The sequence below is a fragment of the Actinoplanes sp. NPDC051494 genome (genome assembly GCF_044454705.1).
In the GTDB taxonomy this organism is placed as follows: domain Bacteria; phylum Actinomycetota; class Actinomycetes; order Mycobacteriales; family Micromonosporaceae; genus Actinoplanes.
Genome location: NZ_JBITDZ010000011.1, coordinates 1 through 115,343 on the forward strand (window position 1 = coordinate 1; position 115,343 = coordinate 115,343).

99 protein-coding genes, 1 tRNA gene, 1 other RNA gene and 1 pseudogene (1 of these 102 running past the window's edge) are annotated in these 115,343 nt (G+C 70.3%); 58 read left to right on the forward strand and 44 right to left on the reverse strand.

All coding sequences use genetic code 11. The features are described from left to right. A pseudogene (locus tag ACIA6A_RS31180) lies at positions 1 to 200 on the reverse strand (UDP-glucose 6-dehydrogenase); the annotation flags it as partial. A 138-nt stretch (positions 201 to 338) separates the two neighbouring features. Here ACIA6A_RS31180 and ACIA6A_RS31185 point away from each other — a divergent pair. The 3 genes from ACIA6A_RS31185 to ACIA6A_RS31195 all read left to right on the forward strand — a co-directional run bounded on the left by ACIA6A_RS31185 (position 339) and on the right by ACIA6A_RS31195 (position 5,690). After that, positions 339 to 1,493: an acyl-CoA dehydrogenase family protein gene (locus ACIA6A_RS31185; protein WP_396101538.1), complete on the forward strand. Its 1,155-nt coding sequence runs from the start codon at positions 339 to 341 to the stop codon at positions 1,491 to 1,493. A 575-nt stretch (positions 1,494 to 2,068) separates the two neighbouring features. Next, positions 2,069 to 3,292: a hypothetical protein gene (locus tag ACIA6A_RS31190; protein WP_396101539.1), complete on the forward strand. Its 1,224-nt coding sequence runs from the start codon at positions 2,069 to 2,071 to the stop codon at positions 3,290 to 3,292. Between the two features lie 103 nt (positions 3,293 to 3,395). Next, positions 3,396 to 5,690, forward strand: coding sequence for a hypothetical protein (locus ACIA6A_RS31195; protein WP_396101540.1), 2,295 nt, complete (start codon positions 3,396 to 3,398; stop codon positions 5,688 to 5,690). On the opposite strand, the gene ACIA6A_RS31200 is transcribed toward ACIA6A_RS31195, so the two are convergent. From ACIA6A_RS31200 to ACIA6A_RS31210, 3 genes are all read right to left on the reverse strand, one after another. Next, positions 5,662 to 7,263: a hypothetical protein gene (locus tag ACIA6A_RS31200; protein WP_396101541.1), complete on the reverse strand. Its 1,602-nt coding sequence runs from the start codon at positions 7,261 to 7,263 to the stop codon at positions 5,662 to 5,664. The two genes, ACIA6A_RS31195 and ACIA6A_RS31200, sit on opposite strands and share 29 nt — an antisense overlap. A gap of 165 nt (positions 7,264 to 7,428) precedes the next feature. Next, positions 7,429 to 8,814, reverse strand: a complete 1,386-nt coding sequence (locus ACIA6A_RS31205) for a hypothetical protein (protein ID WP_396101542.1) — start codon at positions 8,812 to 8,814, stop codon at positions 7,429 to 7,431. Further along, the gene (locus ACIA6A_RS31210; RefSeq protein WP_396101544.1) at positions 8,811 to 9,854 is read right to left on the reverse strand and encodes an NAD-dependent epimerase/dehydratase family protein; all 1,044 of its coding nucleotides are present in this window, start codon (positions 9,852 to 9,854) and stop codon (positions 8,811 to 8,813) included. Before ACIA6A_RS31210 ends, ACIA6A_RS31205 begins: the two co-directional genes overlap by 4 nt. Before the next feature lie 142 nt (positions 9,855 to 9,996). Here ACIA6A_RS31210 and ACIA6A_RS31215 point away from each other — a divergent pair, with 142 nt between their 5' ends. From ACIA6A_RS31215 to ACIA6A_RS31235, 5 genes are all read left to right on the forward strand, one after another. Next, entirely contained in the window at positions 9,997 to 10,656 is a 660-nt protein-coding gene (locus ACIA6A_RS31215) for a glycosyltransferase family 2 protein (protein ID WP_396101545.1), read from the forward strand. Further along, the gene (locus tag ACIA6A_RS31220) at positions 10,653 to 11,285 is read left to right on the forward strand and encodes a DUF2064 domain-containing protein (RefSeq protein ID WP_396101546.1); all 633 of its coding nucleotides are present in this window, start codon (positions 10,653 to 10,655) and stop codon (positions 11,283 to 11,285) included. Before ACIA6A_RS31215 ends, ACIA6A_RS31220 begins: the two co-directional genes overlap by 4 nt. Next, positions 11,282 to 11,938, forward strand: coding sequence for a methyltransferase domain-containing protein (locus ACIA6A_RS31225; RefSeq protein WP_396101547.1), 657 nt, complete (start codon positions 11,282 to 11,284; stop codon positions 11,936 to 11,938). Before ACIA6A_RS31220 ends, ACIA6A_RS31225 begins: the two co-directional genes overlap by 4 nt. A 65-nt stretch (positions 11,939 to 12,003) precedes the next feature. Further along, the gene (locus tag ACIA6A_RS31230; protein WP_396101548.1) at positions 12,004 to 13,104 is read left to right on the forward strand and encodes a molybdopterin-dependent oxidoreductase; all 1,101 of its coding nucleotides are present in this window, start codon (positions 12,004 to 12,006) and stop codon (positions 13,102 to 13,104) included. Further along, positions 13,101 to 13,550 carry a hypothetical protein gene (locus ACIA6A_RS31235; protein ID WP_396101549.1) on the forward strand — a complete coding sequence of 150 codons (450 nt, stop codon included), beginning with the start codon at positions 13,101 to 13,103 and terminating at the stop codon, positions 13,548 to 13,550. The genes ACIA6A_RS31230 and ACIA6A_RS31235 overlap by 4 nt, the downstream gene beginning before the upstream one ends. On the opposite strand, the gene ACIA6A_RS31240 is transcribed toward ACIA6A_RS31235, so the two are convergent. Continuing rightward, complete coding sequence (locus ACIA6A_RS31240) at positions 13,501 to 14,553, reverse strand: sensor histidine kinase (protein ID WP_396101551.1); 1,053 nt, start codon at positions 14,551 to 14,553, stop codon at positions 13,501 to 13,503. The genes ACIA6A_RS31235 and ACIA6A_RS31240 overlap by 50 nt on opposite strands. After that, positions 14,550 to 15,242 (reverse strand): response regulator transcription factor, encoded by a 693-nt coding sequence (locus tag ACIA6A_RS31245; protein WP_396101552.1) that lies wholly within the window; start codon positions 15,240 to 15,242, stop codon positions 14,550 to 14,552. The genes ACIA6A_RS31240 and ACIA6A_RS31245 overlap by 4 nt, the downstream gene beginning before the upstream one ends. A gap of 130 nt (positions 15,243 to 15,372) precedes the next feature. Here ACIA6A_RS31245 and ACIA6A_RS31250 point away from each other — a divergent pair, with 130 nt between their 5' ends. Then, entirely contained in the window at positions 15,373 to 16,221 is an 849-nt protein-coding gene (locus ACIA6A_RS31250; RefSeq protein ID WP_396101553.1) for an S-methyl-5'-thioadenosine phosphorylase, read from the forward strand. Here the strand turns inward: ACIA6A_RS31250 and ACIA6A_RS31255 are convergent. From ACIA6A_RS31255 to ACIA6A_RS31265, 3 genes are all read right to left on the reverse strand, one after another. After that, the gene (locus ACIA6A_RS31255) at positions 16,194 to 16,988 is read right to left on the reverse strand and encodes an SAM-dependent methyltransferase (protein WP_396101554.1); all 795 of its coding nucleotides are present in this window, start codon (positions 16,986 to 16,988) and stop codon (positions 16,194 to 16,196) included. The genes ACIA6A_RS31250 and ACIA6A_RS31255 overlap by 28 nt on opposite strands. A gap of 71 nt (positions 16,989 to 17,059) precedes the next feature. Beyond that, positions 17,060 to 18,319 carry a Fic family protein gene (locus tag ACIA6A_RS31260; protein ID WP_396101555.1) on the reverse strand — a complete coding sequence of 420 codons (1,260 nt, stop codon included), beginning with the start codon at positions 18,317 to 18,319 and terminating at the stop codon, positions 17,060 to 17,062. Between the two features lie 35 nt (positions 18,320 to 18,354). Continuing rightward, entirely contained in the window at positions 18,355 to 19,380 is a 1,026-nt protein-coding gene (locus tag ACIA6A_RS31265) for a LacI family DNA-binding transcriptional regulator (RefSeq protein WP_396101556.1), read from the reverse strand. A 217-nt stretch (positions 19,381 to 19,597) separates the two neighbouring features. Between ACIA6A_RS31265 and ACIA6A_RS31270 the strand changes: the two genes are divergently transcribed. Beyond that, positions 19,598 to 22,090 carry an ATP-binding protein gene (locus tag ACIA6A_RS31270; RefSeq protein WP_396101557.1) on the forward strand — a complete coding sequence of 831 codons (2,493 nt, stop codon included), beginning with the start codon at positions 19,598 to 19,600 and terminating at the stop codon, positions 22,088 to 22,090. On the opposite strand, the gene ACIA6A_RS31275 is transcribed toward ACIA6A_RS31270, so the two are convergent. After that, positions 22,070 to 23,281, reverse strand: a complete 1,212-nt coding sequence (locus ACIA6A_RS31275) for a hypothetical protein (protein WP_396101558.1) — start codon at positions 23,279 to 23,281, stop codon at positions 22,070 to 22,072. The two genes, ACIA6A_RS31270 and ACIA6A_RS31275, sit on opposite strands and share 21 nt — an antisense overlap. Before the next feature lie 46 nt (positions 23,282 to 23,327). Then, on the reverse strand, positions 23,328 to 23,942 hold the full coding sequence (locus ACIA6A_RS31280; RefSeq protein ID WP_396101559.1) for a hypothetical protein: 615 nt from the start codon (positions 23,940 to 23,942) through the stop codon (positions 23,328 to 23,330). A 52-nt stretch (positions 23,943 to 23,994) separates the two neighbouring features. Here ACIA6A_RS31280 and ACIA6A_RS31285 point away from each other — a divergent pair, with 52 nt between their 5' ends. From ACIA6A_RS31285 to ACIA6A_RS31295, 3 genes are read left to right on the forward strand one after another with little or no spacing between them, the layout of a single operon-like run. After that, a complete protein-coding gene (locus ACIA6A_RS31285; protein ID WP_396101560.1) occupies positions 23,995 to 25,911 on the forward strand; it encodes an acetoacetate--CoA ligase in 1,917 nt (638 codons plus the stop codon). 11 nt (positions 25,912 to 25,922) lie between these two features. After that, positions 25,923 to 27,131: an SWIM zinc finger family protein gene (locus ACIA6A_RS31290; protein ID WP_396101561.1), complete on the forward strand. Its 1,209-nt coding sequence runs from the start codon at positions 25,923 to 25,925 to the stop codon at positions 27,129 to 27,131. After that, complete coding sequence (locus ACIA6A_RS31295) at positions 27,128 to 29,857, forward strand: hypothetical protein (protein WP_396101562.1); 2,730 nt, start codon at positions 27,128 to 27,130, stop codon at positions 29,855 to 29,857. The genes ACIA6A_RS31290 and ACIA6A_RS31295 overlap by 4 nt, the downstream gene beginning before the upstream one ends. Here the strand turns inward: ACIA6A_RS31295 and ACIA6A_RS31300 are convergent. Further along, on the reverse strand, positions 29,838 to 30,557 hold the full coding sequence (locus ACIA6A_RS31300; protein WP_396101563.1) for a TIGR03089 family protein: 720 nt from the start codon (positions 30,555 to 30,557) through the stop codon (positions 29,838 to 29,840). The genes ACIA6A_RS31295 and ACIA6A_RS31300 overlap by 20 nt on opposite strands. 158 nt (positions 30,558 to 30,715) lie before the next feature. Between ACIA6A_RS31300 and ACIA6A_RS31305 the strand changes: the two genes are divergently transcribed. Both ACIA6A_RS31305 and ACIA6A_RS31310 read left to right on the forward strand, forming a co-directional pair. Beyond that, the gene (locus tag ACIA6A_RS31305; RefSeq protein WP_396101564.1) at positions 30,716 to 31,861 is read left to right on the forward strand and encodes a glycosyltransferase family 4 protein; all 1,146 of its coding nucleotides are present in this window, start codon (positions 30,716 to 30,718) and stop codon (positions 31,859 to 31,861) included. Positions 31,862 to 31,882: 21 nt separating this feature from the next. Next, positions 31,883 to 32,998: a mannose-1-phosphate guanylyltransferase gene (locus tag ACIA6A_RS31310; RefSeq protein ID WP_396101565.1), complete on the forward strand. Its 1,116-nt coding sequence runs from the start codon at positions 31,883 to 31,885 to the stop codon at positions 32,996 to 32,998. Here ACIA6A_RS31310 and ACIA6A_RS31315 read toward each other — a convergent pair. The 5 genes from ACIA6A_RS31315 to ACIA6A_RS31335 all read right to left on the reverse strand — a co-directional run bounded on the left by ACIA6A_RS31315 (position 32,995) and on the right by ACIA6A_RS31335 (position 37,188). Beyond that, a complete protein-coding gene (locus ACIA6A_RS31315) occupies positions 32,995 to 33,546 on the reverse strand; it encodes an NUDIX hydrolase (RefSeq protein ID WP_396101566.1) in 552 nt (183 codons plus the stop codon). The two genes, ACIA6A_RS31310 and ACIA6A_RS31315, sit on opposite strands and share 4 nt — an antisense overlap. Next, positions 33,543 to 34,562, reverse strand: coding sequence for a coenzyme F420-0:L-glutamate ligase (locus tag ACIA6A_RS31320; RefSeq protein WP_396101567.1), 1,020 nt, complete (start codon positions 34,560 to 34,562; stop codon positions 33,543 to 33,545). The genes ACIA6A_RS31315 and ACIA6A_RS31320 overlap by 4 nt, the downstream gene beginning before the upstream one ends. Beyond that, entirely contained in the window at positions 34,562 to 35,518 is a 957-nt protein-coding gene (gene cofD / locus ACIA6A_RS31325) for a 2-phospho-L-lactate transferase (RefSeq protein WP_396101568.1), read from the reverse strand. The genes ACIA6A_RS31320 and cofD overlap by 1 nt, the downstream gene beginning before the upstream one ends. Before the next feature lie 168 nt (positions 35,519 to 35,686). After that, positions 35,687 to 36,175: a hypothetical protein gene (locus ACIA6A_RS31330; protein ID WP_396101569.1), complete on the reverse strand. Its 489-nt coding sequence runs from the start codon at positions 36,173 to 36,175 to the stop codon at positions 35,687 to 35,689. A gap of 779 nt (positions 36,176 to 36,954) precedes the next feature. After that, entirely contained in the window at positions 36,955 to 37,188 is a 234-nt protein-coding gene (locus tag ACIA6A_RS31335; protein WP_396101570.1) for a hypothetical protein, read from the reverse strand. Between the two features lie 436 nt (positions 37,189 to 37,624). Between ACIA6A_RS31335 and ACIA6A_RS31340 the strand changes: the two genes are divergently transcribed. Then, positions 37,625 to 40,117: a bifunctional FO biosynthesis protein CofGH gene (locus ACIA6A_RS31340; RefSeq protein WP_396101850.1), complete on the forward strand. Its 2,493-nt coding sequence runs from the start codon at positions 37,625 to 37,627 to the stop codon at positions 40,115 to 40,117. 855 nt (positions 40,118 to 40,972) lie between these two features. After that, complete coding sequence (locus ACIA6A_RS31345; protein WP_015619224.1) at positions 40,973 to 41,230, forward strand: WhiB family transcriptional regulator; 258 nt, start codon at positions 40,973 to 40,975, stop codon at positions 41,228 to 41,230. Positions 41,231 to 41,312: 82 nt separating this feature from the next. Here the strand turns inward: ACIA6A_RS31345 and ACIA6A_RS31350 are convergent, their stop codons facing one another. Then, positions 41,313 to 41,678 carry a metallopeptidase family protein gene (locus tag ACIA6A_RS31350; RefSeq protein ID WP_184999260.1) on the reverse strand — a complete coding sequence of 122 codons (366 nt, stop codon included), beginning with the start codon at positions 41,676 to 41,678 and terminating at the stop codon, positions 41,313 to 41,315. Positions 41,679 to 42,037: 359 nt separating this feature from the next. On the opposite strand from ACIA6A_RS31350, the gene ACIA6A_RS31355 reads away from it, so the two are divergent. Continuing rightward, positions 42,038 to 42,403, forward strand: coding sequence for a DUF3499 domain-containing protein (locus ACIA6A_RS31355; protein WP_396101571.1), 366 nt, complete (start codon positions 42,038 to 42,040; stop codon positions 42,401 to 42,403). A 5-nt stretch (positions 42,404 to 42,408) separates the two neighbouring features. Here the strand turns inward: ACIA6A_RS31355 and ACIA6A_RS31360 are convergent, their stop codons facing one another. Next, entirely contained in the window at positions 42,409 to 43,449 is a 1,041-nt protein-coding gene (locus ACIA6A_RS31360) for a polysaccharide deacetylase family protein (RefSeq protein ID WP_396101572.1), read from the reverse strand. A gap of 112 nt (positions 43,450 to 43,561) precedes the next feature. Continuing rightward, positions 43,562 to 44,986: an aldehyde dehydrogenase family protein gene (locus ACIA6A_RS31365; protein WP_396101573.1), complete on the reverse strand. Its 1,425-nt coding sequence runs from the start codon at positions 44,984 to 44,986 to the stop codon at positions 43,562 to 43,564. Positions 44,987 to 45,174: 188 nt separating this feature from the next. Between ACIA6A_RS31365 and ACIA6A_RS31370 the strand changes: the two genes are divergently transcribed. From ACIA6A_RS31370 to ACIA6A_RS31380, 3 genes are read left to right on the forward strand one after another with little or no spacing between them, the layout of a single operon-like run. Beyond that, complete coding sequence (locus ACIA6A_RS31370) at positions 45,175 to 46,479, forward strand: GAF domain-containing protein (protein WP_396101574.1); 1,305 nt, start codon at positions 45,175 to 45,177, stop codon at positions 46,477 to 46,479. 33 nt (positions 46,480 to 46,512) lie between these two features. Then, complete coding sequence (locus tag ACIA6A_RS31375) at positions 46,513 to 48,036, forward strand: aldehyde dehydrogenase family protein (RefSeq protein ID WP_396101575.1); 1,524 nt, start codon at positions 46,513 to 46,515, stop codon at positions 48,034 to 48,036. Next, positions 48,036 to 48,407, forward strand: a complete 372-nt coding sequence (locus tag ACIA6A_RS31380) for a DUF779 domain-containing protein (RefSeq protein ID WP_396101576.1) — start codon at positions 48,036 to 48,038, stop codon at positions 48,405 to 48,407. Before ACIA6A_RS31375 ends, ACIA6A_RS31380 begins: the two co-directional genes overlap by 1 nt. On the opposite strand, the gene ACIA6A_RS31385 is transcribed toward ACIA6A_RS31380, so the two are convergent. Next, positions 48,361 to 49,140 (reverse strand): class I SAM-dependent methyltransferase, encoded by a 780-nt coding sequence (locus ACIA6A_RS31385; RefSeq protein ID WP_396101577.1) that lies wholly within the window; start codon positions 49,138 to 49,140, stop codon positions 48,361 to 48,363. The two genes, ACIA6A_RS31380 and ACIA6A_RS31385, sit on opposite strands and share 47 nt — an antisense overlap. A gap of 213 nt (positions 49,141 to 49,353) precedes the next feature. On the opposite strand from ACIA6A_RS31385, the gene ACIA6A_RS31390 reads away from it, so the two are divergent. From ACIA6A_RS31390 to hpf, 16 genes are all read left to right on the forward strand, one after another. Continuing rightward, the gene (locus ACIA6A_RS31390) at positions 49,354 to 49,929 is read left to right on the forward strand and encodes a DUF3455 domain-containing protein (RefSeq protein WP_396101578.1); all 576 of its coding nucleotides are present in this window, start codon (positions 49,354 to 49,356) and stop codon (positions 49,927 to 49,929) included. 141 nt (positions 49,930 to 50,070) lie between these two features. Then, positions 50,071 to 51,450 (forward strand): phosphomannomutase/phosphoglucomutase, encoded by a 1,380-nt coding sequence (locus tag ACIA6A_RS31395; protein ID WP_396101579.1) that lies wholly within the window; start codon positions 50,071 to 50,073, stop codon positions 51,448 to 51,450. A 47-nt stretch (positions 51,451 to 51,497) separates the two neighbouring features. Beyond that, on the forward strand, positions 51,498 to 51,698 hold the full coding sequence (locus ACIA6A_RS31400; protein WP_396101580.1) for a Trm112 family protein: 201 nt from the start codon (positions 51,498 to 51,500) through the stop codon (positions 51,696 to 51,698). A 1-nt stretch (position 51,699) separates the two neighbouring features. Then, on the forward strand, positions 51,700 to 52,920 hold the full coding sequence (locus ACIA6A_RS31405) for an SIS domain-containing protein (protein WP_396101581.1): 1,221 nt from the start codon (positions 51,700 to 51,702) through the stop codon (positions 52,918 to 52,920). Then, on the forward strand, positions 52,917 to 53,876 hold the full coding sequence (locus ACIA6A_RS31410; RefSeq protein ID WP_396101582.1) for a cation diffusion facilitator family transporter: 960 nt from the start codon (positions 52,917 to 52,919) through the stop codon (positions 53,874 to 53,876). Before ACIA6A_RS31405 ends, ACIA6A_RS31410 begins: the two co-directional genes overlap by 4 nt. A 19-nt stretch (positions 53,877 to 53,895) precedes the next feature. Beyond that, positions 53,896 to 55,059: a mannose-6-phosphate isomerase, class I gene (gene manA / locus ACIA6A_RS31415; protein WP_396101583.1), complete on the forward strand. Its 1,164-nt coding sequence runs from the start codon at positions 53,896 to 53,898 to the stop codon at positions 55,057 to 55,059. A gap of 950 nt (positions 55,060 to 56,009) precedes the next feature. After that, entirely contained in the window at positions 56,010 to 56,834 is an 825-nt protein-coding gene (locus ACIA6A_RS31420; RefSeq protein ID WP_396101851.1) for a helix-turn-helix domain-containing protein, read from the forward strand. A gap of 58 nt (positions 56,835 to 56,892) precedes the next feature. Further along, positions 56,893 to 57,096, forward strand: a complete 204-nt coding sequence (locus ACIA6A_RS31425) for a DUF397 domain-containing protein (RefSeq protein ID WP_396101584.1) — start codon at positions 56,893 to 56,895, stop codon at positions 57,094 to 57,096. A gap of 128 nt (positions 57,097 to 57,224) precedes the next feature. Beyond that, positions 57,225 to 58,049 (forward strand): iron uptake transporter permease EfeU, encoded by an 825-nt coding sequence (efeU, locus tag ACIA6A_RS31430; protein ID WP_396101585.1) that lies wholly within the window; start codon positions 57,225 to 57,227, stop codon positions 58,047 to 58,049. Next, a complete protein-coding gene (gene efeO / locus ACIA6A_RS31435) occupies positions 58,042 to 59,178 on the forward strand; it encodes an iron uptake system protein EfeO (protein ID WP_396101586.1) in 1,137 nt (378 codons plus the stop codon). The genes efeU and efeO overlap by 8 nt, the downstream gene beginning before the upstream one ends. Before the next feature lie 5 nt (positions 59,179 to 59,183). Then, on the forward strand, positions 59,184 to 60,410 hold the full coding sequence (gene efeB, locus ACIA6A_RS31440) for an iron uptake transporter deferrochelatase/peroxidase subunit (RefSeq protein WP_396101587.1): 1,227 nt from the start codon (positions 59,184 to 59,186) through the stop codon (positions 60,408 to 60,410). Between the two features lie 80 nt (positions 60,411 to 60,490). Continuing rightward, complete coding sequence (gene mtrA / locus ACIA6A_RS31445; RefSeq protein WP_023358973.1) at positions 60,491 to 61,180, forward strand: MtrAB system response regulator MtrA; 690 nt, start codon at positions 60,491 to 60,493, stop codon at positions 61,178 to 61,180. A gap of 77 nt (positions 61,181 to 61,257) precedes the next feature. Further along, positions 61,258 to 62,997: an MtrAB system histidine kinase MtrB gene (mtrB, locus tag ACIA6A_RS31450; RefSeq protein ID WP_396101852.1), complete on the forward strand. Its 1,740-nt coding sequence runs from the start codon at positions 61,258 to 61,260 to the stop codon at positions 62,995 to 62,997. After that, complete coding sequence (locus ACIA6A_RS31455) at positions 62,994 to 64,817, forward strand: LpqB family beta-propeller domain-containing protein (RefSeq protein ID WP_396101588.1); 1,824 nt, start codon at positions 62,994 to 62,996, stop codon at positions 64,815 to 64,817. The genes mtrB and ACIA6A_RS31455 overlap by 4 nt, the downstream gene beginning before the upstream one ends. Positions 64,818 to 65,745: 928 nt before the next feature. Then, positions 65,746 to 66,570, forward strand: a complete 825-nt coding sequence (locus tag ACIA6A_RS31460; protein ID WP_396101589.1) for a ComF family protein — start codon at positions 65,746 to 65,748, stop codon at positions 66,568 to 66,570. A 189-nt stretch (positions 66,571 to 66,759) separates the two neighbouring features. Next, positions 66,760 to 67,380 (forward strand): ribosome hibernation-promoting factor, HPF/YfiA family, encoded by a 621-nt coding sequence (hpf, locus tag ACIA6A_RS31465; protein WP_396101590.1) that lies wholly within the window; start codon positions 66,760 to 66,762, stop codon positions 67,378 to 67,380. A gap of 47 nt (positions 67,381 to 67,427) precedes the next feature. Here the strand turns inward: hpf and ACIA6A_RS31470 are convergent, their stop codons facing one another. Both ACIA6A_RS31470 and ACIA6A_RS31475 read right to left on the reverse strand, forming a co-directional pair. Then, a complete protein-coding gene (locus tag ACIA6A_RS31470) occupies positions 67,428 to 68,561 on the reverse strand; it encodes a GNAT family N-acetyltransferase (RefSeq protein ID WP_396101591.1) in 1,134 nt (377 codons plus the stop codon). Next, on the reverse strand, positions 68,558 to 69,646 hold the full coding sequence (locus tag ACIA6A_RS31475; protein WP_396101592.1) for a GNAT family N-acetyltransferase: 1,089 nt from the start codon (positions 69,644 to 69,646) through the stop codon (positions 68,558 to 68,560). Before ACIA6A_RS31475 ends, ACIA6A_RS31470 begins: the two co-directional genes overlap by 4 nt. 160 nt (positions 69,647 to 69,806) lie before the next feature. Between ACIA6A_RS31475 and secA the strand changes: the two genes are divergently transcribed. After that, complete coding sequence (secA, locus tag ACIA6A_RS31480; protein WP_396101593.1) at positions 69,807 to 72,710, forward strand: preprotein translocase subunit SecA; 2,904 nt, start codon at positions 69,807 to 69,809, stop codon at positions 72,708 to 72,710. Positions 72,711 to 72,860: 150 nt separating this feature from the next. Here the strand turns inward: secA and ACIA6A_RS31485 are convergent, their stop codons facing one another. Beyond that, on the reverse strand, positions 72,861 to 73,244 hold the full coding sequence (locus ACIA6A_RS31485) for an Rv3235 family protein (protein WP_396101594.1): 384 nt from the start codon (positions 73,242 to 73,244) through the stop codon (positions 72,861 to 72,863). Positions 73,245 to 73,652: 408 nt separating this feature from the next. On the opposite strand from ACIA6A_RS31485, the gene ACIA6A_RS31490 reads away from it, so the two are divergent. Beyond that, on the forward strand, positions 73,653 to 74,348 hold the full coding sequence (locus ACIA6A_RS31490; RefSeq protein ID WP_396101595.1) for a hypothetical protein: 696 nt from the start codon (positions 73,653 to 73,655) through the stop codon (positions 74,346 to 74,348). A gap of 348 nt (positions 74,349 to 74,696) precedes the next feature. Here ACIA6A_RS31490 and ACIA6A_RS31495 read toward each other — a convergent pair whose 3' ends face one another. Continuing rightward, the gene (locus ACIA6A_RS31495) at positions 74,697 to 74,942 is read right to left on the reverse strand and encodes a helix-turn-helix transcriptional regulator (protein WP_396101853.1); all 246 of its coding nucleotides are present in this window, start codon (positions 74,940 to 74,942) and stop codon (positions 74,697 to 74,699) included. 41 nt (positions 74,943 to 74,983) lie between these two features. After that, complete coding sequence (locus tag ACIA6A_RS31500) at positions 74,984 to 75,442, reverse strand: Lrp/AsnC family transcriptional regulator (RefSeq protein ID WP_396101596.1); 459 nt, start codon at positions 75,440 to 75,442, stop codon at positions 74,984 to 74,986. Positions 75,443 to 75,535: 93 nt separating this feature from the next. Between ACIA6A_RS31500 and ACIA6A_RS31505 the strand changes: the two genes are divergently transcribed. Together ACIA6A_RS31505 and ACIA6A_RS31510 are read left to right on the forward strand one after the other, a co-directional pair. After that, positions 75,536 to 75,916: a rhodanese-like domain-containing protein gene (locus ACIA6A_RS31505; RefSeq protein ID WP_396101597.1), complete on the forward strand. Its 381-nt coding sequence runs from the start codon at positions 75,536 to 75,538 to the stop codon at positions 75,914 to 75,916. Between the two features lie 16 nt (positions 75,917 to 75,932). After that, positions 75,933 to 76,442: a DUF6912 family protein gene (locus ACIA6A_RS31510; protein ID WP_396101598.1), complete on the forward strand. Its 510-nt coding sequence runs from the start codon at positions 75,933 to 75,935 to the stop codon at positions 76,440 to 76,442. A 4-nt stretch (positions 76,443 to 76,446) separates the two neighbouring features. Here the strand turns inward: ACIA6A_RS31510 and ACIA6A_RS31515 are convergent, their stop codons facing one another. Then, positions 76,447 to 77,412 carry a hypothetical protein gene (locus ACIA6A_RS31515; protein WP_396101599.1) on the reverse strand — a complete coding sequence of 322 codons (966 nt, stop codon included), beginning with the start codon at positions 77,410 to 77,412 and terminating at the stop codon, positions 76,447 to 76,449. A gap of 501 nt (positions 77,413 to 77,913) precedes the next feature. Here ACIA6A_RS31515 and ACIA6A_RS31520 point away from each other — a divergent pair. The 6 genes from ACIA6A_RS31520 (at position 77,914) to smpB (ending at position 83,274) form a co-directional block, all read left to right on the forward strand. Beyond that, positions 77,914 to 78,429: a PadR family transcriptional regulator gene (locus tag ACIA6A_RS31520; RefSeq protein ID WP_396101600.1), complete on the forward strand. Its 516-nt coding sequence runs from the start codon at positions 77,914 to 77,916 to the stop codon at positions 78,427 to 78,429. Positions 78,430 to 78,480: 51 nt separating this feature from the next. Beyond that, positions 78,481 to 79,605 (forward strand): peptide chain release factor 2, encoded by a 1,125-nt coding sequence (gene prfB / locus ACIA6A_RS31525; protein WP_396101601.1) that lies wholly within the window; start codon positions 78,481 to 78,483, stop codon positions 79,603 to 79,605. Positions 79,606 to 79,747: 142 nt separating this feature from the next. After that, positions 79,748 to 80,428, forward strand: coding sequence for a cell division ATP-binding protein FtsE (gene ftsE / locus ACIA6A_RS31530; protein ID WP_396101602.1), 681 nt, complete (start codon positions 79,748 to 79,750; stop codon positions 80,426 to 80,428). Positions 80,429 to 80,496: 68 nt separating this feature from the next. After that, the gene (ftsX, locus tag ACIA6A_RS31535) at positions 80,497 to 81,375 is read left to right on the forward strand and encodes a permease-like cell division protein FtsX (protein ID WP_396101603.1); all 879 of its coding nucleotides are present in this window, start codon (positions 80,497 to 80,499) and stop codon (positions 81,373 to 81,375) included. A 107-nt stretch (positions 81,376 to 81,482) separates the two neighbouring features. Further along, positions 81,483 to 82,739 carry a M23 family metallopeptidase gene (locus ACIA6A_RS31540; RefSeq protein ID WP_396101604.1) on the forward strand — a complete coding sequence of 419 codons (1,257 nt, stop codon included), beginning with the start codon at positions 81,483 to 81,485 and terminating at the stop codon, positions 82,737 to 82,739. A 58-nt stretch (positions 82,740 to 82,797) separates the two neighbouring features. Next, positions 82,798 to 83,274 (forward strand): SsrA-binding protein SmpB, encoded by a 477-nt coding sequence (gene smpB, locus ACIA6A_RS31545; protein ID WP_396101605.1) that lies wholly within the window; start codon positions 82,798 to 82,800, stop codon positions 83,272 to 83,274. Between the two features lie 166 nt (positions 83,275 to 83,440). On the opposite strand, the gene ACIA6A_RS31550 is transcribed toward smpB, so the two are convergent. Then, positions 83,441 to 83,632 (reverse strand): hypothetical protein, encoded by a 192-nt coding sequence (locus ACIA6A_RS31550; RefSeq protein WP_396101606.1) that lies wholly within the window; start codon positions 83,630 to 83,632, stop codon positions 83,441 to 83,443. On the opposite strand from ACIA6A_RS31550, the gene ACIA6A_RS31555 reads away from it, so the two are divergent. The 8 genes from ACIA6A_RS31555 (at position 83,619) to ACIA6A_RS31590 (ending at position 95,426) form a co-directional block, all read left to right on the forward strand. Continuing rightward, positions 83,619 to 84,023, forward strand: a complete 405-nt coding sequence (locus ACIA6A_RS31555; RefSeq protein ID WP_396101607.1) for a cellulose binding domain-containing protein — start codon at positions 83,619 to 83,621, stop codon at positions 84,021 to 84,023. The genes ACIA6A_RS31550 and ACIA6A_RS31555 overlap by 14 nt on opposite strands. Positions 84,024 to 84,092: 69 nt before the next feature. Further along, positions 84,093 to 84,465: a transfer-messenger RNA gene (ssrA, locus tag ACIA6A_RS31560) on the forward strand. 1,241 nt (positions 84,466 to 85,706) lie between these two features. Further along, on the forward strand, positions 85,707 to 87,788 hold the full coding sequence (locus ACIA6A_RS31565) for a hypothetical protein (RefSeq protein ID WP_396101608.1): 2,082 nt from the start codon (positions 85,707 to 85,709) through the stop codon (positions 87,786 to 87,788). Between the two features lie 194 nt (positions 87,789 to 87,982). After that, positions 87,983 to 92,761, forward strand: coding sequence for an ExeM/NucH family extracellular endonuclease (locus tag ACIA6A_RS31570; protein ID WP_396101609.1), 4,779 nt, complete (start codon positions 87,983 to 87,985; stop codon positions 92,759 to 92,761). Positions 92,762 to 93,044: 283 nt separating this feature from the next. Then, on the forward strand, positions 93,045 to 93,593 hold the full coding sequence (locus ACIA6A_RS31575) for a YqgE/AlgH family protein (RefSeq protein WP_396101854.1): 549 nt from the start codon (positions 93,045 to 93,047) through the stop codon (positions 93,591 to 93,593). A gap of 72 nt (positions 93,594 to 93,665) precedes the next feature. Then, positions 93,666 to 93,738 (forward strand) — tRNA-Ala (locus ACIA6A_RS31580). Between the two features lie 297 nt (positions 93,739 to 94,035). After that, complete coding sequence (locus ACIA6A_RS31585) at positions 94,036 to 94,887, forward strand: type IV toxin-antitoxin system AbiEi family antitoxin (RefSeq protein WP_396101610.1); 852 nt, start codon at positions 94,036 to 94,038, stop codon at positions 94,885 to 94,887. Between the two features lie 80 nt (positions 94,888 to 94,967). Continuing rightward, a complete protein-coding gene (locus tag ACIA6A_RS31590; RefSeq protein ID WP_396101611.1) occupies positions 94,968 to 95,426 on the forward strand; it encodes a hypothetical protein in 459 nt (152 codons plus the stop codon). A gap of 2 nt (positions 95,427 to 95,428) precedes the next feature. Here the strand turns inward: ACIA6A_RS31590 and ACIA6A_RS31595 are convergent, their stop codons facing one another. Together ACIA6A_RS31595 and ACIA6A_RS31600 are read right to left on the reverse strand one after the other, a co-directional pair. Next, a complete protein-coding gene (locus ACIA6A_RS31595; protein ID WP_396101612.1) occupies positions 95,429 to 95,653 on the reverse strand; it encodes a hypothetical protein in 225 nt (74 codons plus the stop codon). Between the two features lie 31 nt (positions 95,654 to 95,684). Then, on the reverse strand, positions 95,685 to 96,890 hold the full coding sequence (locus ACIA6A_RS31600; protein ID WP_396101613.1) for an FAD-dependent monooxygenase: 1,206 nt from the start codon (positions 96,888 to 96,890) through the stop codon (positions 95,685 to 95,687). A 92-nt stretch (positions 96,891 to 96,982) separates the two neighbouring features. On the opposite strand from ACIA6A_RS31600, the gene ACIA6A_RS31605 reads away from it, so the two are divergent. Further along, complete coding sequence (locus tag ACIA6A_RS31605) at positions 96,983 to 97,468, forward strand: MarR family winged helix-turn-helix transcriptional regulator (protein ID WP_396101614.1); 486 nt, start codon at positions 96,983 to 96,985, stop codon at positions 97,466 to 97,468. Here ACIA6A_RS31605 and ACIA6A_RS31610 read toward each other — a convergent pair. Both ACIA6A_RS31610 and ACIA6A_RS31615 read right to left on the reverse strand, forming a co-directional pair. Then, positions 97,458 to 98,399: an alpha/beta hydrolase gene (locus ACIA6A_RS31610; protein ID WP_396101615.1), complete on the reverse strand. Its 942-nt coding sequence runs from the start codon at positions 98,397 to 98,399 to the stop codon at positions 97,458 to 97,460. The two genes, ACIA6A_RS31605 and ACIA6A_RS31610, sit on opposite strands and share 11 nt — an antisense overlap. Before the next feature lie 61 nt (positions 98,400 to 98,460). Beyond that, positions 98,461 to 99,105 carry a GntR family transcriptional regulator gene (locus ACIA6A_RS31615; RefSeq protein ID WP_396101616.1) on the reverse strand — a complete coding sequence of 215 codons (645 nt, stop codon included), beginning with the start codon at positions 99,103 to 99,105 and terminating at the stop codon, positions 98,461 to 98,463. Between the two features lie 53 nt (positions 99,106 to 99,158). Between ACIA6A_RS31615 and ACIA6A_RS31620 the strand changes: the two genes are divergently transcribed. Then, complete coding sequence (locus ACIA6A_RS31620; protein ID WP_396101617.1) at positions 99,159 to 100,418, forward strand: PQQ-binding-like beta-propeller repeat protein; 1,260 nt, start codon at positions 99,159 to 99,161, stop codon at positions 100,416 to 100,418. A gap of 906 nt (positions 100,419 to 101,324) precedes the next feature. On the opposite strand, the gene ACIA6A_RS31625 is transcribed toward ACIA6A_RS31620, so the two are convergent. The 11 genes from ACIA6A_RS31625 to ACIA6A_RS31675 all read right to left on the reverse strand — a co-directional run bounded on the left by ACIA6A_RS31625 (position 101,325) and on the right by ACIA6A_RS31675 (position 113,302). Next, complete coding sequence (locus ACIA6A_RS31625) at positions 101,325 to 102,848, reverse strand: RICIN domain-containing protein (RefSeq protein WP_396101618.1); 1,524 nt, start codon at positions 102,846 to 102,848, stop codon at positions 101,325 to 101,327. Further along, on the reverse strand, positions 102,845 to 103,561 hold the full coding sequence (locus ACIA6A_RS31630; protein ID WP_396101619.1) for a PilW family protein: 717 nt from the start codon (positions 103,559 to 103,561) through the stop codon (positions 102,845 to 102,847). The genes ACIA6A_RS31625 and ACIA6A_RS31630 overlap by 4 nt, the downstream gene beginning before the upstream one ends. Further along, complete coding sequence (locus ACIA6A_RS31635) at positions 103,561 to 105,252, reverse strand: putative Ig domain-containing protein (RefSeq protein ID WP_396101620.1); 1,692 nt, start codon at positions 105,250 to 105,252, stop codon at positions 103,561 to 103,563. Before ACIA6A_RS31635 ends, ACIA6A_RS31630 begins: the two co-directional genes overlap by 1 nt. Positions 105,253 to 105,393: 141 nt before the next feature. After that, complete coding sequence (locus tag ACIA6A_RS31640) at positions 105,394 to 105,978, reverse strand: type 4a pilus biogenesis protein PilO (RefSeq protein WP_396101621.1); 585 nt, start codon at positions 105,976 to 105,978, stop codon at positions 105,394 to 105,396. Next, the gene (locus tag ACIA6A_RS31645; protein WP_396101622.1) at positions 105,978 to 106,694 is read right to left on the reverse strand and encodes a hypothetical protein; all 717 of its coding nucleotides are present in this window, start codon (positions 106,692 to 106,694) and stop codon (positions 105,978 to 105,980) included. The genes ACIA6A_RS31640 and ACIA6A_RS31645 overlap by 1 nt, the downstream gene beginning before the upstream one ends. Then, entirely contained in the window at positions 106,694 to 107,719 is a 1,026-nt protein-coding gene (gene pilM, locus ACIA6A_RS31650; RefSeq protein WP_396101623.1) for a type IV pilus assembly protein PilM, read from the reverse strand. Before pilM ends, ACIA6A_RS31645 begins: the two co-directional genes overlap by 1 nt. A gap of 30 nt (positions 107,720 to 107,749) precedes the next feature. Continuing rightward, the gene (locus tag ACIA6A_RS31655; protein WP_396101624.1) at positions 107,750 to 108,532 is read right to left on the reverse strand and encodes a prepilin peptidase; all 783 of its coding nucleotides are present in this window, start codon (positions 108,530 to 108,532) and stop codon (positions 107,750 to 107,752) included. An 83-nt stretch (positions 108,533 to 108,615) separates the two neighbouring features. After that, entirely contained in the window at positions 108,616 to 109,089 is a 474-nt protein-coding gene (locus tag ACIA6A_RS31660) for a type II secretion system protein (protein ID WP_396101625.1), read from the reverse strand. A gap of 104 nt (positions 109,090 to 109,193) precedes the next feature. Beyond that, a complete protein-coding gene (locus tag ACIA6A_RS31665; RefSeq protein ID WP_396101626.1) occupies positions 109,194 to 110,426 on the reverse strand; it encodes a type II secretion system F family protein in 1,233 nt (410 codons plus the stop codon). Position 110,427: 1 nt separating this feature from the next. Beyond that, positions 110,428 to 111,534, reverse strand: a complete 1,107-nt coding sequence (locus ACIA6A_RS31670) for a type IV pilus twitching motility protein PilT (RefSeq protein ID WP_396101627.1) — start codon at positions 111,532 to 111,534, stop codon at positions 110,428 to 110,430. Between the two features lie 103 nt (positions 111,535 to 111,637). Continuing rightward, complete coding sequence (locus ACIA6A_RS31675) at positions 111,638 to 113,302, reverse strand: GspE/PulE family protein (protein WP_396101628.1); 1,665 nt, start codon at positions 113,300 to 113,302, stop codon at positions 111,638 to 111,640. Positions 113,303 to 113,436: 134 nt separating this feature from the next. Here ACIA6A_RS31675 and ACIA6A_RS31680 point away from each other — a divergent pair, with 134 nt between their 5' ends. Beyond that, a complete protein-coding gene (locus ACIA6A_RS31680) occupies positions 113,437 to 114,432 on the forward strand; it encodes a hypothetical protein (RefSeq protein ID WP_396101629.1) in 996 nt (331 codons plus the stop codon). On the opposite strand, the gene ACIA6A_RS31685 is transcribed toward ACIA6A_RS31680, so the two are convergent. Beyond that, positions 114,405 to 115,343 carry the 3' portion of a GlxA family transcriptional regulator gene (locus ACIA6A_RS31685; RefSeq protein WP_396101630.1) on the reverse strand. Its footprint extends 24 nt past the window's final position, so 939 of the gene's 963 nt are visible here — the last part of the coding sequence; the start codon falls outside the window, past its right edge; its stop codon occupies positions 114,405 to 114,407. The two genes, ACIA6A_RS31680 and ACIA6A_RS31685, sit on opposite strands and share 28 nt — an antisense overlap.

The following is a 115,343-nucleotide window of genomic DNA, read 5'->3' on the forward strand; positions in this document are numbered from 1 at the left end:
CCGGCGGCGAGTTTGCCGATTTTGGCGGCGTCGATGTCGAAGCCCAGCACGTCGTACCCGAGTTCGGCGAAGCAGATGGCGTAGGTCGCGCCGAGATAGCCCGTACCCAGGAACGCCAACCGCGGCCGCGACGCCCCGGAAGGCACCTCGACCTGGGTGAACGCGGGGACGGACGGCGTTGTCGGGTACGGGATGGTCACTCTGTGAACTCCAGTCAGACGAGACACTCACGATCGCACGGCGTCGCATGATCAGTTTGACCGCCGCTCGGGGCGAGGATAGTGCGAGTACCCTACGCGTCGGTAACATAGGTTTTTTGCGGCCAGGAGGGCGACGCCATGTCCGAGTTCGACGTGTACCAGCTGCCGGAGGACCACGAGACGATCCGGGCGGCGGTCCGCGAGGTCTGCGACGCCCGGGTGGCGCCCAACGCGGCCGAGGCGGACGAGAACAGCGAGTTCCCCAAGGCCTCGTACGACGCGCTGCGTGCCTCCGACTTCCACGCCCCGCACATCCCGGCCGAATACGGCGGTGCCGGAGCCGACGCGCTCGCCACCGCCATCGTCATCGAAGAGGTCGCCCGGGCCTGCGCCAGCTCCTCACTGATCCCCGCGGTGAACAAGCTCGGCACGATGCCGCTCATCCTGGCCGGCTCGGCGTCGCTCAAGGAGCGGTACCTCACCCCGGTCGCGGCCGGCGAGGCCATGTTCTCCTACTGCCTGTCCGAGCCCGAGGCCGGCAGCGACGCGGTGTCCATGACCACCCGGGCGGTCCGCGACGGCGACTTCTGGGTGCTCAACGGCGTCAAGCGCTGGATCACCAACGCCGGCGTCTCGGAGTACTACACCGTCTTCGCGGTGACCGACCCGACTGCCCGGTCCCGCGGCATCTCGGCCTTCGTGGTCGAAAAATCCGACGAGGGCGTCACGTTCGGCGCCCCGGAGAAGAAACTCGGCATCAAGGGCAGCCCGACCCGCGAGGTCTACTTCGACAACGTCCGCATCCCGGCCGACCGCATGATCGGAGACGAGGGAACGGGTTTCGCCACCGCGATGAAGACCCTCGACCACACCCGCGTGACGATCGCGGCCCAGGCGGTGGGCATCGCCCAGGGAGCCCTCGACTTCGCCAAGGGCTATGTCCAGGAACGCAAGCAGTTCGGCAAGCCGGTCTCCGACTTCCAGGGCATCCAGTTCATGCTGGCCGACATGGGCATGAAACTCGAGGCGGCCCGGCAGCTGACCTACGTGGCGGCCGGCAAGAGCGAACGAGGCGACGCCGACCTCACCTATTTCGGAGCGGCGGCGAAATGTTTCGCCTCCGACGCGGCCATGGAGATCACCACCGACGCGGTCCAGCTCCTCGGCGGTTACGGTTACACCCGCGACTACCCGGTCGAGCGCATGATGCGAGACGCCAAGATCACCCAGATCTACGAAGGCACCAACCAGGTCCAGCGCATCGTGATGGCCCGCCAGCTTCTGAAGAGCTGAAAAAGCGCATTCTTGCAGATCAGGGCGGGGCAGGCCGTAAGCGGTCGCCCCGTTTTGCTGTCTACGGATGATGGCGTGGGAGATGCGCGCTCTTCGCAATTGTGCTGCGGCCTAAGGCATGTCGACATCGTTGTCATCGTAGCTTCTGGCTTGTAAACCTTGTAGCAGCTTTGCAGGTCCTTGACATGATCGGTCACTACGAGGAGCAAGACTTTATTGATCCTGGGCTCGAACCCGGCCGGTGAGGGTGACGCGTGAGCGCTTCCGTGCCTGGCACGCCGAGCTTGAATCGGTGCGGAGCTGAATTGGGCAGCTCGATCCGGCTGACCGGCTGGGTGGCGTAGACCGAGCTGTCGATGTCGCAACCCCGGTCACGTGCGCTGCCGCCTCGACCGCCTTGAGCAGGGCCGTCGACCGGCTGCGCTGACCAGCCGGTCGACTGCTGCCTCGCGATGTACGGAATGCCGGTAGCCGGTGTCAATCGGTGTTATCCAAGTTCATCAGTCTCGGTGAAGTGATCTGCAACACGTGCCATTGATCGGTGTGGATCATATTCCGCAGAGTATTTTTCGGCAATGGCAGATGGTAAAGACGTTCGTTTCGGAAAGATGTCCAGCCGACAGGTTGGTATGTATGTGATCGAAGCTGCTTTGGGGCGGGTCGGCGGATGTATGGCTACGCTGGCACGACTGACTGGACACTCTTCCGAATCGATATCACGTTATCGCAGGGGTGAAGTGCAGGCGAAACGTGAATTCTTTCTCGATCTCTTCGACAAGGTTTCTGGATTTGGGATCGATTTCGTCCAGGTCGCAGCACCGCTCGGGTTCAGATGGGTAGGATCACGCGATCCTAAAAGATTTAGGAGATTTAGCTACTTCTTTGCTGCGATTCGAATACGGGAGGGGGACAAGCGTGATCTCTGTGCTGCAAAGATTGGAGTTTCTGAATCCTGCGTTCGTGACATCGAACATGGTTTTATTCCAGAGCGCAGAGTGCTTGCCAATTTTGTAAGACAGTACCTCGCGTCAAGCTTGGACGTGGCCACGCTGAAGGCGGAATTCCCGGTACTTGATCCGTCTGACGTCGAACTCGATCTGCGTGAACGGGTTTTGCAACTGCAGAGCATGGGTCGCGACACTCCCGGCCGTGAAGCATTGGAGCACGAGCTTGCCAGGGAGTTGTTGCGAATGGCAAAACCAATGGCGTGGAAGGCAGGGCTCGTGTTTGGTGGGAGATGCGATGCCGCCGAAGTTTGCGGTGAGGCTGTTTTTCATGTGATGCGAAAATTTGAAAGTCGGCGAGGTCTGCTTCTTCCCTACCTTAGGAAGGTGGTCGGATCTCTGATCAGGCAGTTAAGTAGAATTGATTTACAGACAGGCGCCTCGGAGATGCTTCGTAAATACGGTTTCCGCTACAAGTCTGCTTGGCAAGAGTTGGCCCAGGACCTAGGGCGCGATCCTACCGAGCGGGAAATTATTAATTACTATGGCCTCTCGGAAATTCCTGTGATCGAGGTTTCGTGGGCTCTGCGAGCGGGCTATGCAGACTTCGTTGAAGACCTTGATCGGGTTCACGGTAATCTCTCTGTCGTCCTTCATCCGTACGACGAGTTGGACCGTTTCGAGGGGAATAAATCAGTCGAACTTGTCAGGCGTCTCCCCAGGGCTCAGCAGGAACTACTTCTGATGCGCTTTATCGATGAAGTGTCAGTAGCTGGAATATCGGGAAAGATTGGAAGGCCTGAAGATGAAGTAGCACTCAAGTTGCGCTGGGCTATAGCTCAGCTGGGTGGGTGACCTTGAACTCCACGGCAGGCGGGGCGGGCTGACATCTTTGCGTCCGGTGGGTGAGTTCGTCCACAATGCAGGGGCGTGGTCCGGTGTGCGAGAGGGGCGGCCTGTGCTGGAGATCCTGGCGGACGAGGCGCAGAAGGCTCTGCAGCTGGCCACCGAGGAGACCACTGTGCGAGAGGGGCGGCCTGTGCTGGAGATCCTGGCGGACGAGGCGCAGAAGGCTCTGCAGCTGGCCACCGAGGAGACCACGAAGGTGGTGGTCCCGGCCGCGGTCGGTGCGGCGTTCGCGGGGGCCAGGAATCTGCGGCAGGTGATCACCGCTGGGGTCCGGGTGCTGCCGCGCGATCCCGTGGCCCGGACCGCGAAGATCGTCAAGCTCGCCGAGACCGACCCGGAATTCCGGGCCCGGTTGTACGCCGCGGTGGCGGAGCTGCGCGGCCGGGGCACCGAGGTGGCCGTTCCGCCGGCGCCGGACGGGTTCACGGATCGCCACGATGTGCTGCCGGTGCTGGGTGCGCCGGGTATCCGTACGGTGACCGGGCTTTCGGGGTGGGGTAAGACCTACGTGGTGAAGCAGGTCCGGCACGACCGGGCCGAGGAGTACGCCGACGGTAACGCGTACGTCGATTGCGACGCGTTTCGCAGTGATGGTGCCCTGCGGTACGCGGAGGTCTTCGGCGAGGTGCTGCGCCAGGTCGGCGTCGAGGTGGCGGACACCGGTGACGCGGCACTGTCGGCGCAGTACGAACGGGCGCTGTTGCACGGCCGGTTCCTGCTGGTCTTCGACAATGTCGACGGTGCCGCCGAGGCGCGTGCCCTGGCCCGGGACTGGCCGTTGAGTCTGGTGCTGCTGACCGCCCGGGAAGCGCTGGGTGAGCTGGTCGCGTGGTGTCCCACACCCCCGGTCCGGCTGGGTGGCCTGGACCGGGCCGGCGGACGTGAGCTGCTGGAATCGTACGCCGGGACGAGCCTGCCGGCCGCTGAGCCGCAGGCCACCGAGCAGCTCCTCGACCTCTGCGATTACGTCCCTGATTTCCTGCGCCGGGCCGGCGGCACCCTGAACCTGCGCCGCGGTGACTTCAAGCCGGTGGCGAGGCTGGTCGCGGAGCTGCGTGACGGCGATGACCCGCAAGGTTTCGACGGCATCCTGACGAGTCTGGGCCTGCACAGCCTGCCGGACGCCGTTCGCGCTGATCTCGCGTCGCTGAGCGTCCACCCGGGTGCCGACTTCACCCGGGACAGCGCGACCGCGTTGCTCGGGCGGCCGGCCGGTTCCACGATCGACACCCTGCTGAGCGCCGGTCTGGCGGTGGCCGGCTCCGGCGGTCGTCTCCGTCTGTTGCGGCTGGTCCGGCAACGGGTCACGCCGGCACCGGGCGAGGCTGAGGCTGCGCTGCGCCGGTTGCTCGCCGTGACGGTCGAGCTGGCGACCGCCGCTGACCACACCCTGGAGGGCGACCGGCTGCGACCGGCGGTGATACCCGCCGACCTGCGGTGGCGGCTCTCTCATCTCACGGCCGTCGAGTATCTCGACCTGCACACCGCGCTGATCGTCGACCTCGTGCAGCTCGCCCATCACCGGGAGCTGCACCAGGATGCGATCCGGTTGTGCGGCTCCCTGGAGGTCGTCCTCACGTACCTCGGTCGTCATCATCTGATCGCGACAGCAATCGGCTGGGGCATCAGGAGTGCGGAGGTGGCCGGTGACGCCCTTGCCGCCGCGCGGTTGTACGCCACCCGGGCGCGGATCGAGACCGACCTGGGACTGTTCGGCGAGGCCGAGGCCAGTCTGGACACCGCCGGGACGCATGCGGGGACCATCGACAACCCCCGTCTGGCCTCCTCACTGCTGGAGTTCCGGGCCCGGCTCGCACGTGAGCGGGTCCGCCGCGCCGTCGATGACGGTGCCGTCGTGCCATCGGACGCTTTCATGGAGGCGGCCGGGCTGATCGAGCGGTGTCTGGAGATCGACCGGGCCCACGACCTGTCCCGGGCGCGGGGGATCCACGCCCGGGAACTCGCCACGCTGCTGCTGCGTGCGAAGCGGCCCGACGAGGCGATGGTGCTGTTCGAGGAGGCGGCCCGCCACACCGACGCGGGCCGGCCACGGAACCTGTCGCGGATCCATCTGGGCCGGGCGCGGGTCTTCGACCTGTGGGAACGATGGGCGGACGTCGATCGGGAGGTCGCCGTCGCGCGGGCGCTCATCGCGGACAGCGGCGCCACCGTGTACGACATCGAGCTCGACGACTTCGTCGCGGAGACCGCCTGGCACCGCGGCGACGTCGAGACCGCCCGCGCCGGCTGGGACCGGCTGGCCGAACGGTTCTACACCATGGCCCACCCGCGGTACGACCGATACCGGGACCGGCTCAACCAGCTTCCACCACCACGTCGATGACCCGATCGCCGAGCCGCAACCTGTCGCGGCCCGGCACGGTGCCGTCGCGGTGGAGCCGGACGTACGCCCATGACGCCAGCACCCGTACGTCGATCCCGGGCCGGCCCCGCACCAGCAGCTCGGCGGACCGGGTGGTGATCCGGCAGGCGTCCGGTCCGTGCCCGGCCGCGATGATGTCGGCCCGGGGCCATTGCCGCAGCAACTCGGCGGCACCCTCCGCGTCCACCGTGCCGGAGCACAGGATGCCGGCGGCGGCGACCTGATCGAGCCGGGCCCGGTCCACATCGGCCACCAGGTGCCGGTAGTCGAGCCCGGGCCGGGTCTCGTTCCCACCGAGGCCCGGGTAGCGCACGATGGTGATGCCGGTGTCCGAGGCCTCGGCGCCGACGATCATCGTCGTGGCGGGGAGCGGTTCGCGGGCCGGCACCGGAACCGCCGGGAATTCCGCGACGTCGGCCGGTTCGTCGAGGCGCATCAGCTCGTACAACAGGGATCGCAGTCGTTGGGCCGTGCGTTCCGGCTCGTCGACCGCGTACGAGATGATCTCGTCGTAGCGTCCTCGGACATGGCCGGTCATCGTCGCGTCGATCTGCTCGCGGAGCTCGGAGCGGCGGTCCAGTCGTGGCGCCCGCTGACCCAGCAGCTGTGCCGCCGAACCCGGCACCGTGGTGGCGCTGTCATACGGGGCCAGCAGCACCGGCTTGTCCAGCGCCGCCGCGTACAGTCCGAGGGACCCGGCATCGGACACCACGCACGAGGCACCGAGCAGGGCGGCCTGCCATCCCCGCACCGGCGGCACGATGCGCAGCCCGTATTCCGCGGCCCGTGACCACCAGGCCCGTACCTGCCAGGGCCCGTGTGCCCAGATGCCCGGATGCAGCACCGCCACCAGGCGATACTCATCGGCCGGCAGCTCGGCGAGGAGCTGCTCCGGCAGGTCCGGCCAACCGCCCAGCAGCGAGTCGGGACCCCACGTCGACGCCAGCACCACGAGAGCGCGCCCGGCGGCGTCGTACGCCGTCCGGTAGGCCGAGGCCCGATGCCGGTTCGCCATCATCCGGCCCAGCGCGGGGTCGCCGACCACCCGGCCACGCCGGCCCGCCGCGGGGTGGACCTCAGCCAGTCGCCGGACCTGGTCCGGGTGTGACAACGCGTAGACGGTCGTCGTGTCGCCGGCGAGATCGCGCACCCGGGCCGGGGTCAGGCCGGACACGGTCGAGGTTCCCGGGTAGAACTTCTGGTGCCCGACGCCGTGGGGCAGCAGCACCAGCGGGGCGTCGATGCGACTCAGGTCGTCGTTCTCGCTCGCGGCCAGGGCAAGGTCGAACCTGGTGCTGATGGCGTCCGCCCACGGCATGACCACGGCATCCAGCGACTGCAGCACCGATCGCATCCCGCCGGCGAGGATCGCGGCGTTCGACTCGTCGACGGTGAACACCACCTGGATCCGCCGGTCCACCGCGATCAGCGCAACGACGTCCAGCAGCCGCGTCAATGTCGTGGTCGTCCGCACCACCAGGAGCACCCGGCGCCGCGGTTGAATCGTCTGCCACTCCGAGCTCAAGCCGGTCACGCGACCGGCTCCCGGCTCCCGGCTCCCGGCTCCCGGCTCCCGGCTCCCCACCCAACGGGTGGCTGTGGTCTGGGGTTACGGGCTGCACGGCTGAACCGTACTTCGCATGGTCCGGCATTCAGGCAGCCGGGGGCGGCGGTCAGAAGAGGCCGGGAAGGTCTCCTCTCACCAGGTGGTGAGCAACAGATGGTTGAGCAGTAACGCGGTCGTGGCCTGGACGATGAGCCAGCCCCGTCGCGACGGGGCCGGGAGCAGCGCCGCGCCGGCGGTGAGCCAGACCGCGAAGGGCAGCCAGATCCGTTCCACCTCGGCCTTGCTGAGGCCGGACACGTCGGCGGCGGCGATCGCGATCAATGCCGCGCCGGGCAGCACCACCACGGGGCCGAGAGCGGCGAGCACGGCCGGGATCGACGTGCCACCAGTGGGACGGATCAGGGCGGGAACGGCCCGGGTGAGGGCGCGGCGGGCGACGACCACGGCGGCCGGGCCCGCGCAGGCGGTGGCCAGGGCAAGGTTCGCCCACACCCAGTATCCGTACGGGCGGTCGGTGGCAATGCCCTGGTAGTAGCGCTGGACGACGAGGTGGTAGCCGTCCAGCCACCAGAAGCCGGCCAGCGTGAACGCGGTGACGACCGTGCCACCCGCGATCGTCGCGGCGATGAGCGCGGTCCGGTGGCGCGGCCGGGCCAGGAACACCACGGCGAGCACGGGTACGGCGATCAGCGTCAGGCCGTACGAGAGGTAGAGGGTGAAGGTCAGCAGCAGTCCAGCGACGATCGCCGGGCCGGGACGGCGGCGGGTCACGCCGACGGCGAGCAGGGCCAGGCCGCAGGCGGCGACGCCGGCGAACAGGCCGTCGGCGGACACCCCGATCCAGACCGCGCCGGGAAACAGCACCAGGAACGGTACGGCGGCCCGCGCGGCCGTCTCGTCGCCCAGCGCCCGGATCGTCACCGGCACCGCGACCGCGATCAGGGCGCCGGCCGCGACACAGAACAGGGCGGCCCAGGCGCCGCCGCCGAGGCCGATCCGGTCCAGGGCGATGAAGACCAGGAACGCGCCGGGCGGATGGCCGGAGACGTGGGTGGTCCACGAGTCCGGCTGGAAGTCGAGGATCCGCGCGGTGAATCCGCGCAGCATCGCCGGGACGTCGGTGACGCCGCCGACCTCGCTGAGGTATTCGTGGCGGGTGGTGAGCCGGCCGGCGATGCCGCGCTGCCAGCCGTCGATCAGTGCCAGGGAGAGGATCCAGGCGACCGCGGCGGCGTACCCGGCGGTCAGCAGCGCACGCCAGCGCAGCGTCGCCGCGACCTGGGGACCGCGCCAGATCACGAGCGCGGCGACGGCGATCGCGAGGGGGGTGCCGGGGCCGGCGTGCGGCAGCCAGGCGCCGGTGAACGGCGCGGACGTGGCGTGCACCGGCCGTCCGGCCAGATAGAGCAGGCCCCCCGTCACGGCGGCGAGGGCGATCAGCCCGACCGCGGACCCGGCGGTCCATAGATCGGCCCGCCGGGTGCCGGCCTGAGCTGTCACCGGGGGTTGGCTCGTCATCCGCGCAGGGTGGCGTGGGCGAAGCCGGTCATGCCGGTGGCCAGGTCGGTCGTGGCGCGGAAGCCCAGCTCGGCGGCGGCCCGGGCGGGGGAGGCGACGATGTGGCGCACGTCGCCGAGCCGGAACTCGCCGGTGACGACCGGGTCGGGGCCGCCGAGCGCCGAGGACAACGCCGTCGCCATCTCACCCACGGTGGCGGGCCGGCCCGAGGCGATGTTGTACGCCCGGAAGCCGTCCCGTGGCGTCGTCAGCGCGGCCACGTTCGCGTCCGCCACGTCACCGACGTGGACGAAGTCGCGGCGCTGGCCGCCGTCCTCGAACACGCGTGGTGCGCGGCCCGCCTCGAGCGCGGACCGGAAGATCGCCGCGACCCCGGAGTACGGCGTGTCACGGGGCATGCCGGGCCCGTACACGTTGTGGTAGCGCAGGGCGGCCACCGTGGCGCCGGTCTGCCGGGCCCATGCCGCGGCGAGGTGCTCCTGGGCGAGTTTGGTGGCGGCGTACACGCTGCGCGGGTCCAGCGGCGCGTCCTCGTCCACCTCGGTGGCGGCCAGCGGCAGACCGCAGGCGGGGCAGGACGGTTCGTACCGGCCGGCGGCGAGGTCGGCGACACCGCGGGCGGCCGGGCGGACCGGGCCGTGGGCCGCACAGGTGTAGGCGCCCTCGCCGTAGACCACCATGGAACTGGCCAGCACCAGGCGCGGCACGGCGGCGCGGGCCATCGCGGCGAGCAGCACGGCGGTTCCCAGGTCGTTGTTGGCGACGTAGTCCGGCAGGTCGTCGAGGTCGACGCCCATGCCGACCATGGCGGCCTGATGCACCACCACGTCGACCCCGTGCAGCGCGGAGGTGATCGCGTCCCGGTCGCGGAGGTCCGCCCGCAGTACTGGTACACCATGGACGGTGCCGGGCGGCGGGGACGCATGCGCGGCCGGATGCCCGGAGTCGATGATGCGCACCCGGTGCCCGGCGGCGAGCAGGGCGGAGGTGACGTGGCTGCCGATGAAGCCGGCGCCGCCGGTCACGAGGACATGGGTCATACGCCCGACCGTAGGGGCGCAGACGCATCCGCGGTGCACGGAGTCCGGGCATGTCACAGGTTCGTAAGGAGCTTGCGGGCCGTAAGGATCCGGTAATCCCGGACCGGGTTCCCGGGCCCTCGATCACGGCTAATTTCCGTTCATGACTGATGTGGTGCTGCCCTGCCTGAACGAGGCACCGGCCCTGGAATGGCTGCTGCCCCGGATCCCGGACGGCTATCGGGCGGTCGTCGCGGACAACGGCTCCACCGACGGATCGGCCGAGGTGGCCCGTCGACTCGGTGCCGGCGTCGTCAGCGTCCCGCAACCCGGGTACGGCGCCGCCGTGCACGCCGGGCTCGTGGCCGCCGATCCGGCCGACGGGGTGGTGTGCGTGATGGACGCGGACGGCTCGTTCGACCCGGCCGAGCTGCCGCGGGTCGCCGATCCGGTCCGGGCCGGCACCGTACGGCTGATGGTCGGCCGCCGCCGCCCGGTGACCCGCCGGGCATGGCCGCCGCACGCCCGGCTCGCCAACGCGTACCTGTCGCGCCGGCTGCGGCGTACGACCGGCCTGCCGGTGCACGACATCGGCCCGATGCGCGCGTTCCGCCGTGACGACCTGCTCGCCCTCGACCTGCGGGACCGCCGCTTCGGCTATCCGCTGGAGCTGATGATCGCCGCGGCCCGGGCCGGCTGGAGCGTGGCCGAGGTCGACGTGGCCTATCACCCGCGGTCGGCCGGAACCCGGTCCAAGGTGACCGGTACGGTGCGCGGCACGGCCCGGGCGATCCGCGACATGAGCGCGGTGCTCGCCCGGTGAACGCCCGGCTGCTGGTCCTGGCGAAGACCCCGGTGCCGGGACGCGTGAAGACCCGGCTCTGCCCGCCCTGCACCCCGGCACAGGCGGCCGCGGTCGCCGCCGCCGCGCTGGCCGACACTCTCGACGCGGTCACCGCGGCCCGTGCCACCGCCCGGGTCCTGGTCGTGGACGGTGACCATCCGGAGCCGCCCGGCTGGACGCGCACCCCGCAACGTGGCGGCATGCTCGGCGAGCGGCTCGCCGATGCCTTCACCCGTCCCCTGAGTCTGCTGATCGGCATGGACACCCCGCAGGTCACCGCCACTCTGCTCGACGCGGCCACCCGGCGACTCGGCACATCCGGGGTCGACGCGGTCCTGGGGCTCGCCGAGGACGGCGGTTGGTGGGCGCTCGGACTCCGCGACCCGGCCGATGCGCGGGTGCTGCGGGACATCGAGACGTCTACTGCGGACACCGGTGCCAAGACTCTCGCGGCACTGACCGCCCGCGGGCTGACTGTCTCGATGCTGCCGGTGCTGCGCGACGTCGACACGGCCGCGGACGCGCACGCGGTGGCCGCACTCTGCGCGCCCGGCAGCCGGTTCGCGTCCACCGTGACCCGGGTGGTCCGTCGTGAGGTGCCGGCATGACCCTGGCGATGAGTCACCCGGACGTCTTCGACGCGGTCCTGGGCCGCGCCGGCGCGGGACTGCCGGTGTCGCTGACCATCCGCGACGACCTCGGTGGCGAGCACGCGATCGACGCGGCGGCGTGGTGCCGGGCCCAGCTGCCCGGCGACCGGGGACTGCTCGCCCGGTGCACCGGGCCCACCCTCGACATCGGCTGCGGTCCGGGCCGGCTCACCAGCGCCCTGACCCGGATCGGCCGGCCCGCGCTCGGCATCGACGTCAGTGCGTCGGCCGTACGCCTCGCGCGTGCCCGCGGTGCCTCGGCGCTGCGCCGTGACGTGTTCGCACCGCTGCCCGGGCACGGCCGCTGGCGGCATCTGCTGCTCGCCGACGGCAACATCGGCATCGGCGGCGACCCCCGCCGGCTGCTGCACCGCTGCCGTGACCTGCTGGCGGCCGACGGCCGGGCGCACGTCGAGCTGGCACCGCCCGGCACCCGCAGCTGGGCCGGCGACGCCCGGATCCGCGACGGTGCCGACGACCCGGGCACCCCGCTGAGCTGGGCCGTGCTGGCCGCCGGCGATCTGGCGCCGGTGGCCGGTGCCGCCGGGTTGCGGGTCCTCGACGAATGGACGGAGGCGGGCCGATGGTTCGCGACCCTGAGCCCGGCGTGAGGCACCGACGGCTGGTCTCCCTTGCCCGCCGCGGGCCGGTGCGCCCGGGTGCGTTCGATTCCCCGTTGCGGTCTCCCCGCCTGACCAGCGTGCTGGGCCTGGGCCTGGCGGTGGCGTTCACGATCTGTTTCGTGACCGGGCTGCTCAGCCACTTCATCCAGCACCCGCCGGCCTGGTTCTGGTGGCCGTCGCGCCCGGTCGGGCTCTACCGGTTCACCCAGGGCCTGCACGTCGTGACGGGGCTTGCGTGCGTGCCGCTGCTGGGCGCGAAGCTCTGGTCGGTGTACCCGCGACTGTTCGGCTGGCCGCCCGCCCGCGACCCCGCCCACGCGATCGAACGCCTCAGCATCGCCGCACTCGTGGCCGCGTCGCTGTTCCAGATCGTCAGCGGCATCCTCAACATCTCCCGCTGGTACACGCCGATGCCGTTCTTCTTCACCGCCGGGCACTACTGGTCGGCGTGGCTGGCGGTCGGCGCGCTGCTGGCCCACATCGGCGTCAAGCTCCCGATCGTGCGCCGGGCGCTGACCCGCCCCATCCCGGATCGCACCGGGCCGGGGGCGCTGAGCCGCCGCGGCCTGTTCGGTGCGGTCGGTGCCGCGGCCGGGGTCATCACGCTCGCCACGGCCGGGCAGACCGTCGCGCCGCTGTCGCGGATCTCGGTGCTGGCACCCCGGCGTCCGGGCACCGGGCCGCAACAGGTGCCGGTGAACAAGACCGCCGGTGGGGCCGGCGTGCGGGAGACGGCGCTGTCCCCGTCGTACCGGATGACTGTCGTGGGTCCGGCCCGGACGGTGAGTCTCACCCTGGCCGAGCTGACCGCGATGCCGCAGCACACGGTGATCCTGCCGATCAGCTGCGTCGAGGGCTGGAGCGCCACCGGGACCTGGACCGGCGTCCGGCTGCGCGATCTCGCCGAGCTGGCCGGAGTGGATCCGGACGACGCGCTGGCCTACGTTGAATCCCTGGAAGTACGCGGCCGGTACCGGACCTCGACCGTGCCGCCCCCGCACGTCCGTGACGCGTTCACCCTGATCGCGTTGCGGCTCGGCGGGGAACCGCTGCATCCCGACCACGGCTACCCGGCGCGCCTGATCGCGCCGAACCGTCCCGGGGTCCTGCAGACCAAGTGGGTCACCCGGATCACGATCCGGAGCGGGTCGTGACAACCGCGCGGCGCGTGCTGATCGTCATGGGCACGCTTGTCATGGGGTACGCGGTGACGGGCGCCCTGACGGACCACGACGTGAAATTCGGTGTGCTGCTGTTCCTCGCCGGGGTGCTGGTCCTGCACGACGGCGTGCTGCTGCCGGTGATGATCGGCCTCGGCGTGCTGGTGGGCCGCTTCCTGCCCGCCCGACTGCACGGTCCCGTCCGCGCCGCCCTGGTGGTGAACGTGTCCGTGCTGCTGGTCGGGCTGCCGCTGGCTCTCGGCTACGGCCGGGTCGCCGACAACCCCTCCGTGCTGCCCCGGCACTACGGCTGGGGCCTGGCCGGCATTCTCGCGGTGACCTGGCTGGTCACCGCGATCGTGATCCTGGTCCGGCGCCGGGCCGGGTCGCTCACACCGCGTGCTGAGCCGCCGGCCCGGCGGCGGGGATCCGCAGGATGAAACGGCAGCCGCGGTCGATGTTGTGGGCCTCGACCCGGCCGCCGTGCGCCTCGACCAGTCCACGCACGATCGCCAGGCCGAGCCCGCCACCGGTCGCGGCCGGCGCCGGGTCGGCGGGGCCGGCCGGGGTCCGGGCCCGTTCGCCGCGGAACGCCACGTCGAACACCCGCGGCAGATCGGCCTCGGGGATCCCGCCGCAGGTGTCGGAGACCGCCAGCCAGACCTCGTGCCGGTCGTGTCCGGCGGTGATCTGCACGGTGCCGTCCGGCGGTGTGTAGCGCACCGAGTTCACCAGCAGGTTCGTCACGGCCCGGGCCAGCTCGGGTTCGCTCGCGGCGACGGTCGGCCAGCCGGACTCGGCGGCCACCAGCCGGATCCGGCGGCTCGTGGCCAGCGGCGCGATGGTGGTGAGGGCATCCGAGACGATGTCGGCGAGCGGAACGCTGGTCGGCACGAGCCGCAGCGCACCGGCGTTGATCCGCGACAGCTCGAAGAGGTCGTCGACCAGCCGGCTCATCCGGTCGGCCTCGATACCGATCCGGCGGTGGTACTCGGCGACCGAACCCGGATCGTGGACGACCCCGTCCTCCAGGGCCTCCGCCATCGCGCGCAGCCCGGACAGCGGTGTGCGCAGGTCGTGCGACACCCAGGCGACCAGTTCCCGCCGGCCCGCCTCGGCCTTGCGTTCCTGCTCGCGGGCCTGCGCGGCCCAGACCGCCGAGTCGGCCAGGCGGCGGCCGAAGCCGAGACCTACCGCGAGGCTGACCAGCGCCGACGCGCCGACGGTGAGCAGCACCACCTGCAGGTCGTGCGCGGACAGGAACATGGCCTGGGCGACGGCGACGACGCCGGTCACCACCGCGGTCACCGTCACCGTGAGCAGCACCGCGATGTGCACCAGGATCGAGTGGCGGCCCAGCCTCCGCAGGGCCAGCGCCCCCGTGCCGGCGACGACCGCACCGGACATCAGCGCGTACAGCCCGATGAGCATCATGTCTTTCATGCGGCGGGCTCGTAGCTGTAACCGACGCCCCACACCGTGAGGATGCGCCGGGGCTGCGCCGGATCCTGCTCGATCTTCTCGCGGAGCCGCCGGACGTGCACCGTCACGGTCGACTGGTCGCCGAACCGCCAGCCCCAGACCTTCTCCAGCAGATCCGTCCGGGACCAGGCCTGAGCCGGGTGCCGCAGCAGGAACACGAGCAGGTCGAACTCGCGCACGGTCAGGGCCAGCGGCATGCCGTCCAGGTGCGCGATCCGGCGTCCGGTGTCGGCGCTGAGCCCGGCGTCGTGCAGCACCACCGGTTCCAGCCCGGGCGCGGCCGGAGCGCTCCGGCGCAGCACCGAGCGGATCCGCAGCACCAGCTCCCGGGGCGAGAACGGCTTGGTCACGTAGTCGTCGGCCCCGACCTCCAGTCCCAGGACCCGGTCGGCCTCCTCACCGAGCGCGGTGAGCATCACGACCGGCAGGTCCGGCCACTGCCGGCGCAGTCGCCGGCACACCTCGAGGCCGTCGATGCCCGGCATCATCAGATCGAGGACGACGAGGTCGGGCGGGGCGGACTCCGCCGCCGCGAGCGCGCCGGCGCCGTCGGCGGCCAGCCGGACCTGATGGCCGTCCTGTTCCAGGTAACGCCGGACGACGTCGCTGACGGTCGGGTCGTCGTCGACCACGAGCACTCGGTAGGGCATCAGCCGACGCTACCCGCCGGCTAGCCGCACAAGGTCTTTCGAAAGCCTTACGGATACCGCTTCGCGTGCTTCCCGGGCGCCGCACCGACCTAGTCTGGCGCTGATTCCGGCCGAGCGAGGGGTACTCCTGATGACCGCAGCACGATCGACGACGGAACCGGCCCCGATCGGGGTGATCGGCGGGACCGGCCTGTACGAACTGCTGTCGGACGCCACCGGGACCAAGGTGCGGACCCCGTACGGCGATCCGGCGGACGTGCTGATGATCGGCACGGTCGGCGACCGGCGGGTGGCGTTCCTGCCCCGGCACGGCCGTGATCACGCCCTGGCCCCGCACCGGATCAACTACCGGGCGAACCTGTGGGCGTTGCGCTCGGTCGGCGTACGCCAGATCATCGCCCCCTGCGCGGTCGGTTCGCTGCGCCGCGATCTGCCACCCGGCTCGTTCGTGCTCCCCGATCAGGTCGTGGACCGTACGAGCGGCCGGGCGGGCACGTACTTCGACGAGACGGTCGAGCACGTGTCGTTCGCGGATCCGTACTGCGCTTCCGGCCGGTCCGCGGCTCTCTCAGCGGCGAGGGATCTCGCGATCGAGTGCGTCGACGGCGGCACCATGGTCGTCATCGAGGGTCCGCGCTTCTCCACCCGCGCCGAGTCGCGATCGTTCGCCGCGGCCGGGTGGTCGCTGGTGAACATGACCGGGATGCCGGAGGCCGTGCTGGCCCGCGAGCTGGGCCTGTGTTACACCCCGTTGGCCCTGGTCACCGACGTCGACGCCGGGGTTGACGCGGGGGAGGGCGTCACCCAGGAAGAGGTGTACGCGGTTTTCGCGCGCAACGTCGAGCGACTACGCGGTCTCGTCCTCGACACCGTGACCCGGCTGCCGCTGTCCCGCGAGTGTGAGTGCGTCCACGGCGAGAAGGCCGCCGACCGGCTGTTCGCCGGGGCGCGTCACGGCTTGCGGGCGACGCCGCAGTAGACCGCGATCCCGGCCGGTGCGGGGCCGGGGGCGGGGCGCCAGAGCGGGGTCGGGACGACGCCCGGCTCGATCAGGTCGAGGCCGTCGAAGAACGCGGTGATCTGCTCGACGGTGCGCAGGTGGTAGTGCGTGCCGTCGCTGCGGGCCGTCTCGGCCGCGATGGTGTTGCCCGGCGTGGGGATGCTGTCGTTGACGACCAGGTAACTGCCCGACGGCAGTGCGTCGACGATCGTCCGCACGACCTGGGCCGGCTGGTCGGCGTCCGACAGGTGGCCCAGGATGCCGATCATCATGACGGCGATCGGCTGGGAGAAGTCGAGCGTGTCGGCCGCGGCCTTCAGGATCCTGGCCGGGTCCTGGGCGTCGGCGTCGAGGTAGCTGGTCGCCCCCGCGGGGTCGCTGGTCAGCAACGCCCGCGCGTGGGTCAGGACCACAGGATCGTTGTCGACGTAGACGACGCGGGACTCCGGTGCGATCCGCTGGGCAACCTCGTGGGTGTTGTCCGCGGTGGGCAGACCCGTACCGATGTCGATGAACTGCCGGACGCCGGCCTCGGCGGCCAGGAAGCCGGTCGCCCGGGTGAGGAAGGCGCGTCCGGCCCGGGCGAATTCCCGGATCTCCGGAAGCTGGTCGGTCAGCGCGTCGGCGGCCTTGCGGTCGGCGGCGAAGTTGTCCTTGCCGCCGAGCAGGTAGTTCCAGACCCGGGCGCTGTTCGGCTGGGTGGCGTTCAGCCGTGCTCGCAGGTCGGAGTCGGATCTGCTGGTCATCGATGTGCCTTCCTGCCCGACAGGGTCGCCGCGGTGTCACCTTACGGCAGAGATCGATTGTGGACCCCTTGTCACGGTGTCGCCGGGGACGCCGATCGGAACCCGGGCGGCATGGACGCGTAATTGTCGAGCACCTCGAGAATGCCCGCGTGCTGCCAGATCCGGTTCCGGCGCAGACCGGTGCGTTCCACGAGGACCTGGCGATCGGTCAGGAGCTCGAGGGTGCGCTGTGCCGTGACGTCGTTCATGGCCAACTCGGACGTCAGGTACCTGGCGTTGATGACGGGCTGGCCCACCAATCGGGGGAGCACTCCCCACGCGGCCGCATGGGGTCGGACGCCGGACAATTTGTCGCGGGCGTCCGTCAGCTGTGCGGCGAGATCATCGACCAGGACGCGGCCGGAAGCCGCGGCGAAACGCGACGCGTCGGCAAAGCGATGCACGATCGGTCCGGCGTTGCCTTCCCTAAAGGCGGTGAGGGCATCGAAGTAGGTTTTGGTATCGGTCAGCAAACCCGCCGAGATCGGCACCGTGACGTGCTCGACCAGTCGCTTGCTCCGCAGCATGGCCTGGGCGAGGGCGCGTCCGGTGCGGCCGTTGCCGTCGACGAAGGGATGGATCGTCTCGAACTGCGCATGTGCCACCGCGACCTGGACCAGCACCGGCAGATCGTCGCGATCGGCGAACTCGACGATGTCCTGGATGGCCTCCGGCACGCGTTCGTATCGCGGAGCGACGACGTCGGCCCCGATCGGCCCGGCGTTGTCCCGGCCGATCCAGACGGCTTCTTGCCGGAATTGCCCGGCGTGCTGCTCGAAGCCTTCCTGGTGGCGCATCAGTTCGCGGTGCATTGTCAATATCGACTGCGTTTCGACCCGATCGTAGAGTTTCAGGGCGGCTTCCATGGCCCGGACATTGCCGACGACGGTATGAGCGTTCGGTTTGTCGCTCTGGCCGATCTCGGCGAGGGCTAGCTGTCGCGCGCTGGTGGTGAGGTTCTCGATTTGTGAACTGGACGAGCTCTCAGTTCGCAGCAGGATTGCTGACATCGGGCCGAGTGCTGGGCTTCCGGAACCAAGGGTTCGCTCCGCATGGAGATCGAAGTCCACCAGCGCGCGGGCACCGTCCTCGATATCGGTGGCCACGGCAGCCGACAGGTGTGGTTGCCAGCCGGCCAGCGGTGCTGTGACGATCGACTGGTACGTACCCCGTTGGCGGCGCATCTCTGCTCGGGAGTAATAGCCGTGGTCGGCCGGTGCCCATGTCTGGGTCTCGTATGTTGCACCCGGAACGGCGATCGAGTGCGGGGCGGCGGGATCTTCTGTAACCACAGACCTCCCCTTACTAACACTTCTGGCAAGAAGTGTTAGTAAGGAAGCGCCTTAGTTGCGGTTTCCGGGGTTCGGGGTACGGGGAAGCGGGTCGTGCTGGCCCGGGTGACCAGGGTTGTGGCCAGCTCGATGTGCGGGGATTCGAGAGGGTCGTTGTCGACCAGGCGCAGCAGGGTGCGGGCCGCGGCCAGGCCCATCTCGTGCAGGGGGTAACGGACCGTGGTCAGGGCGGGGGCCAGCCAGCGGGCGAAGGGCAGGTCCCCGAAGCCGGTGATGCTGAGGTCGTGCGGGATCGTGCGGCCGGTTCGGCGGCCCGCCTCGTAGGCGCCGGCGGCCTGGTGGTCGTCCGCGGCGAAGATGGCCGTCGGCGGGGTGGGCAGCGACAGCAGTGTCAGGGCCGCGGCCAGGCCGTCCTCGTGGTGGGCGCGGGCCGGAATCACCAGGTCCGGGTCGGCGGGCAGGCCGGCCGCGTCCAGGGCCGCGTGGTATCCGGCGGTGCGGGCCCGGGCGCACGGGTGGTGGCGGGGGCCGGTGATGAGACCGATGCGGTGGTGGCCGAGGGCGACGAGGTGTTCGGTCGCGGTGTAGCCGCCGGTGAAGTCGGTGGCGCCGATCGACGGGGCGGCCGGGCTGACGGCGCCGACCAGGACGAACGGGATGCTGCGCCGTTCCAGGTCGGCGCGCTGGTGCTCGCCCAGCGCGGACAGGGCGAGGATCGCGCCCTCGGAGCCGCGGGGGAGCAGGGTGCCGGTGCCCTCGCGGGTGGAGACGATCAGGCCGAGACCGGATTCGCCGGCGACCAGTCCGACGCCGGAGAGGACCGCCAGGCCCCAGGCGCTGTCCGGTTCGTCGAGGACCAGGTCGATCAGGGCGGTGCGGCGGGGGGTACGCCGGGGCGCGGGGGTGCGCCGGTAACCGCGCCGGGCCAGGAGCTGTTCGATCCGCAGCCGGGTCGGTACGGCGACGTCCGGGTGCCCGTTGAGGACCTTGGAGACGGTCGAGACGGCCACGTTCGCCTCCCGGGCTATTTCTGCCAGGGTTGTCCTGCCGGTTGTCGTCATGGTCCCGGTTTCGAGAAGGAGCGAAAGTTTAGGGCCCGGCTGACTGCGGTTTTCGACGGCTGGGACGCCCCGAAAACAGCCCCCCGTTCCAGCCGGGCCCCTTCCCCGCCGACTCTGCGGCAGCGGGCGCGCGTGCGGGCCAAGTCCGAACGAACCCGAACGCCGCAACGGGTAGGGTCGATCGTTACGAAACGTTTCGATCTCCAGGGAGGTAGCGGTGACGCCGCCCGATCCCGGCCGGGAGACCACCCTCGACGGCCTCGCCGCTTGCCTGCGGGAGCTGAAGCAGTGGGCCGGCAACCCGTCGTACGAGACGATCACCGGCCGGGTCAACGCCGCGCGGGCGGCCACGGATCAGGTGGGCAAGACGACCGTCGTGGACTGTTTCCGGGCGGGCCGGCGGCGGATGGACGGCGAGCTCGTGGCCGCCGTGGTGACGTCGCTGCATCCCGACGACGGTTACGTGTTTCAGTGGCGGCAGGCGCTGCGGGTGGCCGGCGGGGAGATCCGGGCCGCCGCCCAGGTACGGGTCCGGGGCGAGCTGCCACCGGACCTGCCGGGCTTCACCGGGCGGGAGGCCGAGCTCGCCCGGATCGGGCAGGCGGTGAGCGGCGACGGCACCGCCGTCATCTCGGCGCTCGAGGGCATGGCGGGAGTGGGAAAGACGCAGCTCGCCATCCACGTCGGACACGCGCTCGCCGCCGAGCGGGCCTTCGACCGGGTGCTGTTCGTCAACCTGCGCGGGTTCCACCCCGATCCGGCTCAGCCGCCCGCCGATCCGGCCGCCGTACTGGACGGATTCCTGCGGCTGCTCGGCGTCTCGGGGCACCAGGTGCCGTACCCGCTGGGGGAGCGGGTGGCCGCCTACCGGGACCGGCTCGCCGGGCTGCGCGTGCTGGTCGTGCTGGACAACGCGGCCGACGAGGAGCAGGTCCGGCCACTGCTGCCGGGCACCCCGGGTTGCGTCACGCTGGTCACCAGCCGGCGCGGTCTCGCCGGTCTGGACGCCGCCGCGCATTTCGACGTGGACGTGTTCACCCCGGCGGAATCCCTGCGGTTCCTGGCGTCGGCGATGCCCGGGATCCCGGCCGGCGAGGACCTCGGCGCGGCGGAGCGGATCGCGGCGCGCTGCGGCCACCTGCCGCTGGCCCTGGCACTGATCGCCGGGCACCTGCGCGCGAGACCGGGCTGGAGCCTGACCGACCATGCCGACCGGCTGGACGAGTTGCACCGGGACCGGCGGCTGGACTCCGGGGTGGAACTCGCGCTCGACGTGTCGTACCGAAATCTGCCGGCCGGTGAGCGTGAGCTGCTCCGTCTGCTGGCGCAGCATCCCGGCCAGGACGCCGATGTGCTGGTGGCCGCCGCGCTGAGCGGGACCGGCCCGGACCTGGCGGGGGAGCGGCTGGGCAAGCTTGTCGGCGACCATCTGGTGCAACCGGCCGGGCCCGGCCGGTACGCCCTGCACGACCTGGTCCGGTCGTTCGCGGTGGCGCGGGCCGCGGACGAGGACCGGCGCGCCGGACGCCGGGCGGCGCTGACCCGGATGCTCGACTTCTATCTGGCCGCCTCGGTCGAGGCGATGAACCGGCTGGATCCCGCCGACGCGGCCCGCCGGCCGAAAATCGGTTCGTCGGCCCTCACACTGCCCGGTCCCGGCGAACCGATCGTCTGGCTCGACGCGGAGCGCGCCAACCTGGTCGCGATGGTGACGTTCGCCGCGGAGCAGGGCTGGCCCGGGCATTCCGTGGATCTCGCCGCGACGCTGTTCCGGTACTTCCTCGGCGGCCACCACCTCGACGCGCTGACCGTGCACGGCCGGGCCGCCGAGGCCGCCGAGCGCTCCGGTGACCCGGGCGGGCAGGCCGGCGCGCTGGCCAACATGTCCACCGCGGAGGTGTTCCTGGGCCGGCACGAGTCCGCGCTCGCCCACCTCGAACAGGCCCGGAAGATCTTCCGCCGGTCCGGTGACGGGCCCGGGCAGGCCCGCACGCTCAACAACCTGGGCGTTGTCGAAACACGGCTCGGGCACTACGCGGCCGCGGCGCGGCACCTGGCGGAGTCGATGGAGCTGCACGAACGGTCCGCCGACGAGGCCGGGCAGGCGCGGGCGCTGACGAACCTCGCCAACCTGGAGTCACGGCTGGGCCGCGACGAGGACGCGCTCCCGCACTACGCGGCCGCGCTGCGCCTGCACCAGTCGCTCGGCGACCGCAACGGCGAGGCTGTGCTGCTGAGCAACCTGGGCGGAGCCGAGGTCAAGCTGGGCCGCTTCGACGACGCCGAGCGGCACCTGACCCGGGCGCTGGAGCTCGACCGGGAGCTGCGCAACGCCGCGTACGAAGCCTCCACCCTGGACTTCTTCGGCACCCTGTACGTCGGCCGGGGCGACGCCGAGCGGGCCGCCGGATACCACCGCGAGGCAATGGCCCTGTTCACGAAGCTCGGCGACCGGCACGGCGAGTCCTGCGCGCACAACGGGCTGGGCGAGGCCGCCCGGGTCGCCGGCCGCGCGGCCGAGGCGGCCGTCGAGCACGACGCCGCATGGCTGATCGCGGTCGATCCCGACATCGCCGACATCGAGCAGCAGGCCCGGGCGCAGAGCGGCCTGGCCGAGGCGCACCGGATGCTCGGCGACCTGCCGGAATCCGAGCGTCACGAAGCTCTGGCGCGCGAGTTGTGGGCCGGCCTACTCGGGGAACAGCAGTAGCTCCACGTGCGGGATCTCGTCGTGGCAGACCTCGGTGAGCGCCTTGTACCACTCCTGCACCTGGCCCCGGTCGGTGAGCCGGGTGGGCGGTTCCGGGCGCAGCCGGGACGGCAGGATCCCGGCGAGGAACGTCAGGCGGTCGGCGGCCTGGGTCAGCGCGGCGATCTGCCGGCGTTTCGCCCACTTCTCGAACGACGGGTGGAACAGGGTGTCCGGGCCGGAGGGTGGGTCGGCGAGCAGTTCCGTGACCACCCGCTCGTACCAGTAACTGTCCGGCTCGACCTCGCGGGCGCGGGCGGCCGCCGCCTCGGCGAGCACGGTCAGGCAGGCCCGCAACTGCCAGCGTTCGATGGGCTTCTCGGGCCGGTGCCGCCAGATCAGGGCCGCCGCGACGAAACCGAGCACCGCCGGGGTGGCGAGGATCCCGGGGCCGCCGCAGATCCCGCACAGGTCGGTGCCGGGCAGGTTGAGCCGCCACACCGGCCACGTCGGGGCCTCGTCCGGCGCCAGCGCGAGACTCTGCAGGACCCGGCAGTTCGGCGCGTGCAACCGGCGGCCCGAGGTCTCGCCGTAGCTGACCCGCAGCCAGCCCGGCCCGGCGAACACCGTCGGCGTCAGCACCGGGGTGTCCGGCAGGTCGAGCCGGTCGCCGTGGATCTCGAAGGAATCCGCGCAGGCGGCCGCGAAGTCGGCGGTCGACTCCCACAGCTCGTCGGAGAGCCGGGCCGCGAGCCGCCCGTCGCCGGCCGCCCACCTCAGGGCCGCGTCCAGCGTCGACGCGACCGGGCCCAGCACCGCGCCCACCGAGCCCTGCGGCAGTTCCTCGCTGGTGTGTTCGGTGACGGCGAGCAGGTCGTGGGCCAGACCGACCGGCATGCCCTTGAGCAGGCGCAGTGCGGCGTCCGGCCAGCCTCGCAGGTCGTCCATCGAGCCGACCGGCCAGGAGTCGTGGCCGCGGTCGTAGGCCGGGGGGAGCGGCCGGGCCTGCGCGGACGCGGGCACGTCCCACGGCGAGACGATGTTCTGGCTGCCGACCTCGATCAGGGCCCCGGTCCCGACGACCTCGACGCGCAGGCGGCCGGCGGCAAGTTTCTCCCGGACCAGCACGCGGGTGGGCGGGGAGGGCTCGCGGTTCGGCAGCCGGACGCGATGCGCGTACTCGCTGCCGACCTGGATCTCCGCCAACCGCATGCGCCGAATGATGCCTGCTCAGCGCGCCCGCGGCAAACCTGACCGGTCAGATCCGGATCGTGGCGTCCGGCGACTCGGCCGGCTTGATCACCTGGGTCCGGTCCCCCTCGGCCGAGGAGATCACCGTGGTCTCGTCGGCCGAGGGTGAGATGCGGGGCGGGGACGAGATGACCGTCGTGCGCTCGGCGGCCATCGGTGTGCCGGCCACCTTCGCCGCGCCGCGGGCCCGGCCGATCGTGCCGATGAACACCACCTGCGGCGGCTCGTAGGCCGCCCAGCGCCGGGCACTGAGGGCGATGCTGATCAGCGGCACCGCGAGCAGGAGCACCAGGCCGTACCCCGGGGTGCTGAGGTTGAAGCCGCCCTTGGCGAATTCCGCGGGCCAGAGCCCGGCATAGGAATCCGGCGCCATCCGCGCCCACAGGCCGATGCCGAAGAACGCCAGACCGACCAGGAGCGGCCCGGCCGGGGAGATCGGCGCGAACAGCATGATCGTGTACGCGGCGCCGGCGAGCAGCAGCAACGCGAGCCCACCGAGCTCCTCGGGACCCCCGTTGTCCAGGGCGCGGCCGGTGAGATCCGGATCGAAGCCGACCCCCAGCAGGATCCACGTCACGGGGGCGAGCACGAGTGCGTACAGAATCGATCGAAGATGCCTCACGTCCGGAACCGTAGCCAAGAGCGGCAACCCGAACAGCCGTTAAGGTGTCGATATGACGACGGGCACAGTGTTGTGGTCGCCTCCGGCCGACGTCCTCGAGACGTCGCGGATGGGCCGTTTCCTGACATGGGTACGCGACGAGCGCGGCGTCGACGTCCGTGACTACCCGGGCCTGTGGGAGTGGTCGGTCACCGATCTCGCCGGCTTCTGGGGCGCGGTGTGGGACCACTTCGACGTCATCGCCCACGACCCGCCGTCCGGGGTGCTCGACGAGGTCACGATGCCCGGAGCCCGCTGGTTCCCGGGCGCGGCGCTCAACTACGCCGAGAACGTGCTGCGGATGCCGGGGCTGGCCGACGACGACGTGGTCGTGCACGCGTACTCCCAGACCCGGGAGCCGGTCACGCTCACCGCCCGTCAGCTGCGCGATCAGGTGCGGAGGGCAGCCGCCGGGCTGAGGCGTCTCGGGGTCGGCCCGGGGGACCGGGTCGCGGCCTACGCGCCCAACATCCCGGAGACGTTCGTGCTGTTCCTGGCGACGGCCGGCCTCGGCGCGGTCTTCTCGTCGTGCGCGCCGGAGTTCGGCTCCCGCAGCGTGATCGACCGGTGGTCGCAGATCGGTCCGAAAGTCCTGGTCGCGGTCGACGGCTACCGCTACGGCACCAAGGAGATCGACCGCCGCGCCGAGGTCGCGGAGATCCACGCCGCCCTCCCCAGCGTCGAGAGTCTCATCACGATCCCCTACCTGGGCCAGGACGGGAACTGGGACACCCTCGACGGCCCGGATCCGCTGACCTTCGCCGCGGTGCCGTTCGACCATCCGCTGTATGTGCTCTATTCCTCCGGCACCACCGGGCTGCCGAAACCGATCGTGCACGGCCACGGCGGCATCCTGCTCGAGCACCTCAAGATGCTCGCCCTGCACCACGACCTCGGCCCTGGCGACCGCTTCCTCTGGTTCACCACGACCGGCTGGATGATGTGGAACTTCCTGGTCTCCGGCCCGGCGGTGGGTGCGGCGATCGTGCTCTACGACGGCAACCCCGGCCACCCCGACCTGGGCGCGCTCTGGCGGCTCGCCGCCGACGCCGGGGTCACCTATTTCGGTACGTCCGCGCCGTTCATCCTCGCGAGCCGCAAGGCCGGCGTGCAGCCGCCACCGAACGTGATCCGCGGCGTCGGCTCGACCGGCGCGCCCCTGCCGCCGGAGGGCTACCGCTGGATCTACGACGTGCTCGGCCCGAAACCGCAACTGCAGTCGCTGTCCGGCGGCACGGACGTCTGCACCGGTTTTGTCGGCGGCACCCCGCTGCTGCCGGTGATCGAGGGCGTCATCTCCTGCCGGGCCCTCGGCGCCCGCGTCGAGGCCTACGACCCGCGGGGCGAACCGGTGCACGGCCGGCTCGGCGAGCTGGTGATCACCGCACCGATGCCCAGCATGCCGGTCGGTTTCTGGAACGACCCGGACGGGCAGCGCTACTTCGCGTCCTATTTCGACGTCTTCCCGGGCGTGTGGCGGCACGGCGACTGGATCACCATCGGCGACGACGGCACCTGCGTCATCACCGGCCGTTCCGACGCCACCCTCAACCGCGGCGGCGTGCGCCTGGGCACCGCCGAGTTCTATTCCGTCGTCGAGGGCCTGCCCGGGATCGCCGACTCGCTCGTCGTGCATCTCGACGACCGTGACCAGCTCCTGCTGTTCGTGGTGCCCGCCGAGGGGCACACCCTCGACGACGAGCTGCGCGGGCGGATCGGTGCCACGCTGCGTGCGGCGCTGTCACCCCGGCACGTCCCCGACAAGATCTTTCCGGTACGGGCGGTGCCGCGCACGCTGTCCGGCAAGAAACTCGAAGTGCCGGTCAAGAGAATCCTGACGGGTACGCCACCAGGGGAAGCCGTGGCGCTCGGAGCTCTGTCCAACCCGGAGTCCCTCCGCGCGTTCGAGAGTGTCATACCCGCTCTTTAGAGTCCCGGGGCGTGACAGTCGTTCAGGCGTACCGATATCTCGGGTCCTCTGACCTGGGTCCCGCCGGGCTGGCGCTGCAGACCAGCGGCGGCCCGGCGGAGAACCCGCGCTTCTTCACCGGTTTCCTGACCACCCCGCAGGCGGCGGCGACCGGGCTGCTGGCCGTCGCCGAGGTGGCCCGCACCCGGTATTTCCAGCCGGCCCGGCGGGCGAGCCTGGACCCGGTGGTGACCGCGGACGCCGGGCGCCTGCGGTTCGAGTCGTTCTCCGGTTGCTGCGGTGTCCACGCCCGGCTCGACGTCCTCCCCGCCGGCCTGGACGGTGCCATCGTCACCCAGGGCACGACCAATGTGGACATCAACGAGCCCCTGCGCCGATCCCTGTCCCGGGTCGCCGGCCTCGACCCCCTGCACCTGTCGGTCGGCCCCGCCGACCTGACCGTGTCCACCATGGACGCGACCGTCGTCGAGCGGAAAGTGCCCCTGCCGCAGCGCTGGCTGCGCGGCTTCGCCGAGGTCCAGACGCTGTCGGCGGCGTTCGAGCAGCGTGCCTCGGTGCCGGTGGATTTCCTGCGCCGCCTCCCCACCGGCATCCTCTGGGCGATTCCCGCAGGTCGCGGGCTGCGCCTGACCTCCCGCCCGATGCCGGGAGCGATCTGCGTCCCCGGCGGCACCCGCCTGGCGGCCCTGCGAGGACTGCTCCGCTTCGCCACCACCCTGAACGTCTACGGCCCGCCGGTCTCGGCCACCTCGGGCCCGGTGCCCAGCACCTGGGAGCTGACCACCCCCACGCTGCGCCTGTCGCTGACCTTGAGCCCGGAGCCCAACCGGGGCTTCTCCGGCGAGGGAGCAAACCTGACCGCCCTGACCGCCCTGACCGCCCTGACCGCCCTGGCCACCGGGGACCCTGCCCGACCCGGGGCGACCGGGCAGGTCGGCTACGACGTCTCCGAGCGCGCCTACTTCCAGCGGGTCCTGCCCTACGACGCGACCCGGGCCGACCGTGACAACCCCCGGCTGGCCGGCGCCCGTGCCCTGCTCGCCGCGGGCGCGGTCACCGTCGACCCGGACGGCACCGCGGCCACCGTCCACAGCGGCGACGAGACCTACCGGGTACGCATCCCCGCCTACTCCTGCTCCTGCCCCTGGTATGCCCGGCACCGCGGCGGCCGCGGCCCCTGCAAACACGCCCTCGCCGTCCGGATGGAGCGCCACCCGTGACCATCATCGACCTGATCGCCGCCGGCGAGGTGCTTCCACTGCTCGCCGCCGTCCGCGACCTCGACGAGGACGCCCGCCGCGAAGCCGGAGCCGGCCTGCTGCCGCTCATGCGGGAGTCACCGTTCCGCTCGTGGTCGGACCACCGGTCCGCCGCGCTGGCGGTCGCGGCGGTCGCGCTGCTGCCCTCCGCGGCCAGGGCCACCCAGGTCCTCGGCCGGCGCTGGGTCACCCTGGACGAGTGGGCCGCCGACCCGGTGCGCGCCGCCGCCCGGGATCGCGGCGTCGACTGGCTCACCGACCTCGCCTACCGGCTGGACAAACCGCAGGAGAAAAGCGCTTCGGGGAGCCAATGGGGTTTCATCGCCGCCCTGCTGCGCGCCGGGTCGGCCACCCCACCGACCGGTGACAGTTTCGTGGTCGGCTGGATCGAGAGCCTCGCCTCGCCGCAGCTCCCCGCGCAGCGCGACATCCCGGTGCTGGACCGCCTGCGCACCGACCCGTTCCTCCCGGTGCTGCTGCCCCGGGTCTTCGAGGTCGACGGCCTGGGCAACCGCATGCTCTTCAAGGACCGCCCCGCCTGGGAACCGAACGCCTTCCCCCGCGCCCTCACCCAGCTCGCGGCCGAGGGCGTGCTCGACCGCGGCACCCTGCTGGACGACACCCTGAACCGGTTGCACCGAGCCGACCAACCCGGCGCGTCGCGGGCCTTCCTGATCCTGCACGACGGCCTCGCCCCCACCCCGGCCGAGATCACCGCCCGGACCCACGACTACCTCCACCTGCTGACCGACGCCCCGTCCACCGCGGCGACCATGGCCCAGAAGTCCCTGCGCACCATCGACCTGGACCTGTCGTCCCTGCTGGCGGCGGCGCGGGTGGTGCTGGAGCGCCCGGAGAAGACACTGGTCAAGAGCCAGCTGATCTGGCTGGGCACGGTCGCCCGCACCGACCGCGCCGCGGCCGCGGCGATCGCCGCGGTGGTCGCGGTCGGCCGCACCCACCCGGCCGTCGAGGTCCGCGACCGTGCGGAGGCCCTGGCCACCAAGCTCGGCCCACCCACTCTTTCCCCGTCCGGGCCGGACCTGGCGCGAGGCGACCACCTCCCGCCGCCGGCCGGGCCCGCTCCCGCGGCACCGCCGGTATCCGATGTGGACGAGCTGGTCGAGGAGGTGGCGGCGCTGCTCCGCGACCGCACCGACGGACCGCTCGAACGCGTGCTCGACGGCGTCGTGCGGCTCGCCGCCATCGACCGCGCCGGGCTGAGCCGGGCCATGGCCCCGATGCTGAAACGCCTGGAGGACACCTGGTTGCTGGGGGCGAACCACGGGAACGTCCGGTGCCTCTGCGAACCGATCAGCGCGGTGGTGCGCGTCGCCGCCGACCCGGCCCGGGCCACCCGGGCCGCCTGGCTCGCCAAGCTCGCCGCCGACCTGCGGTCCCGGCATCCGGAGCACCCACTCAACGGCAACCTGCCCGCGCCGCACCGCCTGCTCCGGCTGCGCATCCTGGAGGTGGCCGCCCTCCTCGGCTCCGACATCCCGCCGAAGGACGCCGCCCTGCTCGGCTACCAGATCCCGCCCGAGGCCGCCGTCCTGCCCGGGGCCGCCGTCCTGCCCGGGGCCGCCGTCCTGCCCGGGGCCGGCTTTCTGCCCGAGGCCCGGGTTTCGGCTGGCGGCGCCGCTGGGGCGGTCGGGGGATACCGCGGTTTGCTGGCCGCCCCCACCTCCGTGAGCGGTGCGCTGGATCCGGCTGTCCTTTTCGCTCGGGTGGCGGCCTTCGGTGACCGGACGCCGTGGCGCTGGGACATGACCCAGGCGCTGCTGCGTATCCCACCCGGCCCGGATGAGGCCCTCGCCGCGAAGGCCGCCGCGCTCGGCACCCCCGCCGGTGCTGCGCTCGCCGCCCGGCTGCGTGGTCCTGGCCTGCCCGACCCGGTGCTGAGCGTTCAGATCGTCGATCGCCCACCGCCCCGGTTCACCGAGTTCTGGGCGGATCAACCCTGGCACCGACGGCAGTGGGAAGCCCTGCCGGCGCACCGGCTGCTGGTCGCCTCGGCACCGCCCGTGTCCGCCGACCCGGAGGCCTCGGCCCTGCTCACGATCACCCCGGGCACTGTGGAGACCTGGTACGACGGCTGGACCCGGTACTGGCCGGCGGTCCTGCCGCACCATCGGGGCGTGGTCGCCGCGGCGGTGCTGCCCCAGGTGGCGGCCGGTGCGGACACCGACCGCAAGGACGCCGCGATCGTGCTGCCACTGCTCGCGGAATGCGCGGGCGACGGCGGCACCGCCCTGTCGGCGGCCCTCGCCTACGGTCTGGGCGCCCGGCACGTCACCGACCGGGTGGCCGCCCTGGACGCCTTCCTCGACCTGGCTGCCCGAGGGGCCCTCGACGCTCCCGAGGTGGGGGCGCACGTCGCGCGGCTGGCCGGGCTGGAGGTTCTCAAGCTCAGCCGGGTCGCCGCGACCCTGCGCGACGCGGCCGTCGCGGGTGCGCCGCTGACCGTCTGGCGGTTGCTGGCCGCGGCCCTGTCCGTGCTGGTCCAGGCGCCGCAGTCGGCCCGCGGCACCCCGGATCTGCTGACCCTGGCGGCCGAGGCCGCTGCATCCACCGGCGTGCCGCTGCCGGTGGACGGCCTGGCCGAGCTGGCATCCCGGCCGGGCTCGACCCGGCTGGTGGTCGAGGCCCGCCGACTGAGCCGGGCGCTCAGGTCAGCGTCAGCGTGACCTGCTCCGAGTCGACCCGTTTGGCCAGCGCGGATGGGTCGAGGCCGGCGCAGAGCACGATGCTCGCCTGCGCGTACAACGGGGCCAGCAGCCAGTCGAGCGGGTCGGGGTGGGCGGTGGCGTCGATCAGGACCCGGCTGCCCGCGGTGATGCCGAGCTCCCGGGCGCGCGCTCCGGCCGTACCCGAGATGTCGGCGTGGGTGATCCCGCCCAGGGCGAGGTCGTCCGGGGTGACGGGTTGCGGGGCGACAAAACGGTCGCCGAAGCCGCGTACCTCGATCGTGTATTCCACGTAGCCCGGCGGCAGCTCGCGCAGCGGCATCGCGAGCGGGAGCAGCCCGGTCGCGTAACGATCGCCGGCCGGCCAGCCGGCGGCGTCGGGCACCCCGCCCGGCCAGGTGAACAGCACGTCCACCGGGGTGGGCGTCGCGGTCGGTGCGGCGGCGAGGCCGGCCGACCAGGCGCCCAGCAGGATCGCCGCGGTCTGCCAGTGCGGCGGCAGCAGCACGGCCGCGGTGTCGCCGGGGCCGAGCCCGGCGCCGTCGGTGAGCAGGTTGGCCGTTTTCGACACCCAGTTGTCCATCGTCGCGCCGGACAGCTCGGTGCGATCGCCGGTGGCGTCGTCATACCAGGTCAGCAGGGGGACGGTCGGGTCGCGGCGTACCGCCGCCTGCAGGGCGGCCGGGATGGTCTCGTTCATCACGATCGACGATAGCCGCACGACGGAGAGTGAACATCGGTGAGGTAACCGCGACGCTGACGTAACGGGGAGGTGACGGGGGCGTCGCGGTCGACACGGGATGCATCGAGCGGCGTACCCTTGGCCGTGGTCTGGCCCACAGCTGTGAGGAGTTGCACGTGACCGCCGGTCGTCCGCCCCGTGTCCTCGTCGACGCCACGAGTGTTCCCGCCGATCGAGGCGGTGTGGGCCGTTACGTCGACGGGTTGCTCGGCGCCCTCGGCGAGCTCGACCCCGACCGCCTGAACCTCGCCGTGGTGGCGCAGCGTTCAGATGCGGAGCGTTACTCCAGGATGCTCACCGGTGCCGAGGTCATCGCCGGTCCGTCCGCGGTCGCCCACCGGCCCGCCCGGCTGGCCTGGGAACAGACCGGGCTGCCGCTGCTGGCCCAGCAGGTCGGCGCCAAGGTGCTGCACTCGCCGTTCTACACGTGCCCGTTGCGGGCGGGTTGCCCGGTCACCGTCACCGTGCACGACGCGACCTTCTTCACCGAGCCGGAGCATTACGACAACACCAAGCGCACGTTCTTCCGCAGCGCGATCAAGACCTCGCTGCGCCGGGCCGCGCGGGTGATCGTGCCCAGCAAGGCCACCCGGGACGAGCTGATCCGGCTCCTCGACGCCGACCCGACCCACATCGACGTGGCCTACCACGGGGTCGACCAGACCGCGTTCCACGCGCCCAGCGATGAGGAGAAGGCCCGGGTCCGGGCCCGGCTGGGGCTGGGCAACTCCGGCTACGTCGCGTTCCTCGGTGCCAAGGAGCCCCGCAAGAACGTGCCCAACCTGATCCGGGGCTGGGCCCGCGCGGTGGCCGACTGGCCGCACCCGCCGGCCCTGGTCGTCGCCGGTGGTCAGGGCCACGACGACGAGATCGACCGGGCCGTCGCCGAGGTGCCGTCGCACCTGCGGCTGCTGCGTCCGGGCTACCTGCGGTACACCGACCTGCCCGGCTTCCTGGGCGGCGCGCTGGTGGCCTGCTACCCGTCGTTCGGCGAGGGCTTCGGCCTGCCGATCCTAGAGGCGATGGCGTGCGCCACACCGGTGCTGACCACGCCCCGGCTGTCGCTGCCCGAGGTCGGTGGCGACGCTGTCGCGTACACGACCGAGGACCCGGACCGGATCGCCACCGACCTCGCCGACCTGCTGCACGACGAGCCGCGCCGGCTGACCCTGGCCAAAGCCGGCTTCGACCGGGCCAAGGAGTTCACCTGGTCCTCCAGCGCGGAGGTGCATGTCGCCACGTGGAACCGCGTTTCTGCCTGAGGTTCGCTACACTCCGTGCGCATGAGTGAGAACCAGGGTGGGCTCTACGCCGTCATCCCCGCCGGCGGCAGTGGTACTCGTCTATGGCCGCTGTCCCGGGCTGGTCACCCGAAGTTTCTGCACCCGCTGACCGGGACGGACGCGTCGCTGTTGCAGGCGACGGTCGACCGGCTCCTGCCCATGACGGACGCGGCGCAGATCTACGTCGTCACCGGCGTCTCGCACGCCGCCGCGGTGTCCCGTCAGCTGACCGCCGTGCCGGAGGAGAACATCCTCGTCGAGCCGTCGCCGCGGGATTCCTGCGCGGCGATCGCGCTCGCCGCGGCGGTCATCGCCCGCCGCGACCCGGAAGCGATCATGGGCTCGTTCGCGGCCGACCACCTCATCGCCGACGGCGACCGGTTCATCGAGGTCATCCGCCAGGCCATGGCCGGCGCCCGCGAAGGCCTGCTGATGACCCTCGGCATCACCCCGACCCGCCCGGAGACCGGCTACGGCTACGTGCAGTGCGGCAGCGTGGTCGGCGAGGGCCCGGTGCTCGCGGTGGAGGAGTTCAAGGAGAAGCCGTCGTACGAGGTGGCCGAGGGCTACGTCAACTCGGGCAACTACCTGTGGAACGCCGGCATGTTCGTCTGGCGGGTCGACGTCTTCCTCAACGAACTCGCCCGCCAGCAGCCGCAACTGCACTCCGGTATCTCCCGGATCGCGCAGGACTGGGATTCCCCGGCCCGGGAGGACGTGATCGGCGAGATCTGGCCGACCCTGCCGCGGATCTCCGTCGACTACGCGGTGATGGAGGGCGCGGCCGCGGCCGGCCGGGTCGGCACCGTCCCCGGCGACTTCGGCTGGAACGACGTCGGCGACTTCCACACCCTCGGCGAGGTCCTCGCGGCCGACGCCGCCGGCAACGTCGTGGTCGGCAACGACCCGGAGGCCAGCGCCGGGGTCATGCTGCGCGAGTCCGAGAACCTCGTGGTGGTGCCGACCTCCGGCCGGCTCGTCGCCGCGCTGGGCGTCCGCGACCTGATCATCGTCGACACCCCGGACGCCGTGCTGGTCGTCCCGCGCGACCGGGCCCAGGAAGTCAAATCCCTGGTCGACGAGCTCAAAGCGACCGGCAAGGTCAGTTACATCTAAAGTCTCGCGAACGCCGGGGCGAACTGCTGGACCACACCGCTCGCCAGCGGGGACGGCAGTTCGCCGGCCGCGAACCACGCCAGGGCGGACGACTCGTCGCTGATCTGCTCGACCGCACCGGCCGGGCAGACCGCGAGGAACCGGACGTCGTAGTGCCAGGACTCCCCGGCCGGCTCACCGTCGGCCGGGGCACAGCGCACCGCGTGCACGTCGACGTCGATCGGATCCGGGTCGAGCCGCAAGCCGGTGATCCCGGACTCCTCGGTCGCCTCCCGCAACGCGGCCGCCGCCAGGGTGCCGTCGCCGGGCTCGCAGTGGCCGCCGACCTGCATCCACAGACCGAGCCGGCCGTGCAGGCAGAGCAGCACCCGCCGGTCCTCGCCGACGATCAGCGTGCTGGCCGTGACGTGCCCGGCCCGATGCGCCCGGGTCATCGAAACCGGTCCGGCGGACATCAGGTCGAGCGTACGGTGCCGTGCCAGCTCCGCCACGTCCGATGGGGCCCGCCAGCCGGTCAACGTGGTGACCGCGTTCTCGAACAGGCTCATGCGGCGGCTCCGGAAACAGCGATCGTCGCGCCCGCCTCGTCATAGGCGACCACGGAGGCCAGCCCTTCGGCCGCGAGCGCGGCCCGCAGCCGATGCACGTCGGCGCCGAACCGCATCAGGCCCGCCGGTGACGCGTCCGGCGCGGTGCACCGCAAGGTCTGCGGCGACTGTACGTGCACAGCACCGTCGAGCTTCGCCACCGCGATCGCCCGCTCCACCGCCTCGGCCGGCGCGGGAACGTCGGTCGTGACGTCCCGCAGCGTGGCGGCCGCCGTGAGCCCCGAGGCCCGCGCCTCGGCGGTGCCCAGCGAGAACATGTCGCTGCCCGCGTCGCGCAGCAGCACCGCGGCACCCGGACCGTCGTCCTGCAGACCCGCACCGGGATAACCCCGCACGACCGCGACCGGCACCTGGTCGCACTTGCCCTTGACCAGCTCGCCGGCGGCGGCCAGCTCGTCGATGACCGCCATCTCGGTGAGCTGCAACTCGTTGCCGTACGGATCGATCTCGCCGCGATGGTCCCGGACCGGGGAGATGCCCGCCGCACCCAGCGCGACATCGGTCAGCCCGTTGCGCCATGCCCGGCCCATGGTGTCCGACACGATGACGCCGACCCGCACCCCGCGCGCCGCGAGATCCGCCCGCAGCCGGCGCGCCGACGCGTCCGGCGAGACCGGGAGCAGCACCAGATGGGTCTTGTCGACATTGGACGCGTCGATGCCCGCGGCGGCCATCACGAACCCGTGGTGCGTCTGGACGATCGAGGTCTGACCACGCCGCGCCACCACCCGCCGGGTCTCCGCCGCCAGCACCCGGGCCCGGGCCTCGTCGCGCTCCGGCCCGTCCGCCGGGACCTCGACCAGGCGGCCCTCCGCCTTCGACACGATCTTGCTGGTCACCACCAGCACGTCACCGTCATGCAGCCACGGCGCGTTACGGGTGATCAGCTCGGCCAGGTCGTCCCCGGCCGTCACGTCACCGATGCCCCGCACCGGCAGGATCTCCACGCCGTCCATCACGCCACCCCCGCAAGATCCAACGCCGAAGCGACCATCGAGGACGTCGCCTCCTCGTCCTTCATCCACAACGGCACGGCTTTCACCCGTACCCCCGGGATTTCGGTCTTGTCGTCGGTCTCGTCCACGAGCCAGCCGTCCAGCAGCCCGCCGTCGGCCCGGGCGCCATAGAGGCCACCGACACCCGCCGCGCTCACCTCGACACCCACCGTCGCCAGGCAGCGGTCGGCCATGCCCCGAACCGGCGAGCCGTCGATGATGGGCGAAACCCCGATCACCGGCGCCGGGCCGTTCGCCACGGCCGCACGCAACTCGGGTACGGCCAGGATGGGCGCGATCGACACCACCGGGTTACTGGGAGCGAGCAGCACCACGTCAGCGGCGGCGATGGCGTCGAGCACCCCGGCGGCCGGTTTCGCGGTCTCAGCCCCGACGAAGACGAACCGGTGCGTCGGCACGTTCCCGCGGTAACGCACCCACCACTCCTGGAAGTGGATCGCCTTGCGCTCACCCTCGACATCGACGACGACGTGCGTCTCCAGCCGGTCGTCGGTGGCCGGGACCATCGTGACGCCCGGCTGCCAGCGCTCACACAGGGCGGCGGTGACCTGGGAGAGCGGATAGCCCGCGGACAGCATCGTGGTGCGCACCAGATGCGTCGCGGTGTCCTTGTCACCCAGCCCGAACCAGGTCGGCTCGGCGCCGTACTTCGCGAGCTGTTCCTTCACCACCCACGTCTCACCGACCCGCCCCCAGCCGCGGTCAGGATCCGCGGCCCCACCCAGCGTGTACATCACACTGTCCAGATCCGGGCAGATCTGGAGGCCGTGCATCCGAACATCGTCACCGACATTCACCACCGCCGTGACGTCAGCACCGATTCGTCGCGCAAGGGCGCGCACACCCACCAGGAACCGGGCGCCGCCGATCCCCCCGGTCAGGACCACGATCCGCATCCGACCATCCTTGCGCACCCGGCGCCGGATCGCGGCCCGTGGGTGCCGGGTGTGACGTGAGTATCGGGACTAGGCTGGGCGCGCCTGCCCCGAGTCCCCGAATCCAGGAGAGCCGCTGTGACCAGTACGCCGCCGCAGCCCGGCGGGTCCCGACCGGACCAGCCCAGCTCAGCCCCGCCCAGCCCGTCCGTGGCGGCTGGCCCGTCCGTGGCGGCCGGCCCTGCTTCTGTGGCCGGGCTCATCCGGCCGCTGCGGGACCTGGCGGTGTACGCACTGATCGGCGCACCCGCCATCTGGCTCTTCGTGGCGATCATCCGGCTCGTCCCGTCCGGGATCGGCCTGGACTTCCTCACCCGGGCCCAGCAAAGCTTCTACAGCTACATCAACCTCGAAACAATCCTGATGCCGCTGGCGGCGGTCCTCCTGGCCCACCTGGTCGAACCCCGCCACCCGCAGGTCCGCCTGGTGACCATCGTCGCCCTCGCGGAATATGCGGTGGCCGCGTTCTTCAGCGTGGTCTTCGGTTTCCTCATCGCCATCGTCAAACTCGCCAGCTTCAGCATCCGGGTAGCGTTCGAAGAACTCCTGGTCCGAGCCGCTTGGCTCGCGGTCTTCGCGCTGGCGGCCTACGCGGTCTTCCTGATCTGGCGAAAGCACTACTTCACCCCCCGGCCCGCCAAGCCCCAGCCGGCCCCGGGCCAGTACCCCGGCGCCCAGCAGTGGGGCCAGCAGCCCCCGTCCCCCTGGGGCCAGCCCACCCCCGGCCAGCCGGGTTACGGTCAGCCCGGTCCCGGTCAGCCCGGTCCCGGTCAGCCCGGCTTCGGTCAGCCCACCTCCGGACAGCCGGGTTACGGCCAGCCCACTTTCGGTCAGCCCGGTCCTGGTCAGCCCGGTCCTGGTCAGCCCGGCTCCGGCCAGTCCGAGTTCGGTCAGCCTGGATACGGTCAGCCTGGATACGGTCAACCTGGTCCCGGTCAACCTGGTCCCGGTCAACCTGGTCCCGGTCAGCCTGGTCCCGGTCAGCCTGGGTACGGTCAGTCCGGGTTCGGCCAGCCTGGATACGGACATCCCACCTCGGGCCAGCCGGCCTTCGGTCAGCCCACCTCGGGCCAGCCGGGCTATGGGCAACCTCAGTCCGGTGGTCAACCCGGGTGGGTGCAGCTGCAGCCGGGCCAGGCGACCCCCTACGACCAGCCTGCCTACGGTCAGCAGCAGTACGGCCAGCCTCCCCTCGGCCAAAGCCAGCCGGGCCAATTCTCCCCGGGCCAGTCCTTCCCGGGCCAGTCCTTCCCCGGCCAGTCCTTCCCCGGCCAGCCGGCGCCGGGACAGTCCTCGGCGGGGAGCGCTTCCTCGGGCCAGTCGCAGTCCGATCAGGGCGGCCATGGCGAGCCCTCCGCGGACTGGGACCAGACGCCTTCCTGGGGCGGACCCACCTCTCAGCAGCCCACCGTGACCCGCTCACCCGGCGCGAGCCCGAACGCCCCGACCGCACCGGCCTCAACTCCACCGGCCTCAACTCCGCCGGCCTCAACCCCGTCGGCCTCAACCCCGTCGGCCCAGGCCCCGTCGACCGCAGCCCCGTCGACCGCAGCCCCGTCGACCGCAGCCCCGTCGACCGCAGCCCCGTCGACCGCAGCCCCGTCGACCGCAGCCCCGTCGACCGCAGGCACGCCGACCACCTCAACCCCGCCGGCATCGCCCGCGCCGGGTTCGGATTGGTCGGCGTCAGGTCAGCCGGGATCGGGTCAGCCGGGATCGGATCGGTCATTCTCTGACCAGCCGATCCTGGAGCAGCCCACATCGGGTCAGCCGGCTCCGGCCAGCACCCCGCCGGGGCCGTTCGCCCCGTCACCGGGCCATCCCTACGCCACCGCGGAGCCCACCGAGGTCATCTCGGCCCGCGACCCCTCGGACGAGCGTACCCAGATCGTTCGCGAGGACCCACCCCGTAACTGACAACTTTCCGACGACCCCGGTGGCGACGCGCGAGCGTACGTTGCCGGGGCCGTTTTTGTTCTTTCCGCCAGTGATTTTGCCGTGTTTGAGAGCACTGTCGACTCGAGCGCAGACGATCTGATTCCGGCCTAGGCTGCACGGGTGGCAGCCGTGGATTCACCGCCGACCGAAGCCAGTATTCGCCGTGCGCTCAAGCGTGCCGCCGAGGGAAAGGCGATCGACGCCGAGGAAGCCGGCGCGCTCTTGGCCGCCGACGGGCCTCACCTGGACGAGCTGCTCGCGATCGCGGGCGGGGTCCGTGACGCGGGCCTGCGTGAGGCTGGGCGGCCGGGCGTCGTCACGTACTCGAAGAAGGTCTTCATCCCGTTGACCCGGCTGTGTCGCGACCGCTGTCACTACTGCACGTTCGCGACGGTGCCGCACCGCCTGCCCGCCGCGTTCCTGGAGCGCGACGAGGTTCTCGCCATCGCCCGTGAGGGTGCGGCGCAGGGCTGCAAAGAGGCCCTTTTCACGCTCGGCGACCGCCCCGAGGAGCGCTGGCCGGCGGCCCGGCAGTGGCTCGACGAGCGGGGCTACGACTCCACCCTCGACTATGTACGGGCCTGCGCGATCGCGGTGCTCGAGGAGACCGGCCTGCTGCCGCACCTGAACCCGGGTGTCATGGGCTGGGCCGACCTGCAGCGGTTGAAGCCGGTCGCACCGAGCATGGGCATGATGCTGGAGACCACCGCGACCCGGCTGTGGTCCGAGCCGGGCCAGCCGCACTATGCGTCGCCCGACAAGGAGCCCGCGGTCCGACTGCGGGTGCTCGCCGACGCGGGCCGGGTCGGGGTCCCGTTCACGACCGGCATCCTGATCGGCATCGGCGAGACCCGGGCCGAGCGGGCGGACGCCATCTTCGCGATGCGCCGCAGCTCCCGTGAGTACGGCCACATCCAGGAGATCATCGTCCAGAATTTCCGGGCCAAGCCGGACACGGCGATGCGTGGCATGCCCGACGCCGAGCTGCGTGAACTGGCGGCGACCGTGGCGGTCACCCGGGTCATCATGGGACCCCGCGCCCGGGTCCAGGCCCCGCCCAACCTCATCGACTCCGAGTACGGTTTGTTGCTGCGCGCGGGCATCGACGACTGGGGTGGCGTGTCGCCGGTCACCCCCGACCACGTCAACCCCGAGCGTCCCTGGCCGCAGATCGAGCAGCTGCGGGAGATGTCGGCCGCGGCCGGTTTCGAGCTCCGCGAACGCCTCACGATCTATCCCGAGTACGTCCGCCGCGGCACCGAGGGCTGGCTCGACCCCCGCCTCGCCGCGCACGTCGCCGCCCTGTCCGAGCCGTCCGGCCTGGCCCGCGAGGATGCTGTTCCGACCGGCCTGCCCTGGCAGGAGCCCGACGACGCCTACTCGACCGGCCGCACCGACCTGCACGCGACCATCGACACCGAGGGCCGTACCGGCGACCGGCGCAGCGACTTCGACTCGGTCTACGGCGACTGGGACGAGGTGGCCGCCCACATCACCACCGACTCCTCGGTGCATCTGGAGAAGGACGTCCTCGCCGGCCTGCGCCTCGCGTCCGGCGACCCCGCGAAACTCCTGCTCCCCGAGCACGAGGAGCAGGCCATGGCACTGTTCAACGCGGACGGCCCGGCCCTCGACGAACTCGCCCGCATTGCCGATGGCCTGCGCAAACAGGTCAACGGCGACGACATCACCTACGTCGTCAACCGCAACATCAACTTCTCCAACGTCTGCTACGTCGGCTGCCGCTTCTGCGCCTTCGCGCAACGCGAGAAGGACGCCGACGCCTACCGTCTCTCCGTCGACCAGGTCGCGGACCGCGCGGAGGAAGCTTGGCGCGACGGTGCCACCGAGGTCTGCATGCAGGGTGGCATCGACCCCAAAATGCCCATCACCGCGTACGCGGACCTGGTGCGGGCCATCAAAAAACGGGTCCCGGACATGCACGTCCACGCGTACTCACCCATGGAGATCGTCACCGGCGCGGCCAAAGCCGGTGTCTCCGTCCGGGACTGGCTCACCGAGCTGCACGAGGCCGGCCTCGACACGATCCCCGGCACAGCCGCCGAGATCCTCGACGACGATGTCCGCTGGGTCCTGACCAAGGGCAAACTCCCGGCCTCCGCCTGGATCGACGTGGTCACGACGGCTCACCAGGTAGGAATCCGCTCAAGTTCCACCATGATGTACGGCCACGTCGACCATCCCCGGCAATGGCTGAACCACTTCCGCGTCCTGGCCGGCATCCAGGACCGGACCGGAGGCTTCACCGAGTTCGTCGGTCTCCCGTTCATCCACACCAACGCGCCCATCTACCTGGCCGGCATCGCCCGCCCCGGCCCCACCTGGCGCGAGAACAGGGTGGTCCACGCGATGGCCCGGGTCCTGCTGCACGGCAGAATCGACAACATCCAATGCTCGTGGGTCAAACTGGGCGACGAGGGCACCATCGCCATGCTCGACGCGGGTTGTAACGATCTGGGCGGAACCCTCATGGAGGAGACCATCTCCCGCATGGCCGGCTCCGAGAACGGCTCCGCCCGTACGGTCGCCGAGCTGAAGGAACTGGCCGCCCGCGCAGGCCGTCCCGCGGCGGAACGAACAACAACCTACGGCCGCCGTTAGCCCACTCCAGGCAGAACCACCGCCACCCCGCGTCGCCCGGCCAAGTCGGCCCGGCCCGGCCCGGCCCGGCCCGGCTCGGCTCGGGCCGGACCACCTGCCTGCCCGGCTCGGCCTGGTTTGGCCGCCCGGCCCGCTGTACCGACTTGATTCAGGGATGCCTCGACTTGGACCGAGCCCCCCGCGCTACCCGCTGGCCTGCGGATATCAGTCGGCTGCTTCCTCGGTGGACCAGCCTTACCGCTGCGCCTGCGGCGTCGAGGTCCGCACGTGCCGGTTCGCGAGGGCCGGACAGATCCGCGCTGCTCGGATGGCGGTGGACGATGGTTTCGCCGCCCACGCCATCCCTGCCCCAGCCGCCCCGTAACGTCCGGCGTGCTCTGCAGCTGTTGGCCGACCACTGCCCCCGGGCAACTGCGACCGGTCAGATGCGCTGTCGCCCGCATGCCGCCGGGCGTACGGGGGATTTGGCTGGGGTTTCGCGCGATGGTCCCGTACGCGTGCTGGAAAGTGTCGTTGATCGGTCTGTTGGGGTGTTCCTTACCACGGGTGGTCCGGAACAAGGTGGTGGCTAGATCACAAATTGGGGTAATTTGGACGCGACGCGCCGACTCAGCGTTACCTTGCGACCGCTGAAAGAGATAGGGCTGGAACGGGACCGTGAGGTGACGACGGCGCCGCGCGGAAACGGGCCTATTTATCAGGTTCGGCTTGACGACGCACGTCTTACACGCGTGTAATTTCGGTGGGGTTGTGGGATTGGGGCGTCGCGAACCGCTCCATTTCCGCAAGAAACACGCCGCGTGCGTGGGGGGTCAGCGCTGGCATCGCTGCCGGCGCGGAAAAGGAGGCACGCCGATGGAAGCGCAGGTAGAAGGGGTCGACCTGCTCGGGGACGCGCCCGAGTGGCAGGAACGTGCGCTCTGTTCGCAGACTGATCCGGAGGCATTCTTCCCGGAAAAAGGCGGTTCGACGCGCGAGGCGAAGCGAATCTGTGGCCGCTGCGACGTCAAGGCGGAATGCCTTGAGTATGCACTCGGTCACGATGAGCGATTTGGTATCTGGGGCGGGCTCTCCGAGCGGGAGCGCCGGAAGCTCAAGCGCCGGGTCGCTTGACCTGGCGGCTCTCGTAACGAGGCCGGGGGGCACGTGACGAGAGCTGAACAGGTAGGGGCGGGCTGTCACCCCGGGGGTGGGGTTACGAGAGCTCGTCCGGGTCGACCCCGAGCAGGTTGGCGACCTGTTCGATGATCACGTCGTGGACGAGGTCGGCGAGGTCTTCCCGGTCCATAGCGCGGAATTCCAGCGGTCGGCGATAGAGCACGATCCGCGGCGGGAGTTCCTGGCGCCCGGGGCGGCCCGGCAGCAGGCGGGCCAGCGGCACCTCGCCGTCCTCGAGCACGTCGGAGTCGTAGACGTTCAGGTCCGGCGGGACGTCCTCGACGGCGAACTCGACGCCGGCCAGTTCCTTGGCGTATCGGCGTTCGAGGCTTTCGACCGTGTCCAGGACAAGGTCGTCGAAGATCTCCGCCTTGGTACGGGCGAGCGGCACGGTGGCGGGCACGAGCCGGCCACGAAGCCCGCGCCCGTGCCGATCGCGGCGTGCGGGGCGACCGGGTCCCGCGGCGCGCGCGGCCCGGCCCGGGTCTGCACCGGCCCGGTTCGTTTCGGAGCCGGCCCGGTTCGTTTCTGAGCTGACTCGACCCGGCTCTGAGCCGGGTCGGCGGCGGTCGGGACTGGTAGTCACGCCGCCAGCCTAGCCCGCGAACGGCGTCGGCCGTGGTCAGGCTGTGTCGGGCGCGTTGCGGGAATGGGAATTTCGTCCCATTGGGACGGCGTGTCGGAGCACCATGTCAAAATCGTGATGCATGGTGGATCGGCGTGTCGCGACGGCATCCGCGCGCTTAGAGATAACGTGCCGCCGTGAGGTCCCCACGGCGCTGCTCCCGTAACGGCTGTCCCCGACAGGCGGTCGCCACCCTGACCTACGTCTACAACGACTCGACGGCGGTGGTCGGCCCCCTCGCCGCCTTCGCCGAGCCGCACACGTACGACCTCTGCGAGCCGCACGCCCGCAGCCTCACCGCCCCCCGAGGCTGGGAACTGGTTCGCCACGACGGTGATTTCGCCCCGCCGCCGCCGACCACGGACGACCTGGTCGCGCTCGCCGACGCCGTCCGTGAGGCGGGCCGCCCGGCCCCGCCGCCCCGCCCGGAGGAGCACGACAACCTCCCGGGTCACCAGACCGGCCGCCGCGGGCACCTGCGCGTCATCCCGCCGTCCCACTGACCCGGTCATCGCAGGGCGATCAGTTCGAAGCGCTCTTTCAACCAGGGCAGCAGCGTCTTGTACGCGGTGATGGTCCCAGGCTGCCCGAAGTCATGTGACAGCACGATCGAGCCGGCGCCGGTCTGCTGCTTCACCGTCTTGATCACGCGGGCTACGTGGGCGTCGCCGGACTCGCCGGCCGGGTGTTCCCAGTCGCGGGTGTCGACCTGCCAGTAGATCGAGGTCATCCCCAGCTCGGTGGCCGCCTCGACGAAGGCCGGGGTGAAGTTCCCACCGGGCGCGCGCATGAACGTGATCTCGGCGTCCGGAACCGCGGCGTGGATCGCCTCGTTGGTCTTCTCCAGGTCGGTACGGATCGTGTCGGGGCTCTCCTTGCCAAGCGTCAGACTGTGGTTCCACGTGTGGTTGCAGAGCGTGTGACCCTCCTCCGCGATCCGCCGGACCAGGTCGGGATGGGCCGCGGCCTGCTGACCGACGAGGCAGAACGTGCCCTTAACCCCTTCCTCGGCCAGCAGGTCCAGGAGCTTCGGCGTCTGCACCGGGTCGGGGCCGTCGTCGAAGGTCAGCGCCACGCCCGCTTCCCCGGTCTTCATCAAGCTGTTCGCCGGCCCGCCGTGGTGAGCGGAAGCCGGGTGCGAGGTCGCCGCTTCCGACGGCGAGCTTTCCGGATCGGGTGCCGTCTCCTCCTCGGAAAGGGAGGAGGCGTCCTCGGAAGCGGAGGGCGTGCTTCCGGAGGAGGGCGATGTGTCATCCGAAGGCGAGTCCGGCCCCGGCTGCTCCGCGGACGACCCATCCGTGGACGACCCATCCGCGGACGACCCGTCGGTGGTGGGCCCCTCGCTGGTAGGACCGTCGGAGGTGGACCCGTCGGTCGAGCTGTCGGCGGGCTCCTCGGCGTCTCGGCCGGCGTCTCGGTCGGCGGCCCGGTCGGCGGACGCGGACGACGGCGCCACCCAGGTGGGCCGGCTCTCCGACGCCCACGCCGTGCCGCAGCCGGCGAGCCCGGCCAGCGCGAGGCCGGTCACCATCACCTTGAGGTTGCGCATCTCCACATCTCCGTCCGCGAAAGCAGCACTAAGGACGGAATGAAATATGGTCGCCACCGGCGCATAAAAGATCGTGCGCACCGAGGGGTGGCACACATGGGGGAGAGCTACCTCAGATTTCCACCCCCGTGAGCACCATGACCCGGGGCTCGGTGTAGTCGTCCATCGCGCTCGCCACGCCCTCGCGCCCGACACCGCTGCCCTTCGAGCCGCCGTACGGCATCTGGTCAGCGCGGTAGCTGGGCACGTCACCGACGATCACGCCACCGACGTCGAGCCGACGGTGGGCCGCGAACGCGGTCTGGATGTCGTGGGTGAAGATCCCGGCCTGCAGGCCGTACGCGGAGTCGTTGATCGCGGCGAAGCCGGCCTCGTCGGAGGCCACCGGCGAGACGACCAGGACCGGCCCGAACACCTCCTCCGTCATCACCTTGGCATCCGCCGGGACGTCCGTCAGGACGGTCGGGGGATAGGTCGCGCCCGCACGCTTGCCACCGGTCAGCACGGTGGCGCCACCCGCCACCGCCTCGTCGACCCAGACCTCGACGCGTTTCGCCGCGTCCTCGCTGATCATCGGGCCGACCTCGACCGTGGGGTCGGTGGGGTCGCCGGTCTTCAGGGCCTCGACCGCGGTGATGAGGCGGGGGAGCAGGTCCAGTGCCTCATGCACGAACACCCGCTGCACCGCGATACAGCTCTGGCCCGCCTGGTAGTTGGCGAACGTCGCGATGCGTTGCGCCGCCCAGTCGAGATCCTTGTCGCTGCCGTAGTCGGCGCAGAGCAGGACCGCCGCGTTGCCGCCGAGCTCCAGCGTCACGTGCTTCTCGGGGGCCGCGCGGCGGATCTGCGCCCCGACCGGCCCGGAGCCCGTGAACGACACGATCGGTAGTCGCGGGTCGGCGACCAGAGCGGCGGCACGGTCGTTGGGGATGGGCAGCACCGAGAACATGCCCGCCGGCAGGTCGGTCTCGGCGAGGATCGAGCCCAGCAACAATGCGGTCAGCGGGGTGGCCGGGGCCGGCTTGAGCACGATCGGCGCCCCGACCGCGATCGCCGGGGCGACCTTGTGGGCGACGAGGTTGAGCGGGAAGTTGAACGGCGAGATGCCCAGGACCGGGCCCCGTGGCACTCGCTTGACCAGGGCGATCCGTCCGGTGCCGCCGGCGTCGGTGTCGAGGCGCTGCACCCCGCCGGCGAACCGCCGGGCCTCCTCGGCCGCCCAGCGGAACACCGAGACGGCGCGGTCCACCTCGATCAGCGCCCACTTGAGCGGCTTGCCGTTCTCCGCGGTGATCAGCTCGCCGATCTCCTGACGACGCTCGGCGAGGCGTCTCGAGACATGGTCGAGGGCCGCCGCGCGGACGTGCGCGGGCAGGGCCGCCGCCTCGTCCGCCACCGCTGCCGCCGCCGCGACCGCCGCCTCGACCTGGTCGTCCTTGGCCCAACTGGTGTGCCCGACGACCCGGCCGTCATAGGGATGGGTGACCGTCACCTCTTCGTCGCCGTGCGCCGGCGCGCCTGCCACATAAAAGTCCACGCGGCAAGCCTATGCCGGTCGGAGCCCGGTGACCCGGCTCGTCGGAGGGCCTGTGGATAACCCGGGTCGACCGCTCGAGCCGCCTGTGGACAACTCCGGGCCCGGCTCCGGGCCGCCGGTAGAACAAAGGAGCGGCTGTTGTGGCCGGCGGTGACGTGGGTCACGATAAAGATGACTGGAGGTACGGCATGCCCAATCCCTGGCTCGCCCTCGATCTCGGTGCCGATCCCGCGGAACGGATCAGTGAGGTCGGCCGTGCCCACGAGCAGTTCCTGACCTCCTGGCCGACCCAGACGGGCGGAAAAGAGGAGCAGCGCGGGCCCCGGGCCGGCCTCCGGTCGGTGGTCGCCGAATCGTGGCGGCGGTCGGCCGGAGCGTCCGTCAGCCCGGACAGTACGGCGCCGATCGACCTGAGCGACGGCGACCTGGAGGCCTACCGGGCGGCACATCCGCTGGCCCGGGTGCTGCCCATCTTCCGGGACCTGCTGGGTGGGCTCGCTGAGGACGGCACCCATCTGATGGCGGTCTGCGATGCCCATGGCCGGCTGTTGTGGGTCGAGGGACATACCGGGGTGCTGCGGGGCGCGGAGTCGATGAATTTCGTGCCGGGAGCCCGCTGGGACGAGGCGCATGCGGGGACGAACGCGCCGGGGACCGCCCTGGCCGTCGACCACTGCGTGCAGATCTTCGCGACCGAGCATTTCACCCGGGGTGTGCAGCGATGGACGTGCGCCGCGGCGCCGATCCACGACCCGGTGACCGGGCGGCTGCTCGGCGCGGTCGACCTGACCGGCGGTGACCATCTTGCCCATCCGCACAGCCTGGCGCTGGTGCGGGCCACGGCGCTCGCGGCGGAGGCCTTCCTGATGCGGAGCACCCCGGCGACCGCGACCCTGTCCGTGCTCGGGCGGGAGGACGCGCTGCTGACGATCGGCGGGAAGCAGATCCGGCTGAGCCCTCGCCACTCGGAGCTTCTCTGTCTGCTGTTGGTGCATCCCGATGGGCGCAGCGGCGAGCAACTGACCGTCGATCTCTACACCGACGACCTCAACCCGGTGACCGTACGCGCTGAGTTGTCGCGGCTGCGCCGGATCCTCGGACCGGAGCTCCTGGATTCCCGGCCCTACCGGGTGCGCGGTGACCTGGCGGCGGATTTCCTGACCGTGACCCGGCTGCTGGACAAGGGGCTGGTCGGTGAGGCACTCGCGGCCTATGCCGGTCCGTTGCTGCCGTCCTCGGACGCGCCCGGGGTGATCCGGCTGCGGGGTCTGCTCGACTCCCGGCTGCGCGCCGCGGTCCTCGCGGCCGGCCGTGGCGACCTGATCAGGAGCTGGCTCGCCACCTCGTGGGGCGCGGAGGACCTGCAGATGTGGGAGGCCTATGCCGCCTGCCTGTCACCAGGTGCGCCGGCCCGGCTCCAGGCCGCGGAACGAATCACCCAGCTCGCCGTCGAGTACGGGCTTGCAACGTCCGTGCAACGTCCCCGTAACTAGCGTCGCCCCTGAGCATGGGAAGGGGAGCAAGCCATGACTGTCTACAAGGCGCCCGGCACCGAGGGTTCGATCGTCAGTTACGAGAGCCGCTACGACCACTGGATCGGCGGCGAGTATGTGCCTCCGGTCAAGGGCCAGTACTTCGACAACCCGTCCCCGGTGACCGGGCAGACCTTCTGTGAGATCGCCCGGGGCACCGCCGACGACGTCGAGCGGGCACTGGACGCGGCGCACGGCGCCGCGCCGGCCTGGGCACGCACCTCGGTCGCCGACCGCGCGAACATCCTGAACAGGATCGCCGACCGGATGGAGGCGAATCTCGAAGCGCTGGCGGTCGCCGAGACCTGGGAGAACGGCAAGCCGGTCCGGGAGACCCTGGCCGCCGATCTGCCGCTGGCGGTCGACCACTTCCGCTACTTCGCCGGTGCTCTGCGGGCCCAGGAGGGCACGCTCGGCGAGATCGACGACGACACCGTCGCCTACCACTTCCACGAGCCGCTGGGCGTGGTCGCGCAGATCATCCCGTGGAACTTCCCGATCCTCATGGCGGTCTGGAAGCTGGCTCCCGCCCTGGCGGCCGGCAACGCGGTGGTGCTGAAGCCCGCCGAGCAGACCCCGGCGTCGATCCACTACCTGATCTCGATCATCGGTGACCTGCTGCCGCCGGGCGTGCTCAACATCGTCAACGGCTTCGGTGTCGAGGCGGGCAAGCCGCTCGCGTCGTCGAAGCGGGTGGCCAAGGTCGCCTTCACCGGGGAGACCACCACCGGTCGCCTGATCATGCAGTACGCCTCCGAGAACATCATCCCGGTGACGCTGGAGCTCGGGGGCAAGAGCCCGAACCTCTTCTTCGACGACGTGAGCCGCGCCGACGACGACTTCATGGACAAGGCGCTCGAGGGCTTCGCGATGTTCGCGCTCAACCAGGGTGAGGTCTGCACCTGCCCGTCGCGCGCGCTGATCCAGCGTGGGCACTACTCGGACTTCCTGGCCGCGGGCGTCAAACGCGTGGAGAACATGAAGCAGGGCAATCCCCTGGACACCGACACCCAGGTCGGCGCGCAGGCGTCCAACGACCAGCTCGAGAAGATCCTGTCCTACATCGATATCGGTAAGCAGGAGGGTGCGAAGGTCCTCATCGGTGGCGCCCGGACGGAACTCGGCGGCGACCTGGCGGGTGGCTACTACGTGCAGCCGACCGTCTTCGAGGGGTCCAACTCGATGCGGATCTTCCAGGAGGAGATCTTCGGCCCGGTCGTCTCGGTGACGTCCTTCTCCGACTTCGCGGACGCCATCAAGACCGCCAACGACACGCTGTACGGCCTGGGCGCGGGAGTCTGGACCCGGGACGTCAACCAGGCGTATCGGGCCGGCCGCGAGATCAAGGCCGGCCGGGTGTGGACCAACTGCTACCACCAGTATCCGGCGCACGCGGCGTTCGGCGGCTACAAGCAGTCGGGCATCGGCCGGGAGAACCACAAGATGATGCTCGATCACTACCAGCAGACGAAGAACCTGCTGGTCAGTTACTCGCCGAAGGCGATGGGCTTCTTCTGATGAGTGCCCGGGTCGAGGTGACGCCCGCGGCGGCCGAGGTACTCCGGTCGCTGCGGGGCCGGCACGGGCCGTTGATGTTCCACCAGTCCGGTGGATGTTGCGACGGCAGCGCTCCGATGTGCTACCCGGATGGGGAGTTCCGCACCGGATCCAGCGACATCCTGCTGGAGGAGCTGCACATCGACGGGGTCGAGGAGCCCGTCCAGTTCTGGATGAGCGTCGCGCAGTATGAAACCTGGAAGCACACACATCTGACGGTCGATGTGGTGCCGGGCCGGGGCAGTGGTTTCAGCCTGGAAGCCCCCGACGGGGTGCGCTTCCTGATCAGGAGCCGGCTGATGTCCGCCCCACCGCGAAGCGGAAGTGATTGATGAACCGGTAACCCCCGCCCTCCTCCCGGAACGCCGTGGCGGCGGCGATCACCTCGGGAGCGAGGGCGGGATCCTCGCCCAGCAGGATCCCGCGCACCAGCGCGTCGTCGCCGGCCACCAGCCACGGCACCGCGACCAGCCCGGCCGCGACCACCACGAGCCCGCCATCCGTCAGCAGCTCCTCAAGCCCACCGGCAGCCCGCAGATCACCATCCGCCCCACCGTCGGTCGGGAGGGCGTCGGTCGGGAGGGCGTCGGGTGGGAGGGCGTCGAGTGGGGGGTCGTCACGCAGCACGCGGTCCAGGGCGTCCAGGTCGTTGAGGGACCGCTCGGCCCAGTTGGCCACCGCGATGTGTCCACCCGGCCTCGTCACCCGGGCCATCTCGGCCAGGCCGTCGTCGATGTCCTCGGCGAACTGCAGCGAGTTGAACGCTGTGACCAGGTCGAAGGTACTGTCCGGCCAGGGCAGCGACGACGCTCCGGCCTCCCGGACCTCGTCCGCGCGGGGCCGGGCGAGGGCGAGCATCCCGGGTGCGGGGTCGGCGCCGGACGTCAAGAGCCCGTGTTTCCCCGCGTACGCGAGGAAGTCGCCGCTGCCGCACCCCACGTCGAGCACGCGTGTCCCGGGCCCGGCGCCGCTCGCGGCGAGGACGGCATGCCAGGCCGGCTCGCCGAAACCGCCCCAGGCCGCGGCCCAGTCGGCGGCGACCTCGGACCAATGATCTTCACTCACCTGGTCACCTTGCCACGGCGGGTAGGGGAGCCCACCGTACGGATTGCGATTAAAGGGCAAATATCAGACAAAAAGCCCCTCGCATTTCGATATCCATGGATTCACGTTGGCCGATCGGGTAACGTCTAGCGGCCATTTGGGGCAATCGATGAACTGTGGCGAGGGTGCGCGCCGTAGGACGCGTCGGACATCCGAGTAATAAGGAGCACCGCCATGCGTTCCCCCGCTCGTACCGCAGTCCTCGCCGGCGCCGCAGTGGCCGTCGTCGGGGCGCTGACCGCAGTGACCTTCCAGGCTTCCGCCGCCGAGCAGGCGCGACCCCGGCCCACCGCCAGCCCCACGGCCACCGCCAGCCCCACCCCGGCCGCCTCCACCGTCCCGGGGATCAACCCGCCGGCCGGACTGCGCAAGATCGGCGTCTACAAGGTCGCGTCCGGCACCCAGACCTACACCTGCGCCGCCGGCTCGTTCGCCGGTGCGTCGGTGCCCGAGGCCAAGCTGGTCGGCACCGGTGGCTGGCTGCACCACTTCAAGGGCCCGAGCTGGCAGTCCACGCGCGACCAGTCGCTGGTCACCGCGACCAAGGTCGGCGAGAAGGCCAAGGCCGGCACCATCGCTGAGCTGCTGCTGCAGGTGAACAGCCACAGCGGCCCGGCCACCGGCGTGCTCGCGAAGGCGGCCTACATCCAGCGGCTCGGCACGTCGGGTGGCGTGGCTCCGGCCGGCACCTGCACCGACGGTGCCACCAAGGCTGTGCCCTACGGTGCCACGTACGTCTTCTGGGGCTGATCAACTGGGAGCGGCCCGCTGTGCACAGAGTGACAGCGGGCCGTAACAACACCGAGACGGTGGTGCCATCCAGTTGCCACGTGGTGGCTACCAGCGCTCCGTTAGTCTCGGCAGGACAGTAAATCGCCCAAGGAGTGTGCGTTGACTGACCTGTCCCAGCTCGTGAAGGCGTACGACGTACGGGGCATCGTGCCCGAGCAGCTCGATGAGACCGTTGCCCGTGCCCTGGGTACGGCTTTCGTGGAGATGTTGCGGGAGTCCGGCGACGACGCCGACAAGATCGTCATCGCTCACGACATGCGCGAGACCGGCCCGAGCCTGGCCGCCGCTTTCGCCGCCGGTGCCAACTCGGCCGGCTCGTCGGTGGTGCACATCGGTCTGGCCTCCACCGACCAGCTCTACTACGCGTCCGGGGTGCTCGGCCTGCCCGGTGCCATGTTCACCGCCAGCCACAACCCGGCCCAGTACAACGGCATCAAGCTGTGCCGCGCCGGCGCCCGGCCGGTCGGGCAGGACAGTGGCCTCATCACCGTCCGTATCCGGGCCGAGGAGCTGCTCTCCGACCTGGGTGCGGTCGGTGAGGTGCCCGAGGCCGTCGAGCACGTCGACCTGCTCGCCGGGTATGCGGAGCACCTGCGCTCGCTCGTCGACCTCTCCGGCATCCGGCCGCTCAAGGTGGTCGTGGACGCCGGCAACGGCATGGGTGGCCACACCGTCCCCGCCGTGCTCGGTGACCAGCTGCTGGCGGCACTGCCGCTGGAGATCGTGCCGATGTACTTCGAGCTGGACGGTTCGTTCCCGAATCACGAGGCGAACCCGCTCGACCCCGCCAACCTGGTGGACCTGCAGGCCGCGGTCCGTGAGCACGGCGCCGACCTGGGGCTCGCGTTCGACGGCGACGCCGACCGCTGCTTCGTGGTGGACGAGAACGGCGACCCGGTGTCCCCGTCCGCGATCACCGCGCTGGTGGCCAAGCGGGAGCTGGCCAAGGCGCCCGGTGCCACGGTCATCCACAACCTGATCACCTCCGCGGCCGTACCGGAGATCATCAAGGAGAACGGCGGGGTCCCGGTGCGCAGCCGGGTCGGTCACTCCTTCATCAAGGCCGAGATGGCCCGTACGAACGCCATCTTCGGCGGTGAGCACTCGGCGCACTACTACTTCCGCGATTTCTGGTTCGCCGACACCGGCATGCTCGCCGCGATGCACGTGCTGGCCGAGTTCGGCAGCCAGGACGAGCCGCTGTCCGAGTTCGCCGCCGAGTTCGAGCGGTACGCCGCCTCCGGTGAGATCAATAGCACGGTTGCGAACGCGAAGGCGACGATCGAGAAGGTACGCGCGGCGTTCCCGGACGCGGTCGTCGACACCCTGGACGGCCTGACGTTCCAGCTCAACGACGGCTCCTGGTTCAACCTGCGCGCTTCCAACACCGAGCCGCTGCTGCGCCTGAACGTCGAAGCGGCGAAGCCGGACCGGATGGCTGCGCTGCGGGACGAAGTGCTGGCCATCGTGCGCGGTTAGGATCACCTGGTCCATAGGTAATCCCCGCGTCACGAAGGAGCCGTTCGGTGGCCCTCGACCCGCAGTTGCTGGAGATTCTGGCCTGCCCGGACACGCACCACGCGCCGCTCGGGTACGACGCGGCCGCGAAGACCCTGACCTGCACCGAGTGCGGCAGGGTCTTCGAGGTGCGTGACGACATCCCGGTGCTCCTGCTGGATGAGGCCGGGCCCGCCGCAGGTTCCGGCGCGCAGAGTGAGGTGTCCTGACATGGCCAGCCCCAGGGAGAGCGGCGCCGGTCTGACCGGCCGCCGGGTCGCCGACGAGTCCTTGCTCGCCGACGAGAAGGCAGTGCTGGCGAACGACCCGGGTGGCATGCTCCGCGCCACCGCGTCCGCCGGTGCCCAGGTGCGTGAGTCGGCGGCGCTGGCCGCCGAGGCCAACCTGACCCTGCTGGCCGACGAGGGCCGCCCCCGGGCGGTCGTCGTCGCCGGCATCGGCACCGCCGGCCTGACCGGCAACATCCTGGCCACGGTCGCCGGGCCCCGCTGCCCGGTCCCGGTCATCGGGCACCGCAGCGCGGGTGTGCCGGGCTGGGTCGGCGCCGCGGACGTGGTCATCGCGGTCTCCGCCTCCGGGCGCAGTCCCGAGGCGCTGGCCGCCGCCGACGCCGCCGCCCGCCGGGGTGCCCGGCTGGTCGCGATCGGCAATCCCGACTCCGAGCTCCAGGCCATGGCCGAGCGGGCCCGGGCGCCGTTCATCCCGGTGCCCCGCCGCGCCCCGGCCCGGGCCAGCCTGTGGGGCCTGGCCGTGCCGGTGCTGCTGGCCGCCCGTGCCCTCGGCCTGGTCAAGGTGAACGAGGCCGACTTCGCCGAGACCGCCGCCCGCCTCGACGCGGACGCCGAGCGCTGCCGCCCGGGTGCGGAGAATTTCGTCAACCCGGCGAAGGCCCTGGCGCTCGACCTGGCCGGCTCGGTGCCGGTCATCTGGGGTTCGTCCCCGCTGGCCACGGTCGCCGCCCGGCGCTTCGCGGACACGCTGGCCGCCAACGCGCGGTATCCGGTGATGGCCGGCGCGCTCGGCGAGGCCGGTCGTGGCCGGGTCGGGCTGCTCGACGGCCCGTTCGGCGGGCTCGCCGAGTCGACCCGGGACATCTTCGCCGACCCGGACGACGAGGAGGCCACCACCCGGCTGCGGCTCGTCGTGTTCCGCGACGGCGGTCTCAACCCGGAGGACGAGGCGGACGAACCGGTCGCCGTCGAGGAGCGCCGGGCGGAGGCGGTCCAGGTGCTCGCCGAGCGCCGTGGCGTGCGCTGTGACGTGCTCACCGCGGAGGGCGGATCGGCGCTGGAGCGGCTGGCGTCGCTCACGGCGGTGCCCGACTTCGCCTCGATCTATCTCGCTCTGGCGCACGGCCTCGACCCCGTGGCCGTACCCGCGATCAACGAAATGAAGGAACTGAGCAACCCCATGCCGGAGAACAGGCCGTGAGTGCTGGCGGCGGCAACAAAGCGATCATCGCGGCGCTGGGGGCGAACCTCGGCATCGCGCTCACCAAGTTCCTGGCCTGGCTGCTGACCGGGTCCTCGTCGATGCTCGCCGAGGCGATCCACTCGGTCGCCGACTCCGGCAACCAGGCCCTGCTGCTGCTCGGCGGCAACAGATCCAAGCGCAAGGCCACCCCCGAACACCCCTTCGGGTACGGACGGGAGCGCTACATCTACGCGTTCATCGTCTCGATCGTGTTGTTCAGCGTCGGTGGTCTCTTCGCGATCTACGAGGGCTACCACAAGGTCCAGCACCGGGAGGGCATCCACGAGTGGCAGTGGGTGCCGGTGGTGGTGCTCGGCATCGCCATCTGCCTGGAGGGTTACTCCTTCCGGACGGCGATCAAGGAGTCCAACCACACCCGTGGCAAGCAGTCCTGGGTCAACTTCGTGCGCCGCGCCAAGGCCCCCGAGCTGCCCGTGGTGCTGCTCGAGGACGCCGGCGCCCTGGTCGGCCTCGTACTGGCGATGTTCGGCGTGGTCCTGACCCTGATCACCGGCAACGGTGTCTGGGACGGCATCGGCACGCTCGCCATCGGCGCGCTGCTGGTCATGATCGCGATCATCCTGGCGATCGAGACCAAGAGCCTGCTGCTCGGCGAGGGCGCCAACCCCGAGGACGTCGTCAAGCTGGAGAAAGCGATCACCGCCGGCCCCGGCGTGGAGCGCATCATCCACATGAAGACGCTCTACCTCGGCCCCGAGGAGCTCCTGGTCGCGGCGAAGATCGCGGTCCCGCGCACGGAGAGCGCCGAGGAGGTGGCCCGGCACATCAACGAGACCGAGGTACGCATCCGCGAGGCGCTGCCCATCGCCCGGGTCATCTACCTCGAACCGGACATCTACCACCCGCAGAAGGACCAGCCGACCGCGTCGCAGGACGCCGTCACCGCACACTGAGATGGGGAGGGTGGCCGAGGTGGCTGCTGTTTTTCCGCTGACCGGCGTCATCCGGCCCTACGCCTGGGGATCGCGCACCTCGATCGCCGGGCTGCAGGGCCGGCCGGCGCCGACCGGCACGCCGGAAGCGGAACTCTGGCTGGGCGCCCACCCGGGCGACCCGGCCACGGTCACCGCGGCGGACGGCCCGATCAGCCTCGCGACGCTGATCGAGGACGATCCCGAGGCCCAGCTCGGTGCGGAAACGGTCAAGGAATTCGGCGTACGGCTCCCGTACCTCATGAAGATCCTCGCCGCCGAGACCCCCCTCTCCCTGCAGGCGCACCCGGACGCCGACTATGCCAAGAAGGCCTTCGCGGCCCAGGAGGCGGACCCGGACGCCCCCCGGAACTACACGGACGCCTTCCACAAGCCGGAGATGCTGGTAGCCCTCACGCCGTTCGAGGCGCTGTGCGGCTTCCGCGCCCCGGACGAGGCGGCGAAAGCCCTCGAAGCGTTCGGCATCGACCGCCTGACCCCGGTCGTCACCGCTCTCCGCAAGGGCGTCGAGGGCCTGCGTGAAGCTGTCCACACGCTGCTGACCTGGCCCGCGGACGACCGCGCGGCGCTGCTGGCCGAGGTCGTGGCCGCGGGCACGTCACCGTTGGCGACCAGCCTGGCCGCCCACTACCCGGGAGACCCGGGAGCTCTGGTCGCGCTCCTGCTCAATCACGTACGCCTGCAGCCCGGCGAAGCCATCTGGATGCCGGCCGGAAACCTGCACGCCTACCTGTCCGGCACCGGCGTCGAAATCATGGCGGCCAGCGACAACGTCCTCCGCGGCGGCCTGACCCCCAAACGCGTCGACGTGGACGAACTCCTGCGCGTCCTCCGCTTCGAAACCCTCGACGACCCCATCCTCCCGGCCACCCCCGTGTCCCCGGGTGTCCAGACCTGGCAGGTCCCGGCCCGCGAGTTCGCTCTCTACCGCCTGGACCTGGGCCCGGCCACACCGCCGCTGAGCCTGCCCCCGCAGGGCCCTCGCATCGTCCTGGGCACCCAGGGAGACGTCTACGTGGCGGAGGCGGTGGACGGCACCCCGGTGGAGCTCACCCCCGGAACAGCGGCCTACATCCCCGCGTCGACCGGCCCGGCGACCGCAGCAGGCCTGGGCCAGCTCTTCGTGGCCGCGGTGGCTCCCTGACCACCCACCCGCAGCCCTCCCCGGCAGCCGGGACCGTCTGACCGGCCCACCGCGCCCGGGTGGCACCAGTCGGCCGTCACGTCGGTGAGGGCTGAGGACGATCACGCCCAGCCATCCCGGTAGCGCCGGGCCGGCGCCATTCGCGGAACCGCAACCACAACAGCTCGCCGCACCCCGACCGTCACCGCGACGACGCCTCCCGGTGATCGCGCCCGCAAGGACAGCTCGGGGTGATCGCGCACTGCAGGGGCATCTCCGCGTGTTACTCACCGCTCGTCTGGCCGCGATGATCCCTGCTGTGGTGACGCCTCGCGGTGATTACCCGCCGCGGCGACAGCTTGCAGCGGCGCCTGCTGGAACGAGGGTGTGCGCTGACTGCCTGCTGTGGGTGCCGGCGCGCGGTGATTGCGGGTGGCGGGGTGGGTGGAAGCGGGATCGTTCGTGAGGTGCCAGAAGGTACTTAATACGAAATTTCCGGATTTGCTTGACATGAGGGTTGCGGAGTGTGAATCTATAAACACGCAGCGTCAATGGTGATCGGGGGGTCCCACGACGCGCGCGGTACCAAACCGGGGGGATGAACGGGGCGGCGGGTCTTTGACCTGTCGCCTCGTTCGCTGTCCGGGGTCGCCCACGCTCGCGAGGGTGGTTCGCTGAGTGTGTGGTGAGCGCCCGGGTGGCGCGCTGCGGACGACGTACCCGAGGAACGGGGTTCGGCTCGGACATGGAAAAGCGAACCGGTGGTTGCCGCCGCCGGTCCGCTTTCCGGTTCCGCGCGCCGCCCCCGCAGGCGATGCGCAGGGTGCAGTGCCTCCCGCCCGGCGACCTGCACCAAGTCGTCCTTCTCATCCCATTAGCACATGGTCACGGCCGATCTGCAAGTGCAGATAGTGGTCTGCAAGTTGCAGCCGGCGGCCGGTACGGTGGGGTTCGTGGCTGGACCGACGTCGATGGCTGCCCGGCGGGAGCTCGCGGATGAGCTCCGGCGGATGCGTGGGGGCCGGCGGGGTGCGGCGGTGGCCGGCCTGCTGGGGTGGTCCGAGTCGAAGTTGAGCCGGATCGAGACGGCCCGGACCGGGATCAGTGACGCCGATCTTGAGCGCCTGCTGCAGGTGCTGGGGGCTCCGCGGGTCGAGCTGGTGCGGTTGCGGGATCTGGCGCGGCGGGGGCGGGTGCGGGTCTGGTGGGCGCCCTACCGGTCGTCGGTGGCTGAGCCGTACGACGAGTATGTCGCTTTTGAGGCCGAGGCCGTGTCGATGTGTGAATGGGAAGCGCAGCTTGTTCCCGGTCTTCTGCAGACCGATGAGTATGCGCATGCCGTCATCGGGGCCGGTGCCGACAATCGTGATCCGGAGATTCTGCAGCGGCGGACCGCGTTGCGTATGGCCCGGCAGAGTGTGCTGACCAGGGAGCCCGCGCCGGAATTGTGCGTGGTGCTCGACGAGTCCGTTCTGCGGCGTGAGGTCGGTGGTCGTGCGGTGCTTCGCCGGCAGCTCCAGCGGTTGTACGACGCGAGTGGGCGCCCCGGGGTCGACCTTCGTGTCATGCCTTTCTCGGCGGGGTCGCACGCGGCTCTCACCGAGGCTTTTGTCATTTTCGAGTTCGAGGATCGGCCCCCTGTGGTGCACAGCGAGGATCTGATCGGCGGTCAGTTGCGCACCAAGGATGCCGAGGTCCGGGTGTATCGGGCCGCTTTCGAGGATCTGCGGCGGCGGTCTCTGCCGGTCGGCGAGACGCGGAGTCTGATCGCCCGATCAGGCGAACGACTCGGTTGACGGCCGCTGTCGTGCGTCAAGTGGCGTTAAGTCAGCGAGTATTCATTCGCTGAAAGGTATGACATTGCAGAACAATGCGTTGGCATGGAAGAAAAGCACCCGAAGTGGTGCCGCCGGACACTGCGTGGAGGTCGCTGCCGCGTCGTCGACGGTCTTTGTCCGCGACTCCAAGGATGTGTCGGGACCGGTGCTGGATTTCGACCAGGAGGGATGGTCGGCGTTTCTTGCCGGGGTCCGCGCGGGTGAGTTCGATCTGAGCTGAAGGGGCGCGGGCGGCTCCGGCCGCCCGTGTCGTGCAGCACGATTCAAAATCGCAGCTTGACGACTCGCGCTTCGTCGTGACTATGGTGTGCCAAGCCTTACTTAGGTAAACCTAACTGACGGAGTGCCATGCTCGCGACCTACCTCATCGGACTCCGTGAGGGGCTGGAGGCCACCCTGGTGGTCAGCATCCTGGTCGCGTTCCTCGTCAAATCGGAGCGCAAGGACCGGTTGCCCCAGGTCGGGGCTGGGGTCGCCCTGGCCGTCGCGCTCTCGGTCTTCTTCGGATGGCTGCTCAGCTACACCGAGACGACCCTTCTGCAACGGTACGAGCAGCGCGAACTCTTCGAAGCGGTCACCTCGGTGCTGGCCGTCGGCTTCGTAACCTGGATGATTTTCTGGATGCGCCGCGCCGCCCGGTCCATCGCCGGTGACCTGCGCGGCAAACTGCGGGACGCGCTGGCCGTGGGGTCGATCGCGGTGGGCGTGATGGCGTTCCTGGCGGTCGTCCGCGAGGGCCTCGAGACGTCGCTGATCTTCTACTCCGCCGTGCAGGGCGCGTCGTCGAACACCAGGCCGTTGCTGGCCCTGATCGGCGGCATCGGCTCGGCCGTCGTCATCGGATGGCTGATGTACGCGACCGCGGTGCGGATCAACCTGGGGACGTTCTTCACCTGGACCGGGGCCGTGCTGGTCCTGGTCGCGGCCGGGATCCTGAAGTACGGGGTGCACGACTTCCAGGAGTCCGGCGTGCTCCCGGGTCTCAACAACCTGGCGTACGACATCAGCGCCGTGCTCGATCCCAGCGCCTGGTACACCGCGCTGCTCACCGGCATGTTCAACATCACCCCCACGGCATCGGTGCTCGAGACCCTCGCGTGGCTCGCGTACGGGCTCCCCGTACTCGCGATCTTTCTCTGGCCCGTGCGATCCCATCAGGAGAACCATGCGTAATTCCCGGCTCGTCACCCTCGCCGCCGTCGGTCTGCTCGGCGGCTCGCTCGCCGCGTGCGGCGACTCCTCCGACTCCTCCTCGGACGCCGCCGGCGGACCCATCGTGGTCAAGGCCTCCGACACGGCCTGCGAGGTGGCCTCTGCCTCGGCCGGGGCCGGCACCAGCGTCTTCACCGTGACCAACGGCGGCAACAAGGTCACCGAGTTCTACGTGTACGCCGCGGGCGACCGGATCATGGGTGAGGTCGAGAACATCGCTCCCGGGCTCTCCCGTGAGCTGCACGTCGAGCTGCCCGCCGGCTCCTACGAGACGGCGTGCAAGCCCGGCATGATCGGCAAGGGCATCCGCTCGGCGTTCACCGTCTCGGGTTCGGCGGCCCCGCTGACCGCCGACGCCAAGCTGGCCGACGCGACCGCCAGCTACTCGCGCTACGTCAAGAGCCAGACCGAGGCGCTGTTGCCGAAGACCGAGGAGTTCGTGACCGCGGTCAAGGCCGGCGAGGTCGACAAGGCCAAGGCCCTGTTCCCGATCACCCGTACGTACTGGGAGCGCATCGAGCCGGTCGCGGAGATCTTCGGCGACCTCGACCCGAGGATCGACGGTCGTGAGGAGGTCATCGAGGAGGGCATGGAGTTCACCGGCTTCCACCGCCTCGAGAAGGACCTCTGGGCCACCACTCCGGACCTCGGTAAGGACGGTCCGATCGCCGACCAGCTGCTGGTCGACGTGAAGGAGATCGTGGTCAAGGCGAACGCCGAGACGCTCTCTCCGCTGCAGCTCGCCAACGGCGCCAAGGGCCTGCTCGACGAGGTCGCCACCGGCAAGATCACCGGCGAGGAGGACCGTTACTCGCACACCGACCTGTGGGACTTCAACGCCAACGTCGAGGGTTCCAAGGCCGCCATCGCGGCGCTGCGCCCGGTCCTCGAGGAGCGCGATGCTGCCCTGATCACGACGCTCGACACCGAGTTCGCCAACGTCGACACCGTGCTCACGAAGTACCGCGACGGTGACGGCTGGAAGCTGCACAACCAGCTCACCCCGGCCGACCTGAAGGGTCTCTCGGACGCGATCAACGCGCTCGCCGAGCCGATCTCCAAGGTCGCCGCGGTGGTCTCGCAGAAGTAGTCCCGATGTCCACTGCTGGTTACTCGCGCCGGCGGGCCATCGCGCTCGCCGGCGCCGGCACGGTCGGGGTCGCCGCCATCGGGGCCGCCGGGGTGCGGTCCTTCACACCACCGCCCGGCAACGCGGTCGCCTTCGCCGGTGAGCATCAGGCCGGCATCGTCACCCCGGCGCAGGACCGGCTGCACTTCGTGGCGTTCGACGTCATCACCAAGGACCGGAACCGCCTCGTCCAGCTGCTGAAGGACTGGACCGCGGCCGCCACCCGGATGGCGTCGGGGCGCGACGCGGGGGAGATCGGGGCGGTCAACGGGGTGCCCGAGGCGCCGCCGGACGACACCGGTGAGGCGCTCGGCCTGCCGCCGGCCAACCTGACCATCACGGTCGGTTTCGGCGCGACGCTGTTCCGCGACGCCGACGGCCGCGACCGGTTCGGGATCGCCGACCGGCTCCCGCCCGCCCTCGACGACCTGCCGCACTTCCCGGGCGACGTGCTCGACGCCGCGCTGGGCGGCGGCGACCTCTGCGTCCAGGCCTGTGCCGACGATCCGCAGGTCGCCGTGCACGCGATCCGCAACCTGGCGCGGATCGGCATGGGCACGGTCAGCGTGCGCTGGTCGCAGCTGGGCTTCGGGCGCACGTCGTCCACGTCCACGGCCCAGGCGACACCCCGCAACCTCTTCGGATTCAAGGACGGTACGGCCAACCTGAAGCTCGAGGAGGCCGCGCTGCTCGAACAACACCTGTGGGTGCAGCCCGGTGACGGGCCGGACTGGATGACCGGCGGGGCGTACCTGGTGACCCGGAAGATCCGGATGATCATCGAGACCTGGGACCGCTCGTCGCTGTCGGAGCAGGAGACGATCGTCGGCCGGCACAAGGGCACCGGCGCTCCGCTCGGCATGGCCGGGGAGTTCGACGAGCCCGATCCACGGGTGCTGCCCGAGGGCTCGCACGTCCGGCTCGCCCACCCCGACCTGAACGGTGGGGCCCGGCTGCTGCGCCGCGGCTACAACTTCGTCGACGGCTCGGACGGGCTCGGGCGCCTCGACGCGGGACTGTTCTTCATCGCGTACCAACGGGACCCGCGTAAGCAGTTCGTACCGGTTCAGCTGAGCTTGTCCCGTCATGACGAGATGAACGAATACCTCAAGCCGGTCTCTCTTGCCCTTTTCGCCTGTCCCCCCGGGGTCGGCGGAGCGGAGGATTTCTGGGGCCGGGCGCTGTTCTCGTGAGCCTGGTTTTTCCACCGTGACGAGTCTTGATCGACAGCCGGTCACACGGCCCGGAAGGGGACAGTGCAATATTGGATCGCATGAGAGCCCGTGTACTCGTCGTCGACGACGACCCCGCGCTGGCGGAGATGCTCGGCATCGTCCTGCGCAGCGAGGGCTTCCTGCCCTCCTTCGTGGCCGACGGTGAACGAGCCCTCGCCGCGTTCCGGGAGAGCAGGCCCGACATCGTCCTGCTCGACCTCATGCTGCCCGGCATGAGCGGCATCGACGTCGCCCGGGCCATCCGCACCGAGTCGGGCATCCCGATCGTCATGCTCACCGCCAAGAGCGACACCGTCGACGTGGTCCTGGGTCTCGAGTCCGGGGCCGACGACTACGTGGTCAAGCCGTTCAAGCCCAAGGAGCTCGTGGCGCGCATGCGTGCCCGCCTGCGCCGTGGTGAGGACGCCGCGCCGGAGATGCTCACCATCGGGCCGCCCGGCAACCAGATCACCATCGACGTGCCCGCGCACACCGTCTCGCGCGACGGCGAGGAGGTGAAGCTGACGCCGCTGGAGTTCGACCTGCTGGTCGCGCTCGCCCGCAAGCCGCGTCAGGTCTTCACCCGCGAGGTGCTGCTCGAGCAGGTCTGGGGTTACCGGCACGCCGCCGACACCCGGCTGGTCAACGTGCACGTCCAGCGACTCCGGGCGAAGATCGAACCCGATCCGGAGCGGCCGGAGATCATCCTGACCGTGCGCGGCGTGGGCTACAAGGCCGGCACCGGGTGAGCTGTCCACAGGCCTGCTGAGCGGGGCCCGCGGACGGGTTAACCTTGGCCCCGATGCGAGCTCCAGCCTGGTTACCGATGCCCGTCCGCCGCACCCTCAGAGCGGTGCGGCGGCACTGGCGTGTCGTCGTGCGCCGGGGCAGGCGGCTCTCCGCCCCGGTGCGGCGCAGCTGGCGGCGCTCGCTGCACCTGCGGGTCGTCACGCTCACCCTGGTCGCGTCCAGCCTGCTGGTCGGCGGTTTCGGCTGGTTCATCGCCGACCGCAGCACCAACATCCTGCTCGACCGGGCCCGCGACGAGGTCGGCTCGCAGACCGCGGCCAAGGTCGAGTACGCCCGGCAGCAGCTCACCGTGCACCGGCAGGTGCGCGACCCGAAGCTCCCGGTGACGCTCAACAACACGATCACCCGGCTGTCCGCGGGTGACTCCGCGGAGAGCGGCGGCGCGATCCTCACCATCCGCGCCGACAACTTCCCCGACCTCAAGCCGGTCAGCTCGAAGGACGACACCGGGACGCTGATCACCCGGGAGATGCGCCACGAGGTCTCCGCCGACGCCCAGCTCGCCCAGCAGATCCGCACCACCGAGGTCGGCGGCGAACAGGTGAAATACCTGGTCTGGGGCTCGCCGGTGCCGACCTCGTTCGGTCACCTCGAGCTCTACTACATGGTCCCGCTGACCACCGAGGACCGCGCCGCCAACCAGATCCGTACCACGGTCCTGGTCACCGGTCTGGCGCTGGTCATCCTGCTGAGCATGGTGGCCGGCCTGGTCACCCGCATGGTGGTGACGCCGGTCCGGGTCGCGGCCCGCACCGCCCAGCGGCTCTCCGCCGGCCTGCTCGACCAGCGGATGAAGGTCGACGGCGAGGACGACCTCGCGCTGCTCGCCGCGTCGTTCAACCAGATGGCGGCCAACCTGCAGCGCCAGATCGTGCGCCTGGAGGAGATGTCCCGCCTCCAGCGGCGGTTCACCTCCGACGTGTCCCACGAGCTGCGCACCCCGCTCACGACCGTACGCATGGCCGCCGACCTCATCTTCTCCGAGCGTGACGAGTTCGACCCGGCCGTGGCGCGCAGCGCCGAGCTGCTGCAGGCCGAGCTGGACCGCTTCGAGAGCCTGCTCACCGACCTGCTGGAGATCAGCCGCTTCGACGCCGGTTTCGCGGCCCTCGACTCCGAGCACTCCGACCTGGTGCCGATCGTGCAACGGGTCGCCGAGCGTCTCGAGAGCCTGGCCGAGCGGGTCGGCATCACCATCGAGCTGCGGCTGCCCGACACCCCGGTCATCGCCGAGGTCGACCCGCGCCGGGTCGAGCGGATCCTGCGCAACCTGGTCGGCAACGCGGTCGAGCACGGCGAGGGCCGCCCGGTCGAGGTCACCCTGGCCACCGACGACGCCGCGGTCGCCGTCACCGTGCGCGACCACGGCGTGGGACTGAAACCGGGCGAGGAGCGCCTGGTCTTCAACCGCTTCTGGCGCGCCGACCCGTCACGGGCCCGGCAGACCGGCGGCACCGGCCTGGGCCTGTCGATCTCCGTCGAGGACGCCCGGCTGCATGGCGGCTGGCTCGAGGCCTGGGGTGAGCCCGGCGGTGGCTCGCAGTTCCGGCTGACCGTGCCGGTCCGGGCCGGCGACCGGCTCGTCGCGGCCCCGCTGCCACTGATCCCGCGCGACCGGGCGGTGGACGCACCCGTACCCGCTCCCTCACTCGCACGTGAGCCGGCCGCCGGTCCTGCTTCCACCACCGTTCCTGCTTCCACCACCGGGCCGGGCGCGCCGGCCGGGGACGACGAACCCGCGGAGGTGGGTCGATGAATCGCGGAGTTCTTGTCGTCGTGCTTTCCGGAGCGCTGGTGCTCGCCGGCTGCGGCATCCCGGACAACACCGACGTCGCCAAGGTCGGCTCCGCCTCCGGCCCGGCCGTGGGCATGGCCTCGGGCACCGACGCCGAGAACATCAGGCCCACCCGGGAACAGGCCGACGACCGTACCGAGCTGGCCAAGTCCTATCTCTCCGCGGCCGCGGCCAGCGACCCCGACGCCTCGCTCAAGCAGGTGCAGAGCTTCCTCTCACCGTCGGCCGCCACCACGTTCAAGGCCCCGTCCGACATCAAGATCATTCACACGGTCGACGAGCCGCTGGTCAACCCGGGCAGCGACGAGGTGCTGATCCAGGCGCTGACGGTCGGGCTGCTCAAGCACAACGGGACGATCGAGCCGTCGCCGGAGACCGGCGTGGTCACCTACACGCTCACGGTCTCCGGGATCACCGGCAAGACCGGCCTGTTCGTCACCAAGGCGCCCCAGGTCCTGCTGCTCACCGACGACGCGCTCGACACCTACTACGACCCGCACACGATCTACTTCTGGAACCCCGAACACACCGCGCTGGTCCCCGACGTGCGCTACCTGTCCGACGACGTGCCCCGCGAACAGGCCCCCCAGGAGATCATCAAGTGGATGATCGAAGGCCCCGCGGCGTGGCTCACCGGAGCGGTCGAGCCCCTGCCCGAGGGAGCGGCCCTGATCGGCAACGTCCCCGCCGAGAGCGAGGGCAAGCTGCGCATCAACCTGAGCGACACCTCGGTCGAGCCACCGGACGACCCGAACGCGCTCGACCGGCTACGGCGCCAGCTGATGTGGTCGCTGCGAACCTTCCTGCCCCGGGTGCTCGAGCTCAAGATCGGCAACCAGAGCCAGACCGACTACGACGGCAACGACTACCTCACCAGCAACGCGGCCTACCGGATGGCCGAGTCCCCCGAACGCTTCGTCATCTACGCCGGGCAGGTCAAACGGGTGACCGGCTCACCCGGCGCCGCCGACCCCATCCCGGTGATCCGGCCCGAGGCCAACCACGACGTCACCGCCGCCGCGTTCGCCCGCAGCTTCAGCGACCGGCGCTACGCCGCCCTGGTGACCTCGGCCAAGGGCGTCACGTCGCTGCAGGTCGGCAGCGTGGCCATGGGCGAGCGCGCCGATCTGCGCCGGGTGGCGCTACCCAGCGGCCCGGCCGGCCAGCCGGTCTGGGCCCTGACCTCCGACGACGCCCAGACCGGAGCCCTCGGTCTGATCACCGTCGGCGGCCGCCTCTACAGCTTCTCCGCCGACGGCGCCCCCCTGCGCGAGGTCGTCTGGCCCGGCCCACCCGGCGCGATCACCGCCGCGGCGGTAGCCCCCGACGGCCGCCGGGTGGCCCTGGTCGCCGGCGGCAAACTCTTCGTGGCGGCCATGACAGCCGACGGCGACGGCACCGAGCTGTCCACCCCGCGCCGCGTCGAGACAGAACGCCTCCGAGACGTCACCGCCGTGGACTGGGGCACCGAAACCTCCCTCGTGGTGGCCGGCACGCTGCGCGTCCGCGAACGCGTGGCGATCATCCAGACCGGCATCGACGGCGCCTACTCCTCCGAGGTCCTGGCCGACATCGGCACCGACCACGTCTCCTACCTCGCGACCTACCCGGTCAGCCCCTACTCCGGCAAGGGCGGCCCGGACGTCATGCAGTACATGGCCAAAGGAGCAGCCTTCGACATCCTGTCCGGAGCGGTCCGCATCGGCGTCGCCGACCTGGCCGAACCAGTGGAGAACCCAGCCCCCAAGGTCGTCCCGGTAGCCCCCTTCTACCTGCGCTGACCCGGCCCCGGAAGCTGGTCCGGGCCGATCGGCGGCAAGGGCCGGCCGGGATCGTGGTCGATTCGCGGTCGCGGGAGGCATGGGACCAGGGAAGCCACCGACAGGCTTCGCCATCACGGCCGCCGTGTCCGACGCCGCACGGCCCCATCGGCGGGGCGTCACCGTCACGGCCTGCCCGCGGGCGAGACCCCGCCGTGCGGTTCCGTCTCGCCGAGGCCTCACGGGCCGGTCCCTGCCGCCAGGGCCTTGTGGGTACGTCCCGGCCGGCCGAGGCCCTGCGGGTATGCCCCGCCCGAGGCCCTGCTGGTGTGCCCCGCCCGAGGCCCTGCGGGTATGTCCCGCCCGAGGCCCTGCGGGTATGTCCCGCCCGAGGCCCTGCGGGTGTGCCCCGCCCGAGGCCCTGCGGGTGTGCCCCGCCCGAGGCCTCGCGGGTAGGTCTTGGCCGGCCGGGACCTTGCCGCATCCTGGCCGGGCGGTAAGCCGTGGTCCGGCTTGTCCCCGAAGCCTTCTCGGCGTGCGGTCCGCCTTGTCGTCGGGATAACGCCGGCGCCGGGTCTGGTGGGCGTGCGGCCTTGTCGGCGGGGTTTGCCGTCTCGTCAACGGGCTGCCGGCTCGCTCTGCCGCGTCGGCACGGGCTGCTGCTCCGGAACGTGGGCACCAGTTGTCGGTGGCTGTTCGTCGCGAGGATTGGGTTCAGGGGCGGGAGGGGACTGCGGCCGGCCCTGGTGGTGGGAGCTGGAGCGGGCCGCGTGGGCGTCGAACAGGCCGAGAAATGGTGGCGGGCCGGGTTCGGCCGGAGAGATGTTTGGGCCAGTGGCCTCGTCTGGGCGTGGTCCGGATGGCGTGGTCCGGGCGGCGTGGTCCGGGCGGCGTGTTCTGGGTTGGTGGGAAGCGGTGGGATGGGAAGCGGTGGGACGGGAGTGGGTGGGTGAGGGGTCTTGGGGCGGATCTGGTTGATCTTGTTCTGCCGGGGGTTTGTGCCGGCTGCGGGGCTGAGCGGGTCCGATTGCGCTTCGGGGCCTGTGCCGCCTGCGTGACGGTGCTGGAGGGGCTGCTCCCGTATCCGACCAGTCCCTCGCCGCCTCCGCCGGGCATGCCGCCCTGTGTTGCCGTGGGGGCCTATGCGGGGGCGTTGCGGGGAGCGCTGCTCGCGTACAAGGAGAAGGGCCGGCATCGGTTGGCCCGGCCGTTGGGGGCTCTTCTCGCGGCGGCCGTGGCCGATGCTGCCGTTCGCGCGGGTGGTGGTCCGGGCGTGCCGGTGTGGTTGGTGCCGGTGCCTTCGACCGCGGGGGCCGTGCGGGAGCGGGGTGGGGATCATATGGCCCGGCTGGCCGGCGCCGCGGCTCGGCGGTTGGGGCGGGTGGGGTGGCGGGTGGCCGTCGGTCAGCCGCTCCGGGCGATGCCTCGGGTCGACTCCGCGTTACTTGATGTGCGCGGACGGGCGATCGCGGCTGAGAATTCCCTGCGAATCCGACATACCCGGATCCTGATTCCACGGCGGCGGCCGATGATCGGAGGCACGCTGATAGTGGTCGACGACAGCGTTACCACCGGGGCCACTCTGGCCGCGGTGACGAGTCGGCTCCGGGAGGTGGACATGCAGGTCAATGGTGCCGCGGTGCTGGCGGCCACCAGGCTTCGCGGGGTCCGCCGGGACCGGGTGGGCCGGGGTGCCGCGTCGAGGGTGCCAGGGTCGGAAGTCCCGCTATCGGGTTCCCCAACGAGGGGTGACGGGCAGGCCTCGGCAGGTTAGCGTTCTGGTGACGAGGGTAAGGCGCGATGCCTTACCCGCCACCCGGAGCCGAGGTCGATCGACCCGCCGCACCGGAGAGGAGCGTCCTCGTAAGCCGATTCGGTCACGTACATGGGTTTGCTTCGTTATCCCATACGTCACCGACAACCAGCACACCGCGATCAAGTGCAACGTTGGGGGAGGTCACGAGTGGACATTGTCGTCAAGGGCCGCAACGTAGAGGTTCCTGCTCACTACCGGGAACACGTCGCCGACAAGCTGGCAAAAGTCGAGCGGTATGACCAGAAACTCATCCGGGTCGACGTGGAGTTGTTCCACGAGCGCAACCCGCGACAGTCGGACAACTGCCAGCGTGTGGAGATCACCGTGATGACCCGCGGGCCGGTGATCCGGGCCGAGGCCTGTGCCAAGGATTTCTACGCCGCACTGGATGTCGCCTTCAACAAACTCGACGGACGCCTGCGCCGCGCCGCCGACCGCCGCCGCGTGCATCGCGGCCGGCACGCCCCGGTCTCCGTGGCCGCCGCCACCGCCGGGCTCCCGACCGACCTGCCGGACGTCACGCCGCCGGACGTGGACCCGTCCCTGGCCGCGGACCCGCAGGAACACGACGACAACCAGCCGTGGCGGATCGTGCGCGAGAAGGAACACCCCGCGGATCCGATGACCGTCGACGACGCCCTGTTCCAGATGGAGCTCGTCGGTCACGACTTCTATCTCTTCCATGACAAGGAAAGCGGCCGGCCCAGCGTCGTCTACCGGCGTCACGGCTACGACTACGGCATCCTCAGCCTGGAACTGACGGGCTGACCGGCCGCCCGGCTCGGCGGGTCACCCCGCCGAGCCGTTCACCCCGCTCAGCCCTTCACCCCGCTCAGCTGGGCCAGGGTGTCCTCGGCGATGAGGGCGTACTGAAGGTCGTCACTGCGGCGGCCATCCGGGCCGGGCAGGCGCGAGCGCATGTACGCCTCGCGCTGGAAACCGGCCTTCTCCAGCACCCGCTGCGATCCCAGGTTCGTCGGCAGCACCCCAGCGATGAGGCGGGCGATCCCCGTCTCAGCGAACGCCCAGAGTGCGATCAGCTGCGCCGCGCGGGTGGGAAACCCTCGCCCGCGCCACGCCGGCAGCATGCTGTACCCGATCATGGCCTGGGCGAGGGGCGGTTCCAGGTAATAGAGCCCGATCTCGCCGGCCGGCGTCCCGGTGGCGGCGTCCAGGATGACCATGTCCGCGCGTTCGCCGGCCAGCCAGTGCGCCTGGGACCGGTCGCAGCGCAACTCCATCTCCCGGCGGCTCTTCGGGACCGGCGGGACACTGGTCGCCACCACATCCGGCTGGTTGTTCAGGTCGGCGTGGAAGTCCAGGTGCTCCGGCAGCAGCGGCCGCAGGGTCACCACACCGTCGGAGAGTTCGCCGCCGGGCAGGTCCGGGAGCAGCCGTTCGACCGGCTCGGGCGGGTCGTCGGCCAGGCGGGTGAAGACCACCAGGTCGTCCCGGCCGCCGTCGCGGTCGGGCAGCGCCGAGCGGCGTACCCCTTCGCGGGTGAAGCCGGCGGCCAGCGCCACCCGTTGGCTGATCGTGTTCTCCCAGTGGGTGAGCAGCTCGACGCGGGCGAATCCGGCCTCGACGGCGTGCCCGGTCAGCGCGCGCACCGCCGCGGTGGCCACCCCACGCCCGCGGGCATGCGGGGCGGTCCAGTAACCGATCTCGGCCTGGCCGCGTTCCGGGGCTACCCGGTCGATCCCGGCGCCGCCCAGCAGCCGGTCGGTCACCGGGTCGGCGACCGCCCAGAACCCGCCGCCGGCGGCGAACATCCGCGGCACGACGTCCTCGACGTAGTCCTCGGCGTGCCCGCGGGTGAACGGGATGGGCAGCGGCGGCAGGAAGCGCCGAAGATCCCAGTCGTTGTAGGCCACCAGCAGGTCGTCGACGTCGCCCTTGGTCAGGCCGCGCAGCCGTACGCCGTCACCCGTGATCGTGGGCACCTTCACGTGACCTCATCTCTCAGCAGGGACGCCATCCAGAAGTCCCGCCGTTTCCCGTTGATCACCAGAGCTTGCCGCACCAGGCCTTCGGTCGTGTAGCCCGCGCGCTGGGCGACCACCCCGGAGATGTCGTTGCCGTTCTCCCATCGGATCTGCAGGCGCTCCAGACCGAGGCCCTCGAAGGCCCAGCGGCTCAGGGCCCGGACCGCGCTCACCGCGTACCCGTGCCCTCGTGCCCTGGGGGAGACCAGATAACCCAGCTCGCCCACCGCGGGGTCGTCGAGGATCCGGACGTCGGCCGACCCGGCCCAGGTGTCCGAGTCGTCGGCGATCGCGAAGACCGCTTCGCGGCCCGAGGTCCACCGGTCCACCACTTTGACGTCGACATAGTGCCGGGCGTGTTCCTCGGTGTAGGGCTGCGGGGCGCCGAACCAACGGATCACCTCGGGGTCCCGGAACGCGGTGACGACCTCCGGGATGTCCCGCTCCTGCGTTTTACGGAGCGTGACCGGCCCGGCGTCGAGTGCGGGCTGGGCGGAGAAAAAGGCACGGGCTGTCATCCGTACGGGATGAGCCACGTCCGTGCCCGCGGCCGTGAGTTTTCCGGGGGTCAGTGCCATGAGCCATCTGTCCGGGCCAGGCAGGGTGCCGATCATCGTGAAGCCGAGCCGTAGTGCCGTCAGGCGCGAGGGGTGGTTGCCGGCCGCGGCCCGCCAGTCGATCCGGGTCAGCCCCTCGTCGAAGGCTCGCCGCAGCAGGGCGCGGGCGGCCCGTTCGGTTACTCTGCGTCCACGCGCCGCGGCTGCCGACCAGTAACCGAGGGACGCCGTCCCGGCCTTCTCGTCGAGCTGGTGGAGCGCTAGACCGCCCGCCAGGCCGGCCCGGTCGAAGATGCCGAGGTGCAGCGCCGAGCCGGTCCCGGTGGCCTTCGCGATGAAACGGTCGGCGTCCTCGCGCCGGAACGGCCACGGCAGGGTCTGCTCCCATCGGTGCAGCACGGGGTCCTGACACGCCCGGAACATCGCTTCGGCGTCATCGGGCTGCCACGGACGTAGATGAAGTTCGTCAACATGGATATCGGGCACGCGCACGCGGTCATCCTGCCGGTTTCACTTTTTCTCGCAATGCGCTTTGAGCGAACGCGGTGCCGGTATTCATGTGTTTTGCGAGGTTGACCCGAGGCTCGGGTCACAGGTACCCAGAGAAGGCGCCTACGATGGTTCGGCAGACCGTCTAGGGGAGCGTTGACCCGTGTCGATTTTGGAAAAAGTCCTCCGCGCAGGCGAAGGCCGCATGGTGCGTCGCCTCAAGGCGATCGCCGATGCGGTCAACTCGATCGAGGATGAGTACACCGACCTCACCGACGACGAGTTGCGGGAGTGGACCGAGCAGTTCAAACAGCGGTACGCCGATGGTGAGTCACTCGACGACATGATGGTCGAGGCGTTCGCGGTCGCCCGGGAGGGCGCTCGTCGCACGCTCGGGCAGCGTGCGTACGACGTCCAGCTCATGGGCGGCGCCGCGCTTCACTTCGGCAACATCCCCGAGATGAAGACCGGTGAGGGCAAGACCCTGACCGGTGTGTTCCCCGCCTACCTGAACGCCCTCAGCGGCGATGGCGTGCACATCATCACGGTCAACGACTACCTCGCCCAGCGCGACGCCGAGTGGGTCGGGCGGGTGCACACGTTCCTCGGCCTGACCGTGGGCGTGATCCTGCCCAACCGGCCGGCCGCCGAGCACCGTGCGGCGTACGCGTGCGACATCACGTACGGCACCAACAACGAGTTCGGGTTCGACTACCTGCGCGACAACATGGCGTGGGCGGCGACCGAGCTGGTCCAGCGCGGCCACAACTTCTGCATCGTCGACGAGGTGGACTCGATCCTCATCGACGAGGCGCGCACGCCGCTGATCATCTCCGGTCCCGGCGAGCACTCCCAGCGCTGGTACGGCGAGTTCTCCGCCATCGTCGCCCGGCTCCAGAAGGGCACCGACGGCGAGGGCGACTACGAGGTCGACGTGGCCAAGCGCACGGTCGCCATCACCGAGCGCGGCGTCGGCCGGGTCGAGGACCGGCTCGGCATCGACAACCTGTACGAGTCGGTGAACACGCCGCTGGTGGGCTACCTGAACAACGCCATCAAGGCCAAGGAGCTCTACCGCAAGGACAAGGACTACATCGTCGACGACAACGGTGAAGTCCTCATCGTCGACGAGTTCACCGGCCGCATCCTGCACGGGCGCCGCTACAACGAGGGCATGCACCAGGCCATCGAGGCGAAGGAGGGCGTGGAGGTCAAGCAGGAGAACCAGACCCTGGCGACCATCACGCTGCAGAACTACTTCCGCCTGTACAACAAGCTCGGCGGCATGACGGGTACCGCGCAGACCGAGGCCGGCGAGTTCAACCAGGTCTACAAGGTCGGCGTGGTCAGCATCCCGACCCACCGCCCGATGATCCGCGTGGACCACCCGGACGTCATCTACAAGACCGAGAAGGCCAAGTTCAACGCGGTCATCGAGGACATCGCCGAGCGGCACGCCACCGGCCAGCCGGTGCTCGTCGGCACGGTCTCGGTCGAGAACTCCGAGATCCTCTCCACCCTCCTGCGCCGTCGCGGCATCCCGCACAGCGTGCTGAACGCCAAGTTCCACGCCCAGGAGGCGACGATCATCGCCCAGGCCGGGCGCAAGGGCGGGGTCACGGTGGCCACCAACATGGCCGGTCGTGGCACCGACATCCTGCTCGGTGGCAACCCCGAGTTCCTCGCCGCGTCCGAGCTGCACCAGCGCGGCCTGGACCCGGTCGAGAGCCCGGAGGAGTACGCGAAGGCCCTCGAAGAGGTCATGCCGGCCGTCAAGGAGGCCTGCGAGGCCGAGGCCGCCGAGGTCATCGGCGCCGGCGGGCTGTACGTCCTGGGCACCGAGCGCCACGACTCCCGCCGCATCGACAACCAGCTCCGCGGCCGCTCCGGCCGGCAGGGCGACCCGGGCGAGTCCCGGTTCTACCTGTCGCTGCAGGACGACCTGATGAAGCGGTTCCGCGCCGGTGCCGTCGAGGCGGTCATGGACCGCTTCAACATCCCGGAGGACGTCCCCATCGAGTCGAAGATGGTGACCCGCCAGATCCGCAGCGCCCAGACCCAGATCGAGGCCCAGAACGCCGAGATCCGCAAGAACGTCCTCAAGTACGACGAGGTGCTCAACAAGCAGCGCCAGGTCATCTACGCCGAACGCAAGCGCGTGCTCGACGGCGAGGACATGCACGAGCAGGCCCAGCACATGATCGACGACGTGACCACCGACTACGTCACGGCCGCGACCTCCGACGGCTACGCGGAGGAATGGGACCTCGAGCAGCTCTGGACCAACCTCCGGCGCCTGTTCCCGGTGAGCGTCACCATCGACGACATCGAGGAGGAAGCCGGCGGCGAGCGCAGCGGCCTCGACCACGACTTCCTCCTGAACCGCCTCAAGCAGGACGCCCAGGCGGCCTACCAGGCCCGCGAGGACGAGCTCGGCGTGGAGGCGGTCCGCGAACTCGAGCGTCAGGTCCTGCTCGCGGTGATCGACCGCAAGTGGCGCGAGCACCTGTACGAGATGGACTACCTGCAGGAAGGCATCAGCCTGCGGGCGTACGCGCAGCGCGACCCGGTGGTCGAGTACCAGCGCGAGGGCTTCGACATGTTCAACCAGATGATGGAGGGCATCAAGGAAGAAGCGGTCGGTTTCCTCTTCAACCTCGAGGTCCAGGTCGAGGAGACCCCCACGGTCACCCTCGACCCCTCCCAGGCGGTCGCCATGCCGAAGGCCAACGAGCCCGAGCACCAGCACGTCGAGGTCCGCGCCAAGGGCCTCGGCGAGGGTCGCCGCCCGCAGAACCTCCAGTACACCGCGCCGACCATCGACGGCGAGGCCGGAGCGGGTGCCCCCCAGATCCTTCAGCCCGAGCAGAACGCCCCGGCCCTGGGCCTCGGCGCCGGCCCGGCCCCGGTGATCCCGGCCAGCCCGGCCCACACCGGAGCCCACCGCACCACCAGCCGCACCTCCGGCCAGGCGGAAGCCTCCAACGGCCCGTCCCGCAACGCCCCGTGCTACTGCGGTTCCGGCAAGAAGTACAAGCGCTGCCACGGAGCCCCCGGCGCCGTCTGACCCGCCCGACCGACACCGAACCGCCCCTCCCGGCCACCCGCCGCGAGGGGCGGTTCGTTTTCCCTGCCCAACCCCGCGCGGGATGAGGCCCAGGACGGCCGCCGCCTCTACTGCTCACCGGACGCCCCGGGGGTGAGTCGTGGTCGTGGATCAGAGCAGATGCAGCGTGACGGCCAGCCAGCGGTTACCGTGACATTCCAGCCGGAACGGCAGAGCCCACGTCTTGTCCGGCGTGGCCAGCACCGCCGCGGCCTCGATGACACCCGGCCGGGGCTCGCAGAAACTCATCGCGACCATCACCGCGGGCGGCGGAACGCGAAGACGGGAAGCCTGCGGAGAATCACGCCGCGTCCGGGCCAGCTTCTGAGCGGCGGCCAGCGCCTGCGAGACCAGCAGGGCGGCGTCGCGGGGCTGAGCCAGCTTCCGGAGGTGCGCCGCGGGCCGGAACCCGTTCAGAACCTCGATGCAAGGATTCAGAAACCGCCGGACGGCGAACTCGGCCTCGGAATGACGGTCCTGCCGCGGACCCCGCACGGTCCGCACCCTGGTCGCGGTTCGACCCGCATGCGCCGTACGGGATCTTGAGGCCGCCGAGCCGGTGCGAAGCCCAGAATCTGAGCTGGCGGCGCTCCCCGGCCCGGCCACCGTCGGAGGGCTTCCCACCCGGCATCCTGCCGCCGTGTCCACCCCGGCCCGGGGGACAGTCGTCGTTCGGGCCGGGGTCGTCGTCGTCCGCGGGTCGGCTGTCCGCGGGCCGGCTGTCTGTGGGCTGGCTGTCTGTGGGCCGGCTGTCCGCGGGCTGGCTGTCTGTGGGCTGGCTGTTTGTGGGTTCGGCATTGTGGCCGGGCTTGCCGGCTTCCGCTGGTCAATTGTGGCCAGGCGAGATGGGTGGGCTGTCCGGTTGGGCGCGCCGGCTTCCCGCTGCCGCAATCGGTCGGGGCCATGCTGGTCGGGCTGGTCATGGTGGCCGTGGTGGCCATGCTGGTCGGGCTGGTCATGGTGGCCGTGGTGGCCGGGCTGACCGTGGTGGCCGGGCTGGTCGTGGTGGCCGGGCTGGTCGTGGTGGCCGGGCTGACCGTGGTGGCCGGGCTGGTCGTGGTGGCCGGGCTGACCGTGGTGGCCGGGCCGGCCGGGCTGGCCGTGGTTGGCAGGGTCGCTGGGCTGGCTGTGCTGGGCGGGCTGGCCGTGGTGGCTCGCGTCGGGCCGGTTCAGCGGATGGGTGGCGAGGGCCCGGGGCGCCCAGTCTGGTGGGAAATCGTCGATAGCCGACTGCCGGCCGTCGTCGTAGGGCGGGTCGCTGTGGAGCACACGCCGGAGCCTGATCGCCGGTTGCGGATCCTGCTCTGTCAGCTCAACTGTCGACACGCTGCACCCCGATCCTTCGGTTTACCTACGTTTGCCTACGACAAGGAGTCTCCTGATCAGATTGCACTCGGTCAATGCCACCTTCCGAGCCTGTGGATAACTCGGTGGATAACTTTTCACGGTGGTCATCGGGCGGCCCGGGAAGACGAAACAACCCGGTCGAGGTGCGGCAGCAATCGGCCGGTGGGGAGTGGCAGGTGGTGTGTGGCCAGGTCAAACCGGGTGGCCGGGATGGTCACGGTGCCGGGTCACGTGAGCCAAGGCGTGGGCTGAAGCCGGGCGGGCCGGGGACACAGGTCAGAGCGTGCAGCCGGTGACGGGCTGATCAGCGTGGGCTGAGTCGGTGGGCCGGGCAGGGTTGACCGGCAACGTAGGCCGGGCATGGGGTGGGCCGGGCATGGGGTGGGCCGGGCACTGGGTGGGCCGGGCACTGGGTGGGCCGGGCACTGGGTGGGCCGCAGAATGCAGGCCGGGTGGGGCCGGCCAGGGTGGGTGCGCGTGCGGGTGCGCAGGCCAGGCTACGGGGGCGCCGGACGAGATGGTCCGGGATGCGTAAGCCGAGACGGCCGGGAGGTGCAGGGCCGGGAGGTGCAGGCCAGGGTGGGTTGGGCGGGCTGGCTGTCAGAGGGGGTTTTCGGGATGGGGGCGGCCTTCGACGAGGGGGTTCTCCTCGACCCAGGCTGCCGTCTCCGTGTACTTCTGTTTGATGTAATCCTCGAGTTTGGCTCGCTCGACCCGCCATTGGCCCCGCCCGCCGATCTTGATGGCGGGGAGGTCTCCGCTTCGGACCAGGTGGTAGACCTGGGAGTCGGAGACGTTGAGTTCGGCTGCCACGTCGGACAGCAGCAGGAATCGGGGCTCCATGATCCTCCGTCCGGGCCGGGAGTCTTCAGTTTGCCATTGTTTGCCTACGGGAGCTCGGGCGCCAGGGACCTTCCGGTCAGCGGACTGGAGTAGACCACGCTCGTCGTCACCGCGCCCAGGCCCGCTAGCCGGCCGGTGACCTCCTCCAGGTGACGCATGGAGCGGGTCAGCACCTTGAGGATGAAGCAGTCCTCGCCGGTCACGTGGTGGGCCTCGATGACCTCGGGCGTGGTGTCCAGCAGGGCGTGGAACGGCTTGTAGTTGCCGGTCGGGTATTTGAGGCGGACGAACGCCATGACGGTCAGGCCGACGCGGTCCGGGTCGATGGTGGCCCGGTAGCCGGCGATCACCCCGGTCTCTTCCAGGCGGCGGACTCTTTCGGTTACCGCGCTCGGGGACATGGAAACCGCGCGGGCCAGGTCGGCGAAGCTGGCTCGGCCGTCGCGCTGGAGTTCGGAGAGGAGTTGCCAGTCGGTGCGGTCGAGCGCGGGATCCACGGTCATTGCCGCAAGTTACCGTGATTTTGGCGGCTCAGGTACCCGTACACCATGGTTGTGGTCTGTCTGGCTCTGAAGCTGGCACCTAGCGTTGTGGGCATGAGAACAGCTGTGGAGATTTTTGCGGAGCGCCTGGCCACCCAGACCGATGTCGCCGATGTGCAGGCCTCGGCGCCGGGGAGTTTTGTCCTGGTCGATTCGCGGTCGCGGGAGGCATGGGACCAGGGGCACATCCCGGGCGCCGTCCACCTTCCGACGGCGGAGATCGCGACCCGGGCCGCCGAGGTGGTCGATCCGGGCGTGCCTGTTGTCACCTACTGCTGGGGTCCGGGTTGCAATGGTGCGACCAAGGCCGCGCTGGCTTTCGCCGAGCTCGGGTATTCCGTCCGGGAGATGATCGGCGGCGTGGAGTACTGGGAGCGGGAAGGCTTCGAGCTGGCGAAGGGCTCGGCGACTACCGTGGTGGGTTGCGGTTGTTGACGAGATAGGGGAGACAGTGGCGATCACCGAGCGGGTCCGGGTCTATGTGCCGGCGACTGTGCCGTTGCTGGCCGTGCTCAAGGAGTCCGGGCAGCTGGGTGACGGGCCGGTCTACGCGCATGCCGTCACACCCGCGTTGCGGGAGTGGTATGCGGAGGGCGACGAGGAAGAGCTCGAGTATGTGGCGTTCACCCGGGCCGCGCAGGCCGCCCTGCAGTTGCTGCGGCACGACCCCAAGGCACCGCGGCGCCGGGTGGTGCTGTCCGCCGATGTGATGGCGTCCGCCCTGGTGCGGGAGCCGGCCGAGCTGGGGTCCAGCGATGTCACGCTGGCGCAGCCGATCACGGTGAAGCACCTGGCCGCGATCCACGTGGACAGTGCCGGCGCGGAGGAGTCCGTCACGGCCGCCGTGGAGGTCGTGGAGCAGGCGCTGGCCGGGGACGAGGATGCTCAGTTCACGGTCGACAGTGCCGAGGACCACGAGCTCGAGTGGTACGCGCCGGACGAGGTCGACCAGCTGATCTGAGCCGTCAGTCGGCCCGGGCCGCCTGCTCGATCTCGTCCGGGTCCTCCTGCCGCTTCGGGGGGACCAGGGCGCGTTGTGGCCGGCGGACCGGGGCGGGATCCTCGTCGGCCGGCGTGCCGAGGGTGCGGCCGAACGCGACCATCGCGGTGAACGCGCCCACGAACAGCACCATCAGGGCGTTGTTGAGGCGGGTGGTGCTCAGCATCTGCTGGATGCTGGTGTCGAGCACGCTGACCCGGCCGGCGAGGTCCAGCACGCGGGCGCCGGCCGTACGCGTCAGCACCTCGCCGATCACGAGCAGCAGGCCCGGCCCACCGCCCGCGAGGGCGTAGAACGGCCAGCGCAGCACCGTGCCGTCGCGTTTCACGGCGCGGCGCAGCAGGCGGAACGTGATGAGCCCGGCGACCAGGCCGCCGAGCAGGCCCTGCGCGTAGCCCCAGTAGGCGGCCGCGTCGGCCTGGGACGCCGCGCTCTCGCCGGCGCCGAACACCGGGAGCAGGTCGTCCTGCAGGAACGCCAGCACCACGCCGACGAGGAACACGGCGATCGCGGCCCAGCAGACGGCGGCGATGACGCGGGCCTGCTGGAAGCCGGCGAGCGCGCCGCCGATCGTCGCGGCGGCGGCCACCGTGCCACCGACCACGGCGTAGATCCAGCCGTCGGTGTTGATGGTGATGATGGAGACGGCGCCGAGGCCGCCGATGATCAGGCCGACACCGGTGGTGATGACGAACCGGACGGTCGTGCTGACGGCGCGGCCGGCGCCGGTGACCAGGGTGAGCACGGCCAGCGCGGCGGCGGCACCGGCGACGAGCATGGCGGAGACCGCGCCGGGCATCGCGTACGCCGTGGAGGTCACCTCGATCTCGGCGTCGGCCTGGCTGGTGATCGAGTATCGGGACGACCAGAGCATCCCGGCCGCCCACAGAAGGCCCACCGAGGCCAGGATGATGCCTCTCGGTTTCCTCATGGGCCACAGGATAACGCGCCTGGTGAGGGCACTTCCTGGTGGGAGAATGCCGGGATGGGCGCCCAGCTTCGCGATGCGCCTGTGGGGAGCGACATCGAGCGCTACCGGACGTACCCGAGGCTGGTGGAGCCTACGAGGACGGTTGCTTCGAGGACGCGGTGGTTCAGGCGGAGCCGGCCGCGCCCTGTGCGCTCACCGGCTCCATCGTCGCCACCGACATCCTGGCGGTATCCCCATATGGGCTGATTGTCCCTAAAGTCGTTTGTTCAGAAAATTGGGACCGTGATTCTGCGGAGTTTGACGCGGTTCCGGACTTCGAGCGCCGTCTGACCGATTTCGCGCTCCATTCTACCCGCCGGGAGTCATCCTCAACGGCAAAACGCCCGGTCACGACCCTCGTGGTCGGACTGTCTGTGCGGGACAGTCGTATGTGGAGACGCAAATTGGACGGATCGGGCGAAATCCTGGACGCCGCAGCGACAAAGTGGCAGCTTAGAAGGCATGCCCGACTCTCAAATCAACCCTACGGCTGCCGCTCTGCTCGGTCTGCTCCACGACGGGCCGATGACCGGCGGACAGCTGATGGCGGCTGCCGAACGCCGTCTCGGGCCTTACTGGTCGATGACGCGGAGCCAGGTCTACCGCGAACTTCCGGTCCTGGCCGAACTGGGATACGTCCGACTCGGCAAGCCCGGACCACGGTCCAGCCAGCCCTACGCCATCACCGCCTCCGGCAAGCGCGCTTTCAGCAAGTGGCTCGCCGAGGCTCCCGGCCGGGATGCGATCCGCAACCCGATCGCGTTGCGGGTCGCCTTCGGCGAGCAGCACGCGGGTGGCCAGCTGAAGACGCTCTACACCGGGGCCAACGAGTATCACTCGGAGGCTCTGGCCATGGCGCGTGAGCAGGCCAAGGAGGCCAAGAAGGCCGGCGATCAGTACGGTGCCGCGGCGCTGGAGTTCGCGGTGGCCTATCACAAGGCGGCCCTGACCTGGCTCAAGGCCGCACCGGCGGAGTGATGAAGTGCCGCCCGGCCGCACAGGTGGCCGGGCGGCGTATTCTCGATAGTTGTGAGTGCACCCGACTTTCCTGACCAGCTCAAGGCCCTCGACGCCACCCTCCGCAACATCGAGAACGTCCTCGACCTCGACAAGCTGCGCCGGGAGCGTGCGGACCTCGAGGAGCAGGCCTCCGCTCCCGACCTCTGGGACGACCAGGCCCGCGCCCAGGACGTCAATTCCAAGCTTTCGTACGTCGCCGGGGACATCAGCCGGATGGAGAAGCTGCGCAGCCGGCTCGACGACGCCGGCCTGCTTCTCGAGATGGCCGAGGCCGAGGGCGACGCCGACTCGGTCGCCGAGGTGGGCAACGAGCTCGTCAGCCTCCACAAGGCGATCGAGGAGATGGAGGTTCGCACCCTCCTCTCCGGGGAGTACGACGCCCGTGAGGCGGTCGTCGCGATCCGGGCCGGCGCGGGTGGCGTGGACGCCGCCGACTTCGCCGAGCAGCTCCTGCGGATGTATCTGCGGTGGGCTGAGCGCCACGACTACCCCACCGAGGTCTACGACACCTCGTACGCCGAGGAAGCCGGTCTCAAGTCCGCCACGTTCGCTGTGAAGGTGCCCTACGCGTTCGGCACGCTCAGCGTCGAGTCCGGCACCCACCGCCTCGTCCGGATCAGCCCGTTCGACAACCAGGGACGCCGGCAGACGAGCTTCGCCAGCGTCGAGGTGATGCCGGTGGTGGCGGCCATGGACCATATCGACATCCCCGAGAACGAGCTCCGGACGGACGTCTACCGTTCGTCGGGTCCTGGTGGACAGAGCGTTAACACCACGGACTCCGCGGTGCGTCTCACGCACATCCCGACCGGCATCGTGGTGACGTGTCAGAACGAGAAATCGCAGCTTCAGAACAAGGCCTCGGCCATGCGCGTGCTGCAGGCCCGGCTGCTCGAACGCAGGCGCCAGGAGCAGGAGGCCAAGATGGCCGGCCTCAAGCAGGACACCACCGGATCCTGGGGCGATCAGATGCGTTCGTACGTGCTGCACCCGTACCAAATGGTCAAGGATCTGCGCACTGAGCAGGAAACGGGCAACCCGCCGTCGGTTTTCGACGGCCACATCGACGACTTCATCGCGGCCGGCATCCGCTGGCGGAAACAGAATCAGATCGCCGACGCCGCCTCGGCGTGACGGTCCGAACACGCGGGCGACACGCCGTCTGAACGAAGAGTCAGACGGCGCTCACCGCGAGTGTGGGAATAGGCCGATGGTGTGCAAAAGACGGTGACCGCCGGGGTTGGCAGTTCCGTTACACCGCGTAGACTCTCCACCCGTGATTCAGCTCGAGAACGTGACGAAGACGTATCCAAAGGCGTCGCGGCCGTCGTTGGACGACGTCAGCGTCGGTATCGACAAGGGCGAGTTCGTCTTCTTCATCGGTCCCTCCGGGTCCGGCAAGTCGACGATCATCAAGCTGCTCCTGCACGAGGTCGGCCCGACCAGGGGCAAGGTCGTGGTGAACGCCAAGGACGTCACCACGCTGCGCTCGTGGAAGGTGCCGCACTTCCGCCGGTCGATCGGCTGCGTCTTCCAGGACTTCCGCCTCCTGCCCAACCGCACCGCGTACGAGAACGTGGCGTTCGCGCTCGAGGTCATCGGCAAGACCAAGGCCGTGGCCCGCCGGGTCGTCCCCGAGGTCCTCGAACTGGTCGGCCTGGGTGGCAAGGAGCACCGCTACCCGCACGAGCTCTCCGGTGGTGAGCAGCAGCGTGTCGCCGTGGCCCGGGCGTTCGTGAACCGGCCGCTGATCCTGCTGGCCGACGAGCCCACCGGCAACCTGGACCCCGACACGTCCATCGAGATCATGCGACTGCTGGACCGGATCAACCGGACCGGCACGACGGTCGTGATGGTCACGCACGACTCCAACATCGTCAACCAGATGCGCCGCCGGGTCATCGAGATCGAGAGCGGACGTATTGTCCGCGACCAGGCCCGCGGCGTCTACGGCTGAGTCCGGGCCCCGCGCCCTCCCCCTGCTGAACCTGATCGAAGTACGCGGAGTCCCGGAAGGAACCCCCGATGCAACGCGCCAAGTACATCCTCAACGAGGTGCTGGTCGGCCTCTGGCGGAACGTCACGATGACGGTCGCCATGATCATCACTCTGTCGGTGTCGCTCACCATGCTCGGCGCCAGCGTGCTGATGTATATGCAGGTCGACCAGATGAAGACCTACTACTACGGTGAGATCGAGGTCTCGATCTTCCTGCGGGAGGACGTCACCGAGGCGCAGCGTGCTTCGATCGAGCAGTCGATCGCCGAGAACCCGCTGGTGGAGTCGAAGTCCTACGAGAGCCGTGAGGACGCCTTCAAGAAGTTCCAGCTCCTCTGGGAGGACTCGCCCGACTTCGTGAAGTCGGTCGGCCCGGACAGCCTGCCCGAGTCGTTCCGGGTCAAGCTGAAGAATCCGGAGGAGTATCAGGCCTTCGCCGATCAGATCAAGGATCAGCAGGGCATCCAGGACATCGTCGACCAGCGCGAGCTGCTCGAGAAGGTGTTCGACATCTTCAACGCGATCCAGGTGCTCGCGCTGGTGGTGGCCGGCTTCATGGCACTGGCGGCGCTGTTGCTGGTCGGTAACACCATTCAGGTGGCCGCCTACAGCAAGCGCCGCGAGGTCGCGGTCATGAAACTGGTCGGCGCGTCCAACTGGTTCATCCAGGCGCCGTTCGTGCTCGAGGCGGTGGTCGCCGGCCTGATCGGCGCGATCCTGGGCTTCGTGTTCATCTTCGTCGGCAAGCTGACGCTGCTCGACGGGCGGCTGGCGGCACTGACGAACGTGCTCACGCCGATCCCCGACGGGAACGTGTGGCTGATGCTGCCACTGCTCGCCGGTGTCGGAGCCCTGGTCAGCGCCGTCACGGCGTGGATCACGCTCCGGTTCTACCTCAAGGTCTAAAGCTCGACAGAACGATCGCCGCGCATCCGTACGACGGATGCGCGGCGATTGTACTTCTGGGCGATTTAACCGGATAGTCACGAAGAGTCGGAGTACGGTGACTCTTCGTGGGGTCCCAACACCGACGACGCAGCCGGGCACGTGCCGCGCTGGCTGTCTGTCTCAGCGTGCTCTGCCTCGCCGCACCGGCCCTGGCCGCGCCCGGCGGCGCCTGGGCCGATCCGGCCGACGACGCGAAGAAGGCCAGTCGTGCCGCGGACCGGGCCGAGGCGATCCTCGAGGACGCCACCGTGACGGCCCGCAACGCCGCGCGCCGCCTGGAGGCCGCCACAGCCGCTCTGCCCGCCGCGCAGGACAAGGTCGCCACCTCCCGGGGGGTCGTGGCCGCCGCGTCCGCACAGGCCGCCGCAGCCCGCCACAAGGCCGACGTCGCCCAGGCCGCGTACGCCATCACCGCGTCGAGTTTCGACGTCGCCCAGGGCCACGTCGACAAGGCCCGGGAACGGGTGGACGAGATCGCCGCCGCCACGTACATGGGTGGCAACTTCGCGGCCATCAACGTCCTCGTCGGAGCGCGCGGGCCCCAGGACGCCATGGACCGGCTCAGCCTCGTCGGGCAGGTCATGGAGAAGCAGCAGGACGGCATCGACGAGCTGATGATCTCGCGCCGGGCCGCGCGTACCGAACAGGACCGGGCCGGACTCGCCAAGCGGGCCGCCGACGACGCCGAGCGGGAGGCCAGCGGCAAGCTGGCCGCCGCGCGAGCCGCCCAGGCGGCCGCGGTGCAGGCCCGGGCGGCGGTGATCGAACTCGCGCAGAGCCGCAAGGATGCGCTGCGGGTGGCCCGGTCCCAGCGCGCCGCCGTCCTCGCGAAATACGAGCAGGCCAAGGCGGAGGAGACCCGGATCCAGAACGCGCTGCGCGGCTGGGACGACCGGAACGGCACCACCACCGGCACGTACGACGGTGGCACGCTCCTGATGCCGGTGCACGGCTGGAAGAGCAGCGACTTCGGCTCCCGGTACGACCCGTATTACCACGTCTGGCAGCTGCACGCGGGCACCGACTTCGCGGCACCCAACGGGGCACCCATCCGCGCGGCGGCCGACGGCGAGGTCATCCGGGCCGGATGGAGCGACGGCTACGGCAACTACACCTGCCTGTACCACGGCCGGGACATGACCAGTTGCTACGCGCACCAGTCCCGGATCCTGGTGTCCGTGGGCGAGTACGTCCGCCGCGGCGAGGTCATCGGCCGGGTCGGCGCGACCGGCGCCTCGACGGGTTACCACCTGCACTTCGAGATCCGTCTGGGCGGCAAGCCGACGAGTCCGCTGCCATATCTGCCGAGCTGTCTGTGCTGACCCGGCGCTAGGATTGACGGGTCCATCCGGACCCTTCTTTCTTGCTTGGGAGCTGAACATGCCGCGCGAACAGGGGCGCAAGGTCGTGTCCTCGAACCGGAAGGCGCGGCACGACTACACGATCCTCGGCACCTACGAGGCGGGGATGCAGCTCACCGGCACCGAGGTGAAATCGCTGCGGGCCGGCCGGGCGTCGCTCACCGACGCGTTCGGCCACGAGAACAACGGCGAGATCTTCCTGCACGGGATGCACATCCCCGAGTACACCCAGGGCACGTGGACCAACCACGAGCCGCGCCGCACCCGCAAACTCCTCCTGCACCGCGAGGAGATCGCCAAGATGATGGGCAAGCTCCGCGACGACGGCGTCACCCTCGTCCCGCTGCAGGTCTACTTCGAGAACGGGTACGCGAAGGTCGAGATCGGCGTGGCCAAGGGCAAGAAGTCCTACGACAAGCGTCAGGACCTCGCCACCAGGGACGCCAACAAAGAGATCAACAAGGCCATGGGCCGCCGTAGCAAAGGCATGGAATGACGGGTAACCTCCCCGCGGCCCAGTAAAACGCCGCGAAGGGACCGTCGTTGCCCGGCAAGCACTCCGTCCGTGTACTTCGCCTGCCCCGATACTCGTTCCACACCGTGGCCGCGACCCTGCTCGTGCTGCTCGTCGGCTGGGTCGCGGTCCGAGCGGTAGGCCCCGGTCACGCAGCCTCACCCCAGCTCGTCGTGCCGTCGACCGGGACGAGCGTGGTGCCGGCCGCGGTGGTCGAGCTCTCAGCACCCCCGCCGGCCTCGCCCGCGGCCTCGGCATCACTGACGATCTCCACGTCCGCGTCGCCGTCACCCTCCTCATCCCGTACGCCGTCCGCGTCGCCGTCCGTGACCACCCCCACGCCGTCGCAGCCGGTGTCGTCCCCGGCGCCGTCCCCATCGCTGTCGCCGTCCCGCCCGTCGTCCCCGGCGCCGTCCTCCGCCGCGCCCGCGGTCCTGGCCGCCCGCTACACCACGAGCGCATCCTGGGAAACCGGCTTCATCGGTACGGTCTCCGTGACCAACACCGGCACCGCGGAAGCGTCCTGGAGCGTGGATGTGACGTACCCCGCAGACGCCGGCGTGCGCATCACCAGCACCTGGAACGCCCAGCTCACGGGCGCGACCTTCAGCGGTGGCACCCTCGCCCCGGGAGCCACCGCGACCTTCGGATTTTCAGCGAACAAGCAGGTCAGAGCCCGGGTGGCTCCGTCCGGCTGCAGCATCGCCGGAACACCCTGCAAGATCGGCTGAATACCGGAATGAAGTCTGGGGCGAGACAGGTTAGGCTTGGGGTGGCCGCCACGCGTGGTGGCCCTACAAGGGGGTGACTGGTTTCGACTTCGTAAGTGGAGACAGGGGAAGCGAGCCGAGGAAGCCGACGTCGTCTCGAGAATCGGTCGTCGGAAATTTATAAGCGCCAATTCTAAGCGCTCTGAGTTCGTTCTCGCCGCCTGAGCGAGTAACGACTCTGTCGGACTAGGCACACCTTCGGCCTAGACCCCGGCATCAGCTAGAAGGTTGGCCAACCGGTCCCGGTCGCGGGGACCGCACGGCGAGATTAATCAGCGACTGGGCCCGTCACACCATCTTGCTCACGTGAACGGTGGGGCCGAGAAAGGCACAGTGAGCTGCGCTCGGAGAAGCCCTGACAAAGCAACGAAGGACCCGGGTTCGATTCCCGGCACCTCCACGAGTCGTCCTGGCGGCCCTATGCTCGCAGAAAGCGCGAGCGTGGGGCCGCCTCGTTATGTCTGCTACCGGGGGCCGAGCCCCCGGACGCCCCCACGGTGCGGTGGGCTCGCCTGCGGCATCGGGCGTTGGGGTGGGCTCGCCTGCGGCATCGGGCGTTAGGGGTGGGCTCGCCTGCGGCATCGGGCGTTACGGGGGCTCGCCTGCGGCATCGGGTGTTACGGGGGCTCGCCTACGGCATCGGGGGCTGCTCGTAGGTCCGGCGCTGGCCGTGCCGCCACGCGCTCCGCTGGTCGCCACGCCGCCGCCGCGGCCGTGCTGCCGCGTCGGCCGTGCCGCTGGCCACCACGCCGTTGTGCCGGTTGTGTCACCGCGCTGCCGTGCCGGTCGTGCCACCGGCCGCCGCCAGCGGCTGCTGTGCCGGCCAACGGCGGAGACATGGCTGCGCTGCCGCGCCATCACGCCGTCGGCCGCGCCGCCATGCCTCTGCCGTTGGCTGTGCGGCTGCCGTGCCACCGTGCCGGGCATGCCGCCTGCTACTGCGTCGCCATGCCATCGCGTGGCCGCCGTGCCTGCCATACCGTCCGCGACCGTGTCTCTGTGCCAGCCGCGTCGCCGCGCCATCGCGTGGCTGCCGCGCCGCCGCGTGGGCGGCCGGCGTGCTGCCGCCGTCGGCCGTGCCTTCATTGTGTTGGGCGCCTGCGCCACCGGGCTGATACGTCGTCGGCTGCGCTGCGTTGCGGTGCCGCTGTGCTGCTGCCGGTGGCTGTGCGGATGCCGGGCGTTGGGTCGCTGGTTGGGGTGGTGGGGGTGGTTGCTCAGGGTGGTTTTTTGTTTGCTCTGTGTTGGTGGAAACGTATTGCCGGGTGTTGATGTGCGTGCCATGATCCGGGCGCTCCGCGTCTCATGTGGAGCCTCGGACGGGGAGTGTGCATGGCGATCAGGCGGTACACGTACGTGCTGCGCGTGGGTTTGGTTGTTGGTCTCGGGCTTGCCGGTCTGGTGGGTGTCGGCGGGCCCGCGCGGGCGGCCGGGGATGTCCGGCCGGCGTCGGGGGACGGGGCGGCGGCTGGTGTCGCCGATGAGGATCTGAGTCCTCGGCGGGTCAACGTCGGGCGGGGCGCGAGGCCTTCGGTGGCGCCGCGGCAGCAAGGCTTGGGTGCCGGGTGCGGCGGGGGAGTCGCTGAGTTCGGCGAGATCTACAGCTGCTCGTCCCTGACCGGGGACCGGCAGGATGTTTTCACGGTGACTACCGGCGTGGACGGGGACGTGCTCTACGGGGCTGTCACCGAGACCGCCAACAATGATGAGACCGACAGTGTCAGTGCGGCCGTGTACGACACCGCCGGGAACTATCTCTGCTACTACGGGTCGTATCCGGGTGGCTGTGAGCTCGGCTCCGCCGGGACGTACACCGTCGTGGTCGCGCTGGCGTACAGCTCGGGTGACATGGCGTACACGTTGTCGGTGCAGTCGCAGCGGACGCCGTCGGGTTGCCGGACGCTCGGGGACGGGTTCTTCTCGTTCTCGTCGGCGGGTCATGCCGGTGAGCTGGCCCGGGGGGCGGCGGGGGACTGCTACACGTTCGACCAGCCGGTCGGCAGTGTGCTGCAGATGTTCGCTCCGGGTGCGTCGGACAGCGGCGATGTGCGGGGGCAGATCCTGGATGCCGACTACCAGCCGGTCTGCCCGGTTCAGGATGCCTATGCCTGCACCCTGAGCACGCCGGGGCCGTACCACCTGATGGTGTTCGAGCTGTACAGCAACCCGGTCACGTATACGCTCCGGATGGCGCGGATCTCCCACTCGACGGGGTGTGGCGCTGTCGGCACCGGCACTCTCGACAGCGGGAACGCCGTCGGTTGCCATCAGCTCCATGCGTCTTCCGCCGGTGGGGTCGTGGTCCGGATCCACAACGACCAGTCGATCTGGTGGCGGCTCTACGACGAGGCGGGTCAGGAGATCTGCGACAAGTACGCGAGCCTGCGTGCCTGTCAGCTCCCGGCCGCCGGCGACTACACGATCGTGACGAGCAACCAGGACTGGGAGCCGGTCACGTACCAGATCGCGGTGGCCTCGCTCACCGGCTCCGCCGGGTGCACCACCACGGCGTCGTTGCGCTGGGATCAGGCGGCTGAGCTGCTGCACCAGACGTCCCCGGTGCAGACGAACTGCCAGGAGTTCTCCGGTGCGGCCGGGCAGCGGGTCGTCGTGTACGCGGCGCCGACCCGGTACAACGACGTCTACCCGATGGTGGTGAACGGTGCGGGTGAGGTGCTCTGCGCCGGTTACAGCGAGGAGACCGGGTGCCTGCTGCCGGACGATGGCACGTACCGGGTGGTCTCGTACCTGGAGCAGTGGGATGCGGAGAGCGCCGACGAGACGTACAAGGTGCAGATCCGCAGTCTCAGCACGCCGCAGGGGTGTCCGGTGGTGCAGCCGGGCGGGTTCAACGAGCCGCCCGCCGGGGCCTACGCGCCGGTCCGCTGCCGGACCCTGCGGATCCCCGGGCCGGGCAGCTATCAGATCCGGGCGTTCGACGACGAGAACTACCGGATGGGTGCCTCGGTGTTCGACAGCACCGGGCACCGGCTCTGCGACGACTCCGCGAACTGCGCGTTCCCGGCGGCCGGTGACTACACGCTGGTGCTGTCCGCCCAGGTCACGAGCAGGGTCATCGACAACGACTTCTCGTACGTCGTGAGCCTGTTGCCGCCGCGGCCCTCCGGGTGCCCGCCGTTGGCGCAGGAGCTGTACCGCGGCGTGTTCACCGACCCGGGACAGGTCCTCTGTGTCCAGCTGCCGCAGTCGACCGGGCAGCGCGTCGTCGAGCTCGTCCCGGCCGGCACCGGGTACCCGCTCACGAAGGTCTACGACTCGACCGGTCAGTACCTCTGCGATTCCTCGTACGAGTTGTGGCAGACCAGCTGCCTGCTGACCGGGACCGCGCCGTACGTCGCCGTCGTCTCGCAGCAGGAGGGCGTGGCTCCCGGACCGGTCGCGGCCCGCTTCCTGCGGGTCGACGGCCCGCCGTCGTGCCCGGTGTTCGACGGTTCGGCGCTGACCACCGGCGGGGACGACTTCTCGGTCTGCCGTGCCGTCCCCGCCGATGCGCATGCCGCCAGGGAGACGTTCACCTGGAAGCGCACCGCGGGTACGGGCGGCGCCTACCTGTCGATCTTCGACGCGAACGGTGTCCGCCGCTGCGGTCCGACCGGCACGTTCCCCGAGCGTACGGTGACGTGCGTGCTCCCGGCCGGCGCGCTCACGGTCGTGCTGAACGCCTCCGAGGCCGGCGCGACCTTCGACCTGACCCGCCAGTCCTAGCCGCACCCGGGGGTGGCCGGTACGCCGGGCCACCCCCGGGTCACCGAATGGTCGATGTCTTATGTGGAGGAAAAGGGCGTACAAAACCGAACAATGTTTATCCGTTACCCGAATGACAACCTGAACGAGTATTCATTGTCATCCGAGGGCTTTATGATCCGGCGGATCACCTTGCTTCGGAGGAAAGAATCTCGATGCGTCGATACTTGCCCGCTGGGCGGACTGTGGGCGTAACAGCCCTGGTCACTGCCCTGGGTCTCAGTTTTGCCGGTCCCGCGGCAGCCGCGGACGACCCGGTCTCCCCTTTCATCAGTGAGATCCATTACGACAACGTCGGCACCGACAGCGGCGAGGCCATCGAGGTTCAGGCTCCGGTCGGCTTCGATCTGGCCGGCTGGAAGGTCGTTCTCTACAACGGCGCCAACAACGCGGCGTACGACACGAAGACACTCAGCGCGGTGGTTCCGGCCGCCGGCGTCGTCGTGCAGACGTACCCGGCCGACGGTGTCCAGAACGGCTCGCCGGACGGCGTGGCGCTGGTCCGGCCCGACGGCACGGTGGCGGAGTTCCTCAGCTACGAGGGCACGCTGCTGACCAGTGTCGACATCGGTGTGGCCGAGAGCAACGCGACCCCGGTCGGGTACTCGCTGCAGAAGATCGACGGGACCTGGCGCGAGGCCGCCCCGAACAGCTTCGGCGCGCTGAACGGTGGTACCACACCGCCGCCCACCGATCCGGAGGAGCCGTCCACCGGCTGCGTCGCGACGGTCACCCACACGATCGCGCAGGTGCAGGGTGACGGCCCGGCGACTCCGGTGGCCGGCACCAAGGTCACCGTCGAGGGTGTCGTCACCGCTGACCACCGCACCGGTGGCTACAACGGGGTCTACATCCAGACCGCGGGCAGTGGCGGTAGCCGTACGGTCGCCGCGGGCACCGCCTCCGACGGCATCTTCGTGTACGGGTCCGCGGCGAACCAGCCGTCCGTCGCGATCGGTGACCTGGTGCGGGTCACCGCCACCGCGAGCGAGTTCAACGCGTTCACCGAGCTGACCATCGCGGCGAAGACCGACGTGCAGGTCTGCTCGCACGACGCCACGCTGCCCACCCCGGTCGCGCTGACGCTGCCGCTCGACGACGCGGCCCGTGAGTCGGTCGAGTCGATGCTGGTCGCGCCGGCCGGTGCGTACACCGTCTCCGATGTCTACAACACGAACCGGTACGGCGAGATCGTGCTGGCGGCCGGTGCGAAGCCCGCGCTGATCCCGACCGACGTGGCCCGCCCCGGTTCCGAGGGTGCCGCGAAGGTGAAGGCCGGCAACAAGCTCGGCCGGATCCTGCTCGACGACGGCCGCACCACGAACCTGTCGACCGGCAACATCGCCCCGCCGTACCTGGCCAAGGACGAGCCGCTGCGCGTCGGTGACACGGTCGCCGCGTTCGGGCCCACGGTGCTGGCGTACGGGTTCGACGAGTGGCGCCTGCAGCCGACCACCCCGGTCGACGCGACCACCTCGCCCGCGAACCGGACCACGTTCACGGACACCAACGCCCGTACCTCGGCACCGGTCGACGTCGGCGGCGACGTCCGGGTCGCGAGCTTCAACGTGCTGAACTACTTCGTCCACTTCGGTGGCGACGCCCGGGGCGCCACGACCGCGGCCGCCCTGGCGAAGCAGCAGACGAAGATCGTCTCGGCGATCACCGCGCTGGACGCCGACGTGGTCGCGCTCATGGAGATCGAGAACTCGGTCCGCTTCGAGGCGAACGACCCCCAGCTGGCACTCAAGACCCTGGTCGGCGCGCTGAACGCGAAGGACGGCGCGGGCACGTGGGACTACGTGCGCTCGCCGGCCGAGCTGCCGGGCGCCACCGAGCAGGACTTCATCACCACCGCGATCATCTTCAAGCCGGCCGCGGTCACCCCGAAGGGCGCGTCCCGCTCGGTCAGTGACGAGACGGTGTGGGCCAACGCCCGGGAGCCGATCGCGCAGACGTTCACCGCCGGGACGATCGACTTCACCGTCGTCGCCAACCACCTCAAGTCGAAGAGCGCCTCGGTGGCCCCGACCGGCGACAACGTCGACACCGGTGACGGGCAGGGCGCCTACAACGGCGACCGGACCCGGCAGGCGGCCGCGCTCGCGGCGTTCGTCGACCGCGTGCAGACCGACAGCGGCACGGACAAGACGATCCTGCTGGGCGACTTCAACGCGTACACCCAGGAAGATCCGCTCGAGGTCCTTTACGACAAGGGCTACACCGACCTGCACAGCACGTTCGCGCCCGGGAAGAACTCCTACGTCTTCGGCGGCGAGTCGGGCTCCCTCGACCACGCGTTCGCGACGCCGAAGCTGGCCGAGCGGGTCACCGGGGTCGACATCTGGAACATCAACTCCGTCGAGTCCTTCGCGTACGAGTACGACGGCTACGCGCCGTTCTACGACGACGGTCCCTACCGGGCGAGCGACCACGACCCGGTCGTCATCGGCCTGAACACCAAGGCGGCCGGCCCGGTCGACCTGCAGCTGCTGAGCATCAACGACTTCCACGGCCGGCTCGAGTCGCCGACCACCGGCGTCGGCGGTGCCGCCCAGCTCGTCGGCATGGTCAACCAGCTGCGCGCGCAGAACCCGAACACCGCGTGGGTGTCGGCCGGCGACAACATCGGCGCGTCCACGTTCATCTCCGCGATCGACGGTGACAACCCGACCATCGACGCGCTGAACGCCGGTGGCCTGAACGTCGCCGCGGTCGGCAACCACGAGTTCGACAAGGGCCTCGCCGACCTGCTCGGTCGCGTCGAGGACCGGGCCGACTTCCCGTACCTCGCGGCGAACGTCTACAAGGACGGACAGCGCGTCCTGCCCGGTTACACCGTGCAGACCGTGGGCGGCGTCAAGGTGGGCTACATCGGCGTCGTCACCGAGCAGACCGCGTCGCTGGTCAGCCCGGACGGCATCGCCGGGGTCGAGTTCCGCGACCCGATCGCCGAGACGAACACGCTCGCCACGCAGCTCTCCGACGGCGACGAGGCCAACGGTGAGGCCGACGTGCTGGTGCTGCTCGCCCACGAGGGCGCGGCTGCCGAGCACATCGGTTCGGCCGCCGACCTGGTCGCCGACCCGGTCTTCGGGGACTTCACCCGGGTCAGCGCCGACATCGACGCGATCCTCAGCGGTCACACCCACCAGCCGTACGCGTTCGAGGTGCCGGTCCCCGGCACCGACCGGACCCGTCCGGTGATCCAGGCCGAGGACTACGGCGTCAAGCTCGGCCGGGCGACGCTCACGTTCGACCCGGCGACCGGGTCGGTCACCGCGTCCACCGCCGAGCTGCTCGACGTCACCGGATACACCCCGGACCCCGAGGTCGCCGCGATCGTGGCGAAGGCCAAGGAGACCGCGACCGAGCTCGGCAAGCAGCCGCTCGGCACGATCACCGGGGACATCAAGCGCGGGGTCACCGCGGCCGGTGGCGAGGACCGCGGCGTCGAGTCGGTCATGGGCAACTTCATCGCCGACGTCCAGCTCGACCAGACCAGCGCGGCGGGGCGTGGCGGCGCGCAGATCGCCTTCATGAACCCCGGTGGTCTGCGGGCCGACCTCAAGTACGGCACCGACGGCACGATCACGTACGCGGACGCGTTCGCGGTGCAGCCGTTCGCCAACGACGTGGTCACCCAGACGCTCACCGGCGCCCAGATCAAGCAGGTGCTCGAGGAGCAGTGGCAGCCGGCCGGTGCTTCCCGGCCGGTGCTTCATCTCGGCTCGTCGAAGGGGCTCGTCTACTCCTACGACCTCAGCAAGCCGCGCGGCGAGAAGATCATCGCCTCCTCGTTGAAGCTCAACGGGACGGTGCTGAACCCGGCCGGTACGTACCGGGTCACGTCGAACTCGTTCCTCGCCGCGGGTGGCGACAACTTCACCACCCTGGGCACCGGGACGAACCGGGTCACCACCGGTGACAACGACCTCACGATGCTGGTCAACTACTTCGCCGCGTACTCGCCGATCACCGCCGACCCGGCGCCCCGGTCCCGCGAGGGTGTCCTCGACACCACCGCGCCGACCGGGACGTTCCGGCTGAGCACGGCCCTGCTCTGGCCGGGCCAGTCGGTGCGGCTCGACCAGCTCGCCCTGGCGGACGACACGAGCGCGGCCGCGGCCGTCACCCGGGTCGTCACGTGGGGTGACGGCACCGCGCCGGAGACCCTCGCGGCCGGTACGACCACCGCGACCCACAAGTACGCCAAGGCGGGCCGCTTCCAGGTCTCGGTCGCGCTCACCGACGAGGCGGGCAACACCGCGCAGGCCGGGTTCTCCACGTTCTCCGTCGTCGCGGTGACGGCTCAGAACGGAAGATTCACCCTGGACCGTACGGCGATCTGGGCCACCCAGTCCGTCAAGCTCAGCCTCACGCGGGTCAGTGGCGCCACCAAGGTCACGATCGCGTGGGGTGACGGCACGACCTCGACCGTCGCGCCCAGCACCACCTCGGTGACGCACAAGTACACCCGGGCGGGCACGTTCGCGGTCAAGGTCACCCCGGTCAACGCGGCCGGAACGGGCACGACGGTCACCGCCGGCTCGGTCAAGGTCGTGACGGACGTCTTCCGCCCGGCCGTGGCCCTGTCCGCACCGGGTCACCCCGAGCGGGTGACGTCGTGGAAGAGCGTCGGCGGCGTCGCGTTCGACCTCGGTTCCGGGGTTGCCCGGGTCCAGGTCAAGCTCGTCGAGCAGCGGTCCGGCAAGTGGTACTACTACACCGGCACGTCGTGGGTGAAGGCCTCTTCCTACGAGAACGCCCGGGCCAGGGCCAAGGTCATCAGCGTGGTCCCGAACGCCAAGGGCCGCTGGAGCCTGGGGATCAAGGGTGTCACCAAGGGCACCCTGAAGATCGCCTACTCGGCGACGGACAAGGTCGGTAAGTCCTCGTCCGTCAAGAACTACAGCGTGAAGATCACCAAGTAACACCCCGCACGCGAAAGGGCCCTCACCAGCGATGGTGAGGGCCTTTCGCGTACGTGTACCGCTTCCGGGTGATCTGTTCACGCCGGTCCATGCGACGTGATGGACTCGGGCGGACGTCGACCGTGCGGCGTGGACCCCTCGCGCTGCGTACCCGGGTGGCCGCTCGTTCCCGCGCAGACCTTATCGGTGGCCGGAACCGCAAGCTAATGTCCATTCATGGCGCGAAAGCGAGGCTGTTGTGTTCAGTGAAGAGCAGCGCATCGGAGGTCGGTCCGTGGAGTCGATGACCGGGCAGCTGCTGGTCGCGACACCGACCCTGAAGGACCCGAACTTCGACCGTACGGTCGTGCTGCTCGTGGCCCACGAGACCGGGGGTGCCCTCGGCGTGGTGCTGAACCGCGCCACCGAGGTCCCCGTCGCCGAGGTCCTCGGCGGCTGGGGCGAGCTGGCCGGCGACCCCGCGGTCCTCTTCGAGGGGGGCCCGGTCCAGCCCGAGTCGGCGATCTGCCTCGCCCGCACCCGCCCCGAGGTCAAGAAACGCCTCTCCGGCTTCCACCAGGTCGCCGGAGCCCTCGGCACGGTCGACCTGTCCGCCGACCCGGACCGCCTCCGCGACAGCGTGACCGGCATCCGCGTCTTCGCGGGCTACTCCGGCTGGTCCCCGGGCCAGCTCGAGGACGAGATCGCCGGCGGCTCCTGGTTCGTCTTCGACGCCCTGCCCGGCGACCCGTTCGTGCACCGCCCGGACGACCTCTGGGCCATGGTCCTGCGCCGCCAGGGCGACATCCTGGCCGCCGTCGCCCACTTCCCGCCGGACGTCTCGCTGAACTGAGGACCCCCTGCGATCGCCTCCCCAGAGGTGTGTACTATTTCTTCCTGTGCCCGGGTAACCGGGAACAAGCAAGGGGCTGTGGCGCAGCTGGTAGCGCACCACACTGGCAGTGTGGGGGTCAGGGGTTCGAGTCCCCTCAGCTCCACCCTTGCGGAAACGCCCGGACTTCGGTCCGGGCGTTTTTTGCGTTGTCCGTCCTGCCTCCCGGCTTCTGTTCATTATTTGCTCTTGTTCAAATAAGTTGAACAGCATGAAAAGCCGAACGGGGGGCGGGCCTGGCTCGCAGTGGATCCCGCGGTCAGCGCGGGAACACTTGCGCGAGTTCGGCATCGCCGTGAAGGAGGGTGCGTCCCCGCCGGATTTGGACAGCGGAGGGGACGCGGTTGTCACGCTGTCCCGAGGTGGCAACGTCGCTGCCTGCACGGTACGGATGATGGCGTCGATGACGCTGACCGCGCTGACCCGGATCAAGCCGGCGGAGTCCGGCCCGCTGCTGGTGATCGGTGACCGCATCGACCGTCGCAGCGCCGATGCGTTCCGTGCGGCGAACATCCAGTTCCTTGATGCGCGGGGAAACGCGTTCATCGCTTTCGGCGACGTGTTCATCGACGTCAGGGGACGTACCGGGTCCGGTGCTCGACTGCCGGCGTACCCGTCCGCAAGCGAGGCCCGGCCCTCGGCCAACCTCTTCAGTCGCGGCCGTGCGCAGGTCATCATGGCGCTCCTCGCCTGGCCGGAACTGGTCGGTGGCCGGCGCCGGGAGATCGCACGGGCGTCCGGGACCTCGTTGGGCCAGGCGCACAACGTTCTGACCCACCTCGAGGACGCCGGGTTTCTGCTGTCTACCTCGGCCGAAATGACCAAATTCGACGAGTTGCTGGCCTGGTGGACCGCGGCCTACCCGACCGGCCTCGGCCCACGTCTGGAACTCGCTCGATTTCATGGAGACCCGCGCCGGCCACTGCAGAGCGACGGCCCCGTCCGTCTCAGTGGGGAGACGGCTGCGGGAGTCGGCATCGTGCATCCGGCGACGGTGACCATCTACCTCGACTCGGTGGACCAGAAGCTGCCCGTCGTCAACCGCTGGAGTACGGACCCGGACCGCGTTCGCAATGTGTTCGTCCGTCGGAAGTTCTGGACGTCGCCACGTCCGGATGAGGAAGACCCCGAGGTGCCAGTACAGAATGGCCCCTGGCCGATGGTCTACGCCGACCTGATGGCCACCGGTGACGCGCGTCTTGCCGAGGTGGCCGGGACATGGAGGGCCAGTCGTGCCGGACCCCGCCCGGGCTGATCCGGCTCATGCCGTTCGGTTCGTTCGGGGCTGATCACTAAGCTGCCTCGGTGACTGATATCGATCTTGGTGTTTCTCCGGTGGCTGAACCGCGTCGGCGGCGTTGGTGGTGGCCGGCCGTGGCCGCCGTGCTGGTCGTCGCGGTGGGTGTGGTGGGGGTTCTGCTCGTGGTGCTGCGGGGCGGCGAGGACAGCCGGACCGTGCGCCTGGAGGTCTCCTCCCCGGGCGGCGGAGAGCTGAAGATGCTCATGTACGGGACGGACATTTCCGGGGCGACGGTCCTCGGCGATTCCCGGGACCTGGTCGAAGCGGGGGTCATGGACGGCTGGCTCGGCGAGGAGAGCGTGGCGCTGCCCTGGTCGCAGGAGATCACCGTCGAGCCGGACGCCCGCAAAATCATCTTGAGCGGGATAGCGGCCGCACCCGGCACCGGAGACTTCCGGTGCCGGGTGCTGGTCGGCGGCAAGGTCGTCGAGGAGGAGACCTTCAACCTCGGCATCGACTGTTCCGTGCCGGTGGCCCGGGTCCTGCCCGACTGACGTCAGGGCGTCAGCGCGCCGCGGAGGCCTTCGGTGGCGTTGTCGAGCAGGGGGCGGCCGTGGCCGAGGCCGGCGATCCTCGGCCGGAGCGCGACGAGCCGGGTCAGTGCCCGGCGGGCCCGGTGACCGTCGACGTTGAACGGTCCCGGGGTGGGCCGGCCGCCGGGGCAGCTGATCGAGATGTCACCCGTCAGCACCGTCGCTTGCTGGCGCTGGTGGGCAGCCACCACAGCTCATCGGCGATCAGCGGGATCCCGCTCATGATCGGGGCGCGAGCGTGATGTCGGGCAGGGCCTGGTCGGTCCTGGCCACGTGTCCGAGCCGGCCGGTCAGTTTGCGGAAGGGGCCCATGCTGCCGATCTTCGCGCCGATTCGCTGGGCTCGGACGCCGGCGCGGGAGTTCGGATAGAACAGGTTCGGGGTGCCGGGCGGGAGCTGCTGCGCGGCCGTGACCAGTGGCCTCATCCACTCCTCGTACCGTTTCAGGGCGTCCTCGGGGCCGGACTTCGACAGGTATGCCGCGAGGACGTAGCCGCCGACCATCGCGAGGGAGGTGCCGCCGCCGCCGAGCGGGGTGACGCACCAGGCGGCGTCGCCGGTGACGCAGACCCGGCCCCTGGTCCAGGTGGGCATGGTGATCTGGGTGAGGTAGTCCATGTAGACGTCCTCGGAGGTGGCGAAACCGTCGACGACGCGCCGGGTCTGCCAGCCGGCGCCGGCGAAGGTGGACCGCAGTGCCTCGCGGGCCTGGTCGATGGTCAGCTCGGCAAGGTTCCGGCCGCGGTCGCGGTCGGTGAACGCCAGGGTGGCGCGGGTCGTGCCCTTGTTGTCGGGGCGCAGCGTGACCTGGCGTCCTCCGGTGGTGGTGTACCAGCGCCACCACCGGTCGTCGTCCGGCGTCCGGGCGATGGTGCCGTAGGCCATGTTCAGGCCGAGCTCCCGGCGCCCGACCTCGGCGCCGAACACCGCGTCGCGGGTCCGGGAGCGGACGCCCTCGGCGATGACGAGCAGGTCGAACCGCTCGGCCGGGCCGGAGCTGAGGCGCACCTCCACCTGCTGGTCGCGGTCCGTCACGCGGTCGATGGAGTCCCCGTACCGGACGTCGACGTGCGGGGGCAGGTGGTCGAGGATCACCCGGGCCAGGTCGCCGCGCAGGATCTCCAGCTCGGCGGTGGGGCCGTCGGCCTCCTCGACCGGGAACGCGGCGACGACCCTGCCGTTGTCGTCGATGATCGAGGTGCCCTCCTCGGTGGTGCTCTGCCGGCGCACCTCGTCCGTCAGGCCCATCCGGTCGAGGACGTCGCGCGCGGCGCCGCGGATGTCGATGTTCTGGCCGCCGTCCCGGAAGCCGGCGAAGCGTTCGAGGACCGTGCAGTCCCAGCCCGCTCGGCCGAGCCAGTAGGCGGTGCTGAGGCCCGCGATGCTCGCTCCGGAGACGAGGGCACGGGGTCGGGGTGCGGTCACGGCGGTCCCATCAGAAGGCTTGAAAATCAAATGATTACATAATCAAGCTACTCCATGGGTTGGTAGGTTGTCCATCAACGGGAGGGGACACCATGAGCGGCGGCACCGACGCGGAAGCTGCGGGTGTGGACGAGGCCATGGGCGCCCTGCAGTCCTGGGGACGGGCTTTCGGGGAGTTCGGCCGGCAGTTCGGCTCGCAGGCCGGGATGCACGTCACCGACTCCGACGCGCTGATCCAGATCATCAGCGCGGAGGACCGGGGCGCGTTGCTGACGCCGTCGGAGCTCAGCCGCCGGATCGGCCTGACCACCGGTGCCACCTCGTCGCTGCTCAACCGGCTGGAGGAGGCGGGGCACATCGAGCGGATCCGGGAACGTACGGACCGCCGCGTGGTGAAGCTCCGATCGACCCCGGAGGTCCATCGGCGCGTCGACGAGTTCTTCGCCGACCTCGGCACCGACCTCGAGGCCGGCATGGCGCACTATCCGCCGCAGCTCCTGCTGCAGTTCGCCGGGATGGTCTCGGAGCTGACCGCGATCATGGACCGCCACCTGGCACTGCGACTGGTCAAGCGCTGAGCAGGCGGCGCAGCCAGGCGACCCGGGCGGCCCGGGCGTCACGGGACAGTGCCGCCTCCGGCGCCGCGCGGTCGAAGCCGTGGAAGCCACCCGGCCAGACGTGCAGCTCCGCCACGCCGCCCGCCTGCCAGATCCCGGTCGCGTACGCGATGTCCTCGTCCCGGAACGTCTCCGCCGAGCCGACGTCGATGAAGGCCGGCGGCAGGCCCGACAGGTCGGTGGCGCGGGCCGGAGCGGCGTACGGCGAAACCTCCGCCCCACCCCGCGCCGAGCCCAGCAGAGCCGTCCAGCCGGTCTCGTTGGAGGCGCTGTCCCAGGTGTCGACGCCGGTCATCTGGCGGGCCGAGAAGGAGTCGTTACGGTCGTCGAGCATCGGGCAGAGCAGGAGCTGACCCTTGAGCGCCGGGCCACCGCGATCCCGGGCGAGCAGGGCGAGCGCCGCGGTCAGGCCGCCGCCCGCGCTGCCCCCGGTCACGATCAGCTCGGCCGGGTCGAAGCCCAGTTCAGGCGCGTGCTCGGCGGTCCACACCAGACCGGCGTAGCAGTCCTCGACCGGGGTGGGGTGCGGGTGCTCCGGGGCGAGCCGGTAGTCGACCGAGACCACGACCAGGCCGAACTCCTCCGCCCAGTCGAGCAACTCGGGCACCCCGGAACGGTTGTTGCCGAGGACCATGCCGCCGCCGTGCGAGTGGTAGAGGCCGGCCACCGGCTCGGTGAACGTGGGCCGCAGGATCAGCAGGGAGACACCGGACGGGATCCGGCGTTCCTCGAGCGTGAACCTGCCGTCCCGGACCAGCTCGGCGTCGGTCGGCCGGAACCGGGCGGACTCCGTACGGGCAAGCGGGATCGCCTCAGCGGTGAGACTTTCTCCGCGCCCACCGGCGACAGTGAGGGCGGCAGCGAGCGCGGCGTCGAACGGCGGGGTCTTCATGGCCTGGAAACTACCCTGGGCGGACGACAGATTTCACCCTTCAGGCTGACCCCACCGACGGTCACTCGTCGAAGAGCTCGCTCTCGGCCCGGGCGCGGTAGTCGGCGTAGATCTGGCGGTATCGGGCGGTCGCGCCGGCCGTGTCGCCCCGGTCGAGGAGGTCGAGGATCTCGTCGTGGCCGTCGATCCAGATCTGGAACAGGGTCTCGCTCATCGCGAGTATGCGGTTGGTGCGGGCGACCGCCAGGTCCACCATCGACTGCAGCTCGCGGTTGCCGCTGGCCAGGATGACGATGGTGCTGAAGTCGGCGCCCGCCGCGGCGGCGGCCAGGACGTTGCCGGTGCGCAGGCCCTCGACGAATTCTTTCTGCCGCTGGCGCATCAGGTCGATGTGGGTTCCGGTCAGGTTCTCGACGCCCCATTCGAAGCCGGCGCAGGCGAGCACGCTCATGACGTCGATCAGCTCGAGGGCGTTCTTCTGGGTGACCTTGGTGACGTGCCGGGTGCGGTTGGGCGCGATGTCGATCAGGCCCTCGACCGAGAGCTGGGCGATCGCCTCGCGCACCGGTGTGATGCTCACTCCGAGGCGGGCGGCCAGCTCAGCGTCCTTGATCAGGGTGCCGGGCGGGAGCTCGCCGGTGACGATCTCGTTGCGGAGCTGGCGCACCACGGCGGCCGTGCGGGTCGGCGGGACCGTGTAGGACATACCGGCAGCCTACTCACAGTCACCATCTTGCGGTCACCAGTACCCTCGGACGCGTGCCCGACGCCGTGCCGTTGATCGACCTCGACGATCGTTCCTTGCCTGATCCCGTCCGGCGAGGACGGCCACCACTGCGGCCGTGGCTGGTGGTGGGGGTGCTGGTCGCCGCCATGGTCACCCTCGGTGCGGCGGCGCCGCCGCCGCCGGGGATGCGGGAGGTGCTCACCATCAGCGGCGCGCCCGTGACCGGGTTCGTGGTGGGCGTGGATGCTCTCTACACCACCACGTTCTCCTCGAAGACCGGCAAGACCGAGGTCAACCGGTACGCCCTGGGTGGCGGCGGTGCGGGGTGGACGGCCGGGATCACCGAGTTCGCGAGCAACCTGCGGCTCGATCCCACCGGTGGCATCCTGATGGCCCGGGACAATTCGGGCGAGCGGCTGGCTTTCCTGGACGCCGCCGACGGCACGGTCCTGTGGCGTCACCTGGCGCCGGAGGCGGGAGCGGTCCTCATGACCGCCGGTGGCGTGCTGCTGCCCCCGGGGGCCGACGGGGCGCTGGTCTACGCCGACATCCGCACCGGGACGCCGATCTGGCGCCGGGTGGTCGGCGCGGAGGTGGACGTCCGCTCCGATGAGGAGGCGGACCGGGTGGTGGTGACCGGCCTCGACGGGCGGGTGACGGTTCTGCGGCTCACCGACGGGTCGGTGCTGGGTCAGGGCGATCTGGGGGTGACCCGTGCATCGGACACGTTCGACGTGCTGGTCGATGTCACCGGGGACCGGCTGATCGTGTCGGACGAGAAGGCCCGGACCCGGACCGCCTACCGGCTGCCGGGGGTGACCAGGGACTGGCAGGTCCGGGACACCTCGTTCAGCTATGCGCAGCTCTGCGGCACGGTCTACTGCCTGTCCCCCGCCACCGACGGGGTGCAGGGGGTGTCCGGTGTCGACCCGGCCGACGGCTCGGAGCTCTGGAGCCTTCCCGGGTGGGACTACGTGCGGATGTTGGCCGACGGCCGGACGACGGTGCTGGCCGGCCGCGAGATCCCGGTGATCGCCGAGATCGACCCGCGGGACGGGTCGGTGCTGCGGGAGAGGACCACGGGTGCGTTGATCGGCGAGGTGACGATGCATCCCGACGCCGAGGCCCTGGGCCGGACCTGGGTGCTGATCGCGGACCGGCACGGCACCGGGCGCCGTGCCCTGGGGCCGTTCGCCATCGGGGCCTACCAGACCTGCGGGATGATCGCTCCGTATCTCGCCTGCCAGTTGACGACCGGACCGCTCACCGTCTGGCGCCTGCCCGGCGAGTGACGCCAGGGGGTCCGTACCGATGATCGATCTTGATCTGGTGCCGGACCGCGGTCCCGCCCGGAGGGACCCGCGGTGGGTGATCGCGGTTGCCGTGCTGATCGCGGTGACGCTCTCGCTCGCCGGCTCGGCGTCGTCCGCGCCGGCGCTGGTGCCGGTGCTGACCGTCGGCGGCCTGCCCTCGGCGGTGTTCGAGCTGGCGCCGGACGCGCTCTACACGGCGGCCTACGGCTCGGGGACGACGATCAGATCGGAGGTACGCCGGCACGGGCTGGACGGCTCCGGCACGCTCTGGACGACCCCGGTTCCCCAGCTGGTGCAGACCATGACCCTGGATCCGGGCAGCGGGGTGCTGATGACCCGGTCCGGCTCCGATCCGCGGCTGACCTTCCTCGACGTCACCGGCGGCGGGGTGCTGTGGCACGTGGAGACGCCCGGTGTGGTGCCGCTCGAGCTCGCCGCCGGCGGCGTGCTCCTGCGGGTGGATGCCGTCCTCGAACTCGTCGGCGCGCGCACCGGGACGCGGATCTGGAGCCGGCTGATCGACCCGGGCGCGGACGTGCACACCGACGCAGCCGCGGGATGGATCCTGGTGACCGGACCCGGTGGGCGGGCGACGACCCTGCGGTTCGCCGACGGGTCCGTGGCGGGTCAGGCCGATCTTGGCGTACGCCCGGAATCCGCCACCGTCTCCGTGGCCGGCTGCGGCCCGGTCCGTTGCGTCGCCGGCGCAGCCGACCTGCGCACCGACGCCCGCGACAAGGGCCGGGTGTGGGTCCGGGTCAAGGGCCACACCGTCGGCTCGGTGGTGACCGGGCCGACCTACGGCTGCCAGGTGAGCGGCCGCTATCTGGCCTGCCCGACCGGGGGCAGGCCCCGGTGTCTGGCGCCTGCCCCCGCGGTGAGCGGTTACTTCTCGCGGGTGTTGGTGAGCACGTTCGGCTTGTTGAAGTTGGCCGGAGCGTTCCACTTCTGCAGGTCGTCGGCGGTGCACGCGGCCACCTTCACCTTGGCGGTGCCGTCGGAGTGGGTGTCCTTGACGGTCAGCGACAGGTCGGTCGGCGTCAGGCAGTAGCCGTACGCGTCGACGATGCGGTAGCTGGTGGCGTAGTCGCCCGTGTCGCCGTACACGATCCATTGCAGGTTCTTGGTCAGGTTCTTGTCCGGCACCGCGGGGCGGACCGTGCACGACGACATGGTCACGTAGCCCGATGTGTTCCCCGGGGAGCGCAGGCAGTAGCCGGGGTTGCCGCTGCCGTACGTGCGGATCCGTTCCTGCTTGTTGACACCGTCGGTCAGGGTGGTCGCCGACGCCGGGAGGTCCCACTGCTGGTTCCAGGAGACCTGGCCGTCCGGCTGCTGCTTGCAGAACCAGACGATCATGTAAGAGGACGTCGGGACGTGGTTGGTGACGTCGAGGCAGCGGCTGAACTGCTTGAAGTTGACGAGCTGCCGGGTGTCCGCCGACGCCATGCCGGCCCCGACCGCGGTCTCCGACCGGAAGATGTTCTTGTTCGCGGTGGCGGTGCAGGTGTTCAGCCAGAGCCGGCCGGGCGCGCCGGCGGTCTCGACGTTGATGCAGAAGTTGTCCAGGTTCACGCCGTCGGTGGTGCCCTGGAACACCGAGTTGTTGTTCAGGCTCCATTGCTGGCGGGCGACGCGGCCGAGACAGTTCTTGAAGACGAAGTAGCCCTTGTTCGCGTGCGGTGTCGGCGCTTCCAGGCAGAGACCCGCCGGGGCGTCGCCGCTCTGCGAGTTGCCCAGCCGGATGTTGAGGTCCTTCGTGTAGGTGAACCGCTGCTGGGCGCTGCCGCCGTCCTCGCAGAGCTGCACGGTCACCGGGCCGTCGATCGCGGGCGTGTCGCCGCCGTCCACGCAGAGCTGGTTGACGGTGGGGGAGGACAGCTTGATCGCGCCGCCCTCGATGTTCGCGTTGTTGGTCTTGAACGTGTAGGTCGCCTCGATCGTGCGGCTGGCCTTGCCGGTCGAGTCGGTGCCGGTCGAGGACAGCGTCGCCGTCGTCGGGACGTCCACCGGCGGGCACGACAGCTTCACCGCGGTGGTGCTGGTGAGGTCGTCGGGCAGGCCCCAGTAGTCGATGGCGACGCTGTACTTCTGCTGCCCGGTGTCCAGGCCCAGGTTCGCGACCCCGGTCATCAGGCAGGGCGGCAGCGCGGTCAGGCTGCCGACCAGCGACGTCACGCCGTCCGTGGTGACCAGCGAGCCGGCCGAGCGGATCTGGGCGAGCGCCGCGTCGATGCCGGCCTGGGCGACGTCGAGCGCCGAGGTGCGCGCGACGACCGTACGGGTGGCGCCGATCGTGTTGACCACGACCGGGACGAGCGCCGCGGTGATCGACATGGCGACCAGGCTGACCAGCATCGCCATCGCCATCGAGCCCTCGTCGCCGCGGCGGGTGAACGGGTTCCTCATGTCGTCGGCCTCCCTTCGCTGCAGGCGTTCGTGACGGTGGTGGACGTGGTCGTGCTGGAGATGGCGGCCGCCGAGTTGAGGGCGGTGAACGTGGTGTCGATGGTGGCGTCCCCGTCGCCGACCTGGGTGGTCAGCCGGATCCGGAGCCGCTGGTACACGCTCCTGAAGTCACCGCCCACGATCCCGGTGCTGGGGACCACGCTCGGGTTGGCGTACGGCTTGTCGCCGGCGGCCTGGAGCTCGAAGAACGGGTCCACGCCGGTGGTGAGGATCTGCGACGCGACGGTCTGCCCCTTCGTCGCGGGCGTCGGTGGCGAGCCCTTGGTCCAGGTGTAGAGCTGCAGGACGCCCTGGCCGCCGGTGGACTTCTCCCCGGTGACGGTGGCGAGCCGCAGCTGGTAGCACTTGTCCGGGAGCCCGGTCACCACCGGTCCGGCGAACTCCACGTACCAGGTGGTGCCGACCAGGCCCGGGGTCGCGATCCAGGAGGCGTAGCGCAGTTCGCGGTCGAAGCGCTGGAACGCCTTGCCGAGTTCGGTCTGCGCGGTGCTCAGCGCGTCCGTCGCGTTGACCGTCTTGTAGACCTGCAGGATGGCGCCGGTGACGATGATCATGAGGACGCTCATGACCCCCATCGTCACCATGATCTCGGCCAGGGACATGCCGTCGTCGTCCGAGCGGTTGAGCCGGTCGGCGATGCGCTTGCGGATCATCAGGCCACGCTCCAGGTGAACATCAGGTTCGCTTGCGTCGTCCCGGTGCTCTTCACGACGAAGGTCACCACGTAGGTGCCCGGCACGGTCGGGGTGCCGCTGACGACTCCGGCCGTGCTCATCGTCAGGCCGGTCGGCAGGTTGGTCGCCGTCCACTTGTACGACGCCGGGGTGGCGCCCAGGGCCGTGGCGGTGACCGGGGTGATGGGGCTGTTGACGCTGCTGCTCTGGTCGGGGGTCGACGGGCTGGGCGAGGTCACCCGCAGGTCGGTCGTCCCGCTCGGGTTCACGGTGCAGACCACGGTCATCGTGGCCGCGCCGCCGGCCGCGTCGGTGACGGTGACGGTGGTGATGTACCGGGTGCCGTGCGTGATGACGCCGGTGACCTTGCCGGTGGCCGCGTCCATCGTCGCGCCGTCCGGCAGACCGGTCGCCTTCCACGTGTATGGGGTGACACCGCCGTACGCGTACGGCGTGAACGTGCCGATGTTGGTGCCGTTCGTCATGCTCTGCGCCGGCACGTTGTACAGCTGCACCGGGGAGAGGACCCGCCACGAGAACGACACGGTCGACTTGCGCGCGTAGACGTCGGTCACGGTGATGGTGGTCGTCGCCGTCCTGACGGTCGTCGGCGTGCCGGTGATGAGGCCGGTCGCCGCGTCGATGACCAGGCCGGCGGGCAGGTTCGTGGCGGTCCACACCATCGGTGCGGTGCCGCCGGTGATCGCCGGCTGCAGGGAGAGCAGGGTGCCGGTCCGGCTCGTCTGGTCGCCGGGCGTGGTCAGCACCGGGGGCGGCGGCTGCACGATCGTCCAGGTGAACGACTTGGTGTCGGAGAGCTTGTCCCGGCCGGCCACCTTGATGGTCACCTTGTACGTACCGGCGGTGGTCGGGGTGCCGGTGAACTTGCCCCCGTCAGCCGAGAAGGTCACGCCGGGCGGCAGGTTGGTCGCCGTCCACGTCAGCGGCAGCTTGCCGCCGGTGGACAGGACCTGGAGGTTCACCGGGGTGCCGGTGTAGCTGGTCAGCGGCAGCGGCGCGACGATCGTCGGCGGCGCGGTCTTGATGTCGAAGACCGGGTCGTTGCTGTTGCTGATGAGCGTGGAGGTGATGAACCGGCAGGTCTTGTCGGTGCAGGTGTTACCGGTCCAGCTCACCACGGCGACGACCTGGAAGAACGGCACCGTGTACAGAGCGGCCTTCGCGGTGGTGTCGCGGTTCTCGCATCCGCCCAGCACGGTCAGCGCCGCGGTCGCCTTGCTCTGCCAGCACTTGCCGACGTACCACTCCTGCTTGTACGACACGCCGTTGGAGCTGGTGACCAGCGGTACGGTCGGCAGCGGCGCGTTCTGGCCCTCGGTCGAGGTGTTCGCCAGCATCGGGTCGGCGGCGACCTCCATGTGGTCGTAGTACGCCTTCACGTCGGCCGGCGCCGCGTTCTTCTGCCGGGTGGCCTCCGCGAGCCCGCGGCCGGACAGCAGCGACGCCGGGTCGAGCGCCCGGGCCCGTTCGAGGGCGTCCGTGGCGACCTGGATGCCGACCTGGTCGGTGCGCTGCTGGTTGCTCTCGGTGAGCGACTTCACCATGAACGGCGCGGCCGCGGCCATCACCGTGCCGATGACGGCCATCGAGACGAGGACCTCGATCAGGGTGAAGCCCTCGTCGTCACCGCGCCGGCGCCACAAACGCACGGGCGGCCCGGCCCCTACAGCTCGATCGGTCGGCATACCAGCTCATTCCTCATGACGGCACGGTTCTCGCGAATGCTGACCGTCTTATCGATCAGCCGGGCCGGAAGTTGAGGAAATGCCGATGATCAAGCTGGCTGGGGATCAGTCCGTGGTGACGGCCGGGGCGTTCGCGGCGGCGGGCGGGGCCACGAACGCGTTGAGCTGCAGCACGACGCTGAGCTCCTGGTCGGTCTCGCCGGCGGCCCAGCTCGCGGTCTCGATCAGCACCGCGCGCTTCTGGCCGCCGCCCTGGAGCTGTTCGAGGAACTCGTTGAGCTCCTCGGGGCTGCCGGTGACGGTGAGCTGGATCGGGAGCTGCTTGACGCCGGTGGCGGCGGTGCCGGCCGGGGCGCCCACGGTGATGCCACCCACGGAGACCCCGATGTCGGTGCCGGCCGCCTGCAGCTGCCGCAGGAACGCCGGCACGCCGGAATCGGAGGGCAGGGCGTCCTGGTACGTCGCGAGCGTCGCCTTCAGCTTCTTCAGGTTCGCCTTGTCCTTCTTCAGGCCGACGATCCGGGAGCGGATCGTCGAGGCCTGCGACCGGGCGTCGTCGGTCTGTGCCCGCAGGCCGTCGGCCTCGGCGTACTGGGGGCTGATGAGCAGGAAGTACGCGATCACGGACATCACCGCGATGGCGATCACCCCACCGAGCATCCAGAGCCGGTCAGCGTGGCGCGCACCCATCATTTGCCCCCTTGCGACGTGCACTTCGTGCCGAAACGGCCGCAGAGCGCGTTCTCGGTGAAGTCGACGTTGAGGCTGAACGTCACCGTCTTCTCCTCGGTCGTGCTCACCGTGGTCACGTACGGGTTGGCGAGCACGGTCTGCTTCCCCAGGTCGTCCACGTACGCGGCGACGGCCTCCTTGTCCGGGCCCTCCCCGGTCACCACGAGCGTGCCGACGACGGCCGAGGTGCTGGTGCTCGGCAGCGACGTCGCGGGGTCGGCGGCGGCGTTCGTGCCCACCCCGCTGAGCGTGCCGCTGACGGACTCGAGCGTCAGGTCGGAGTCGTCGGCCGTACCGGTCAGGATGGTGTAGAGCGAGGCCCAGTCCAGGTCGCTCTTCATCACGACCTTGAGCTGCTTCAGGATGGTGTCGGTGTCGGTCTTGACGTCCACGACGTCCTTGAAGTCACGCTGGTTGCGCTGCAGGTCGGTCACCTCGGTGGTGGCCACCGTGAGCTCGTTGTCGGCGGCGGCGGAGTCCTGGTGGGCGAGGAAGAACCAGCCCCCCAGCAGACAGGCGACCACCACGACCACGACGATCACCCAGGTACGGGTCCGCTTCGCCCGCCGCGCGAAGGTGATCTCCTCGGGCATCAGGCTGGCCGCGATGTGCAGCAGCCGGGTGGTGCGCTGCGGGGAGATCTCCGGGTCCACCGGCATCAGGCTGGTCGCCATCAGGCTGCCGCTCCGAGGGTCAGGCCGATCGACACCGCGGCGGAGGGTACGAAGCTGTCGAAGCCCCGCTCACGGGCCTTGCGGGTGTCGCGCAGCCGGCCGGCGCTGTCGGCGTACATCACGGCGACGCCGAGCTCCTTCTGGACGTGCTCCGCGAGCCCGGGCATGAGCGCGCTGCCACCGCAGAGCGAGACCCGGGTGACCTGCTTCTGCCGCTCGCCCGAGGCAAGGTACGTGAAGGAGCTGCGCAGTTCGTTGACCAGTGGCCGGATCGCGTCGCTCGCGGCGCCGGCGCTGTCCGGCGTACCGTCGCCGTGCAGGCCGAACCGGCACTTGAGGGCCTCCGCCTCGGGTGCGGTGATGCCCAGCCGGGTCGCGATGCTCTCGGTGATCTCGTGCCCGCCGCGCGGCACGGTGCGCACGATCAGCGGCTCCCCGTCGGCGTGCACCACCACGCTGGTGACCTCGGCGCCGATGTCCACGATCGCCTCGACCTGGGCGTCCAGCCGGGAGGCGGCGCGCAGCAGGGCGAACGACGCCAGGTCGACGTCGACGACGTGCAGCCCGGCCCGTTCGACGGCCTGCACCAGTTCCATGACCGCGTCCTTCGGCATGGCGATCAGCAGGCCGCGCACGGTCGGGTTGGTGCCCGGGTCCTCGAGCGGCCGGAAGTCCAGCAGGGAGCGCTCGACCGCGAGCGGCAGCATGTCGCGGACCTGGAACGGCAGCGAGCGGCGCATCTCCTTGGGGGGCAGGTTGGACACCGACATCTCGCGGACCACCAGCTGCGGGTTGGTGACGCCGAGCTTGACCTGCTTGGTGCCGAACTTGCAGGCGGCCCAGAGCTGCTTGAGCGCCGACGTCACGGCCACCGGGTCGGCGAGGACCCCGCCCTGGATGGTGCCGGGCGGCAGCGGGACCTGACCGAAGTTGCTCAGGTTGTACTCGTCCTTCGCGCGGCGTACCTCGACGGCGCGAATGGACGACGAGCCGATGTCCAGCCCGATCGGGTTGACGCCAGCCATCGGTTCTCCTTGCTTCTGCGGGTGCGGGGGTCAGGCGGTGGGGACGAGCAGCGACGAGTACCACCCGGCGATGGGGGCCGCGGCGAAGACCGCCACGAACGCGCCGGCGAGCATGTAGGGGCCGAACGGGATCCGGCTCTTGCGCCGGGCCACCCGCAGGGCGAGCAGGATCGCGGCGACGACGCCGCCGAGCAGGAACGCGGAGAACAGGCCGACGGCGACCCAGCTCCAGCCGAGCCAGCCGAGATAGAGCCCGAGCAGCGGGGCGAGCTTGACGTCACCGCCGCCCATGCCGAAGAACCCCACGACGTAGAAGAAGATCCACACCACGCCGGCCGCGATCAGCGCCCGGGCCGCGGTGTCCCATCCGTTCCCGGCGATCATCGCCGGGACCAGCAGGAGCAGGGCGACGCTGTACGACGGCAGCACGATCTGGTCCGGGAGCCGGTACACGTCCAGGTCGATGGCGGCGAGGGCGATCGAGATCGCGGCGAGGTACAGGAAGGCGGGGAGTTCCCAGGACCAGCCGAACCGGGCCGCCACGGCGACGAACAGCGCCGCGGTGCCCGCCTCGACGAGGGGGTACCGGGCGCTGATGGGGGCCGCGCAGTCGGCGCACCGGCCGCGCAGCATCAGCCAGCCGAGGACCGGGACGTTGTGCCGGTGGCGCACCTCGTTGCCGCAGTGCGGGCAGTGCGACCCGGGCCGGACGAGGGACTCGCCGCGCGGCACCCGGTGGATCACGACGTTCAGGAACGAACCGACCGCGAGCCCGAGCAGGCCGACGACGCCGAGCAGCAGTGGCTCTGGCATCTCGTACCCTCCTGAGGTCTCGCGGACAGTAGTGTTCCGGTGGTGCCGGTCGGGGCCGGCACCACCGGAGGACGAAGCTGGGCTCAGGCCTTCGTGCCGACGCAGGTCGAGGTGGTGAACGCCGTGTACACGGCACCGGTCACCGAGCCGCCGACCGAGCTGTCGTACAGGTACCACTTCTTGTCGGTGCCGCCCCCGTTGTGGGCACAGATCTTGTAGCTGCCGGCGGCGGCCGAGGAGACCAGCGACATCTCGGTCTTGTCCGAGAGCGTGATCTGCTGGTTGCCGATCTTCAGCGACGCGGATCCGGTCTTCTGGTCGTCGAAGCCGGCCGGGTACTGGTTGCCGTTGTCCGTGTAGTACTGCTCGACGGCGCTGATGGCGCCACGGACGTCGGACTGGGCCGACTTGTCGGCCGCACCCTGGCGGTAGTTCAGGTATACCGGGACGGCGATCGCGACCAGCACGCCGATGATGACCACGACCACGAGGAGCTCGATGAGGGTGAAGCCCTCGTCGTCCTTCTTGGCTCGCATCCGGGTGATGATGTCCTGCATTGGGGGTGCCTCCGTTGGGCGTCAGGTGTGAAGCGGGGATGGGGTTGTCCGGGCTCGGGTGCCCGACGTCGACCGGAGACCGGCCGGGTATTGCTTCCAGGGCGTCAGCTGCTCTGGATGTTCTGGTAGATGGTGAACATCGGGAGGTACAGACAGATCACCATCCCGCCGACCACGGTTCCCATGACGAGCACCATGATCGGTTCGATCGAGGCGGTGAGGGACTCGGCGGCGGCGTCGACTTCCCTGTCGTAAAAATCGGCAACCTTGTCGAGCATCTGACTGATCTGACCGCTTTCTTCGCCGACTTCGATCATCTGCGTGACCATCTCGGGGAAGATCTTGTGCAGGCGCATGGCCGAGGACATGGGCTGGCCGTCGCGGACCGCGGACTGCACGTCGCGCATCGCGATGTTGATGACCTCGTTGCCGGTGGTCTCGCCGACCACGGCGAGTGCCTGCATCACTGGCACACCGACGTTGAGCAGCAGGCCGAGGTTGCGCGAGAACCGGGCCATGGCGAGCTTCTGCAGCAGCGGCCCGAAGACCGGCATCCGTAGCTTGATCCTGTCGACCGTGAGCCGGAAGTCCTCGCTGGTGCGGAGCTGGCGTTTGTAGAGCACCGAGGTGGTGATCCCGATGCCCAGCACCAGCGGCCCCAGCCAGCCCATGTTGTGGCTGGTGTCGACCAGGAACTGGGTGATGCCCGGCAGCTCGCCGCCGAGATTCTTGAACATGTCCTCGAAGATCGGGACGATGAAGATCAGGACGCCGGCGATCATCACGAACGTGAAGCCGAGCACGATCGCGGGATAGGTGAGCGCGCCCTTGATCTTGCCGCGGAGCGCGGTGTCCTTCTCCAGGCTGTCCGCGATCTGCTCGAGAGCGCTGTCGATCATACCGCCGGCCTCGCCGGCCCGGACCATGGCGACCATGAGCCGGGGGAAGACCCGGTCGTGCTTGGCCATGGCGGCCGAGAGCGAGATACCGCCCGAGACATCGGTCCTGACCTCGCCGACCGCCTTCTTCAGCGAGGTCGCCGATGTCTGCTCCTCCAGGATCGACAGCGACCGCAGCAGCGACATGCCCGACGCGGTCATCGTGGCGAACTGGCGGGCGAATACCGCGAGATCCTTGAGCTTGGTGCGGTTGCCCAGGCCGGGGATCTTCAGGTCCCGGTTGAGGCCCTGACCGGCCTCGAACATCTCCAGCGGCACCTCGCCGCGCTGGCGCAGCATGTGCGTCGCCGCGGTCTCGTTCGCCGCCTCGACCGTGCCCTTCGTCTTGCGGCCGGTCGAGTCGATGCTGTTGTAGTGGAACGTCTTGGTAGCCGGCATGTCAGACCCGTCCGATCAGGCGCTTGAGCTCTTCGGCGGAGTGGCAGATCTCGGTGGCGGCCTGCATGGAGACGATGCCCTCACGGACCCGCTCGGCCAGGTGCTGATCGAAGGAGAGCATCCCGTCGTTGCCACCGGCCTGCATGAACGACGGGATCTGGTGCGACTTGCCCTCGCGGATCAGGCTGCGGATGGCCGGCGTCGCGGTGAGGATCTCGCAGACCACCGTGCGGCCCTTGCCGTCGGCGCGCGGCGCGAGCGCCTGCGTGACGACACCCTGGAGACTCGCCGCCAACTGCGCGCGGATCTGCAGCTGCTGGTGCGGCGGGAAGATGTCGATGACCCGGTCGATGGTCTGGGTCGCGCTCTGCGTGTGCAGGGTCGCCAGCACCAGGTGGCCGGTCTCCGCGGCGGTCAGCGCCGTCGAGGTCGTCTCGAGGTCGCGCAGCTCGCCGACCAGGATGATGTCCGGGTCCTGGCGCAGCGCGTGCTTGAGCGCCTGGGCGAACGTCTCGGTGTCCGAGCCGACCTCGCGCTGGTTCACCACGCTGCGCTTGTGCGGGTGCAGGAACTCGATCGGGTCCTCGATCGTGATGATGTGCGCCGCGCGGCTGCGGTTGGCCAGGTCCAGCACCGAGGCCAGCGTCGTGGTCTTGCCGGAACCGGTCGGGCCGGTCACCAGCACCAGGCCGCGGGGCAGGTGCGCGAAGCGGGCCACCGAGTCCGGCATGCCCAGCTCGTCCAGCGGCTTGATCTTGTGCGGGATGGCCCGGAAGACCGCACCGCACGAGTTGCGCTGCACGTACAGGTTGCCGCGGAACCGGGAGACGCCGACGATGCTGTGCGCGAAGTCCATCTCCTGCTCGTGCTGGAACGTCTCCCACTGGGCCTGGGAGACGGCCGCGCGGGCCAGCAGGGCGGTGTCGGAGGCGTTGAGCTTGCCGTACCCGGGGATGGCGCGCAGTCCGCCGTCGACCCGGATCATCGGCGGGGAGCCGACAGTCAGGTGCAGGTCGGACCCGCGGGCCTCGACCAGCGTGACGAGCATCTGGTCGAGCACGGCCAGGTCACCCGCGCCCGGCTGGGCCGGAGCCGCCTGGTGAGGCATTTCCTGTTCAAGGGTGTACATGAGCGGCACCGGCAATCTCGTGGTTCCTTCTGACGCCCCCCTCATTCGGCATGGTCCCGGGTGGGTTTAGGACCTCTGACACTCAGATGGCCACGCGGGAGACCTCACGGATCGAGGTGAGCCCGCCGGAGGCCTTCGCGAGGCCGTCCGCGCGCAGGTCGTACATGCCCTGGGCGACGGCCACGTCGCGGATCTCGTTGGACGACGCCCGGCGGATGGTCAGCGACTCGATCTCCGGGGAGATGGGCATGACCTCGTGCAGCGCGATCCGGCCGCGGTATCCGGTGTTGGCGCAGTTGCGGCAGCCGATCGGGCGGAACAGCGACTCCGGGATCTTGAGGTCCTGGTACGGCCAGTGCGCGGCCTGCAACTCCTCCTCGGTCGGCACGTACGCCTCCTTGCACCAGTCGCAGAGCCGCCGGGCCAGCCGCTGGGCCAGCACGCAGTCCAGCGACGAGCCGACGAGGAACGGTTCGATGCCCATCTCGGTGAGCCGGGTGACCGCGCCCGGCGCGTCGTTGGTGTGCAGCGTCGACAGCACGAGGTGACCGGTCAGCGACGCCTCGACGGCGATCTGCGCGGTGTTGCCGTCCCGGATCTCACCGATCAGCACCACATCGGGGTCGGAGCGCAGGATCGCCGGGAGCACCGCCGCGAACGTCAGGCCGGCCTTCGCGTTGACCTGCACCTGGTTGACGCCGCGCAGCCGGTACTCGACCGGGTCCTCCACCGTGATCACGTTGATCTCCGGCTTGCTGATGCGGCCCAGGGTCGCGTACAGGGTGGTGGATTTGCCGGAACCGGTGGGACCGGTGACCAGGACCATCCCGTGCGGTTTGCTGAACGAGCCCGCGAAGCGGTCGAGGTTGTGCTGGGTGAAGCCCAGCTTGGTCATCTCCAGGTCGATGCCGCCGGTGTCCAGGACCCGCAGGACGATCTTCTCGCCCCACACGGTCGGCAGCGTGGCGGTCCGCAGGTCGACCGTCCGGTCCCGGATCATGGCGGTGATCCGGCCGTTCTGCGGCACCCGCTTCTCGGTGATGTCGACGCCCGACATGATCTTCAGGCGCGAGGTCAGCGCCGCCATGACGCCCCGGGGCACGGTGTCGAGCTCGTGCAGCACGCCGTCGATGCGGTACCGCACCCGCATGTCGTCCTCGGTGGGCTCCAGGTGCAGGTCGGAGGCGCGGTTCTGGACGGCCTGCTCGATCAGGTTGTTGACGTAGCGCACGATCGGCGCGTCATCGGCGGCGTTGGCCTGCGCCGCCATCGCCGAGTCCTCGAGCGAGGTGTCGACGATGTCGCCGAGGTCGCTGCTCTCACGCTGCAGGCGCTCGATGATCCGGCGCACCTCGCTGCGGGCCACCACGACCGGGCGCACGGTCATGCCGGTCGACGCCCGGACGTCGTCGAGCGCCACGACGTCACCCGGGTCGGTCACGCCGACGACGAGCTCCCCGTCGTTGATCGCGAGACCGAGCACCCGGTGCCGCAGCACGACCGGCAGCGGGATGCGCTTGAGGGCGACCGGGTCGGGGCTGTACCCGACCAGGTCGAGCGTGTTGATGCCGAACGCGGCCGCGGCCGCCGAGGTCAGCTGCTCCTCGGTGACGACCTGGTCGTTGATCAGGACCGCCCGTACCGACCGGCCGCTGCGCTGTGCCTCATCGGCGGCGGCGTCCACCGCCACCGGGTCGACGCCGATCTGTTTCAGGGCGTCGAGCAGCGGGCGGAAGGTCTGGTCCATGACATCCTTACGAAACAGTACGTTCGGGGTACGCCTGTCCCATCGGACACTTCTGGCCGGATCTGAGGCCCTGGGCTCACTCTGGTAACTTCCGCGCCGCGTACGCAGTGCGCGGCGGACGGGGGAGCTGAACCATGAACGTGTCGCAACTGAGGGAACTGTTCGGCTGGCGGTCGCCGGCGCGGCCGATCGACTGGGCCGCCCTGGGCCGGCCGCTGCCCACCGCGTTCCGGGAGCTGGCCGAGAATTTCCCGCCCGGCGAGTTCCAGACGTTCTTCAAGCTGCTGCACCCCGCGCACTTCGCCGGGCCGCGGGAGTTCCACGACGAGGTCGCGGGATACCGGGCCATCGTCGAGGACTGGGCCCCCGGTGACCTGGCCGCCGGCCTGCTGCCGTGGGGGACGATCGGGTTCGACGCGGTGCTGTGCTGGCACACCGACGACGACGACCCGGACTCGTGGCCGATCGTCATCGTCACCAGCGACCCGTCGGAGTGGGAGACCTTCGCCCTGTCGACGACGGACTTCGTCGCGGCGCTGGTCACCGACCCGCCGGTGATCACCGAATGGGCCCACATCGCCGAGGCCGTCCAGCCGCCGGCCTTCGCGCCGTACGGGGTCGAGCCGCCCGAGTCGTACTGGACCGCCGGCCTCGACATCGGGGTCCTGGAGCGGGACGTGGACGCGCTCGCCCGGGTCGTCGGGGGATCACCGCTCCCCGGGTTCGACGAGAATGCGCTCTTCTCCCGGGCCGGACAGACCCTGCCCGGCGACTACTGCGCCATCCTGGCGCTGTTGGGGCCGATCCGGGTGGGCCCGGCGCGGCTGCTCGGTCCGGATGACCACTTCACGGAGCGCCAGAGCCTCACGCGGCGGGTGAAGGCGGAGCGGGCGGCCGGTGGCGGCCCGCTCGGCCCGGTGTACCCGGAGGACACCGGGCTGATCGTGTGGGGGCGGCTGGACGACGGCGGATACCTCTGCTGGGCGCAGAACATCGATCACCGGTCGAGGATGTGGCCGGTGGTGGTGCTGAGCGCGGACCTGCGCCACCACGTGACCCACGCGATGTCCACGTCGCGGTTCCTGCTGCGGCTGGCGGAGGGTCAGGACCTCCTGAACGTACGCCGGTAGGCGCTGGGAGCCACCCCGACGGCCTGCTGGAAGTGCTGGCGCAGGGCGGTCGCGCTGCCCAGGCCGGCTCGCCGGGCGACCAGGTCGATGCTGAGGTCGGTCGACTCGAGCAGCAGGCGGGCGTGCGCGACGCGTTGCTGGAGCAGCCATTTCTGCGGGCTGAGGCCGGTCTCGTCGCGGAACCGGCGGGTGAACGTGCGCACGCTCATCCGGGCGTGCCGGGCCATCTCGTCCAGGCTGACCGGGTCGGCGAGCCGGTCCAGGGCCCAGGCCCGGGTCACCTCGGTGCCACTGCCCTGCGCGTCGGGGACCGGGCGCTCGATGAACTGGGCCTGGCCGCCGTCCCGGAACGGCGGCACCACGCAGCGCCGGGCCGCGCCGTTCGCGATCGCGCTGCCGTGGTCCTGGCGGATGACGTGCAGGCAGAGGTCGATCCCGGCGCCCACCCCGGCCGAGGTCAGCACGTCGCCGTCGTCGACGAAGAGCACGTCGAAGTCCCAGTCGACGCTCGGATACAGGCGGCGCAACTCGGGTGCCCACGCCCAGTGGCTCGCCGCCTTGCGGCCGTCGAGCAGGCCGGTGGCCGCCAGTACGGACGCACCGGTGCAGATCGACATGATCCGGGCACCGCGGTCGTGCGCCGTCCGGATCGCGCCGGCCACGTCGTCCCCGATCGTGCCGTCGGTCAGCGCCGAGCTGTAGTTGCCGGGCACGATGACCGTGCCGGCGGTGTCGAGCGCGCCGAGGCCGGCGTCGGGAAGGATCCGGAAACCGCCGCGCGAGGCCCGGACCGGCTCGCCGCCGACGCTGCAGGTCGTGACCGTGTACAGCGGCTCGTCCGCGGCGTTCCGGGCGGCGCCGAGCACCTGGGGTGCAACACCGAGGTCGAAACTGACGATCGGATCGAGGGC

Bases quoted from the DNA above. Each gene is read 5' to 3' on its own strand.
- ACIA6A_RS31185 (WP_396101538.1), top strand. From the start codon at position 339: ATGTCCGAGTTCGACGTGTACCAGCTGCCGGAGGACCACGAGACGATC.
- ACIA6A_RS31190 (WP_396101539.1), top strand. From the start codon at position 2,069: ATGGCAGATGGTAAAGACGTTCGTTTCGGAAAGATGTCCAGCCGACAG.
- ACIA6A_RS31205 (WP_396101542.1), bottom strand. From the start codon at position 8,814: ATGACGAGCCAACCCCCGGTGACAGCTCAGGCCGGCACCCGGCGGGCC.
- ACIA6A_RS31210 (WP_396101544.1), bottom strand. From the start codon at position 9,854: ATGACCCATGTCCTCGTGACCGGCGGCGCCGGCTTCATCGGCAGCCAC.
- ACIA6A_RS31215 (WP_396101545.1), top strand. From the start codon at position 9,997: ATGACTGATGTGGTGCTGCCCTGCCTGAACGAGGCACCGGCCCTGGAA.
- ACIA6A_RS31225 (WP_396101547.1), top strand. From the start codon at position 11,282: ATGACCCTGGCGATGAGTCACCCGGACGTCTTCGACGCGGTCCTGGGC.
- ACIA6A_RS31240 (WP_396101551.1), bottom strand. From the start codon at position 14,553: ATGAAAGACATGATGCTCATCGGGCTGTACGCGCTGATGTCCGGTGCG.
- ACIA6A_RS31245 (WP_396101552.1), bottom strand. From the start codon at position 15,242: ATGCCCTACCGAGTGCTCGTGGTCGACGACGACCCGACCGTCAGCGAC.
- ACIA6A_RS31250 (WP_396101553.1), top strand. From the start codon at position 15,373: ATGACCGCAGCACGATCGACGACGGAACCGGCCCCGATCGGGGTGATC.
- ACIA6A_RS31255 (WP_396101554.1), bottom strand. From the start codon at position 16,988: ATGACCAGCAGATCCGACTCCGACCTGCGAGCACGGCTGAACGCCACC.
- ACIA6A_RS31265 (WP_396101556.1), bottom strand. From the start codon at position 19,380: ATGACGACAACCGGCAGGACAACCCTGGCAGAAATAGCCCGGGAGGCG.
- ACIA6A_RS31275 (WP_396101558.1), bottom strand. From the start codon at position 23,281: ATGCGGTTGGCGGAGATCCAGGTCGGCAGCGAGTACGCGCATCGCGTC.
- ACIA6A_RS31285 (WP_396101560.1), top strand. From the start codon at position 23,995: ATGACGACGGGCACAGTGTTGTGGTCGCCTCCGGCCGACGTCCTCGAG.
- ACIA6A_RS31300 (WP_396101563.1), bottom strand. From the start codon at position 30,557: ATGAACGAGACCATCCCGGCCGCCCTGCAGGCGGCGGTACGCCGCGAC.
- ACIA6A_RS31310 (WP_396101565.1), top strand. From the start codon at position 31,883: ATGAGTGAGAACCAGGGTGGGCTCTACGCCGTCATCCCCGCCGGCGGC.
- ACIA6A_RS31315 (WP_396101566.1), bottom strand. From the start codon at position 33,546: ATGAGCCTGTTCGAGAACGCGGTCACCACGTTGACCGGCTGGCGGGCC.
- ACIA6A_RS31320 (WP_396101567.1), bottom strand. From the start codon at position 34,562: ATGGACGGCGTGGAGATCCTGCCGGTGCGGGGCATCGGTGACGTGACG.
- cofD (WP_396101568.1), bottom strand. From the start codon at position 35,518: ATGCGGATCGTGGTCCTGACCGGGGGGATCGGCGGCGCCCGGTTCCTG.
- ACIA6A_RS31345 (WP_015619224.1), top strand. From the start codon at position 40,973: ATGGAAGCGCAGGTAGAAGGGGTCGACCTGCTCGGGGACGCGCCCGAG.
- ACIA6A_RS31360 (WP_396101572.1), bottom strand. From the start codon at position 43,449: ATGCGCAACCTCAAGGTGATGGTGACCGGCCTCGCGCTGGCCGGGCTC.
- ACIA6A_RS31370 (WP_396101574.1), top strand. From the start codon at position 45,175: ATGCCCAATCCCTGGCTCGCCCTCGATCTCGGTGCCGATCCCGCGGAA.
- ACIA6A_RS31375 (WP_396101575.1), top strand. From the start codon at position 46,513: ATGACTGTCTACAAGGCGCCCGGCACCGAGGGTTCGATCGTCAGTTAC.
- ACIA6A_RS31380 (WP_396101576.1), top strand. From the start codon at position 48,036: ATGAGTGCCCGGGTCGAGGTGACGCCCGCGGCGGCCGAGGTACTCCGG.
- ACIA6A_RS31390 (WP_396101578.1), top strand. From the start codon at position 49,354: ATGCGTTCCCCCGCTCGTACCGCAGTCCTCGCCGGCGCCGCAGTGGCC.
- ACIA6A_RS31405 (WP_396101581.1), top strand. From the start codon at position 51,700: ATGGCCAGCCCCAGGGAGAGCGGCGCCGGTCTGACCGGCCGCCGGGTC.
- ACIA6A_RS31420 (WP_396101851.1), top strand. From the start codon at position 56,010: ATGGCTGCCCGGCGGGAGCTCGCGGATGAGCTCCGGCGGATGCGTGGG.
- ACIA6A_RS31425 (WP_396101584.1), top strand. From the start codon at position 56,893: ATGACATTGCAGAACAATGCGTTGGCATGGAAGAAAAGCACCCGAAGT.
- efeU (WP_396101585.1), top strand. From the start codon at position 57,225: ATGCTCGCGACCTACCTCATCGGACTCCGTGAGGGGCTGGAGGCCACC.
- efeO (WP_396101586.1), top strand. From the start codon at position 58,042: ATGCGTAATTCCCGGCTCGTCACCCTCGCCGCCGTCGGTCTGCTCGGC.
- efeB (WP_396101587.1), top strand. From the start codon at position 59,184: ATGTCCACTGCTGGTTACTCGCGCCGGCGGGCCATCGCGCTCGCCGGC.
- mtrA (WP_023358973.1), top strand. From the start codon at position 60,491: ATGAGAGCCCGTGTACTCGTCGTCGACGACGACCCCGCGCTGGCGGAG.
- mtrB (WP_396101852.1), top strand. From the start codon at position 61,258: ATGCCCGTCCGCCGCACCCTCAGAGCGGTGCGGCGGCACTGGCGTGTC.
- ACIA6A_RS31455 (WP_396101588.1), top strand. From the start codon at position 62,994: ATGAATCGCGGAGTTCTTGTCGTCGTGCTTTCCGGAGCGCTGGTGCTC.
- ACIA6A_RS31490 (WP_396101595.1), top strand. From the start codon at position 73,653: ATGCTGGTCGGGCTGGTCATGGTGGCCGTGGTGGCCATGCTGGTCGGG.
- ACIA6A_RS31500 (WP_396101596.1), bottom strand. From the start codon at position 75,442: ATGACCGTGGATCCCGCGCTCGACCGCACCGACTGGCAACTCCTCTCC.
- ACIA6A_RS31505 (WP_396101597.1), top strand. From the start codon at position 75,536: ATGAGAACAGCTGTGGAGATTTTTGCGGAGCGCCTGGCCACCCAGACC.
- ACIA6A_RS31515 (WP_396101599.1), bottom strand. From the start codon at position 77,412: ATGAGGAAACCGAGAGGCATCATCCTGGCCTCGGTGGGCCTTCTGTGG.
- ACIA6A_RS31520 (WP_396101600.1), top strand. From the start codon at position 77,914: ATGCCCGACTCTCAAATCAACCCTACGGCTGCCGCTCTGCTCGGTCTG.
- ftsX (WP_396101603.1), top strand. From the start codon at position 80,497: ATGCAACGCGCCAAGTACATCCTCAACGAGGTGCTGGTCGGCCTCTGG.
- smpB (WP_396101605.1), top strand. From the start codon at position 82,798: ATGCCGCGCGAACAGGGGCGCAAGGTCGTGTCCTCGAACCGGAAGGCG.
- ACIA6A_RS31570 (WP_396101609.1), top strand. From the start codon at position 87,983: ATGCGTCGATACTTGCCCGCTGGGCGGACTGTGGGCGTAACAGCCCTG.
- ACIA6A_RS31575 (WP_396101854.1), top strand. From the start codon at position 93,045: ATGACCGGGCAGCTGCTGGTCGCGACACCGACCCTGAAGGACCCGAAC.
- ACIA6A_RS31585 (WP_396101610.1), top strand. From the start codon at position 94,036: ATGACGCTGACCGCGCTGACCCGGATCAAGCCGGCGGAGTCCGGCCCG.
- ACIA6A_RS31605 (WP_396101614.1), top strand. From the start codon at position 96,983: ATGAGCGGCGGCACCGACGCGGAAGCTGCGGGTGTGGACGAGGCCATG.
- ACIA6A_RS31610 (WP_396101615.1), bottom strand. From the start codon at position 98,399: ATGAAGACCCCGCCGTTCGACGCCGCGCTCGCTGCCGCCCTCACTGTC.
- ACIA6A_RS31615 (WP_396101616.1), bottom strand. From the start codon at position 99,105: ATGTCCTACACGGTCCCGCCGACCCGCACGGCCGCCGTGGTGCGCCAG.
- ACIA6A_RS31625 (WP_396101618.1), bottom strand. From the start codon at position 102,848: ATGAGGAACCCGTTCACCCGCCGCGGCGACGAGGGCTCGATGGCGATG.
- ACIA6A_RS31630 (WP_396101619.1), bottom strand. From the start codon at position 103,561: ATGATCCGCAAGCGCATCGCCGACCGGCTCAACCGCTCGGACGACGAC.
- ACIA6A_RS31640 (WP_396101621.1), bottom strand. From the start codon at position 105,978: ATGGGTGCGCGCCACGCTGACCGGCTCTGGATGCTCGGTGGGGTGATC.
- ACIA6A_RS31645 (WP_396101622.1), bottom strand. From the start codon at position 106,694: ATGGCGACCAGCCTGATGCCGGTGGACCCGGAGATCTCCCCGCAGCGC.
- pilM (WP_396101623.1), bottom strand. From the start codon at position 107,719: ATGGCTGGCGTCAACCCGATCGGGCTGGACATCGGCTCGTCGTCCATT.
- ACIA6A_RS31655 (WP_396101624.1), bottom strand. From the start codon at position 108,532: ATGCCAGAGCCACTGCTGCTCGGCGTCGTCGGCCTGCTCGGGCTCGCG.
- ACIA6A_RS31660 (WP_396101625.1), bottom strand. From the start codon at position 109,089: ATGCAGGACATCATCACCCGGATGCGAGCCAAGAAGGACGACGAGGGC.
- ACIA6A_RS31665 (WP_396101626.1), bottom strand. From the start codon at position 110,426: ATGCCGGCTACCAAGACGTTCCACTACAACAGCATCGACTCGACCGGC.
- ACIA6A_RS31670 (WP_396101627.1), bottom strand. From the start codon at position 111,534: ATGCCTCACCAGGCGGCTCCGGCCCAGCCGGGCGCGGGTGACCTGGCC.
- ACIA6A_RS31675 (WP_396101628.1), bottom strand. From the start codon at position 113,302: ATGGACCAGACCTTCCGCCCGCTGCTCGACGCCCTGAAACAGATCGGC.
- ACIA6A_RS31680 (WP_396101629.1), top strand. From the start codon at position 113,437: ATGAACGTGTCGCAACTGAGGGAACTGTTCGGCTGGCGGTCGCCGGCG.